The sequence below is a fragment of the Sphingomonas metalli genome (assembly GCF_014641735.1).
GTDB classification, from domain to species: Bacteria; Pseudomonadota; Alphaproteobacteria; order Sphingomonadales; family Sphingomonadaceae; genus Sphingomonas; species Sphingomonas metalli.
Genome location: NZ_BMIH01000004.1, coordinates 1 through 110,989, shown reverse-complemented (window position 1 = coordinate 110,989; position 110,989 = coordinate 1). Strand labels below are relative to the sequence as shown.

The following is a 110,989-nucleotide window of genomic DNA, read 5'->3' as shown; positions in this document are numbered from 1 at the left end:
TCAGCCACATCGTCCTCCACTCGCCCGACCACAAGGCGGCGGTGCAGTTCTTCATCGACGTGCTCGGCTTCCGGCTGAGCGATTGGCTGGGCGACTTCATGGCGTTCCTGCGCTGCAACGAGGCGCATCACCGCGTCGCCTTCCTGCCGGGGCCGCCCTGCCTGAACCATGTCGCCTATGACGTGATGACGGTCGACGACATGATGCGCGGCATCAACCGGCTGCGCAAACAGGGCACCGACATCCTGTGGGGACCGGGCCGGCACACCGCGGGCAACAACACCTTCAGCTATTTCACCACGCCGGCCTGCTTCGCGGTCGAATATACGTCGGAGCTGGAGGACGTCGACTTCCACACCCACGAGGCCAAGGTGCACGTGCCGGGGCCGCAGGTGATGGACCAGTGGGGCGTCGGCGTCGGCGGCCCGCAGACCATGCCGCACCCCAAGCCCGACCCTGCGCTGTTCCAGCCGGCCGCGGTGTAGGATCATGGCGCTATTCGAATATTTCCCGAACTATATCTGGAACCTGTCGGTCGCGATGGCGCTGGAGAGCGGTGCGCAGATCGGCGAGATCGTCGATATGTGCCAGCCGATCCGCGATGCGGCGGCCGAGGGGGCCGATGCCGGCACCCCGCAGTTCATGGCGCAATGGGTGGCGATGGCCGACCGGCTGATCGCGCTGGCCGACGAGGACGAGGCGCGGGGCCGGGGCTTCTCCGCCTCCGACAAGCTCGAACGCGCCGCGCTCTACCTGATCGTCGCCGAGCGGATGCAGGGGCATGGCCATCCCGGGCGGCAGGCGACCTATGCCAAGGCGCTCGACAGCTTCGCGCGCTCGACCCGGCTGGGCGGGCTGCCGCGCGAACGCGTCGAGGTGCCGCTGGCCGGCGGTGCGACCATGCCGGCCCTCTATACCCGCGCGCCGGGCGAGGGACGGCGGCCGGTCGTGGTCTATTGCAACGGCCTCGATAGCTGCAAGGAGCTGCTCTACTGGTCGAAACTGCCCCAGGCGCTGGCCCGGCGCGGCATCTCGACCCTGAGCGTCGACCAGCCCGGATCGGGCGAGGCGCTGCGGCTCCAGAACCTGCCGGTCGACCCGCATAGCGAGCGCTGGGCGTCGAAGGCGGTCGACTGGCTGGAGGCGCGCGAGGATGTCGATCCCGCGCGGATCGGCATGACCGGCATCTCGCTGGGCGGCCATTTCGCGCCGCGCGCCGTCGCCTACGAACCGCGCTTCGCGAGCGGCGCGGTATGGGGCGCGAACCACAATTGGCGCGAGGTGCAGGACCGGCGGCTGAAGCGCGAGGGCGAGAACCCGGTGCCGCATTACTGGGCGCATGTGATGTGGGCGTTCGGCGCGGCGGACATGGACGATTTCCTCGCCCGGTCGACCGACATGAACCTCAACGGCCATATGGACCGGATCCGCGTGCCCTTCCTCGTCACCCACGGCGCGCAGGACCGGCAGATCAGCGTCGACTATGCGCACGACCTCTACGACCAGTTGGTCCATTCGCCGCGGCGCGAGCTGAAGCTGTTCACCGTGCGCGAGGGCGGGGTGGAGCATGTGGGAGCCGACAATATGAGCTTCGGGCGCGACTATATCGCGGACTGGTTCGCCGAGACGCTGGGCGGGCGCACCGCATGAGCCGGCGCTTCCTCGACCTGTCGATCACGCTCGACCCGGAGGTCATCACCGATCCGCCGTTCATGCGCCCGTCGATCACCTACCAGACGCATGAGGAGACGGTGGCCGAGGTGCAGGGCTTCTTCCCCGGGCTGACCGCCGCGCAGATGCCGGGCGGCCAGGGCTTCGCGGCATCGGAGACGCTGACGCTGACGACGCACAACGGCACCCATCTCGACGCGCCCTGGCACTATCACCCGACGATGGACGGCGGCGCGCGCGCGATCACGATCGACGAGGTGCCGCTCGACTGGTGCTTCCGGCCGGGGGTGAAGCTCGATTTCAGGGCACTGCCGGACGGCTATGTCGCGACCGCGGCGGACGTCGAGGCGGAGCTGGCACGGATCGGCTATGCGCTCCAGCCGCTCGACATCGTGCTGGTCAACACCGCGGCGGGCGCGGCGCTGGGCGGGCCCGACTTCCTGAGCAAGGGATGCGGCATGGGCTACGAGGCGACCATGTACCTGACCAGCCGCGGCGTGCGCGTGACCGGCACCGATGCGTGGAGCTGGGACGCCCCCTTCGCCGCGACCGCGCGCAAGGTGGCCGAGACGGGCGACACCTCGCTGATCTGGGAGGGACACAAGGCCGGCCGCGACATCGGCTATTGCCACATGGAGAAGCTGACCAACCTCGACCAGCTGCCCGACCATGGCTTCACCGTCTCGTGCTTTCCCGCCAAGGTGAAGCGCGGATCGGCGGGCTGGACGCGCGCGGTCGCGATCTTCGAGGATTGAGCGGGATGCGGCTGGCGACCTTGCGCGACGGCACGCCCGACGGGCGGCTCGTGATCGTGTCTCCGGACGGCGGCCGCTGGGCGCCCGCGCCGGTGGGGACGCTCCAGCAGTTGCTGGAGCAGTGGGACGAGGCGGTGCCCGCCTGCGCCGCGGTGACCACGTTCGCCGAGCCGCTCGACCCGCAGGCGCTGGCGGCGCCGCTGCCGCGCGCCTGGCAATGGCTCGACGGATCCGCCTTCGACAGCCATGGCGCGCTGATGGACCAGGTGTTCGGGATCTCGCCCGAACGGACCGGCCTGCCGCTGATGTACCAGGGACTGTCCGACCGCTTCTATGGCCCGCACGACGACGTGCCGCTGCCCGACGCGGCGCTGGGCATCGATTTCGAGGGCGAATTCGGCGTCATCGTCGATGCGGTGCCGATGGGGACAAGCGCGGCGGCGGCGCTGGGGCATGTCAGGCTGGTGGTGCAGATCAACGACTGGTCGCTGCGCGCGCTGGCCGGGCCGGAAATGAAGACCGGCTTCGGCTGGGTGCAGGCCAAGCCGGCGTGCAGCATGGCCGGGATCGCGGTGACGCCGGAGGAACTGGGCGGGCAATGGCGCGACGGGCGGGTCTGCCTGGACCTGCTGGTCGACTGGAACGGCGACCGCTTCGGCGCCCCCAATGGCGCGGCGATGGCATTCGGCTTCCACGAGCTGATCGCGCATGCGGCACGGACCCGCGCGCTGCCGGCGGGGACGATCATCGGTTCGGGCACCGTCTCGAACGCGAACTTCCGCGAAGTGGGATCGACCTGCATCGCCGAGCGGCGCGGGATCGAGATCGTCGACGAGGGCGCGGCGCGGACCGGCTTCATGCGCTTCGGCGACACGGTGCGGATGGAGGCGCGGCTGGCCGATGGACGGGCGCCGTTCGGCGCGATCGCCCAGCGGGTGGTGCAGGCGGGCTGACGGGCGATCCCTGCGCTACCGAGGGGGTCGGCGGCAGGGACTCAGCCCGGCGATCCTTCGGCCGCATAGCTTTCGAAGGCGCCGACCAGCCAGGCGATGCCCGGGTCGTTGGCGCGGCCGCTGTGATACTGCACCATCTCGCGCAGCGGCGGCATGGCGAAGGGGAGCGGCTGCATCACCAGGTCGAAGGCCGCGCAGAAGGTGGCGGCGAGCCGCTCCTGCAGCACGGCGATGCGCAGCGTCTGCGGCAGCATCAGCGGCACGCCCGAAAAGGTGGACGTGGTCACCTCCACCCGCCGCCGCTCGCGATAGGGCAGGAGGTGGCGCTCGGCGAAGGACAGCTCGCGCCCGGACCCGATGCTGACCGCGACATGGCCGAGCGCGAGAAAGCCGTCGAGATCGAGCGGCGCGGCCATCGCCGGATTGCCGCGCCAGCCGACCACCACATGCTGCTCCTCGAACAGGGGGCGCGAGGGGTGCGAGAGGGAGACATATTGTTCGGGACTGATGATGCAGTCGATCTCGCCCGCCTCGAACTCGGCGAGGCTCATCGGCCCGGTCGGGCCGACATCCATGCTGATATGCGGCGCGCTGCGCTGCAGGCGGCGCAACACCGGCGAGATCAGGACCGTCTGCGTATAGTCGGACGCATTGACGCGGAAGCGCCGCTGCGAGGTCGCGGGGTCGAAGGTCGCGGAGGTGTCGACCAGCAGATCGGCCTGGGCGAGCAGGGTGCGCGCGATCGGCCACAGGGATTCGGCATAGGCGGTGGGGATCATCGCGCGGCCGATCGAGACGAGCAGGTCGTCGCCGAAATAGTCGCGCAGGCGCGCCAGCGCGGCGCTGACCGCGGGCTGGCTGAGCTTGAGCCGTTCCGCCGCGCGCGAGACGCTGCGTTCCTGGAGGAGGATGTCGAGCGCGACGACGAGGTTGAGATCGAGTCCCTTGAACCGCATCGCCCCGCTCTCCCGCCTGTTCGCGCCAAGCTATCAGACACATGGATCGCACGGTATCCCTTTAATCAATTTCCCGGAGACTTGCGCAGCGCCTAGCGTGGCAGGCGGCGGACAGAGGCGGCGCTGCACGGCCGGCCCTCCGCGATATCGGGGAGAGGCGCATGGTGGCGAGCGACAGGAGCGCGGGACCGCGGCAGGGCGTGGTGCTGATGGCCGCGGCGGTGATGCCGGCGATGGCGATCATCTCGCTGGTGCCGGTGCTGCCGATGCTGCTGCGCGAGTTCGGCGACGTGCCGGGGGCCGCGGTGCTGGTGCCGATGACGCTGACCGTGCCGGCCTTGTGCGTCGCGCTGTTCTCGCCGCTCGCGGGCTGGCTGTCGGACCGGATCGGGCGCAAGCGGGTGCTGGTCGCGGCGCTGCTGCTCTACGGTGCGATCGGGCTGATGCCGCTGGCGCTCCACAGCCTGGTGCTGATCCTCGGCTCGCGCATCCTGCTCGGGCTGAACGAGGCGGCGATCACGACCGTCGCGACGACGATGATCGGCGACTATTACGAGGGCGCCCGGCGCGAGCGCTGGGTGGCGATCCAGACGGCGGTGGTCAGCCTGAGCGCGATCGTGCTGATCGCGCTGGGCGGCGTGCTGGGCGAGGCGTTCGGGTCGCGCGGGCCGTTCCTGCTCTATCTGCTGGCGCTGCCGATCGCGGCGCTGGCGGCGGCGATCCTGTTCGAACCGGCCACGACCGCCCGCGCGGCGCCCCGTCCCGCCTTCCCCCTGCGGCCGGTGGCGGCGATCATCGCCACCACGCTGGCCGCGGCGGTCCTGTTCTACACGCTGCTGCTGCAGATCGGGCCGGTGCTGGGGCTGGCCGGCGTGACGTCGCCGGCGGTGATCGGCGCGGTGGGCGCGGCGGCCAATGTCGGCGTGGTGCTGGGCTCGCTGGCATTCCGCCGCCTGGCGGCGTTGCCGACCCGCGGCCTGCTGGCGGCGGGATTCGGGCTGGCCGCGGCGGGCTATCTGGGGGTCGCCTATCTGGGCGGCGTCTGGGCCGTGACGGGGCTGACGGTGCTGGCCTGTATCGGCGGCGGCATCCTGCTGCCGACGCTGCTGACCGCGGTGCTGCGCGTGCTGCCCGCCTTCGCGCGGGGACGGGGCACGGGCCTGTGGACCGGCACCTTCTTCCTCGGCCAGTTCGTCGCGCCGGTCCTGGCGGCGGGGCTGGCGCAGGCGACGGGCGGGCTGCGCCCCGCGCTGGCCATACTGGGCTGGTGCGCGCTGGCGGGTGCGGCGGTGCTGGCCCTGCGTCGCGAGCGCCGGCCGGCGCTGGCGATGCGCGGGTGACAATAGCGCTGGTGGCGTTACCATATCCCGCAACGACAAGCGGGAGAGCGATGATGGGGCATGGGGTGCAGGCGGCGGCATGGGCCGCGCTGATGGTTGCGGGCAGCGGCGCGGCGGCGCTGGCGCAGGCGCCGTCTCCGGCATCAGGGGCCGCGACCGCCGGGCGGCCGTGGATGCAGGCGGGGCTCGACCCCGACCGACGCGCGGCGCTGGTCATGGCGCAGATGACGCAGGCCGAGAAACTGTCGCTTGTTCAGGGCGCCTTCGCCTCCGACTTCCCGCCGCGCCAGTATCGCGCGCCGGCCGAGGGGCGGGCGGGATCGGCCGGCTATGTCCCCGGCATTGCGCGGCTGGGCATCCCGGCGCAGTGGCAGACCGATGCCGGGATCGGCGTCGCCACCCAGGGCGGCGCCGAGCGCAAGCGCGGGCGTACGGCGCTGCCGTCGAACCTCGCCATCGCGGCGAGCTGGGACACGGCGCTGGCGCAGGCGGGCGGCACGATGATCGGGGCGGAGGCGCGTGCCTCCGGCTTCAACGTGATGCTGGCGGGCGGCGTCAACCTGGCGCGCGAGCCGCGCAACGGCCGCAACTTCGAATATGGCGGCGAGGATCCGCTGCTCGCCGGCACGATGGTGGCGGCGCAGATCGCCGGCATCCAGTCGAACCATATCGTCTCGACGATCAAACATTATGCGATCAACGACCAGGAGACCGACCGCAACGCCGCCAATGCGGTGATCGACCCGGCGGCGGCGCGCATGTCGGACCTGCTCGCCTTCCAGTTCGCGATCGAGCGCGCCGATCCGGGATCGGTGATGTGCGCGTACAACCGCGTCAACGGCCCCTTCGCCTGCGAGAGCCCGTGGCTGCTCGGCGAGGTGCTGCGCCGCGACTGGGCCTGGCCGGGCTATGTCATGTCCGACTGGGGCGCGACCCACTCCACGGCGCCGGCTATCCGCGCCGGGCTGGACCAGCAATCGGGCTATCCCTTCGACGAGCGCTCCTATTACGGCGCGGACCTGAAGGCGGCGCTGGCGGACGGTACGGTCCAGCCGGCCGAGCTCGACCGGATGGTAGCGCGCATCCTGCGCACGATGTTCGCCAAGGGGCTGGTCGACCATCCGGTCACCGACGCGCCGCTCGACCTGCCCGAGGCGATGATGGCGGACCATGCCGCCGTCACCCGCCGCGCCGCCGAGGGATCGATGGTGCTGCTGCGCAACGAGGGCGCGATCCTGCCGCTGTCGCCGCGCACCCGCTCGATCGTGGTGATCGGCGGCCATGCCGACAAGGGCGTGCTGGCGGGCGGCGGATCGTCACTGGTCTATCCGCGCGGCGGCAATGCCGTGCCGGGGCTGGAGCCGACGATCTGGCCGGGGCCGGTGATGTACTATCCCTCCGCGCCGCTGGCGGCGATCCGCGCGCAGGCGCCGCAGGCGCAGGTGACCTTCGTCGACGGACGCGATCGCGCCGCGGCCGCCGCCGCCGCCAAGACGGCCGAGGTGGCGATCGTCTTCGCGACTCAATGGGCGGGCGAGGCGTTCGACGTACCGCTGGCGCTGCCCGACGACCAGGACGCGCTGATCGCCGCGGTGGCGGGCGCCAATCGACGCACGGTGGTGGTGCTGGAGACCGGCGGCGCGGTGCTGACGCCGTGGCGCGACCGGGTGGCGGGGATCGTGGCGAGCTGGTTCCCGGGGACCGAGGGCGGCAGCGCCATCGCCAACGTCCTGTTCGGCCGGGTCAATCCCTCGGGCCGCTTGCCGATCAGCTTCCCCGACACGCTCCAGCAGCTGCCCCATCCCGGCATGCCCCAGCCCAAGGAGGTGCGCTATACCGAGGGCGCGACGGTGGGTTACAAATGGTTCGACCGGCAGCGGCAGACGCCCGCCTATGCCTTCGGCCACGGCCTGTCCTATACCAGCTTCGCCTATGACGGGCTGCGCGCCGCGGCGGAGGGCGACGGCATCCGCGCGACGCTGACCGTGCGCAACACCGGCGGGCGCGCGGGCGCGACGGTGGCGCAGGTCTATGTCGCGGGAGACGGCTGGGAGGGGCCGAAGCGGCTGGGCGGCTTCGCGCGGCTCGACCTCCAGCCGGGCGCGAGCGGGCAGGCGACGGTGCTGATCGACCCGCGGCTGCTCGCGACCTTCGACGAGGCGCGGCGGGTGTGGCGGATCAGCGGCGGCACCTATCGGGTGATGGCGGGCGGCGCATCGGATCGCCTGTCGGCACCGGTCGCGGTGGCGGTGGCCGCCCGCGAGCTGCCGGCGGGGTGGCGACCGGGGCGGTAGGCCCCGGCGGCGCGTCGGGCCGGCATGGGCCCACCGCCCGGCTTTCGCCTCAGCGCTGTCGAAGAGCCGGGGACTCGCCCCTGACAGGTCAGGTGCGGGACGGAGGTCGGGCCGTCCGGCCGCCTCTGGCATGGCGGGGGCATGACGGCTTATTCACGGAACGGCGACGCGGCCTTCGCCATTCTCCTGTCTCTCTATCAAGGAGGATGGGATGATCCGTTCGGTATCGTTGCTCGCGGCGTCGGTGATGCTGGTGGCGGGCGCGCCGGTCCTGGCCAAGGGCTGTCTCCGGGGCGCGGCGGCCGGCGCGGTGGGCGGGCATTTCGTCGGCAAGGGCCATGCGATAATGGGCGCGGCGGCCGGCTGCGCGGTGGCGCACCATCACTATGCCAAGCAGGCGAAGAGGATGCGGGCGCGGTGAGGGGCTGAGTATCGCGAAAGCTGTCATCCCGGCGCAGGCCGGGATCTTTGGCGAGGGTTACGCCAATCGCCAAAGGCCCCAGCCTGCGCTGGGGCGACGGGGATGTCCCGGCTACCGCACCCCGGCCCCGAACACGTCGCCCGGGTTCCAGTGCGGCCGGCGGTCCGCATCGGCGATGCGGCGGAGGATGGCGGCGTTGAGGCGGGCGAAAAGCGGGGCGGCGGTCCATTCGACCGGATGGGCGAGGTCGTCCTCGGGCGTGTGGTAGCGGGTGCGCGCGAAGTCGCGCTGGACCGTGTCCGAGCCGCCGGCGGGCCCCGCCTTGAGCGAGACGGCGGGGATGCCGTGGATCGCGAAGCTATACTGGTCCGATCGGGCGAAGCGGCCCTGTTCGGGTTCCCAGTCCGGCGCGACCGTCAGCCCGACATCGGCCGCCGCGGCGGCAACGATCGGGCCGAGCGACGACCGGTCGCCGCCATGGGCGACGACGTCGCGCAGCGGCGCGAGCAGCACCGGCATGTCGAGGTTGAGGTCGGCGACGATCGCCCCCCGCGGCACCGGCGGGCGGGTGGCGAAATAGTCGCTGCCGAGCAGCCCCTTCTCCTCGCCGGTCAGCGCCACGAACAGGATCGGGCGGCGCGGGCGGATGCGCTCCGCCTGGAAGCGACGGGCGACGTCGAGCATCAGCGCGACGCCGATCGCATTGTCCTGCACGCCATGCGCGACGTGCGTCGCCCCGTCCGCACCGGTGACCATGCCGAGATGGTCGAGATGCGCGCTCATCACGACATATTCGCCCGCCAGCGCGGGGTCGCTGCCCGGCAGCAGGCCGACGACATTGGCGCTGGGCCGCTTCTCGACCCGCGCGGCCGCGGCGAAGCGGAGGGTGCCGGGCAGCGGGCCGCGCGGGATGGCGGTGCCGGCATGCTCGGCCGCGAGGACGGCGGGCAGCGACAGGGCGGAACCGGCGAAGAGCTTCTCCGCCCCGGCATAGCTGAGCGTGCCGAGCGCGGGCGCGCCCTCGTCGCGCGGGGTGCCCCCCGGGGTGAGCCACGTCATGCGCCGCGCCGACGCCTGTTGCGCGGCATAGGCGGCGAAGCCGGCGGGATCGGCGAGCGCGGGGGCGGCGAGAAACAGCACGCCCTTCGCTCCGCGCGCCGCGGCGAGGCGCGCGCGCTGGCGCGGATTGCCGAGATGCGCGGCGACGGCGGGCGGCACGTCGTCGGGGCGGGACTGGAGCAGGACGACGATCGCGCCCTTCACGTCCAGCCCGGCGAAATCGTCGCGGCCGCGGGTCGGATCGACCACGCCGAGGCCCGCGAAGACGATCCGCCCGTCGAGCGCGGTGCGGCGGCGGCCGGGCGGCGGCACCGCGACGACGTCCGTCCCTTGGGCGAGGGCGGTGGAGCTGCCGTTCCGGGTCAGGACGAGCGTGGGCGGGGCGGTGGCGACGGTGAGGGCGAGCGGCACGGGCTGGAGCCATTGGCCGCGGCCTGCGCCGGGCCGGAGCCCCGCCGCGGCCATGCGGGCGACGACATAGCGGGCGGCGGCATCGAAATCGGGGGTGCCCGCTTCCCGCCCGCGCAGATCGTCGGCGGCGAGCCGGGCGACGTCGGCGTGGATCGCCTCCGCCTCGGGCGGTACGGTCTGCGCGGCGAGCGGGGCGGCGAGCAGCAGGGAAAGCCAGAGGAGGCGACGCATGGGTAAAGATAGATCAGCTGCGCCGCCGCCCCGCAAGGTCAAAGCGGAAGGACCGCTCCCGCCGCCGCGCCGGCGGCGAGGACGAGCGGGGTGAGCCACGGCTTCTTCCACCGCCATACGGCAATGAGGGCGGCGGCGAAGAGGAGGATGGCGACCGGCGGCGCGGTGACGCGGACGGCGGCGGCCGCGCCGAGCTGGACGAAGGTGGCGGCGATGATCCCGACCACCGCCGCGGCGACGCCCGAGAGGATCCGGGTGAGCGCGGGGTGCGCGACGATCGCCTCGAGCCGCTCGAAGAAGAGGAGGGAGAAGGCGAAGGCGGGAAGGAACATGCCCGCGGTGATCGCCAGCGCGCCGGGCAGGCCGCCCGCGACATAGCCGGCGAAGGTCGCGAAGATGACCAGCGGCGCGGGCAACACCCCCGCCAGCGCCACCCCGTCGAGGAAGCTGGCGTCGGAGAGCCAGCCGCGCCCCACCGTGTCGGCGCGGACATAGGGAATGGCGGTATAGGCGCCGCCGAAGGTGAGCAGGCCGCCCTTCAGCCCCGCGGCGAACAGCGCCGGCACCGTCGCCGGGCCGGCGAGCGCGGCCGCCGGTGCGGCCGTGGCGAACCGGGTGGCGAGCGCGACGGCGAGTGCGAGCAGGCCGGCGACGAGGAGCAGCAATCCGTTACGCCGCCCGGCGAGCGCGTGGATCGCGCCGCCCGCGGCGAGCGGCAGCCAGAAGGGCAGGTTCACGAGCGTCGCGGCGGCGGCGAGGAGGGCGATCAGCCAGGTCAGCCGGTCTTCGAGGATATGCTCGCCGATCCGCACGACGGCGCGCAGGATCACCGCGAGGACGACGATCTGGATGCCGAGCAGCGGCCCCGCCCAGCCGAGATGGCCGGCGACGAAGGCGGTATAGCCCGCCGCCGCCGCCAGCATCAGGACGAAGCCAGGCAGCATGAAGCCGAGTCCGGCGAGCAGCCCGCCGACCCGCCCGCGCGCGACGATGCCGAGATGGACACACAGTTCGTGCGCCTCCGGCCCCGGCAGGATCTGGAGCATGGCGAGCAGGCGGTTGAAGTGCGGCGGATCGATCCAGCGCTCCTCCTCGACCAGCGCGCGGCGGATCATCGCGATCTGCGCGACGGGGCCGCCAAAGGCCTGGCAGCCGAAGCCGAGGAACTTGAGGAACAGCGCGGGCAGGCTGATGGCGGGGGGACGGATGGCAGGGGGAAGGGCAACCGTCGAAATCATGTCCATATACGCTCCCGGGACCGGGCGGAAGCCGCACGGTCGGCGGAACGGATCTTGGACGGCGACGCGCTCCGTCTGACCGGGCGTCCGTGCAGGCCCGGTGCGCGGGATCTTTCCAAAGCCAGGACGGTGTAGGTTTTCCTGAAATGGTGGACGGCATCTGCCCAGCGGCACGCACCCAAAACAGCGGATTTGTACCTAAATTGGTGGACGTCAGCGTCTTCGCCTTAGGATCGAACTCCCATCTGCCTCAGTCGGCGCTCATGGGATCAGATGTAGTGCCGGAACGGCAGCGGCGGTGCGGTAACGGTATGTGGCGACGCCATCAGGATCTCACCTACCCGATCGGCGAACTTGAGCGTCACGGGCAGGGCGCTCGCGAAATCGCAGGCGTTATAGTTGACCTTGGTGAGCGCAAGGATGTCACCGAGCACCTCTACGATGTCCCCTTCGCCATGCGTCACGTCGACGGTGAGCGGCTTGGGGGTCTCGAACCCTTGATACCCTGCCAGCCGAGGCACGAACCCCCGCGCCCAAAGGTAACCTGACCAGTCACCCACGGTGAGGGCCGTGCCGCGGAGGACGGGTGTCGACGCAGAGGGACGGAACAGCCGAACATCATCGAGCTGCTTGATCCTGACTCCTACCAGCTGTGTTTCGGTGGGCACTGCGCTGCAAAAGCCGTCCCACTCATCGTTGGAAAAGCGGTGACGCCCATGAATGAACAGCTGGTTCGGTGGCTTGCCGTGCTTGAGCTTATAGCCCTCGACCACGGAGGTCATCAAATTCGCCGCCGCGCTCCTCGAGAGGTGATATTCCTTGCGCTCGTCGGAGTACCAGGGGCCGAGGGCGCCGCGAAAGACGAGGCCGTCGCCTGAGTTGAGGAACATCTGCGCGGCGCAACAGGCCTCGCCCGTTGCCGCAGGCGTGTCGTCGTTCTTAAACACCAGTCCGACGTAGCAAACGCCAGGACGGACATGAGCCAACGCCCACGGCTTGGCGTCCATCTTGAAGTAGAGCGTGGTGCAGAAGTTCCAGGCAACCGTGGCCTCGTCCTGGAGGCCGCGCCGGCGGTCGTTGGCAATGTTGAGGTTGCGGTCGACCAACGTGCTCTCGAGAATCAGCTGCAGGACGACGCCGTCCTGCAGCAACTCGGCTTTCAGCTGATGGTGGAAATTGCTTGAGAACAGGTAGGTCTCGGCATCCCGCACCGTGTCGGGGAACAGGTCGCCGCCCATCTGGAAGAAGCGTTTGGCGTCCTTGAAGCTCGTGATGTCGGAGGGGGTGCGCTCGTCCTTGGGCGGTGGTGCGACCTGGGGGCGTCCATAGCGATAGACGACGTCCGGAACGACAACGAGCCAGACGTCGGGACGGCGCTCCTCGGCGCGGATGTGCGCGCGGATCGCGTCGGCGAACAGCAGCACCGTGGAACGAACCGCGTCGGCGCGATTGTTCTTTTTGATGCAATGATCGATGTCGCCGCTCTTGACCGCTAGCTCGACCATGCCGCGGGTCGGCAGCGCGATGCCGAAGCAGGCCTCGAAGCCTGGCCATGCGGGTGCCCATAGGACGGGCTTGCCCTTTGCATCGACCTTACCGGGAATATGCAGGCTGATCCGCTCTAACCAGCGGCGGGATAGGCCGACGCCGCTCTCCGTCCCGATGACGCCCAAGCGGACCTGGGAGCGGCCATCTGGACCTTCGAGCGGCCCGAAGAGGAAGAGCCCATCTTTTGGCGCTTCCATCTGCTGCCCGTGACCGAACTCGAGCAAAGGCTCGGCGATGCGGTGCGTGAGGATGCTCATGCGTCGGCCTCCTCCGGTATCCCATCCCGGTCGAAGGCCGTTTCGAAGTCCTCTGACAGAGTTATCTGGCCTCCCTCGTCTTCCTCGGCTCGGCGGTCTTCTTCCGCGGCGAAGCTGACCGGAAAGTCGAAGCTCATTGGTAGGCTAGCGACCGCGAGGCGCTCACCGGACGCGGCAATATCTAAGGTCGCATCACCTTCGGCAAGCCAGCCCATTGCGGCAAGCAGCATGTCGCGCCATTTGTCGTTGAACCAAGACCGCGTGAGGCGCAACCGGATGCGCTGCAGCTGTTCACCCGGGAGCGGGGTTCGGCCATTGGTCGTCACCGCAACATTGGCATGGACCCGGAAGAGAGCATCCGGCCAGAGCTTGGGTTGAGCGACAAGGCACAGATGCCAGCGCCGGTCCTTGAACTTGCCGCTCAGGACACGGTCGACCCGATGGCCGTCGCTCAGCGTCAGCTTCACCCTTCCGTCGATGAGTCCGTCGGGGAAGAAGCGGCCTCGGGCGCCCGAGGCGAAATCGACAGGAAGTAGCCCGAGACGATGCATGGCCAGGTCCCAATGCTGACGCATCAGGTTGACGGCGATCCGCCGCGCGTTGGAACGCTCACCGAAGTGGCGGCTATATGTACCGTCGATCACGCCGTTGAAGGGCAGGCTAGCGCGTGCCTTCAACGGCGGCGCGCCATTATCGAGACGCTCGATCGCATCGGGTCCGCAGAAGGCGATAGCGCCTCCCTCGTGAAGGACGTGGGGAACCTTGGTGAACTGGCTCCACGCTTCCAGCTGCGCAGTCGTTCCCTTCGCCTCCAGGATCCAGACGTCAGGCCTCGCCCGGAGTTCGAACCAGTTGCTGTAAAGCGTCTCGGAATTTAGCGTGACCAGCTTTCGACCGTCCTCTTGGGCAGCGACGATCATCGCAAGCTGCTCGGCGTCCGGATGCTCGACCTTCGGTACACGTGAGGTGTCGAGCGTCTCGAACAAGGGCTGAAGGCAGGCTGCCCAGTTAGGGAACGCATTGTGTGCGTTCTGGCGGAGGATCTCTGTGGGGAAATCGCCGAAGTCCACGGCGGCGATCCGGATTGGGACCATAAACTCCGGGTCGTTTAGCTTGCGACGCATGACGTCGCCGAGGGCGAGTTCCTTCTTTACGCCTTGCTTGCCGATGTGCTCGGACACGACGACGATCTGCTTGATCGCCTCGTGCCGCAGCACGTGCTCGATCTTGTCCCAGAAATCGTCGCCGCCCCGAAGCGCGCGAACGTCGACCCAGACCTTGTATCCGGCCGTGGTTAGGCGCCCGGCAAGCCACCGGGCGAAGCGATTGTCCTCAGGATTGGCGTGCGTGATCAGAATTGTGTCGCGCACCGGTGTCGGAGCGGTAGTCATGGGAGTCCCCGCCAGCAGAGTGCCGAACCTAAAAGCACGAATGTGCGACTACTCTGCCAAGGGGCGCACGTTGGTGATGGTGATGCCTACATCGGCGCTCGCAAGTGGCTCGTCCGTTGTAATCATCTCAGCTTGCAGGTCGATCGCCAAGGCAAGGCATGCCCGATCGCCGAGGGACAGACCGAGCGCCTTCGTCGCTGGCCGAAGGTCGCCTACTATGAGCGCCTGGGCAGGAGTGAGCGGCCGGACATCGAGATGCAGCCCGCCAAGTGCCTCACGTACCTCGTCGAGCGGCAATCCTCGGTCCCGTAGCTTGGAAACGACCTCCGCGAGGTTGGCTGTTCCGATGATGCTGCGGGTCAGGACGTCGATTATCCGATCCGCCCCGGGTTCATCGTTTAGAAGGCAGAGCAGGGCGGAGGCGTCGAGTACGACTTTGCTACTCACGCTCCGCCTCACGCCGACGCTCCGCGATCAGCTCGTCAGCCAAGCCGACGCCTTCGGGCACATACTTGCGCAGGATCGCGCGAGCACGCTCAAGTGCCTTAGGTACGGAACGTACCCGCAGCTCGCCATCGTCCACATCGACGAGGACGGTGTCACCCGTGGTGATCCCGAGCTCACGGCGCATTGCCGCCGGGATCACGAGCTTACCACCGTCCACGATCTTGACCCTCTGTGCTTCCATCTGCACCAAACCCGCTGATACAACCCGTCCAAGACCTTGTACCGGAGAGCAAAGTCGGACGCCAGCGTGAAGGCAGGGATTAATGCACGGCCGATCACCGAAATAGCGTTCATCGATAATGGGGCAGCTACTTAGACCCGGTCCGCTTAGCTAGGCTACGTAGGACCGGTAGTTGCCGTTCTGAGCCGATTGCTGCATGACTGGCTCACAAGGGTATACCTGAAGGAGCCACGCGGCAATGAACGTCATCAGGGAAGGGCGGGAAGTGACGGTCGCGCGTGTCTACCTGCGCGTCAGCACCGACGAACAGGACCTCGCAAGGCAGGAGGCCATCGTCACAGGCGCACGAGCAACCGGCTACTATGTTGCCTCGGTCTATCTCCCGCTCGCCGAAGCCGAACTGCTCGTGGCGACGATCCGGGCCAAGGGCGCGCGCCTGGCAGTCCCGGGCATCGTCGACCTGTCCGATCTCGTAACCGACAGCGGCGGAGTAGCGCGCATCGTGCTGGAGGCGGTGCAGGACATGCTGCTGCGAGTTGCGCTGCAGACGGCCCGGGACGATTATGAAACCCGGCGCGAGCGTCAACGCGAGGGTATAGAGATCGCCAAGCGGGCCGGGCGATATAACGGCCGCAAGCCGGATCTCGTGTTGCACCGGCGCATCATCGGCCTTCGTGAAACGGGAATGAGCATCGCGCGAACGGCTGAACTCGCCGGATGCAGTATCGCGCAGGTGAAGCGGGTCACGGCGTTTCACAGGGTGCGGGCCCCGTCTCCCGAAAATATAATCGAGTAGCCGGCAATTGGCCGCTTTCGGTCAGCATCTTCGCGACGAAGTTTTGACACTTGAGAACGCGAGGAGCCGCGTCGGGCTGCCGGCGTCCAACCGGCTGGTTGTGACACCGTTTGTAGGCAGCGCGAAGCTGATAATCGGCTTGTCGTGCTACGCTATAAAGCCAGAAAGGCACCTTATCGGAGCTCCTGCCTTATGCCGTGTGCTTCACTGAAAGCCTCGTTGACGTGGCTGGTGTTCGGTTGCCTGGCATCGCTATCGACTCCTGCGCTCGCGGGGCCTGACGATGATTATATCAATCCCGATCGGCCGGGGATCGCGGACGGCAGCACCACGGTCGGACGTGGGCACTTTCAGATCGAAACCGCATTCCAGCGGGAGTTTCGTCAAGGTGGCGACGATCGCACCACCTTAATCCCGACGCTGCTCCGCCATGGCTTTGCGGAAAAATGGGAGGTGCGGGTCGAGGGCAACGGCTATACCTGGGAGAAGCAGGTCGATCCCGTGCTAGGCACGACGCACTCGCATGGGTTGGCGCCCACATCGATCGGCCTGAAATACAACTTTGTCGATGCGGTGGGATCGAAGCAGCCTTCGGTGGGCGCGATCGTGCGTGTGTTCCCGCCCTCGGGTTCTGGCGACTTCCGAAACACGCGCGCCACCGGCGACTTCCGGATGGCGGCGGACTGGAACTTCGCGGACAAATGGTCGCTCAATCCAAACGTCGGCGTCGGTGTATATCAGGATGAGTTGCGACGCACTTACACAGCGGGGCTGTTCGCCGCGACGCTCAATTTCAATCCCAGCAAGGTCGTTAACTTTCTCGTCGATACGGGTGTCCAAACGCCCGAGGAAAAGAACGGCAAGACGTCGATGATCGTCGATACCGGGGGCGCCTTCATCATCGGGCACGATATTCAGCTCGATCTCAGCGTCGGAACGGGCGTGGCAGGATCGACACCGCCTCATCCCTTCGTTGCCGCCGGATTCTCAAAACGCTTCTGACGGTTTCATGTAGAGGGCTGCGAAGCCCTTGATCCTCTAGTGGCTAGAGCATGTATCGGATTCTCGCTCGCTAAGGCGAGAGGTGGGAGACGGCTCGTTGGCGACGGCTCGTGTTGAAGCGATCGATATTTCCCGGCGGTCCTTGTGTGGGCAGGTTCTGGCCGGCGGGGCAGGGCTCTTGATCGGCCCGCCTGCCTTCGCGGGTTCGGCTTCCGAGCGCTCGTGGAATTTCGGTTCGTCTCCGCTCGCATGGGAGCCGCTGGAGATCGGAACGGGCGGTATGCTCCTGGTCGCCGCGGACGTGGGCGGGGTGCCGGTGCGAGCGGTGCTCGACAGCGGCAGCGGGGCGTCGATCATGAGTCCGGCACTGGCGGCGAGGCTCGGCCTGACTGGCGAGCGCCGCATGATCAGCGGGCTGAGCGCTAAGGCTCCTGTGATGCTGGTGCGCGATATCAACGTGCTTCTCGCCCGTGAAACACGACGGTTGCCTTTCGCCGTCGTGGCTGACCTCGGCGCGATTTCAGCGGCCTTCGGTAGGCCGCTCGACATCCTGCTCGGCGCCGATGTGTTCAAGGGGAGCTGCATCGCGCTTGATTTCGGAGATAGGCGGTTGGCGGTCGCCAAGTCGGGGACATTTCTGGCCGGTTCCGACTGGAAGCGGGTCATGCTTGGGCGGGGAACGAAGCAGGAGCTATTCATTCGAGCCTCCGTTGCGGGCTTGGCTCCTGTTCCACTCATGATCGATCTGGGCAGTTCCGCGGCGCTGATGCTCTCGTCCGCCTACGTCCGCGATCAAGGTCTGCTGAAAGGCAAGGCCGTTTCGACTGCGGCGCTTGGCGGCGTCGATGGCGTCACGATTAACGACATCTTCACGGTCCCCGACATCAAGATCGAAGGATTGGGCGCTGCGAGCATCCCCACGCTGGGAATGAGGAACTGGCTCGGAACAAGCACGGTCGGCAACATCGGGTTGCCGCTCATCGCGCAATTCGACGTCGTGTTCGATGTGACGGCGGGATTCGTGTGGCTACGTCCGCTCGATCCTCGTCATCGTCTGCCCATGCTGAAGGATCGCAGCGGCCTCGGGGTCGCCACTTCCTCAACCGCGCTCACTGTGGTCCATGTCGCGGCGAACAGCCCCGCGGAGAAGAACGGCTGGGCGGTCGGGGAACGGATCGTCACAGTCAACGGTCATCCCATCGATGCGGATTATACCCATGGCACGCTGTGGCGATGGCGGTACGGCCTTCCGGGCACCCGCGTAGAGCTTGGGACCGATACGGGGTCCAAGCGCGACCTCACACTCGCCAACTATTTCTAGTTTGCCTGGGCGCGCATGCCACCGATGCCCTGAATGATCTTGCACTCGGCGGCGGTTGATCGGTTGCAGCTATGCGCGAATACCTTCAACTCGTCCCGGAGCGCCGCGAGCTGAGACAGTTTCTCTTCCACTTCCGCCAAATGCCGCGCAGCGATCACGGATGCTGCGGCGCAATCTCGAACCGGATTCTCCTGCAAGTCGATCAGGGAGCGGAGTTCGTCGATCGAGAAGCCTAGCCGTCTGCCATTGCGGATGAAATGAAGTCGCTCAACGTCGCTCCTATCGTACGTTCGCCTGCCTGAGTCCGTGCGAGGCGGCGCAGGCAGCAACCCGATCGACTCATAGAAGCGGATGGTCGTCACCTTTGTCGCAGTCGCGCGCGCAAGTTGGCCGATCATCACGGGCGCGGTCATCATTTTTGATCCTGCTAATGCGAACGAGTCGTAGATTTTGCTTGCTCCTACAGCAGCTAGAGGTTTTAGGGAAGTAGCCATGACGTCCAACGAAGCAAGCTGCGCCTGCACCGGCTCGCCGGCCCGCGCTCAACATGACCCCGCCTACCGCCATGCCCTGCTCATGGTCGTGGTGCTGAACCTCGGCTTTGGCGTCGCCGAGCTGATCGGCGGGTTCCTCGCCGATAGTCAGGCGTTGAAAGCCGACTCGCTCGATTTCCTCGGGGATGGGTCGATCAGCCTACTCGGCCTGCTCGCGCTCGCTTGGTCGGCGCGGGCGCGCGCGCGCGTGGCCCTGTCCCAAGGGCTGTTCCTTGGCGCACTCGGGGTCGGCGTGATCGGCTTCGCGATCTGGCGCGCGCTCAACGCGACCGCGCCCGATGCCGAGCTGATGGGCGCGATCGGCGTCGTCGCGCTCGCGATCAATGTCGGCTCGGCGCTGCTGCTCGCCCGCTTCCGGGAAGGCGACGCCAATGTCCGCGCGATCTGGCTGTTCAGCCGCAACGACGCGCTCGCCAACGTAGCCGTGATCGCCGCGGCCGGGCTGGTGGCGTGGACGGGAAAAGCTTGGCCGGACCTCGCCGTCGCCGGCGTGATCGCGCTGCTGTTCCTCCACTCCGCCTATGAAATCGTCACCGGCGCGCGGCGCGAGCTGGGGGAGCTGTGATGCGTGTGCTTCTGATCCGGCTCGCGGCCGTCCTCCTGGCGCTGTTCCCCGCCGCGGCGTTGGCCCAACCCGCCGACGTGCAAACGGCTTGGCGACTGCTCGACTACATGGCGGTGGATTACGGCGGCGCGGTCGAGGGTGGCCGGGTCAAGAGCGCGTCGGAATATGCCGAGATGAACGAGTTCGCCGCGTCCGTCGCGGCGCGGCTCCAGGCGCTGCCGCCAAAGCCGGAACGGCAAGCGCTCGTCCAGGGGGTCGCCAATCTCCAGGCGGTGATCGCCCGAAAGGGCTCGGCCGAACAGGTCGCGACGATCGCGCACGGGCTCGCGGTCGATCTGCTACGCGCCTTCCCGGTGCCGCTCGCGCCGGACAAGGCCCCGGACCTCGCTTCGGGCCAAGCCCTGTTCCGGCAAACCTGCTCGGCCTGCCACGGCATGACGGGCGACGGGCATGGCTCCGATGCCGCCAAACTCTCGACTCCGCCGATCGCGTTCACGGATCTAGGGCGCGCGCGTCAGCGCAGCGTGTTCGCGCTCTATCAGGTGGTGACGCAAGGACTCGACGGGACGGCGATGCAAAGCTTCGCCGATCTGCCGAACGATCAACGCTGGGCGGTCGCGTTCCGCGCCGGGGAGTTCGCGTTCACCGACGAACAGGCGCGCGATGGCGAGCGGCTGTGGAAGTCGGACCCCTCGCTGCGCCAGCGTATTCCGGATCTGAAAACCCTTGTCGGGCTCACCCCGGCCGCGCTCGCCGGCTCGATCGGCGACGCCAAGGCGAACGCAGTCATGGCCTATTTGCGCCGTCACCCGAAAGCGGTCGTGCAACAAGCGCCGGCCTCGCTCGCGGTCGCGCGCGCCAAGCTCGCCGCCAGCCTGGACGCGGCCCGGCGCGGCGACGCGCACGGCGCAAGGGAGCTGGCGCTGGCGGCCTATCTCGACGGGTTCGAGCCGGTCGAGCCGACGCTTACCGCGCGCGACGCGACGCTGATGAACCGGATCGAAGGTGCGATGGGCGAATATCGCGCCGCCGTCGATCGCGGCGCGTCGACCGACGATCTCGCCGAACGGGTGTCTGTGCTGGGCGGCCTGTTCGATGACGCGGAAGCCGCGCTCGCGCCCGATAGCGCCACGCAAGCCTCCACCTTCCTGGGCGCGTTCACGATCCTGCTGCGCGAAGGGCTCGAAGCCCTGCTCATCGTCGTCGCCATGATCGCGTTCCTCCGCAAAGCCGAGCGCGGCGAGGCGCTGCCCTATGTGCATGGCGGCTGGATCGGCGCGCTCGTCGCCGGCGCGCTCACCTGGGCGGTCGCCACCTATGCGATCGGGATCAGCGGTGCGAGCCGCGAACTAACGGAAGGGTTCGGGTCGCTGTTCGCCGCGATCGTGCTGCTCTCGGTCGGAATTTGGATGCACGGCAAGGCGCAGGCCGATCAGTGGCAACGCTACATCCGCGAGAAGATGGCGCGGGCTCTAGGCGGCGGGTCGGGCTGGTTCCTGTTCGGGCTCGCTTTCGTGGTGGTCTATCGGGAGGTTTTCGAGACGATCCTGTTCTACGCCGCCCTTTCGGCGCAAGGCGACAATGCGATGTTGCTCGCAGGGGCCGGGTCGGCGGTCGCGTTGCTCAGCGTGATCGCCTGGGCCATGCTCCGCTACAGCCGCAAGCTGCCGATCGCGCGGTTCTTCCGCTACAGCTCATGGCTGATGGCGGTGCTGACAGTGGTGCTCGCGGGCAAGGGCGTCGCCGCCCTCCAGGAAGCCGGCATCATCGACATCGCGCCGCTGGCGGACGTGCCGCGCCTGTCCATGTTGGGGCTGTTCCCCACTTGGCAATCGTTTTTGGCGCAGCTCCTCGTGGCTGTCGCCATCGCGATTGGGTTCGCTTGGAACCGGCGGAAGCAGAAGGCCGGTCTCCGGCGTGTTGCGTAAGGTCGCGTTACGATGCGTCGAACGCGGTTAGGATGGGGCAGGGGCCTTCTGAGCCCCATCCGCATTCGCGCGCGAGGCGACGCAGCGACGCGCGCACCCGCTCCAGCTCCTTAATCTTGACCTCCAGCGCAGCGACGCGCTCTTTGGCGAGCTGGCGTGCGCGGGCTCGATCGTCGGTCGCGTTCAGCGCTAGCAGTTCCCTAATCTGCTCCAGCGTGAACCCGGCCGCCTGCGCCGATCGGATGAAGCGCAGCCGTCGCACGTCTTCGGCGCCGTAGCGGCGAAAACCGCCGCTCGATCCCGATCCGCCCGGCCGCTCGGGTGTGGCGAGCAGCCTGCAACGCTGGTAGAACCGCACCGTCTCGACGCCCACGCCGCCTTCGCGCGCAAGCCCCGCGATCGTCATGCCCGCCATGCCTTGACTCCGGACTATGGTACAGACTCTATATAGGGTGGGTAAGCAGTTGGAGAAGCCACATGGCGACCACCGCGCCCAAGAAGGCGGTGCTTTACCGCATGGTGATGCCCGAGCACACCTGCCCCTACGGCCTGAAATCGAAATGGCAGCTCGAGCGACACGGCTATGAGGTCGAGGACCACTGGCTGCGCACGAAGGAGCAGACGGAAGCGTTCAAGACGAAGCATGACGTAAAGACCACGCCGCAGACCTTTATCGTCGGTGAGCGAGTCGGCGGTAACGACGACCTGACCCGCTTCTTCGGCGGCCATGTGCCCGCCAAGGACGAGACCAGCTACAAGCCGGTGATCGCGGTGTTCTCGATGACCGCGCTGATGGCGCTCGCCGTCAGCTACGCCGTGCTCGGGACACCCTTCACGATCCGAGCGGGCGAATGGTTCATCGCCTTCTCGATGTGCGTGCTCGCGCTGCTGAAGCTGCAGGATGTCGAGAAGTTCTCGACCATGTTCCTCAACTACGACCTCCTCGCCAAGCGCTGGGTGCCCTACGGCTATATATACCCCTTCGCGGAAGGGGGCGCGGGCGTGCTGATGATCGCGAGCGCGATGACCTGGCTGTCGGTCCCCGTGGCACTCGTCATCGGCACGATCGGAGCGGTGTCGGTGTTCAAGGCGGTTTACCTCGACAAGCGCGAGCTGAAGTGCGCGTGCGTCGGAGGCAGCAGCAACGTGCCCTTGGGCTTCATCTCGCTGACCGAGAACCTGATGATGGTGGCGATGGCGCTGTGGATGCTGTTCGCCCCGGCCGCGCTGTCGATGGCGCATTGAGAGCCTGTGTGAAAAGCCGGCGCCGGAATGATCGGTTGCAATATGAATTTCATTGCAGCGGTGTCGCGCGTTGTTTGCGAAACGTGGGCACCTGATTGGTGATCCTTTCTGAGGTGACGATTGCGGTCCCCCCAGGCGAAGGTCTTTCGTCTTAGTCCAGGTCAGGCCCGTGATGCGGAACGTGCGGTCGCGACGTTTCACGATGACGAGCCACCAGCCCGCGCGTGATGCCGGACTTGAAGCACCGATCGGGGACGGGGCGGGCAACCGCCGCCGTTTTCCTCGTCCCAGCTATGCCTTGCGAGCCGAGTAGAGCGAGATCGACCCGGCCGGCGTAGAAATCACCTCGTGCTCGACGACTTTCCGAAAGCCCGCCTCGGCGAACAGGCGGGGCAGCAAGCCATCGGCATTCGGTTGCGTGTTCGCGTAGCCGTCGAGCCGCTGCACCTGCCGGAACAGAAGGCGCATCATGCGGCTGCGCTGCTCGCCGTAATCGGCGACGAACAGCGCGCCGCTTGCGCGTAGCGTCCTGTGCATGGCGACGACGGTCGCGCGTTTCATCGGCATCGGGCATTGATGGAAAACGAGGCTCGACGTCGCCTTGTCGACCGGGCCGGTGCCGATCGCGGCCAGCTCGTCCCCCATCGCTTGCCGCGCTTCGATCGCGACGCCGGCTCGCTCGGCCTTGCCGCTCGCGATGGTCAGCACTGCCGGGTCTGGGTCGACGCCGATCACCCGCGCGTCCGCGCATCTTTGCTTCATCAGGATAGCGAAACTGCCGGTGCCGCACCCGACGTCCAGGATCGTCTCGCCGGCCGCGGGCGCGACAAGGTGCAAGAGCGCCGCTCGCCAGCGTCGCTCGCGGGTCAGTAGCGCAATCGCGCGGTCGTAAAGGCCGGTCAGCTCCGGGCGGCCGAGCGCCGGCACGAAGTCGCGCTCAAGGGCTGGCGACTGCCGCTCGCCCACGGCTCTCGCGCTCGCCTCACGCCCCGTGGTGGGCGTAGCGGCGTTGCCCGGCTGGACCGAACGCGATCACGTCGTAGGACTGAGATCGCGCGCCCGGAACTTCCATGCCCGGCGAGCCAAGCGGCATCCCGGCGACCGCCAGCCCGCGCATTCCGCGGGGGCGCTCTACCAAAGCGCGCTTCATGTCAGCGATCGGTACATGGCCCTCGAACGCCATGCCGTCGATAATGGCGGTGTGGCACGACGCGAGCGCGGCCGGTACGCCCACGCGGCGCTGGAGCGTCATTCGGTTCGCATCGTCGACGATGCGCACCTTGCGGCCGAACTGCTGGCGCACCTGCGCAGCCCATTTCTCGCAACAGCCGCAACCGGGGTCGCGGTGCATGGCGATGTCGGCCGCAGCCGACGCGATGCCTGGGAGGGCGATCAGGAGAACAGCAGCGAGTGCGCGGGCGCTGAGTGTCATGGGCGAAGCTCCGAAGGAGGAAGGCCCCGCCCTGCCGCGGGGAATGGGGGGGATCGGCAGGGCGGGGGCAGCGCGCCTTACTGCGCGCGCTTGCCGTGCTTGCGAAGCCACGCCTGAAGCTCCGCAATGTCTTTCTCCTGCTTCGAGATCGTCATCGCGGCCATGCGGCGCGTCTCGGCATCCTTCGCGTCGCGCTGCGCGATCCGGGCCATCGCAATCGCGCCGCGGTGGTGCTCGATCATCTTGCGGGTCCACATCTCGGCGGCGTCGCCCTGCTTCGCGGCCATCATCTTCTGATGCATGTCCATCTCGGCCTGACCGTAGGGATTGCCGGCCATCATGCCGGCCATGTCGCCGTGGTTCATGCCCTGCATCTTGCTGTGGTCCATGCCTTGCATCTGTCCCTGCGCCACAGCCGGCGCGGCAATGAGGGCGGTTCCAAAGAAAGCGGTCAACAGCTTGGTCACGTTTGTCTCCTTGCTTATGGATACGTGCGGGAGCGTAGGAACCCTCGAGTAATTTCCCGGCCGACACGCTCCGTGTCTGTTGGCAGAACTGGAGGTCACTCCAGCGCTCTGAATGCGGTTGCAACCTGAGTGTTCCGCTTCAGGCTTCGAAGCTATTGAGCTTTCGTACATCCGAGAGATGCGAATCATTCTGAAATCGGACTCTCAATGCTCCCGAAAGGACGACCAGAAGCTGCCCACCAGTGGCTCCAGCGCATAGTCGAGCGCTGTACGCCGGCGAAGCGGGATGAGGATCTGGGCGGGCATGCCAGCGCGAAGCGAGAAGCCTCGACCCCGCACCGCTTGCACGAGCCGCAGTTGATCGCGACCAACAGTCACCTCGCCGGTAAAGAAACTTTGGCCGCTCTTCTCATCGGTAAAGCTGTCCGCTGACAGCCTAGTCAGTGCCCCATGCAGGTTCGGCATAGTCCGGTCGTGAAGCCCGGAAAACTTCACGAGGGCTTCCTGCCCGACCGACAGGTCGTCGGCATCGTCGGGAGCAATCCGCACCTGAATAACGAGCGCAGCTCGCTCCGGAACGATGTCCATCAGCTTCTGCCCCGCAGCAACAACCCCGCCGGGGGTAAAAACCGACAATCCTATCACCGAGCCTGTCGCGGGAGCCCGGATCTCCGTCCTTGCTAACTGGTCGCGTGCGGCTGTCAGCTTGGGAAGAGTCTCGCCCAGTGCTGTTTCCACTTCTCGCAGCTCCGATGCCGTCCGCTCCCGAAAGCTGCGCTCCGCCTCCAGCACCTGGATCTCGTTCTCCCGTGCTGCGCCGCGTGTTTGCGCAACGCTGGCCACGTATTGACCGCGCTGCCCTCGAAGCTCAGCGCGAGTACGCTCGAGCTCGCGCATGCGCGTCTGCGACACGAAACCGCGTTCCGCGACCGGCTTCAATGCCGCGATCTGCGCATCAATCAGCCGAAGCTGCTCGCGCGCAGCAACTGCCTGCTCGCCATAGCCTCGCCCCTGTTCGCCCGATTGAACGACGCGCTGCCGCAAAGCACCACGTTGCGCGGCTAACACCGCCAGACGGGCATCGAGCTCCGTTTGCTGAAGACTCAAAGCTAGTGCGGCATTCGGCCGATCCTCGGCGGGAAGCGTCCCAAATTCAGCTGGCGGGGTAATGCGTGACCGACCGAACTGCTCGGCTTCCAGACGTGCTCGTTGCGCCAGAAGTCGGATCGCTTGGGACGCGAGAGCGCGCTCCTGCGCCTGGACGTCAGCGGCGGCGAGACGGAGCAGCAGCTGGCCGCGCCGTACCCGCCCACCTTCCCGCACGAATATGCCGCCGACCACGCCGCCGTCTCGGTGCTGGACGGCCTGACGCTGGCCGGATACCACCACCGTGCCGGGAGCATAGGCGGCTGCATCGAGCCGGGCGACGGCAGCCCAGCCCACAAAGATCCCAAAGAAACCAGCCGCAATCAGGGCGCCCGTTCGAATGTCCCGTGACGGATCCGCAACCTGTCGGAACGGCGGATCAGGAGCGTGCGGATGCGGCAGGATGCCTGTTGTCATCAGCTGTTCGCCGTGGCCGGCACTCGGCGCAGTCGCGCTGGTGCTATCTTGGGGAGCACGGCATCTCTCGGACCGAAGAGCTCGATGGCTCCTTCGCGCATGACCAGCATGCGGTCGACGACCGGCAGGATACCCCGTTTATGAGAGACGACCAGGATCGTGCGGCCCTCCGCCTTAAGCTGCGTCAAGGCCGTAAGCAGAGCTGCATCGCCCTCTGCATCGAGGTGGGCATTGGGTTCGTCCAGGATCAGGATGGAAGGATTGTCATAAACAGCCCGCGCCAGTGCGATGCGCTGCGTTTGACCGGCCGACAGGCCGCGGCCCCCCGGGGCGATACGGTGATCATAGCCGCCGGGTAGACGGCGGATGAGGTCATCGGCCCCGACCTTCTTGGCGGCGGCGATCACCGCAGAGTCGATCAGGGCGCGATCCTCTCCACGATCTGCGGCGAACCGAGCGATATTTTCAGAGATCGAGCCCGCGAGGAGCAGCGAATCCTGCGGCAAATAGCCTAGGTGTCGGGCGATCTGCTCTGGATCCCAGTCGCGGGCATCAGCGCCGTCGAAGCGAACCGTACCCCGGTCGGGCGTCAACGCTCCAGCAATAACACGAGCCAGCGTGGACTTGCCGGCGCCACTCGGACCCACGATGGCGACGACTTCACCCGGTGCGACGCGCAAAGAAACCGATCTCAGGGCCACGCTGTCCCGAGCCTCGTTGATTACGGTAATGCCTTCGAGGTCCAGTGCGCCAGTAGGGGCGGGGAGGCGCGTCGCATCAACGCCGACCGGCTCGTCGGCTAACAGAGCTTCGAGCTTGCGGAAACTTTGACGAGCCTGGGCGATCGGTCGCCAGGAGCCGACAAGTTGCTCGATCGGCGCCAGCGCGCGCGCGATCAGGAAGGAGGAGGCGAAGATGGCGCCGCCTGAAATCTGGTTGTCGACCGCGAGGAGCGCGCCCAAGCCCAAGGCCAGCGACTGAAGCGCGAGCCGGGCGAACCTGGTGACGGAGAGGTAAGTGCCGCCCTGGAAGCTGGCTCCCGTCTGCGCGACGAGCATGGCCTCCCGATGTCTCAGTTGGCGAGAGACCATCGCGCGACGCATGCCGAGCGCGCGCACGCTCTCGGCGGCAGCAAGAAGCGCCTCCTGGTTCAGATAGCTCGCATTGGCGATCGCCTGCGCCCTATCGAGACGCGTGCGAGTGGCACGCTCATTCGCCCAAGCGATAGCCGGCAGCACCAACCCACCCGCGAGAGCCAACAGTCCGATCAAAGGGTGCACGAGGAAGCAAACCAGAATGTAGATCGGTACCCAGGGCGCGTCGAAGACCGCAAGAACGCCCGGCCCGCTCAGCGTACCCTTAAGAGCGTCGAACTCCCGGATCGCCTGCCGGGCAAATGGTGCGTCAGGCCGGCCCAGCGTCGCGTCGAGGACGAGGGGAGCGAGTACGGCGTCGAGTTGGGCGCCGGCCCTCACCAGGAGCCGGATGCGGATTCGATCGAGCAGGGCTAACGTCGCGAGCGCCAAGAGGAGGGCAAGAGTGACGAATGCGAGCGTCTGCAATCCTTGCGTCGGGACCACCCTGTCGTAGACCTGCAACATGTACAGCGTCGGCGCGATGTAAAGCAGGTTGACCAAGGCGCTGAAGACGGCCGCCGCCACGAAATGGCGGCGACACAGCGCGAATGCCGCGACCGGGCCGCTGCGAAAAGGCTGATCGATCATTGCCGTTCGACAGGGCTCCGGGCGCGGCGGGTACACATCAGGCGAACAACAGCTCGGTGCCGGCGTAGGTGATCGCCGGATTGTTGACGAAGCCACCGCCCTCGACGCTGCTGAACATGAAATCGTCCTGCGACATGTCGGCGACGTGAATCCCTTCGATCAGGATCGAACCTCTGCCCGCATCGGTGGCCCAGGAGACCAGCACGCCGTTGCTTTGATCCTGCACCTTCACTTGATTCGGCAGGATGTCCTCGAAGGCGATATGGTCGAAGGCACCGGGTCCTGCGTCAAAGCCACTGAAGATCACGTCATTGCCGCTGTCGGGCCGAACAACGAACGCGTCGGCACCGTCGCCACCGTTGAGGCGATCGTTGCCTGTCCCCCCATCGATCATGTCGTGTCCAGCGCCACCGTAGATGATGTCGTCACCGGCTTCGCCCATCAGCCCGTCAGCCATCGCGCCGCCATAGAGCTGATCGGCGCCATCGCCACCCTTGAGCATGTCGCTGCCGTCGCCGCCATCCAGCACGTCGGCACCTGCTCCGCCTTCGAGATGATCGTCGCCGGCGCCGCCGTATAGTTTGTCGTTACCGCCGAGTCCGAAGAACACATCGCGATCATCGGTGGCCTGGAAGACGTCGCCCCGCGCCGATCCGTACCTTACGTCGAAATCGTCGAAGCTGTACGCGACGCTCGGATTGGTCTCGCCGGACACAGCCGGCGCCGAAACATCTCCGCCCTCGCTTTTCGCGTAGCTAATCGCTTGCAGCCGATCTGCACTGGGGCTTGCCGGCTGCAGCACATAGCGGTCGTCAGTGAACATGAAATCGTTTTGAGCGAGTTCGCTCTTCTCAACGCCGACGAGCAGGACGGAACTCTTGCCGTCGTTCCAGCTCACCCGCGTACCGAGCGCCGTCTCCTCAAACCGAAGCTCCTCGGGCGCGATGTCGCGCAAAGCCAGGTGATCGAACATACCCGGGCCAGGGGTAAAATCGTAGATGATGTCGTTGCCACTGTCGCGATCGACGACAAACGCATCAGCGCCTCGACCGCCGAATAGAATATCGTCGCCCTTACCCCCTTCGACGTCGCCATGCCCGTCACCTTCGTTCAGAATGTCGCGATCGTCGCCGCCCCGCAAGGTGTCGTCCATGGCGCCGCCGAGCAGCACATCCATCCCGGCACCACCGTCGAGATGATTCATGCCGTTGCCGCCGAGCAGCACGTCGTTGCCTCTGCCGCCCCACAATGCATCGTCCATTGCGCCGCCGGTCAGGACATCGGAGCCACCGCGACCGAAGGCGATGTTCATCTTCGACCCTTGGCCGAATTGGACGTCGGAGCCGTTATCTCCGATCGACAGCTTGTAATCATCGATCACGCGATCGACCCGCAGTGAGTCTCGATCCTGTTTCCGCGCCATGACCTGACCTCCTGATGTAATCCCCGTCGGTAAGGCGACGGATTGCGTCAGAATACTGCGGGAAAGACAAGGTTCCCACTCGGCGTGGAATAAGTAAATTGCGAGATCCAGAAGGTGTGGGCGGAAGCCAGATTACAACATCGATTAGAACTACTATAGATGCGCACAGAAAATCACCGCTTAGCGACCCGCTTACTTGCCTGGTCTTTAAACGGTGTGCTTTTGAACAGGCGGACGACCATCAAGGTCGATCGATGACCGTTCTTCACCTCCTATAAGCGTATACGCGCACAGCCAGCTGAGCCCTCACTCCCGGCAAAACTTTTTTCTGCGCTACGATCGCACCCGCGGCGACGAGAAGGGGCCGGACCACTACTGGCTGGTGCCGCGATTGGAGTTCGGCTCCGCACGCAACCTTCAGCTCACCGTCGAGGCCTCTATCGGATCAGCAACGCCACGCAGACGAAAGAAGGCGAGGCGACCGGCCAAGTGCTCTACAACTTCAACAATGAGGGCGAGTTCGCGCCGGCCTTGGAGGTATAGGCGGGTGTCAGCAAACACTTAGGACAGGACGGCCGCGACGGCTCGGAAACGAGCTTGGCGCTGCTCGCCATCAAGTCGATCGGATCGTTCGGCCGAAGCTACGTTCCGCGCTGGGTCAGCATCGCCTATGCGCAGCCGATCGCCAACGACTTCGTGCTGGTCGCCAACGTGTATCGCGAAACCCAAGATTTCGCCTGATAATCGGGTTCCAGCGGTCGCTAAGCTTCCCTTAGTCACGACCCCGCTGACGAGTAAGCCGGGACGCGCACTCGCGTTCCGGCCTGCTCTTATCGGATCGGCTGAAGCGTGTTGATGCCGGTGCTCTCGTCGGTTTCGGGCACGGGCGGGGGAACCTGCTTGTCGCGGTAGGAGGGCAGGTCGGGCGCGTTGTCTGGCGTCGGGTTGGCCTCGAGCCGCGCGATGTAGCGCTTCATTTGCGCGATCTCGCGGACCTGCGCGTCGATGATGCCGTCGGCGAGTCTGCGAACCTCCGGGTCCTTGATGTGGGCCCGCTCGCTGGTCATGATCGCAATCGAGTGGTGCGGGATCATCGCCCGCATGTAGCTTACATCGCTGACCGTCTCCTGGCTGCGCACCAGCCAGAGCGTGAGCGCGAACACGATGATGCTGCCGACGACGATGCCGATGTTGGCGCGCATGTTCTTGTACATGCCCCACATCAAGCCGATCATGATCAGCGCCATCGTCGCGCCCATCACGAACGCCATCCACATGCGAGTCTGACTGTATTCGACATGACTCAGCGCATAGGTGTTCAGATACATCAGGCCATACATCACGATCGTCGACGTCGCGATCATCGCCGCGAAGCGGCCGTAGCCCATGCCCATCATCATCTTGTCTTGCTTGTCATCCATCATGCGTTTTCCTGCTGGAGTGTTGATCGCCCCCCGGCAGATCGTCGCAGTCGCATGGGCCAACGCATGTAGAGGAGGACGGCTCCCCCCAGCCTAAGCGCCAGCCCGCCAATCGCGAACACAAATAACGACGGCGTGTTGGGATTCTCGTGATTCTTCCAGTCCATGATGTGCAGACCTTAGAAGAAATCATAGAGCCGCCAGGTTTTGGTGCGGACCGCCGCGATGCGACCGGTCGAAACCGGGATGAAAACACGCGTCGCGTCGGGGTCCGCAAAGGCGACCCGCCACGCTGGGAGCGCACCTCTGTACTCGGCGCTTGCGTTGGCCACCAGCGTCGCGCGCGTCGCAGGCCGGGCCGTCCCACGCCAGGCGTCGCGCGCGATCTCCTCGGCACCGCCCGCGTCGAGCGGCGGAAGCGGCGAGGCGGTGATCGCATCGACGAGCGTGACGCCCTTTGCCGTCAGCACTTCGGCAACTGGTTTGCTTCCAAGCATCCGGATGGTGATGCTCTGGACCGGCTCTCCGACGGACCGCAAATATTCCGATGGTACGGCGAGCCCGACCCCCGGGTTCAGCGGCATGACCGTGGTGCGGTCGACGAGGTGGTCGCCGTGGACGCGGTCGATAGGCAAAAAGCTCATCAGCGCGCCGCTCGCGAACCAGAGCAGAAGCTGCGCGCCGACGACGATGGCCAACCATTTGTGCGCGCGGCTGGCAAGCAGATGCAGCCTCGCGCGCGGGCTCCTCATAGAGTTGTGCCCGAGCGTGTCGCGCGGATCTCAGTCATGTCCATGCGGCGCTGCGGGCATTGCCATCCCCTTCATGCCGCCCATGTCCTTCATCATTTCATCGTGCTCAGCCGGCGCACCGGCGATCAGGGTCTTGTATTCCTCGCCGGTCATGCCTGGAAGCTTGCGAACGAACGCAACCATGTCCCAGATCAGCGGGTCGGGATGGGTCTTGCCCCATGCCGGCATCGCGCTCAGCTTCACGCCATGCTTGATGATCCAAAATTGCTGCGCGGGCGAAAGATCGGCGGTTTCGGCGAGCTCGGGTGCTCGCGGATAGAGGCCCTGGCTCATCTCGCTGCGCTCCACGCCCGGTCCCAGATGGCAGCCTGAGCACATTTCTTTGTAAAGCGCAGCGCCCGACGATATGCGTTTGGCATCGGCGAGATTGCCCGGCACCGCGATGTTTCGCGAGCGGACGGCAATCGAACGCTCGCGCAGACCGTCGAGCATGGCATAGACTGGGCGGGTGTGCGGAGCGTCGGCGGCGATATTATAGGCGCCGAAATAGATGAAACCCGCCGCAGCGATGACCAGCACAACCGTGGCGATCGCGACGAAGGTCAAGCTGGGAAAATGGTGCCTTATTCTTGCGCGGTCCATCATTCCCTCCCTTTATCGAACGTCAGAACCAGAGCCGAACGCCGGCAACGAAGCTCGTGACCGTCGGATCCTCACCGTCCGCACGTGCATAGCGGGCGGTTTGCCCGGTTTTCGCTGAGTAGGAGACACCGATATATGGGGCGAACTGCCGCGTGATCTCGTAGCGAAGCCTAAGGCCAAGCTCGGCGCTCGACAGACCCGCGCCCGTGCGCGTCTCGCGTACATCCTGCGCGGCCAGATTGAACTCGACCCGCGGCTGCAAAACCACCCGCTGTGTGATGCGCTGGTCGTAATAGCCTTCCAGTCGGCCGAGTAGGTCGCCCTTGTCCGACAGGAACAGCGCGCCCTCGACCTCGAACCAATAGGGCGCTAGACCCTCGAAGCCGACGGTCGCGTAGGTGGTCGGCCGGCCCGGCTTGAAGTCGTGGCGGACACCGCCCTGCAGGTTGAAATAGGGGCCGATCGCACGGCTGTAGAGCGCCTGGATCTCCGCTGCTTCGACGCCTTGACGGAACGCGCCTTCGCCTTCCGACTTCAGCCACAGTCGGTTGATGTCGCCGCCGATCCAGGCCTCGCCGTCCCAACGATATCCATCGCGCCCTTTGCGCGCCTGAAATTCGGCGAGATTGAACATGACCTGATAGTTGGTCTGGCCGCCCTGCTCCCGCATCATGTCGCGCCGCGCCGCCGCCATGTCGTGAGCGGGAAAGAGCTTCTCCGCATAATGGTCTATTGGCGGCTGCGGCGCGGGGGCGGTGCCGGCGGGCAGGTTCGTTCCCGTTTGTGCCATGCCGGACATCGCCGACATGTCGTGACCTGCTTGGCCGGCAGGCATGTCCATTCCGGGCATCGACGACGCCCCCGTTTGAGACTGCATGCCGGGCATGGAACCATGGTCCATCCCTTCCATCGTGCCCGACTGCGCCGGCGCGGCGGGCATCGTCATCGCGCCATGATCCATCCCGGTCATGGCGGGTTGCGCCGGAGTGGCCGACATTCCGGGCATGTCGCTCATGGATTGATCGCCGGGTTTCGTGGCCGACGTACGGGTAGACGACCTTTTCGCCGGAGCCGCCTTTTTCGCTGGGAACTTCTTCGTTGCCGTCGGTTTTTTGGGCGCCGGTTTCTTCGCAGGCATCGGCATCGACATGCCGGGCATGCCCTGCATCGACTGTCCCTGCGCGGGTGCGGCAACTAGAGCAGCGAGGGCGGTGGTGGCCGCGAGCGCGGCGGCGAGCCGGATCATGCCGCCTCTCCCTTCGGCCGGACGCTGACGACGCGCATCATCCCGGCGTGCATGTGGTAGAGGAGGTGGCAGTGGAACGCCCAGTCGCCCACCGCGTCGGCGGTGAAATCCCACGTGACCTTGCCGCCCGGCTGCACGATGACGGTGTGCTTGCGCGGTGCGCGGTCGCCATGCCCCGTGACCAATTCGAAAAAGTGCCCGTGAATGTGGATCGGATGCCCCATCATGCTGTCGTTGATGAGGTTCACGCGGACGCGCTCGCCCTCGATAAACGGGATCGGCTCGTGAACGTCCGACATTTTCTCGCCGTCGAACGACCACATGAACCGCTCCATGTTGCCGGTCAGGTGGATGTCGATGCTGCGCGAGGGCGCGCGCACGTCCGGGTTACGCTCGAGCGCCATGAGGTCGCGGTAGGTCAGCACTTTGTGGCCGACATCCTCCAGACCCTGGCCGGGCTCGCCGGTGCGGTCCATCGGCATCGGCGAGATGGTCTGAACGCCGGGTCCCTTCTTGACCTGCGGCGCCTTGGAGAAGTCGCGCATCTTCATCGAGCCCATATCCATGGAGCCCATGTCCATCGAGCCATGGTCCATCCCGGGCATGCTGCCCGACTGCGCCGGCATCGTGCCGTGATCCACGCCAGCCATGGCGCCTCCGTCAGCAGTCATGCCCGAATGGTCCATCGGCATTGCGCCATGATCCATCCCGGGCATGGCGGCGGCGCCCGCGGCCATCGCGGTGCTCGCGAGCTTCGCCGACGGGTTCTTCTCGGCAGTCAGATCGACCCCGCGCATCGCACCACCGGACATATCCATGCCCTGCATGCCGCCCATCGACATGTCGCCCATGCCCATGTCCTTCATGGTCGCAATAGGCCGCTTCCTGAGCGGCGGAACCTCTGCAGCCATGCCCGCCCGCGGCGCGAGCGTCGCCCGCGCCATGCCCGAGCGGTCGACGGCCTCCCCGACAAGGGTGAACGCCTTGTCCTCCATCGGGGTGACGATCGCGTCGTAGGTTTCGGCGACGCCGATCTGAAATTCCTCGACCTCGACCGGCATGACGTTCTGGCCATCGGCCTGGACGATCGTCAACCTGAGTCCAGGAATGCGGACGTTGAAGGTTGTCATCGCCGAAGCGTTGATAACGCGTAGCCGCACTCGCTGGCCGGGTGTAAACAGCGCCGTCCAGTTGTCGAACGGGCCATGGCCGTTTACCAGATACGTGTACGCGGGCCCGGTTGCGTCCGACACGTCAGTCGGGTCCATGCGCATCTTGCCCCAGTCGAAGCGTTCCTTCTGCGTCTGGTCGCGCCCGGCGAGCAGACCGGCCAATGTCTGCCGCTGAAAATTGAAATGGCCGGGATCGACCTTCATTCGCCTGAAGATGCCCTCGGGCGAAATCTGGCTGTGGTCGGAAAGTACAATCACATGCTCACGGTCATATTTGACCGGATCCTCGCCGGCCGGATCGATAACGATCGGACCGTAATGGCCGAGCTGCTCCTGCAGCCCGGAATGGCTATGATACCAATAGGTGCCGTTCTGCCGCACCGGGAATTCGTAAAGATAACTCGAACGACCCTTGATCCCGGGAAATGAGACGCCGGGGACGCCATCGAACTGAGGGGGCACGAGCAGCCCGTGCCAATGAATCGAGCTGTCTTCCGCAAGGTCATTGACGACATTTAGCCTAACGTTTTGGCCCTCACGCAGCCGGATGAGCGGCGCCGGCACCGTGCCGTTGATGCCGATCGCTGGCGACGACCGCCCGTCGATCATCATTGTCTGCCGGGCGATGCGCAACGTGATATCATTGCCCGATACGGTCGGGAGCGGCGTGGTGATGCCCGCCGACACCGGCTGCGCCCAAGCCGGAAAATAACTGGACAGCGCTAGGCTGCCTCCGACAACGGCGCTGCCGCGTATGAACTGACGTCGACTATATGGATGCTGCATGGTCTCTCTGGCCTGACGAGCGTTCTGTATTCTCCTAGGGATACGCGGCCCGCGCGCGCGTCCCTCATAAAAGTTCCCGACCGAGCAATTCGTTGCCGAACTTGTCGAGCAGCGGTAGCTCATTCGCTCCCGCGGAGCACCGGGGCGGTGTCTCTGCGTGTCCATCGTTCCATCGGCCAGGCCGCGGGTGTCCGCATGCGGGAATGCGCACAGTCTGAAAAGGATTAGCGCAATGCGGGTCCCGGGCGCGGCGACAACCCGGTCAGACCGGCTGATGACAAATTTTGGTGGTATGCGGGCTCGAACACGCCGATTAGGGTCATCGGCCGCAACGTAGTTTTAACCTCATTTCTTCACCACGACCTCGAAGAGACTCTTTTGGGGGATGTGATGACGCTGAGCGCCTGGGACACCGTTGCGAAAACCGACAGTCTGGCACTGATCTGCGGTGCCATTGCTCTGGTTTGCGTCATGTCGTGGCCCTATGCGGCAAGTTACCGCAAGACGGTGGCAGTGCAAAGTCTAGGCGCGGCAGCATTTTCGGTGCAATTCGCGTGCTTGGGCGCTTGGACAGCTTCGGCAACCTCGATCCTGTCCCTCACGCAACTGGTTTGCGTGGCTATGATTGGCGGCCGCAGGTGCGTGCGCGCGGTTTGCGGTTTCAGCATTGTCGCGCTTATCGCCATCACCATTTTAACGTGGCATGGGACGCCATCGCTGCTTGCGGTATGCGGAAGCCTCGCGGGATCGCTCGCGCGGGTGCAAAAGTCTACCACCCGCATGAAGATCATCTTCGTGCTCGGGGCGCCGTTCTGGATCCTTCACAACATTGCGGTGGGCGCGATCTTCGCGCTCTGCGTCGATGCGGTGTCGGTTGCCGGCAACGTCTCCAGTTTGAAGCGAACTGCTCGCCGCAACGCGCGACCGCTCCTTGATCCGCTCCGGCTTGCACAGCGCATGTTCGAGGTGCCCCCGGCTGCCACCGTCTCCTCGACTTGGGCTAAGACCCTACGTTTTGGCTACGCTTAAGTAGACAAATAAACGGCATCGGAGCTCAAAACCCTGGATCGACGATCAATTATTGGGCAATATCTGGAAACCGACGTCTCGTGCCGGTCGCATCTACCGGGCTAGTCGGTTCAAACCTTCCAGCAGTCGCGCGCGCGACAGATGCGCCTATCGACGGCCTTTGAGGTGATGGCGAAGACCTCGGTTTTAGCCTGGCTTCAGCCTTTGATCGTTCACAGCACGGAGGGTTTTTCCAGCGTCGATGACTTGGTCGCGAACATCGGCGGATGTGGCACGCGGCATCCGCCGGGGACGCGGACTGCGATCGAGAAGGCCGGCTCGGCCCTCGGCCCGGTAGCGTGCCAGCCACTTGGCCACCGTTCGGCACGATGACGCGCCGCTCAATCTCGGCTCGACAAAAGGGCGCGTTTCGGGCATCCCTATGAATGGAACTCAGTCAATTGTCGAAGCTGATTTGTCGCAACATCAGGCTTGTCCGGCCACCCCGGATGAACAATCTCTGGAAAGCTCACACCTAAAGCTTTCTACGTCGGATTTGCCACCGGCATTATCCCGAGCCGCCATGCGACGGCAATGCGGGTCGCGCGAGAGCTTTTCCCTTTTGCAGCCGATCCTGCAGTGCTCGATCCGTTCGCTCCAGATAGCGCATCACTCGCCGCCGGATCATCAGCTGCGCAGAGTGCGCTAGCCATCCGCTGAGACGCACCTCGTGCAGAACCTGCGCGCCATCTACCAAAGCGATAATCTGGTAGGTTTCGTCGATCCATAAGAAACGGCGAATGCCAAGACGCCAACCGATCAGTTGGGCAGGTAGATACCAGATGACCCGGGCGGGAAGCATCGGTTGGTCGGGGCCCGGCCTCAGCGCAGTTGGCTCGATCGCCAGGGTAGCGTTAAACTCGGCGTCGCCGTGCATCGCAACCAAGGGATGCCATTCGCGATACACCGCAAAATTACTGAGAAGCATCCAGACGTCGCCCACCGACGCCTTGGTGTCGATCGTCGTAATCATCTGACGCATAATTCTGTCTTTCCGCCAATTACGCCGTTGCAATACCGCCTTTGCTGTTTCCGCCGATCATAAGCCGGCAGGCACAGAGCGTCTGACGTGATCCCAGTCTTCCATCCGGCGGCAACCGGATACTTGACGGGTCCTGAGGGTCCCCGGTTCTTCATCGGGGTAGAATGCGAGTTTTCGGCCTGGATGGCGGGGCAGCAGAACGCGCCCTGCTTTAGGCACTTCGCCATCAGTCAAAGCCGAGTACCGTCCACCACACCAGTTTGTCTCTAGCCGCGCGCGTCGCCTGCAGCACGTAGACTACGCCTGACAACGGTCCGCGTCGCTCGCGGCCTTTATCAAAGCGACAAGCGCATCCGCTCCCTTGCGGGATTCCACGGGCCTGTTCGCCATTCTAGCTTTGGAAACCTTGTTTCATTTACCACTCGTGGCCGACCCCATTTGCTTCATCATGGCGTCGTGATCCGCTGGCGCCCCGGCTACCAGCTCCCGATACTCCCCAGGTGAAAGGCTCGGTAGTTTGCGGACAAACGCGACCATGTCCCAGATCAGCGGATCGGAATGCGTCTTTCCCCATGCCGGCATCGCGCTGAGCTTTACGCCATGCTTGATGATCCAGAACTGTTCGGCTGGCGACATCGGGTGGGCCTTCGCAAGCTCCGGCGCCTGCGGATAAAGACCGTGACTCAGCTCCGACCGCTCGACCCCCGGTCCAAGATGGCAACCTGAACACATCTCACCGTAAAGCCCAGCACCCGTCGCTATGCGCTGGGGAGATGCCAGATCCGCGGGCGCAGAGATCCCGCTGGCGCGCACCGATATCGAACGCTCTCGCAGGCTGTCGATCAGCGCATAAACGGGTCGGATGTGAGGCGCGTCAGCTCCGATATTGTAGAGGCCGAAATAGACAAATGAGGTGCCGAGCAAGACAATCATCACCCCAAGCAGCGCTAAAAATGTCCAACTTGGAAGATGACGTTTCCACGTATATTCGCGTTCTCTGGTCATCAGACGCTCCACGACCGCATTATGTCTTAGTCACGATTTCGGTTCGAGCAGCCCTACGAGGTTCAGAACCAAGTCCGCACGCCTGCGACGAAGCTAAACCCTCCTGTTTCTTGATTGCGCAAGCGGGAGAAGCGGCGCGTATCGCCGAACTGACGCTCCCACGAGATGCCGATATATGGCGCGAACTCACGCCTAACTTCGTAGCGAAGCCGCAGACCCAACTCTGCGTCGACCAGCCCCGAGCCGTACCCTTCGGCACGTACGTCTTGAGCCGACAAGTTGAACTCGGCGCGCGGCTGCAGGATCAGCCGCTGCGTGACACGCTGGTCGTAGTAACCCTCGATGCGCCCGAGGACGTCGCCCCTGTCCGAAAGGAACAGCGCACCTTCCACATCGAAATTGTTCGGAGCCAACCCCTCGATGCCGATGGTCGCGTAAGTACGAGACGGGTTGGGTTTGATGTCGTACCGTAGACCTCCCTGGACGAACCAATACGGCCCAATCGATCGCGAATAGACTGCTTGGATTTCGGCGCTCTCGAGGCCTTCACGGAAGGCACCTTCGCCCTCAGTCTTGAGTGTCAGACGATTGATGTCGCCGCCATACCAAGCCTCACCGTCCCAGCGGTAACCGTCACGGCCTTTTTTCGCCTGATATTCAGCGAGATTGAACAGCACCATGTAGAAGGACTGCCCACCTGTCTCGGTCCGGAGGTCCGCGCGCGCGCCCCTCATCGCCTCCGGATCCCAAATCAGGTCGGCCGCGTGATCGCTGGGCGGTGGCGGTGCCGTCGTGCTGCCGGTCACGGGCTTCACGGTCCCGCTCGGCCCCATTTTCATGCCTGCCATGCCGCCGTGGTCCATGCCGGGCATTTGGCTATGGTCCATGCCCTGCATCTGCCCGTTTTCCATGCCCTGCATGGCGGACATGTCATGGCCCGGCATCGGCTGAGCAGCCTGTCCGCCGCTCGGGCTCATCCCCGGCATCGCTGACATGTCGTGGCCGGCGTGGGGGTCAGCCGCTGGCTGCTGGCCCATTTCCATGCCGGGCATCGCCGACATGTCATGTCCTTGCGCCGGCTGATCAGGCGCGGCCTGAGTGCTGCTCGATTCCATGTTCATGCCCGGCATGTCGGCCATGTTGTGCCCCGCATGGGGATCGGCTGCCGGGCTCGCCCCAGCCACGGGCTTGCTCGCTTGGGGCGAGCGCGGCGGAGCGGCGCGTGCGCGCCTCGGGGCGGACCGCTTGCGTGACGCCGAGCTGACGGAAGTTTTGGGCTTCGCCTTCGGCTTGGCCGCGGGCTTCGATCCCATCTTCATGCCGGGCATCTGCATACCCGGCATGTTGCTGTGGTCCATCGATTGCGCGGTGGCGGGTACGCCGAGGCCAAGCAGCGGCAGCGCCAGGAACACGGCACGCATCAACCTGCTCCTCCTGGCCCAGGAAGAGTTCTCGGCGCGTCCAGCGGGCGCACGGTCACGACCTGCATCATGCCGGCGTGCATGTGGTAGAGAAGGTGGCAGTGAAACGCCCAATCGCCTGGCGCGTCCGCCGTCAGGTCGAACATCGCGATGCCGCCCGGCTGCACCATGACCGTGTGCTTGCGGGGCGCGAAGTCCCCATGGCCCGTCACCAGTTCGAAGAAGTGGCCGTGAAGGTGGATCGGGTGTGACATCATCGTGTCGTTCACCAGCTTGATCCGGACGCGCTCGCCTTTGGTGAACGGGATCGGGTCCTTGATCTCCGACAGCTTCTCGCCGTCGAAGCCCCACATGTAGCGCTCCATGTTGCCGGTGAGATGTATTTCCATCTCGCGGTCGGGCGGGCGCGTGTCGGGGTTGCGCTCGGTCGCGACAAGGTCGGTATAGACCAGCACCTTGTGGCCGACCCGCTCCATCCCCTGGCCGGGTTCGTCCATACGATACTCGGGCATGGGCGAGATGGTCTGGACGCCGGGGCCGCGTTTCACCTGCGGTGCCTTCGAAAAATCGCGCATGTTCATGGCGCCCATGTCCATGCCCGCCATGTCGCCATGGTCCATTCCAGCCATGGCGGAACCAGGGTCAACGCTCTGCATGCCAGCCATACCGGCCATGCCCGTCATCCCGGACGCCGTCGATGCGCTCGAATGGCCCATCGCCGCATGGTTCATGCCTGCCATCCCGCTCATAGGTTGCTGCGAAGCAGCGGAAGACGCGGACGCCGCAGAACCGCTCCAGCCCGTCAGCTTCGCCAGCTTGGCCGATCGATTCTTTTCGACAGTCGGATCCACCGGTCGCCCGGAGGAACCCTCCATACCATCCATGCTGCCCGTGGTCTGGTCGCCCATGTTGCCCATGCCCATGTCGCGCATCGTCGCGAGTGGGCGGGCGCGCAGAGGCGGAACGGGCGCGCTCATGCCCGCGCGCGGCGCTAGCGTCGCGCGGGCCATGCCGGAGCGGTCGACCGACTCCGCAACGAGCGTGAATGCCTCGGGCTGGGCCGGCTCGACGATGACGTCGTAGGTTTCGGCGACACCGATCTGGAACTCGTCCACCGGAACCGGCCGGACATTCTGCCCGTCGGCCTGCACCACCGTCATTCTCAGGCCGGGAATTCGAACGTCGAAGTGCGTCATCGCCGAGGCGTTGACGAAGCGCAGCCGCACCCGCTCGCCAGGCGTGAATAGCGCGGTCCAATTGTCGAACGGGCCGTAGCCGTTGACGAGATAGGTGTAGGTCGAGCCGGTCACGTCGGAGGAGTCCGCGGGGTCCATGCGCATTTTGCCCCAGTCCCAGCGCTCCTTGAACGGCTGATCGGCACCGGCAAGGAGACCAGCGAGCGTTTGGCGCTGATAGTTGAAGTAGCCCGACTGCTGCTTCAGCTTCCGCATGATGGCGTGTGGATGCATTGGGCTATGATCGCTAAGCACGATTACGTGCTCGCGATCGGATTGGATCGGGTCCGGGCCTTCTGGGTCGACGACGATTGGGCCGTAATGACCAAGCTGCTCCTGCAGACCAGAATGGCTGTGATACCAGTAAGTGCCCGACTGGATCACCGGAAACTCGTAGACAAAGGTCTTGCCGGCACCGATGCCCGGGAAGCTGACACCGGGCACGCCGTCATACTGGAAGGGGACCAGAAGCCCGTGCCAGTGGATTGAGGTATCCTCGTCTTTCAAACCGTTCGTGACGGAAAGACGTACGTTTTGGCCCTGACGCAAGCGAACGAGGGGACCCGGTACGGTGCCGTTCAAGCCGATCGCATGCTGCTCGCGTCCATCGATGGTCATCATCATGTGCGCGATGGTAAGGTTGATGTCCGGTCCGACCACCGTAGGCAGCGGCTTGAGAATGCCGCCGGACACCGGTTGCGCCCAGGCGGGCATATACCCCGCCATGGCCAAGCTACCGCCTGTGACGGCGGCACCACGAAGCAGCTCGCGACGATTCAAGGCGTGTGTCATTCGTTCCATGCCATGACTGAGGAATGGGCTACTAACTTGTTTACGCATCCAAGAGGTCTACCCCTCGCGCGATCCCAATTTTTCTAACAGTCGCAAGCGCGCCCTGTAGACGCGGGTTTCGACCGCTTTTTCGCTGATTCCGAGCAGACAGGCCGTTTCGGCCTGGCTGAGCCCCTCCACCGTTCGGAGCACAAGCGGCTCCTTCAAGTTCATCGGCAATCGGGATATGGCCCGCCGAACGTGATCGAGCTCCTCGCGACTGGATGCCGCCTCCTCGATTCCCACCTGGTCGTCCGGAACAGCCTCGGCCTCCTCCGCGATCGGTGTCGCAAAGGACAGAAAGCGGCGCACCTTCTGCTTGCGCGCCCAGTCGCGGCACTTATTGAGCGCGATGGCCGAGAGCCATACACGCATGGACCGCGCTCCGTCATAGCGGCTGAGCGCCTGATGCGCCGAGATGAAGGTCTCCTGAGTCAGATCCAGCGCCTCGTCGGTGTTGCCGAGGCAACCACGAGCGAGCCGGAACACTGGCTCCTCGTACCGCCGGACGATCTCGGCAAATGCCGCCTGGCGGCCGACCTGACTGAGTGCAGCAAGCTCACCGTCAGACAGACTCCTCCAATCAAGGCTCACTGCGAGTCTTCGGTCAGCGCCTTCACCACGGCACGGTCGAACTGTGCAGTCTGGTTCGGTCGGAGAAGCTGGCGCATGCCGAAGATGTGAGCCAAAGTCGCTTTCTGCAATTCGCCCATCGCGGCGTGATTTTGATCCACCGCAGCCGTGACGCGCGGGCCGTTGCCGTGCTCGGCCTCGATCGCCGCGGCCAGCCTTGCGTTGCTCGCCCGCAACTCGAACTCTAATGCGCGGCGCTGAACGGCATAGAGGCGCTCGAGACTGTCGAGCTTCGCCGACTGCCGTTCGTCAAGTGCTAGCCGATGATGCAGCACCTCATGGAGCTCAGCGCCTGCCCTAGGACGTGCCGGCAGGAGTTCCCGCCCGAGGAAAACACCGGCCAAAGCTGCCAGGAAAGCCGTCACGCCGATCAGGGCTGCTTGGCGACGCATGGTCACGGTGTGCCGAACAGCAGAGAAGAAGGTGCGAGCGGTTGCTGAGGCCCGAGGGGAGCCAAGGAAGAGGCTCCGGTTGCTGCCGCCGGTACGCCACCGGCCATGCCCATGATGAGCGCCGCGATGGCCGTTACCAACCCAAGCCCGGCACCCGATCGGGCCATGGGGGCGGATTTCAGGCGCGCAAGGACGCGTTCTTCCATATGCTCCAGCGCTGGAGGAGCGGGCGCGCGCGCCAGCCTCCCAAGTAGCTCATCGAGGTCGTTCATGTTCATCTCTCCTCTTGCTAACATGAATTACGCGCGATCCGCACCTGTCCCTCACCGCCGTCGCGACGGTTCGTTGACCTTTCAGTTTCGATGCATGACGGGCCGAGAGACCAGCCGCTGAATGTCGAGCCTGTTGTTTCTCAGGCCAAAAGTATTCGGCTGACGCTTCTGGAGGTGACCGACCGCCCGACTCAAGCCGGAGGTAAGGGCTAAGCCAACGGCAACACAAGACTTTTGCGTCAACCGGTATACATAGACAAAGCGGCCTGTCGCAGCGACGCGTTCTTCGTCGACCCTCACTCCTGCTCGCGAGGGCGGACTGTCGCGAGAGCGCCATGCCGAAAGTCAGGACACACGCTTCCACATCTGGCCTTCTCGCCGATCCGAGATCGCATCCCAGCCTTCATCCGACACGCTTCGACCGGCCCACAGCTGGGTGCATTGGTGCCGGTTCGAACGGTCGACTAACCAAGTCCTGATCTCGCAGTTGATTATGGACCGCTGTGGCGGCAGTCGCTGCCTGGCCCAGGGCTACGCTGATTTGATCCAAACCTTCGACAACGTCACCAACCGCGTATACTCCCGCGACCGTCGTTCGTTGGTGCTGATCGGTGACGATGCAGCCCGAGGCGCTTGTTTTCGCCCCCAAGGATATGCCGAGCTGCGAACGCGGCGAGGAACCAAGCGCGGGGTATAGCGTGTCGAAGGTGAGCCGCTGATCGTCGGTCAATACGGCTTCGATCCGCTCTTGTTGGACGAAGAGTCTCGCGACCGGCGTTTGGACGACCGATACTCCGTCCCGCTGCAACGCCGCAATTTCGTCCGCCTCGAGCTCGAGAGCTCGATAGGCCAGCAGCGTGACGTCCGCTCCGAAACCGCTCAAGAACCGCGCCTCTTCGGCACCGTGCCGGTCAGCACCCAACACTGCCACTACGCTGTGCCGTGCTTCGTAACCATCGCAAATTGGGCAGTAGCGGATGAGGCCACGGGCAACGCCGGCATCATGCATCGCGGCGGGAATCGCCGGCCGATGATTGACAACGCCAGTCGCGAGTATGACGGAGCGGGCTTTTATGACATCTAGCCCTTGAGAGATCAGGAAAGCGTCGCCCGACGACGCGATGGCATCCACTTCGCCCCGCCGGATAAGTCCGCCGTAGCGTTCAAGCTGCGCTTCAAGACGCACGAGGAAGTCGACGCCTGCTATCCCGTCAGGAAAACCGGGCAAGTTTTGGGACCGCGGAATAGATGCAGCGCGTCCGAAACCAGCATCGATCACAGCGCAACGCCGCATGAAGCGCGCAAGGTAGACGGCGGCGGTTAACCCGCCGGGGCCACCTCCGATAATGGCGCAATCGACGATCTGGTCCGGTTCACCATTCCATTCCCTGTCGCGCAGCCACACGCCCATGCCTTGCTCCCTTCGCCAACATTGTCGTCAGTCTGCAGCCGTCTCATGGCCGTTCGATCGTGTGACGTCGTACCGTCGTTAAGGAATACGCGGCGGAGACCATGACCCCTCGCGACGAGCGCCAACCGCCCGCGGCCGTGCAGAAAAAACATTGTGAGGGGTGGTCGCCGCGCCCGCGTAACATAGTTGAGCCCACAACACGGAGACTCGCTCAATGCGTCGCTTGATTGTTCCCGCCGCCGCTGCCGCCCTTGCTCTTCTGAGCGGTGCGGCGCAGGCACATCCGAAACTGGTCGCTTCGAACCCCGCCGCCAATGCCGCGGTCGCAGCCCCGGCGAAGATCACTCTTCAGTTCAGCGAGAAGCTGATGCCCGCTTTTTCGAAAGCGGAGTTGATCATGGCGGCGATGCCGGGGATGCCTGCCATGAAGATGGCGAGCTCGGTCGCCGTGGCGCCGGACGGGCGCACGCTCGTCATCACGCCAAGCGCTCGACTCTCGCGTGGCCGGTACACGATCGACTGGAACGTCGTTTCTGCCGACACGCACAAGATCGCCGGCCATCTCGCGTTTGCGGTGAAGTAAGGCATGACCGATGGGCCGACCATTTTGGTCCGTTTCGCGCTATATCTGGTGCTGGCGGCGATGTTCGGCCTGTCGGCATTCAGCCTGTACGGTCTGCGAGCTGGAGAGAGGGATGATGCGATCGCGCTACGGCCCTGGCTCGTGGGCAGTTCGGTTCTCGGCCTGCTTTTGTCCGCCATCGCTTTAGTAATGATGGTCTCGAACATGGCGGGCACGCCGCTTTGGCCGGTCGATCGCGCGGCGGTCGCCATGCTGCTCGAGGGCTCGCCGACTGGTACGGCCTGGCTGGTTCGAATTGCTGCGTTGTTTGTTGCAGGTGCTGCCGCGCTGCCAGCCAGAAAAAGTGACCGGGCTTTGGTCCTCATCATGGCGGCGTCCGGCGTGGCAATGGCATCGCTTGCGTGGACGGGCCATGGCGCAATGGACGAAGGCGGGGCGGGGTGGATCCACCTGATTTCAGATATCCTGCACCTGGTCGCAGCTGCCGCATGGGTGGGCGCGCTTCTGGGCCTCATTCTCCTTCTGGCTCAACCCGCCGAGCGCGTGGATGGTGATCACCTTCGCCTGACCCATCGCGCCCTCCACGGGTTCGGCGCGGTGGGTACGGTAGTGGTGGCAACCATCGTTCTTACGGGCCTGATCAACAGCTGGCTGTTGATCGGGCCGGCCAACGTCGCTGCCCTCGGCATGACCACTTATGGCCGATTGCTGCTTGCTAAGCTCGCGTTGTTCGTCGCCATGCTCGGCCTGGCTTCGCTCAACCGCTTTCGGCTGACACCCGCATTCGAAGAATCGATCGCTGGGGAAGACCACCGCGGCGCTTTGAGGTCGCTTCGCGTCAGCCTCGGGGTGGAGACGGCCAGTGTTGTCGCCATTCTTGCGCTGGTCGCGTGGCTTGGCACGCTTGCGCCTCCGACATCGGGCATGTGACGCCGATGGATCAGTCTCTTCTACTGGACGAGGCTGGTCGAATGCTCGTGGTGATTTGGCTTATCATGATCGTGCTACTGATGCCCATGATGATTATCAGTCTCATCATCGGCATTGTTCAGGCGGCGACGTCGATAAACGAGCAGACCTTGAGCTTTGTGCCGAAGCTGGTGGCGCTGTTCGTCTGCCTCCTCGTTTTCGCGAGCGCGGTGACGGAACTGCTCACCGGGTTCACGAAGGAAATATTCGGGGTGATCGCAACGATAAATCGCTGATTCTGCGTAGAGGAAGCGATCAATTCTTCCCCAGATACCGCACGCGCCCCGGGGAGGTTGTCGGCCCAGGTTGGGCGATAATTCCTCGGCAGAAGCTCGGCGGCGCGGCGGGCTGGGTGGTCGGCGCTATGGTGATGGTGCAACTGCGCCAGGCGCTCCGTTCGACGCCCTTCAGCTTGGCCGTCTCGAGTAGGCTGTAAATGCTGGCGGCAAGAAGACCACCCTGGTCGGACCCGGCGAACAGCGAGTTCTCGAGACCGATGGTCATGCCCCTCCGCAAACGCCCGGCGGAGTTGTTGTCGAGCTCCCGCCGGCCGTCGTCGCCGTATCGGGTGGGCCCATCGGGCGCGAAGGCGCGGGCGATCGATCATCGCCCGCGCGCGCGTTCTTAGGCGGCCATTGTCTCGCATGCCTCGGCACAACGAAGGCAGGCTTGGACGCAATCCTCCATCCCGTCGAGCTGGCGGCAGGTCTCGGCGCACGCCCGGCAGATCTCCGCGCATTCGCGGCAGATATGCTGATGGTGGGCGGATTTCCGCGCCATGAAGTCGATCGCGACCGCACACATCTGGGCGCAATCGGCCATGATTTTCATGTGTTCGGGGGCGGCGTGCTGGCCGCCCATCTCCAGGCAATGGTTCATCGCCATGTGGAGGCAGGTGACATGGCATTCGTGGCAGGCGTCCATGCACGCCTTCATGTCGGGGTCGATCTGGTGCATCGTAGGTCCTTTCGCTGATTGCCCGCTCATTAGAAAGTACGCGTCCGAGCGCCCGATCCCTTGGGATTACTCCCGAACCGAAAGTTGGTGCTGTGCCCTACATCGTCCAGCGACCGCCGATCGTCGCCACGAGGATCCCCGCGCCCAGCGCGAGCACGGTCAGCCCCGTCATCGCGACGATCTGCGCCAGCGTCGCGGTCGGGGTCATTGCCATTCCCTCCATCGCCGCTGCGCGATCGTGGCCATAGGGATGGGCCGTTGCATTTCGTTTCTCGGCCGCAACGGCATGGCCGCCATGCTCAAGCGCACGCTCGATGACCATTCCATGCTTCAATCACCGCCACTAGCCATAGATTGAAAGGGTAGGCGACGACGAAGCCGATGAGGGTCGCGAGCGACATGACACCCCAGAAACGAAGCGAGTTGGCGTGCATCGCGGTCATGTCGCGGCTCATCAATATGACCATCGTCGGGATCATCCCGGCCATGACGGCAATCATCGACAGCCACTCCGGGATGAACGACGCACGAAGCGCACGCCCGTAGGAGCCACCGAGCATGTCGCGCATGAACAGCGCCGGGAAGATAAGGAGACCGAATCCAAAGCTGAACAGGTATTCAGCCGTCACGTCCAGCCACATCGGCAGACCGAGCGCCGGAGTCATTGCGGCGGCGACAAATACGCCGGTCGCATCGCCGGCCAGGGAAAGGATGGCGGACCCGAATCCTTGCTTCCAGAGCGGGCGGATGAAATCCTCGTGTCGCTCGTGGGCGGGCTTCTGACAGGACAGCACATAGGCCGCCGCCATGATCGGACCGCCATAGAGCGTCACCAGGATCCAGCCCCACCTCATCACCTTGAGTTCAGGATTTCGAGCAAAGGCGTCCCAAGCTACGTAGGCGACGGACAGTGCAGTCAGCACGAACCAGCCTACCAGTATTGAATCGAGCCAAGCGTAAGGGGAAGTGATCATCATAGAGGCCGGGCCCGCCGCTTACCATGATGGCTATAGCCGTAGTCCCCCACATCGAGCTGCAAGAGGCAATTTGAATAAGCCTCGCTGCCCGGAGTGAAGCCGTAGCGCTCACACGCGGAACGATGTCGGAGCGCCATTTCTTGGGCGCTGATACAGCCGCTCAAGAGCAAGCCGGCAGCAGTGACGCCGAGAAGCGCAACGTATCGAGGCATGTCCGGTCCTCCTACTGCGGAGCAGGTCCATACCCCTGATACGCGCGCGGCGCGCCGATCCCTCGCCGGGTAGGCTCAAGCGAGCTTGCTAGCGACCGCCTTGATCGCCTTCAACCCCGACCCGAACCGACCGATCGCCTCGCGGTTCTTCTCCAGCTCACCATAGGGCAGGTAAGAGATATCGAGGTCGGCGACGCGACTGAACGCGGGGCGTTGGAGCTGGGCGCGAACATCGGCCTCGCGCGCGTCTGGTGCGACGAGAAACAGGCCCGCGGTCGCGTGAAGCTCGCTGCCGCTGAGCGCCAGGTCGAGCATCCTGACGATACCCGAATAGATCGAGGTCGAGTGCTCCACCTCGAATGCCGCGGCAACGTGATCGCTTCCCTTCTCAAGCCACAGCACGTCGATCAGCCGGATCGAGTCAGCGCCCTTTGACGTGGCGATCGTGTCGGGCAGGCGCTCAAGGCACCCTGCGCCCAAGGGTGATCCGTCGAAGACGCGGCTGCGGTCGTTCGCAGCGATCCAAACGTCATAACCGAGCGCCAAACCTAGATCGCGAAGCCATGCCTGGATTTCGGTATGGGTGCGCTCGTTCTCGCCCTCGCGCAGCGCGGCCTTACTAAGCGTGCGCGCCTCCTGGCGCGCCGCCTCGAGCCGCTGCCCCCAGCTCGCCAGCGCCCCGCCGCTCACGTCGAGGGGAGGGGCAGGATAGCGATCGGACCCGATGTCGAACAGCAAGCCGCCGATCGCGCCCAGGTCGTTCGACAGAAGGTCGCGGAAGCGATCGTTGAGGTCGAGAATGCCGGCCCGCATCGCCAGGAAGTGCTCCCAGCTTCCAAGCTTCACGTTCGCCCCCGTCAGCGCGTTGTAGCCCTTAACGATCGCGGTATTGAAGGGCGGCACCAGCGTCGGGTGAAGGAAGTAGAGGAGGTTGGCGACGGCCGGCCCCAGCCCTTTGATCTTCAGGCGGTCGATCGCGTGGATGTGGCCGATGATCTCCTCGGCCGTGTCGCAGCACGAACAGGCGTCGAGCAGCCGGCCGAACGCGCGCTGGTTACCGGGGCTCTCGTAAATGTCGGGGATGCGGAGCTTGGGCTTCCACAGAAACGCGTGATCCGCGCCTTTAAAAATCTGACGCTGCTCGGCGACGGAATGGACGACGGTCTCGAGCGACGATCCTCGATAGGCGACGCCGAAGGTGCCGCGTTCGATCTCACCAACGACCTGGATGATACCGCGCCGGATTGAGCGGAAGTTCTTCAGCCGCTCATCCCAAAGAAACCAGCTATTGTAGGTCGCGCTAGGGTCTTCACGCCAGCGGGCGATCAGCCGACGGACTAGGCCGGCGTGCGTCTCGCTTTGGACGTGCTGGTCGCTGATGATCGTCATCGGTACGCAATGTCCTTTGGAGGCGCGAAGGTTATATCGGCCTCTCGACCAATCCTTATAACCGCTAGTCGCTATTCAGTGCCGCAGCATGATCTTCTGTCGCCGCTCCGCAAGGCGAGCGGTTTCCAGTGTGTCGGGGGGTGAGAGAACGGTTGTTCGTCGGCTACTTGCCGGCCGGCGGCTTTCGGCTCGACGTATGGAGAATCACGATCCGCCAATTCCCTGCGATCTTCTTGAGCACACTGGTAGCAACGCCGCGTCGTTGCACCGTTTCGCCAGCCTTGGTCGTGATCGTGTAATCGTAAGCCTCATCCGCCAGCGCCAGACCGTTTTCGAGCTTCACGGAAGCGCGGTAGTTACTGAAGCGAAAGGCGGAGAACTCCTTGAGCTCGGGACCGAGGTGGTGCGCGAGATACTGCGCATAGGTTCCCTCGCTGCCCCCGCTTTCGAAAACCTTTGAATCGGACGAGAAGAGCCGCTCAGTGCCGGTGGCATCGAGGCGCTCGATCGCCTGCTTATACTGTTCGAGAACCGTCTGAACCGCCGCCGTTTCCGACGGAGGCGATTGGGCGAAAGCAGGTGGGCTCAACATTGCTGCGAGCACGAGCAGCCGGGGTAGGCCGCGTCGCAGGGCACGCCGACACCATGCCGGCGCATTTGGGGGTGCCGCGGTACGATAAAGCGTTGCGCGCATGATCCTCGCTTCAGAACAAGCAGTTTCAATAATCGGCGCAGATTGGCGGAGTTTATTCGCCTGCGTCAAGTCGCCGCTCGTACGGCGCTTTCAGCCGACGATCCCGCCGCTCGCGAAAGCTGATCCGCCTGAGCGACATGTGTCGAGGGATCGCCCGCGCCAGCACGTAGAAGGGGTATGGGGGAAAGAACAAACTGGACAACGCCATTCGGCAAAGCGTCGGTTCACGCACGACTGCTGTCCGGCGTCATGACGACCTCGGGCGCGTCGCGGAACGACGTTAGATGGCCTGAGCCACCCACGGCCAGGTCGGCGCCGAGCGGCGGATCCGTCAATCCGGCCTATTCGATTGTAGACGCACTACGTGCAATCTTGGCCGGCATCGTCACGTTCTCGCACGCATGGTATCTCCTTATCCGAGACTACCGACCCGGAGACGGTATCCTAGCGGGGTTGGGCTATTTTGCGGCAGGTTTTGCGCACGCGTGCGTCGTGCTGTTTTTCGTGCTGAGCGGCTACTGGATCACGCGGTCGGTTGTTAAGCGGTTGGACACGGGCTGGTCGTGGCCGCACTACCTCGCTGACCGGCTTGTCCGGCTATACCTCGTCCTGATTCCGGCCTTGGTTCTTGGCGGGTTGCTCGACGCGGTCGGTTACCATGTCTTGGGCACCGCGACCCATCGCGCGATGACCGACACCTTTGTCCTGAAAACGGATCTGGGCGACACGCTATCAGCGACAACATTTCTCGCGAATGCGTCGTTTTTGCAAAGCATTCTTGCGAGACCGTTCGGTTCAAATGGTCCGCTTTGGAGCGTCGCCTACGAGTTCTGGTATTATCTCTGGTTCCCGGCGCTCGCGTTGACGGTGCGGACCCGGCGGATGTCAGCATTCCTGCCGACCCTGCTGCTCGGCGCAATCGCTTCGCCTCTGGCTATCGGCTTTCTCTGTTGGCTCGCTGGAAGCGCGGTGTACTTCGCGGAGAAACGCGACGCGTTGACGAAGAAACCAGCCACGCGAACATCCGCGACCACGCTTTCGTTGGCGGCCGCGGCCGCGGCAGCGTTGCTCATTCTGGTAAGGCTTGTTGATTTCGCATTCGAGGATGTCGTGCTCGCGGCGGCTTTCGCAGTCGTGCTTCGACTTGTCCTCTCCGCGCGGCTGAGACTGCCCCGCTGCATGAATGCCCTGGCCAGATTTGGGGCACAGGCGAGCTTCACGCTTTATGCGATTCATTTCCCGCTGATAGCGTTCGCGGCCGGTTTGATGATTAGTAGTGAGCGAATGGAACCGGGCACTACCAGCCTAATATGGGTTGTAGTCGTCGTGACGACTGTGGCCTGGCTGGCCTACGGGCTGTCAAGAGTGACTGAAGCAAGAACCGATATCGTCCGTCGGTGGGTCTCGCGCTATCTGCCGAGCGCATAGTGATGATGTCTGAACGCAAAAGCATCGCACTTGCGAGCGCCGCGTTCTCATGAACTCCGCCAATTGAGCTCGCACGGGCGCAACCGGTGCTCGCCGGCATCAGCCCGCCTACCTCGCTGCGCGTCACGCGCGCGGTCCTCGACAGCGTGGGCGCCCGGACCAGCCTTGGCGGATCACCGGAGCGAGAAACGCGCACCCGCGCGCCAGGCTGGTCGAGGCGGGCTGACCGCACCGGCTGCCGGCGCGGGAGGAGCGGCGGTACCGCGAGCGGATGGCGAACCTGCCCGAGAAGATCCGGGCCATCGGCTGGAAAGCGCAGGTGCGCCTATGCCAGCTCTTCCGGCGGCTATCGGCAACCGACAAGCCGCAGCACAAGGTGAACACCGCGATCGCGCGCGAGCTGGTCGGCTACGCTTGGGACATCGCCCGGCGCTTGGGGGCCGCAGCTAGGGCGTGAGCGCGTCCATGCGAACGAGAGGAGGCGCCCGCCGCCCAACAGCGTAGACCTGGCCTGTGTGTAGCGGGCATCCAACTGTGATGGGCAACCCTCGGTGTAGGGTGGGGCAGGCATGTCCGTCGCCCGAGCTAGAGAGAGGAAGGCCCAGCGACGGACACGGGTAGTGCGATGACCAATCCGCGGACTAGAGCTTGATTAATCGTCGTCGATCAGGAACCTGCGGCACTCCTGCCAAGTCAACGCACCCGCCGGTTGGAAGGCCGGTGACGGGGTAAACACGCCCAGCGCTCCATATGGCAGTCATGACATGAGAGCGTACGTTTCCGGGCCTTCTCTCACCGCCCCCACTTCGGGCTTCGTCGCAAGGCGCGCCCGCTCGACATCCTTCTCGGCCCTTAGCTGGAAATAGTCCGTGTCGCTCTCGGACACGCCTTCGTCTCGCCGCTGAATACTTCTATCAAACTATACGCGCCGACGCCGGGCAGACAATCTTCCGATTTACTGCGACAGGGCATCAATGACCCTGCAGTCGGCAACGGTGCTGGCGGTGCAAGTTCCACCCCAGCGGGCAATTTCCCCTCGTAGCGCCGAGAGGTCGGCCAGTTTGCGATCGATCTCCGCGATGTGGACCGCGGCGATCTGATCGGCCTCGGCGCAGGATCCCCGCGGATCATCTGCAAGACGCAGAAGCGCGCGGACCTGATTCAGCGTGAAACCCAGATCACGCGAGCGTTTGATGAAGGACAGGCGATCAAGGTGCGAGCGATCGTAGAGCCGATAGTTGCCGCCGCTGCGGATGGGAGCGGGAACCAGCCCTTCGGCTTCGTAGAAACGAACCGTTTCGATCTTCAACCCGGTGCGCCTTGCGATCTCACCGATTTTCATATTCGATCCTTGACCCTATAGTGGGGTGAGGGTTCATATAGGGCGTCTGATCCACGAATCGAGCTTCGATAATGGCAGACGCTTGTTGCTCAGGGAAACGCGACACGATCGCGGAACTTGGTCGCAAGGCCGAGCAGCGCCGCGTGCTCATCATCGTGATGGTCATCAATCTTGCGATGTTCGTGGTCGAGTTTGGCGGCGGCGTCGTCGCGCGTTCCTCCGCCTTGATGGCGGATTCGGTCGACATGTTCGGCGACTCGGTGGTCTATGCGCTCAGTCTCTATGCACTGCATCGGGGCGAGCGCTGGGAAGCGGGCGCGGCGCTGGCGAAGGGCGGCATCATCCTGGCTTTCGGCGTCGCGGTCATTTTCGAGATCGCTGACAAGATTGCGAACGGCGTTCCTCCGGCATCGGGCCTGATGCTTGGAGTTGGCAGCGCCGCGCTGGTTGCGAACTTGATCTGCCTCGTGCTGCTCTGGCGCTTTCGCCGCGAGAATGTGAACATGTCGAGCACGTTCGAGTGCTCGCGCAATGATGTCGCATCGAACGTCGGGGTTCTCGCGGCTGCCGGATTGGTCGGCCTGACCGGCTCGGCTTGGCCGGACATCATCGTCGGCGGACTGATCGCCGTGATGTTCCTGCATTCGGCATGGCGCGTGCTGCGGGAAGCCTGGCCGGCATGGCGTGCCGCGAAGACATCGGGGCGCGAGTTATTGCGATGACATGGAAACCTATCTGTGGTACAGTCGGTTTCGTGCGAGCCTTTTTGCCTCTCCTGACATGCCTGATGCTGGTCCTCACCAATTTCTCCGGCATGGCCCATGCCGCCGATCTGGCGGGGGGAAGCATCGCGGGCGTTGAGTTCACGGTCCATACCGCCGGTGACATCGATCAGGTGCCATCGGACTCGGACAAGAATGTCCCGCATCATCACAATTATTGTCACGGACACGACGTCGGCGCGCCTGCGCGCACGACGATGGAATATACCCCCGTCCTCACAGTGCCCAAGCCGACAATCTCCGCCTCTGCATCGCTCGACGGCCGCACCGGCATGGTCCATTTGAGGCCCCCCCAAGCCTGACGTCCGATTTGGGCGTGCGTTGGCGCGCCCCTGTCGATCATCGTCAGGAGTCCTATTTTCATGAATCGTATTCTCGCGGCCATGCTGGCCGCAGCGTCTTGCGCCACGATGGCGCAGGCGCAGGTCGGACCGTCCGCGCCTGTTGCGCAGGATGCGCCGGTCTACACGCTTGACCAAGCGGTCAGTGCAGCGGGCGGTTCGGCCCCTGCTGCGGAAGCGGCGACAGCTGGAATCGACGCGGCCCGTGCAGGTCGCACAGTCGCCGGCTTGCGGCCCAATCCGGTGGTTCAAGGCCAAGTCGAGAATGTCATCGGCTCCGGGCCGTATCGGGGGGTCCGCAGCGCGGAAACCACGGTCGGCTTTGCGATCCCGATCGAGCTAGGCGGCAAGCGCGGCGCCCGCGTCGCGGTCGCCAATGCGCAATTGTCCCGGGCCGAGATCCAGGCCGCGATCATCGCGGCGGATGTCCGGCTTCAGGTAACGCAGCTCTATGTCGAAGCGGTCGCGGCCGATCGCCGGGTAATGACAGCCCGCGATCAGGCCCGGATCGCCAGCGATGCGCTGCGGGCCGCGAGCGTTCGCGTGCAGGCAGGGCGGGCATCGCCACTCGAGCAACAGCGCGCGGATGTCGCGCGTATCAATGCCGACGCCAATGTGGAGCGGCAGCTTCGCTTGGCCGAGGCGGCCCGCGCCAATCTGGCGCGTCGGATCGGACGGCCGATCGACGGCCTGCTCGATGACACGCTGCTCGATCGCCTTCCCGGTGTGAACGTCTATGGGCCGTTGGCACCGGTCAACACGACCGGCACACTCGCGCTGGCGGCAGCCAACGCGGATTTCTCCATTGCCGAAGCCGGCGTGCGGCTCGCGCGCGCCAATCGCGTGCCTGACCTGAACGTCGGGCCGTCGATCCGCCGCCTGGAAGCGACCAACGACATGGCGGCGGTGTTCAGCGTGTCGATCCCGATCCCGGTGTTCAACAATGGTCGCGCCGCGATTGCGCAGGCGACCGCGCAGCGGACCCAGGCGGATGCGCAGCGCCGCGTGACCGCGCTCGACATCGAACAGGCGATCACGGACGCGCAGGCGCAGGCGGCCAATGCCGCAACGACGGCTCGTGCGGCGTCGGGGCCGGCGCTGGCGGCTGCACAGGAGGCCGCCCGCATCGCGCGGATCGGCTATCGCGAGGGCAAGTTCGGCCAGCTCGAATTGCTCGATGCTGAACGCACGCTCGCCGAAACGCGGGTCGCCGCGATCGACGCGCTTGCCAATTACCAGAATGCCCGCGCGCAAGTGGAGCGACTGACCGCTCGTGCGCCCAATGGGGGGAATCAGTGATGAAGAGCTTTTATCTCGCGGGCGCGGCGTCGCTCGCCCTGCTCTTGGCTGCCTGCGGCGGCAAGGATGGCGGAAACGAGGCAACTGCCGAAGGCGCAGCTGCCAATGAGACGGCAGCGGGCACGGAAAAGGGCGGTGCTGAAGGCGGTCATGCCGGTGAAGGCGTCGTCACATTGGGTGCCGACCAGATCGCCACAGCGGGCGTCCAGGTCGGACGGCCGATCATCGGCGGGGCCGGGACGATCGAGCTGCCCGCGATCATCGAGGGCGACCCACAGGGAACGCAGGTCGTCTCGGCCGCAATTGCGGGACGCGTGGTCGCGCTCACCCGTAACCTCGGCCAATCGGTCGGACGCGGCCAGACCATTGCGGTCATCGAAAGCCGCGAGGCGGCGCAGATCAAGGGCGAGGTCGAGGCGGCGCGGGCGCGGCTTCAGCTCGCTAATTCGAACCTCGCGCGCGAACAGCGGCTGTTCGCGCAGAGAGTCTCCCCTGAACAGGATCTGATCGCCGCCCGCACAGCGGCGACGGAGGCGCGGATCGCCCTGACGCAGGCGCAGAGCATGGTTTCGGCGGCGGGTGTCGGCGGCGGCGGGCTCAACCGGCTCGGCATTGCCGCGCCGATCTCGGGCCAGATCATTGCGCGCCCCGTGACGCTGGGACAAACGGTCGCGGCGGATGCCGAACTCTATCGCATCGCCAACCTGAGCCAGGTGTCGATCGCGCTTAATCTCAAGCCCGAGGATGCGGGCCGGGTGCGTCCCGGCAATACGGTGCTGGTGAAGGCGGCAGGCCGTCAGGCGACCGCCCGCGTGACCTTCGTGTCGCCGGCGCTTGATCCGCAGACGCGGCTCGTGCCTGCGCTCGCCACCCTCGACAATCGCGGTGGCGAATGGCGGGTCGGCGAGCCTGTGACGGCAGCCGTGCAGCTCACGGGCAGCGGCGGGAGCGGGGCGGTCCGCGTGCCGACGACGGCGGTCCAGAGTTTCGAGGGCAAGTCGGTCGTGTTCGTGCGCACGCCCACCGGCTTCAAGGCGACCCCGGTCCAGCTCGGCGATGCGTCGGGCGACACGGTGATCGTCCGGTCGGGCCTGACCGGCAACGAACAGATCGCCACCACCGGAAGTTTCACGCTCAAGGCCGAGATCGGCAAGGGCGAAGCGAGCCACGAGGATTAAGCCATGATCGCCCGTATCGTAACCTGGGCGGTCGAGAAGCGCTGGCTAGTCCTGCTCCTCACCGTCATCGTCGCCGCCATCGGCGCCTTTTCCCTCTACCGGCTACCGATCGACGCGGTGCCGGACATCACCAACAATCAGGTCCAGATCAACGTCCGCGCGCCTGCCCTCTCGCCCGAGCTGGTCGAGAAGCAGGTGTCGTTTCCAATCGAAACCGCGCTCGCCGGCACCCCCGGCCTGGAATATACGCGCTCGTTGAGCCGCAACGGCTTCGCGCAGATCACGGCGGTCTTTTCGGACGCGACGGACATCTATTTCGCCCGCCAGCAGGTGGGCGAGCGTCTGCGGGGCGTGCAAGAGAATCTGCCCGACGGCGTGAACCCTGAAATGGGTCCGATCGCGACAGGCCTGGGCGAGGTGTACATGTACACCGTTCGTCTCGATCATCGCGAGGACGACAAGCACAAGCCCGGTGAACCGGGCCAACAGCCCGATGGCAGCTACATCACGCCAGAGGGCGAGCGACTGACGACCGAAGAGGACAAGGCGACCTACCTGCGCACCGCGCAGGACTGGATCGTGACGCCGCTTCTGAAGACCACACCGGGCCTCGCCGGTGTCGACTCGATTGGCGGTTACGCCAAGCAGTTCCTCGTCGTGCCCGACGTGCAGAAGCTGGCCTCGCTCGGCATCACGCTGACGGACCTGGGAAATGCGCTGGAGCGCAATAACACCAGCGTCGGCGGTGGCTTCGTCAATCGCAATGGCGAAGGTCTGGCTGTTCGCTCGGATGCGCTCGTTCGCAATGCCAGCGAGTTGGCCAGGACCGTGATCGCGACACGTAACGGCGTGCCGATCACGGTCGAACAAGTTGCGACTGTGAAGACGGGTCAGGCGATCCGCATGGGTTCGGCATCGGAGAACGGTACCGAAGTCGTCGTCGGCACGGCGATCATGCGGATCGGCGAGAACAGCCGCATCGTGTCGACCGCGGTCGCTGAGAAACTGAAGACGATCAACGCTTCGCTGCCTCCTGACGTCGTAATTCAGCCGGTGCTGAACCGCACCGAGCTGGTCAATTCGACGATCAAGACGGTCGCGAAAAACCTGTCCGAAGGCGCGGTGCTGGTCATCGTCGTGCTCTTCCTGCTGCTCGGCAACTTCCGTGCGGCCCTGATCGCGGCGTTGGTCATCCCGATCACCATGATGCTGACAGGCTTTGGTATGCTGCGCGCTGGGGTCTCGGCCAATCTGATGAGCCTTGGGGCTTTGGACTTCGGTCTGATCGTCGACGGCGCCGTCATCATCGTTGAAAACGCGCTGAGGCGGCTTGCCGAACAACAGCATCATGAAGGTCGCTTGCTGACCGTCAAGGAACGGCTTGCGACCGTGGCAGCCGCCGCTCGCGAGATGATCCGCCCCTCGGTTTACGGGCAGGCAATCATCATCCTCGTCTACGTACCGCTGCTCACGCTGACCGGCGTGGAGGGTAAAACGTTCGGACCGATGGCGCTGACCGTCATCATCGCGCTCGCCTTCGCCTTCATCCTCTCTCTCACCTTCGTGCCGGCGATGATTGCGATCTGGCTGTCGAAGAAGGTCGAGGAGAAGGACGGCCGCATCATCACGTGGCTGAAGAAGCGCTACGAACCCGGTCTCGACCGGGCCATGAAGCGCCCGACGCTGACGATCGGTGCGGGTGTGGGAAGCCTTGTGGTGGCGGCGCTTGCTTTCACTACGCTCGGCTCGGTGTTCCTGCCGCAGCTCGACGAAGGCGATTTGCTGATCCAGTCGCTCCGCATTCCGGCAACGTCGGTCCAGCAGAGCCAGGCGATGCAGGTGCCGATCGAGCGGATGATGTCGAAGCAGCCGGAGGTGCAATTCGTCTATTCCAAGACGGGCACCGCCGAGCTGGCGGCCGACCCGATGCCGCCGAACGCGACCGACATGTTCGTCATCCTGAAGCCGCGCAAGGATTGGCCGGATCCTGAGCTTCCCAAGGAGGAGCTGGTCAGCCGGATCGAGGGTAATCTCGCGAAGATTCCGGGAAATGCCTACGAGATCACCCAGCCCATCCAGATGCGCTTCAACGAGCTGATCGCCGGCGTGCGCGGCGACATCGCGGTGAAGGTGTTCGGGGACGACTTCAACCAGATGAACCGGACGGCCGAGCAAATCGCGGCGGTGCTGCGCAGAACGCAAGGCGCAGCGGACGTGAAGGTGGAGCAGACGACCGGTCTTCCCATGCTCGACATTCGCGTCAACCGCGACGCGATGGCGCGGTTGGGCGTTACGGCTCAGGATGTGCAGGACACCGTGACTGCGACGATCGGCGGGCGAACATCGGGCCAGATCTTCGAGGGCGACCGTCGCTTCCCGGTGGTGATCCGCCTGTCGGAGGCGCAGCGCGCCGACATCGGCCTGCTCCAGCAGGTGCAGGTGCCGGTGGCAGGCGGCGGCTATGTGCCGCTGTCCAGTGTCGCTGACATCAAGGTCGTCGACGGTCCCAATCAGATCAGCCGCGAAAACGGGAAGCGGCGCGTGGTGGTGCAAGCCAACGTGCGTGGTCGCGATGTCGGTAGCGTCGTTGCAGACGCGCAGGCGGCGATCGGCAGCCAGGTCCGGCTGCCTGCCGGTGCCTATCTCGAATGGGGCGGTCAGTTCGAGAACCTGCAATCGGCGAGCGAGCGGCTGAAGCTGGTCATTCCGGCCTGCTTCATCCTGATCCTGTTGCTGCTTTATGGCGCATTGGGATCGGTCCGCGATGCCGCGATCGTCTTCACCGGCGTGCCATTCGCGCTGGTGGGCGGCGTTCTGCTGCTCTTCCTGCGCGGCATGGACTTTTCGATCTCGGCGGCGGTGGGCTTCATCGCCCTGTCGGGCATCGCGGTCCTCAACGGCCTCGTCATGGTCAGCTCAATCCAGGATCTGATCCGGTCGGGGCTATCGCGCGAGGAGGCGGCCCATGTCGGCGCAATGCAGCGTCTGCGGCCAGTCGTCATGACCGCGCTCGTCGCAAGCCTCGGCTTCGTGCCGATGGCGCTTGGCGAGGGGGCGGGCGCGGAGGTGCAGAAGCCATTGGCGACCGTCGTCATCGGCGGCCTGATCTCGGCGACGCTGCTGACGCTGTTCGTGCTGCCGACGCTCTACGCCCGGTTCGGGCAGAAAGTGATCGAGAAGCCCGAGCACTACAATGAGGAGCATGAAGGGGACGACCACGGTCAGACCTTCGTGAACAACTTGGCCTGATGGGTGCGCGGGGCGATCCGCGATCGCCCCGCTCATCTCTGGGAGATGGGGATATGCCTCGCACCATAACCAGCTCAATGCTTCACGGCGGGCCACTGCGGATCTGGTCGGCGATCACCGATCCGGATCATCGTCGGGCTTGGAGTCCGCTCGTATTCCTCGACAACCCGTGCCAGCTTGGCGAAACGGAATGTACCTTCGCGATCCAGGGCATCACCCGGCCAATTCGGACGCCGGCCCGGGTCGATCAATTCGATAAGCCGCGCGCCTTCGCTTGGTCCTGCGGCATCCCTTATCTGTTCACGCTCGAAGAACGGTACGAGCTGGCAGGGGACGATGGTGGCACTAGGCTAACACATAGCTGCACGCTGGGCGGGGCGCTGTCTCTGCCGTTCGCGGCGATGATGTTGCGTCGTCTGCGGTCCCTGATGATCGAGGCTGATGATCGCCTCGCAACCTATCTGCGCTGGCGGGTGGGTCAGCCTGCCCGTGGGATCAATCGTCAGCGCGTCCCCTCCCGCTACAGGAGGAAGGCGCGATGATGCCGTTGAAGCGGGTACTGCCCGCCCTCATCCTCGTTGTCGGCCTGGCGGCTTGCACGGAAAGCAAGCCGCCAGCCCCGCCAACGGAGCAGCAAATCCATTCGTCCGACAGCGCCGTGGCGACCGGGGAAATGGGGCGCCATCCCTATCGCTGTTCCGACGGGGAACCGCTGTTCGTCGACTACAAGGACAACGGCCTGCAGATCGATTTGCGGCGCTCCAGCAGCGCCGTGCCCATGACGCTGACCGCGCCAGCGCAGGGCCTCCAATATGTCGGCGAGACAGCCACCGCGACCTTCAAGGGGTCGCAGCTCACCGTCGTGGATGGCGAGGGCCGCACCCGAATCTGCGAACGGGAGGGCACCCGATGAACCGTCCTGTCTTCCGACACGTCGCACTGGAACGGGAGAGAAACGATGTCTGACACGTCGATCTCGAATGTGATGGCCATTCGGGCCGAAGTGATCGCGCGAAGCCGCGCTTTGCGTGCGGCGCAGCCGACGGCACCGCCCGGCGTGACGCCGACCGCTCCGGCGTCGAACTTTGCCGACACCCTCAATGCCGTGGTCGCGAAGGTCAACGAGACCCAGGAGCAGGAGGATGTCGTCACCGAAGCATATGAGCGTGGCGAAACCACCGACATTGCAACCGTCGCGCTCATCCAGAGCCGCGCATCCATTACTTTCGAGGCGACCCTGCAAGTCCGGAACAAGCTGCTGTCCGCTTATCGGGACATCATGAACATGCCGATCGGATGACGATTGCTAAGAGATTTAGGGCGTAATTGATATGATAGTCGGCGCGAGGCCACGTTTTAGGCAGATCATTATCGAGGTTTGGAAGCCTCTCACGATCCTGTTCGTGTGGGACGTGGCGGTGACGGCATTCCACATGATGACCCCGATCAAGGAACCGCCTTTGCCGACGGCGCTGTTCGGCACTGCCATCGCGCTCTTCATGGGGTTTCGGACCAACGCAGCTTATGCGCGCTGGTGGGAAGCGCGAACCCTTTGGGGCGCGCTCATCAATGCGTCGCGCAGCCTGGCCAGGATCACACGCAGCCTGACCAAGGGGGAACCCGAGGGCAGTGAGACGCGGCACAACATCATCCTGCGGCAGATCGCCTTCGCGCACTCGATGCGCTGCCAGCTTCGCCGACAGTCGCCCTATGAAGACATTGCCCGGATCGCCGGAACGGACGTCGCCGATATGGCGGTCGCTCGCCTGAACCCTGCCAACGCGCTCTTGGAGGACATATCGGGCAATTACGCCGACGCGCTCGCGGAAGGTCGGATCACCGAGATCCAGCAGGCAACTGTAGAGCGCGTCCTGATCGACATCGCCAATGCGCAGGGTGGCATGGAGCGGATCAAGAACACGCCGCTGCCCAATGGCTTTCGGTTTTTCCCGAACCTCTTCACGCGCGTGTTCTGCGTGCTGCTTCCGATCGCGCTGGTCGAATCCCTGGGCCTTGCCACGCCGATCGGATCGACGCTGATCGGACTCGTCTTCCTCGCGGTGCTGAGCATCGGCGAGGATCTGACCGATCCGTTCGCCAATAGCGTCCACGATGTCCCGCTCACGGCCATGTGCCGCACGATCGAGATCGACCTTCTTCAGACGGCGGGACTACCGGCCCCTGAGCCGCTGACGCCCGATCACGGCGTGCTGTGGTGAGGGCGGTGCGCGCCTTGCGGCACCTGCCTGGCCTGACAGCCGCGCGCATCGGCGCCGTTCTGTTCGCGGGTATGGTCGTAGGGGCGTGCAACCCCGCTCCAAGCCAACCGGCCGAGCCGGCGCATGAAAAGCATCTGACGCCTCGATTGATCGCGCAGCGCATCATGTATTGCGACGATGGATCGCGCGCCGATGTCGACTTCATCGACGACGGCCTGAAGATGGGTGTCACCTGGCTGCCCAAGGGCAGAACCGAGATCCTGCACGCGCAACGGACCGGCGAAGAATTTCGCGGCGACCAGTCGCGGGCAGTCGTGGCGGGCGGGTCGATCGCCTTCACGCAGCGCGGGAAGATCCGCGTCTGTCATCGAACACCGGAGGAATCATAGGATATGCAGGCATTGCTCTACACGCTTGCGCCTGTGTTGGCGGTCGTGCTCGGCGCGATCATCGCGAGCCGCACAAAGTTAAATCCTGGCCTCGTGGCGGGGCTACAGCATCTTGCTGCCGGCGTCGTGTTCGCGGCGGCAGCGACTGAAATCCTGCCGCAGGTCAAGCATGAGGCTTCGCCCAGCGCGACGTTGATCGGCGGGGCGGCGGGCGTCGTAACGATGCTGGGTCTCAAGGCTTTCGAGGCCCGCTTCAAGGGGCCGATGGCGCTGCTCGCCGCGATCGGCATCGACATCCTGGTCGATGGCCTGGTGCTCGGCCTTGCGTTCGTCGCGGGCGAGAAGGCGGGATTTCTGCTGACGATCGCGCTGACACTCGAAGTGCTCTTCCTGGGTCTGACACTGACCAACGAGCTGGCGGAAACCTATCGCTCGCGCCTGCGCATCATCGTGATCGTCTCGGCCTTGGCGCTGCTGCTGCCGATCGGCGCGCTCGCTGCCGTTCCTGTCGCCACGCTCTCGCCGGTAATGGTCGCTGGCTTCCTGAGCTTTGGGCTGATGGCGCTGCTCTACCTCGTCACGGAAGAGCTGCTGGTTGAGGCGCACGAGAAGCCTGACACCCCGCTCATCAGCTCGATGTTCTTCGTAGGGTTCCTCGCCCTCCTGACGCTCGAGGAGATCATGGGATGAATGCGAGCAACGACAACGCGGGCACGCAGGAGCGTCGCACGCTCTGGATCGTGCTGCTGCTGAACGCAGCAATCGCAGCGGGCTTTTTCGTATCCGGCGCGTTCGCCGATTCAAGTGCGCTCATCGCCAACGGCGTCGACAATCTGTCCGACACCGCCGTTTACGCTCTCAGCCTCGTCGCGCTGACCCACGGTAAGACGTGGAAGACGCGCGCCGCGATCGCATCGGGGGTAATGCTGCTGATCTTTGCGGGCGGCATCCTGATCGATGTCGGGCGACGCTATGTGCAGGGGAGCGAGCCGATCGGACCGACCATGATGGTCATGTCGGCGATCGCCGGCGTCGTAAACTACCTCTGCCTGCGGCTGCTCCAGCGGCTCAAGGATCCGGACGTTAACCTACGGGCCGCCACCACCTTCAGCTTCAATGACTTCATTTCCAATGGCGGCATCCTGATCGCGGGCGTGCTGGTGCTGTGGCTGGGCACCAACTGGCCGGACCTTCTGGTCGGCTTCGCTACCGCCATCATCGCCATCAAGGGCGGTGTCGAAATCCTGCGCGACGCGCGCGCCGAAACCAAGAAAAGCGAAAGGAGGTCGTCATGAACGACAAGCTCGAACTCGATATTCCAGTATTGTTGCCGGACCTTCCTGACGCGGCCGACGCTTGCCTGGACCGTCTCGTATCAACCCTGTCAAAGCGCGAAGGCGTCGAGCGGGCGCATGTGATCTGCCTCGACGGCGACACGCCGGCGGCCCTGTGCATCCATTTCGACGCTGCCAAGCTGCCGCTGCCGCGCTTGCGCGAGATGGTGCGCGCCGCGGGCGCCGAAATCACCGAACGCTACGGCCATGCGATCTGGCAGGTGACGGGGATCAGCCACGAGCGTCGGGCGCGCACCGTCAGTGACGCGCTATGCGCGCTGCCGGGCGTGGTGCAGGCGAGTGCCAGTACCAGTGGGTCTGTCCGGGTTGAATATGACCGCCGCGAGACCACCGAAGAGGAGGTGCGTTCGGCGCTTCGCAAGTTGAAGGTCCGGGTGGGCAAGCGGGTCGCCGCCGACGACCATGCCGGCCATGACCATGGTCCCGGTGGGCACGGGGCGGGCGAGGAGAAACACGGTCCTGGCGACGGTCACGACCATAGCCATGCCGATTTTCTTGGTCCCAACACCGAGTTGATCTTTGCGCTCGCTTGCGGCGCGCTGCTGGGAATTGGCTACGCGATCGAGAAGCTGGCCACCGGTGCACCGGACTGGCTGCCGACCGCCTGCTACATCGCAGCCTATTTCTTCGGCGGGTTCTTCACGCTGCGCGAGGCAATCGACAATCTTCGGCTGAAGAAGTTCGAGATCGACACGCTGATGTTGGTTGCTGCCGCCGGCGCCGCTGCGCTGGGCGCATGGGCCGAAGGCGCGCTGCTGCTGTTCCTGTTCAGCCTTGGCCATGCGCTTGAGCATTACGCGATGGGACGCGCCAAGAAGGCGATCGAGGCGCTGGCGAAGCTCGCGCCCGAAACCGCGACCGTGCGACGTGACGGGCAGACCAGCGAAATCCCGGTCGAGGAGATGGTTGTCGGGGATATTGCTATCGTCCGACCAAACGAACGCCTTCCCGCCGATGGTTTCGTCATCACGGGCACGAGCGCGATCAACCAAGCCCCGGTGACCGGCGAGAGCATCCCGGTCGACAAGGTGCCGGTCGCGGACGCGGCAGCCGCCCGCGCCAAGCCCGATGCGGTCGAGGCGGAGAGCCGCGTCTTTGCCGGCACGATCAATGGCGGCGGCGCGATCGAGATCGAGGTGACGCGCCGATCCAACGAGTCCGCGCTCGCCAAGGTGGTGAAGATGGTGAGCGAGGCGGAGACGCAGAAGTCGCCGACGCAGCGCTTCACCGATCGGTTCGAGCGCATCTTCGTGCCCGCCGTCCTGATCCTGTCGGTGCTGCTGCTGTTCGCCTGGGTGGTCATCGACGAGCCGTTCCGCGACAGCTTCTATCGCGCGATGGCGGTACTGGTCGCAGCGAGCCCTTGCGCGCTCGCGATCGCGACGCCGAGCGCGGTCCTGTCCGGCGTCGCGCGCGCGGCACGTGGCGGTGTGCTGGTGAAGGGCGGTGCGCCGCTCGAAAACCTCGGATCGCTCAAGGCGATCGCCTTCGACAAGACCGGCACGCTGACCGAAGGGCGCCCGCGCATCACCGATGTCGTGCCCGTCGACGGCACCGACGAAGGCGAGCTGCTGTCGCTGGCCGTCGCTGTCGAGGCGCTGAGCGATCACCCGCTGGCCCAAGCGATCGTCAACGACGGCCGCGAACGCCTGAATGGGCGCCCGTTGCCCACCGCTGGCGACCTCAAGAGCCTGACCGGTCGTGGCGTCACCGCGAGCGTGGATGGCGAGACGGTGTGGATCGGCAAGGCCGAGATGTTTGGGGGCGAGGGCATACCGGCGCTGGGGCAGGGGGCGCAGGACGCGATCGCGAAGCTGCGCGAGAACGGCCGCACGACGATGGTCGTCCGCAAGGGAGACCGCGACCTAGGCGCGATCGGCCTGATGGACACGCCCCGCGAAGCGGCCAAGACCGCGCTGCGCCGGCTGCACGAGATGGGTGTGTCGCGGATGATAATGATCTCCGGCGATCACCAGAAGGTCGCCGAAGCGATCGCCAACGATGTCGGAATCGATGAGGCGTGGGGCGACCTCATGCCCGAAGACAAGGTGGCCGCAATCAAGAAGCTTGCCGGCGAGGACAAGGTCGCGATGGTCGGCGACGGCGTGAACGACGCGCCCGCGATGGCGAGCGCCACGGTCGGCATCGCAATGGGCGCGGCGGGGTCGGACGTAGCGCTCGAGACGGCCGACGTAGCGCTGATGGCCGACGACCTGGCGCACTTGCCGTTCGCGGTCGGCCTGAGCCGTCATACGCGCGGCATCATCCGTCAGAACGTGTTCGTCAGCCTGGGCGTCGTCGCCTTCCTCGTGCCTGCCACCATCCTCGGCCTCGGCATCGGGCCAGCGGTGGCGGTCCATGAGGGATCGACACTGCTCGTCGTCATCAACGCGCTCCGGCTGCTCGCCTACCGCGACCCGGCGGGGAACGCGGCATGAAGTGGCTGGTCGCTTTCGACCTCGACGGCACGCTCGCGGAGAGCAAACGCCCGTTATCGGAGGATATGGCCGCGATCATCGCCCGGTTGCTCGCCGTTACCGATGTGGCGGTGATCTCGGGCGGGGACTGGCCACAATTCGAAAAGCAGGTCGCGTCGCGCTTGCCTGCGGACGCAGCGCTCGACCGCCTCTGGTTGATGCCGACCACCGGCACCAAGCTCTATCGCTTCATCGATGGGGCTTGGTGCGTGGTCTATGCCGAGCTGTTCGACGATGCGGAGAAGGCGAAGATCCGCGCGGCCTTCGACCGGGCGCTGGCCGATGCCGGCCTCGCCGATGAACGCATATGGGGCGAGCGGATCGAGGATCGCGGCAGCCAGATTACCTTTTCGGGGCTGGGGCAGGCGGCGCCGCTGAAGGAAAAGGAGGGATGGGACCGGGATCGGAAAAAACGCACTGCATTGCAGGCGACCTTGCGCGCAGTGCTGCCGGGCCTCTCGATCAATCTTGGCGGTACGACATCGATCGACGTGACGAGGGCAGGGGTCGACAAAGGCTACGGCCTGAAGCGCCTGAGCGCCGAAAGCGGCGTGCCGCTCGACGGCATGTTGTTCATCGGCGATGCGATCTTCCCCGGTGGAAATGACTATCCCGCCGTCGAGATCGGCCTCGACACGGTCAGGGTGCGCGACGTTGCGGAAACCGCCGCCGTCGTGGCCGCCATCATCGCATGTCTGCACCGGTAGGTTCGCAGATGTTCACGATCCTCGCCTTAATCACGAGCGCCTTCAAGGCGCTCGGCCCAACATTCGTTTTTAACCTCCGATTTGGAGCGATCGCGTAGAACAGGCAGGCCGGCATGTTTCAAAGCTCATGGTGGGAGATAACCACCCATATCATCAGTCTCGCCGTCGCCTACGCGCTTGCCCTTCCGGTTGGCTGGGATCGCGAGAAGGACGCCCGTAGCGCAGGCATCCGCACATTCCCGTTGGTTGCCATCGCCAGTTGCGGCTTCGTGCTGGTAGGCATCGCGATCCTCGGCCGCACGTCCCCGGCGCAGGCCAGGTTGCTCGAAGGTCTGATTACAGGCGTCGGTTTCATTGGGGGCGGCGCGATCCTGAAGAAGGGTAGCAAAGCCTCGGGTACGGCAACAGCGGCCAGCCTGTGGGCGACTGGCGCGCTCGGGGCGGCCGTCGGCTACGGCCTATACGATATCGCCTTCATCCTGAGCTGCACCACCTTCCTGACCCTGCGCTGTTCTCGTCCGCTCAAGCGCGCTACCAATGGCGACGCCTGTACTCCGGCAAGTCCATGACGACCTCTCAGGCGAGCCGATGGACACATCCAGTGCAAGCCCTCACCCGACGTTGGGCGCCGGCGCGGACTATCCCGGCGCGGGACCGCCAACACCGCTTGCTGCGCTGGGCGACGCTGTTGGAGCGCAATCCTCACCAGATCATCGGCCTGCTGCCTCCCTCTTGGGCAGGCGGTGACGCGCGCGGCCCGATGATCGATCGGCCGAGCGCGATCGATGTCGCATGGGACGATGTGGTGCTGCGTGTGATGGGGCTGGCGGGTCGATCGCGCCGTGAAGCCAAAGCATTCTTCGGGCTGTCGGACGCGGAATTGGATCGAATTGTCGCTGGGTCGTGGCGGTGTCCGATCCGCCCCGCTTGGCAGGTCGCCGCGCGGATCAGGAACGTCGAGTGCCCGCGACTGGAAAACGCGATCGTAGGATCGGTCCTCGCCCTCATCCTCGTGTTCTGCGCCATCTTCTATTGGATCATCTGACGAGGCTGTCTTGTGTTCGACATCATAACATCGATCCTATCGGCACTCGGCGGCTTTGGCGTCTTCCTGCTGATGCTGGCCGAGAACGTCTTTCCGCCGATTCCATCGGAAGTGATCCTGCCCCTTGCGGGCTACACGGCCGCGCAGGGGCGCGGCTCGCTGTGGGTGGTCGTTATCGCTGGCACCCTCGGATCGGCCGCAGGAGCGATCCTATGGTACTATGTCGGGCGCTGGATCGGCATCGATCGGTTGAAGCGCTTTGCTTCTCGCCACGGTCGATGGCTGACGTTGACGGCGGACGAGATCGATCATGTCGATCGCTGGTTCGACCGCTATGGCCGTTGGGCGGTTCTGTTCGGACGAATGGTCCCGGGAGTCCGGACGTTGATTTCGGTGCCAGCAGGGGTCAGCGGAATGCCCCTCGGTCCGTTCCTGCTTTCCACGCTTGCCGGCTCGGCAATATGGACCGTGATCCTCGTGCTAGCCGGCTACGAGCTGGGCGAACGCTATAATCAGGTGGCGAGCGTCATCGAACCGGTCAGCAACGCCGTGCTCTTGCTGGCCGTCATTTGGTATCTCTGGCGGGTCGCGACCTTCGGGCGATCCGGGGATCGCCATTGATGAATGTCAATGGCTCGTCTCCCGTTTTTCCCGCCGGACTTTGGCTTACGGCAGCTTCGATGCTGGTCTTCGTCACGCGCTACGCCAGTGCCCTTGGCCTGGTCCCGCGAGGAACCACGTTCATTCTCATCAAGTGGATCGGGAGGCTTTACCGCATCGGGTTTCGCGCATGGCGTCGCAACGGGGGGAAGTGGCGCTGGGCCGCATCATCAAGATCCACCGCCACAAGGTAAGCGAAGCATCCTATGTACTATCTTGCAGTCAAGGCCATCGTCTCGGGCATACTAATCGCGGCAGCGTCGGAAGTGGCGAAGCGCTATCCCGGGTTCGGAGCGCTGATTGCGTCGCTACCGGTCGTCTCGGTCCTTGGCATGATATGGCTGTGGCACGACCGGCCTGATGCGATGAACATGGCGGCCCATGCGCAGGCGACCTTCTGGTTCGTACTCCCCTCGCTGCCGCTATTCCTACTGATACCAGTCCTTTTGCGTCACGGAATTGGCTTTTGGCCAGCCTTGGCCGCCGGATGCTGCCTGACCGTCCTGCTCTATATCGCGATGGTTCTCGCACTCCGGCGCTTTGGCATCGCTTTGTGATTTCCATGAACAACGAGCGGGTGAACAGAATGACAAACCTCAAGGAACGCGCGCTCATTGCCGCTGTCGCGACCATCGCTCTGACTGGATGCGGACTGATTAAACCACGGGATGCTGGCTATTTCCGTTTCCACGCGGAAGAGGCGAGGCTGGTTGTCACCCGCTGCGAGCGGGGCCAGGAAACCGGCAGCGACTGCGAGGCCGCGGCCCAGGCCGTGGCCGAGCTCGATGCGGCTGCGCGCCGGCAACCTCCGGCCAGAGCCGGACGCCAGCGCGGACATGATGCTACACTGGAGAAGGAACGTGATGATCGGAATTAACGGCACGCTCGCGCTGATGGTCGCAACGGCCGCTGGACTGACGCCACCTGCTGCGAGCGCACAGCACGCTCAACACGGTACGAGCGTGACCCGGGGAGCTGATGCGGGAAAGCGGGCCGACACGCCCGCAACCAGAGCCTACCGGGCCGCGAACGCCAAGATGCATGGCGCTATGGACGTGGCCTTCACTGGTGATGCCGACGCCGACTTCATGCGCGCGATGATCCCCCATCATGAAGGCGCGATCGCGATGGCCGAGATAGAATTGAGGTACGGGCGCGATCCCGCTGTTCGCCGGCTTGCAGCCGAAGTAGTGGCGACGCAGCGGCGCGAGATCGCCGAGATGCGGGCGTGGCTTGCCCGGCGCGAAACCCGCAAGTAGCGGCCCGAAGCCTTACCGCCGTCAATGATGGCGGCGGTAATGCCTCGGACGGGAATGACGATCATAGTGCCGATCGCGCACGTAGTGGCGAGACTGGTATCGCGGAGAGTCGGCATAATAGCCGCCACCATAATAGGGCTGCGCATAGCCATAGCCGTGATTTGACACGACCACACGTCCATGTCCGCCGTAGCTACCATGACCTGTGGAATGACGGCCACCATGATGCTGCGCCATCGCAGTACCAGGGACCAACGAAGCCAGCAGCCCCGCTGCAATCCAAAATGTCTTACGCATGTCTACTCTCCTACCATCGGACGATAGGATCGAACGACGGCGTATTTGATATTAGGGCTTCTACTTGAACCGACACTGAACTTGATGCCGGTCAACGATACCAGAACGTGCGCATGTAGACTCAAATCTGGGCCTTTGTGGTGCCGACAGTCGAACCTTGTGCCTTTGAGCCTCTCAATCGCATGGACAACGCTGTGATGGCTGGCAGGACAAGAAGGGTCAGGATTGTCGATGTTATAAGCCCCCCGATGACGACCGTTGCGAGTGGGCGTTGCACTTCTGCTCCTGTGCCGGTCGCAAGCGCCATCGGCACGAAGCCAAGAGACGCGACCAGCGCGGTCATCAGCACCGGACGGACGCGCTCCATTGCGCCGCCCACGATCGCATCGTCGTCGGCCGCACCGTCTTCGCGATACTTTCCGATCGCACTCATCATCACGAGGCCGTTGAGGACGGCAACGCCCGATAGGGCTATGAACCCGACCGCTGCGGTGATCGAGAAGGGGATACCGCGCAGCAGCAGCGCAAACACGCCCCCTGCGAGCGCCATCGGCACCGCCGAGAACACGATCGCCGCCGACACGAAGCTGCCGAGCGCCATGTAGAGCAGGGCATAGATCGCGATAAAGCAGATCGGCACGACGATCAGCAGGCGCAACCGAGCCGATTGCAGGCTCTCGAAGGTGCCGCCCCACTCAGTATACATGCCGGCGGGAAGCTGCATCTGGCCGATCCTCGCCTGTGCTTCGTCGACGAACCCGCCAAGATCGCGCCCGCGGACGTTGATCTGCACGACCACCATCCGCTTGCCATTCTCGCGACTAACCTGGTTCAACCCCTGCGTGTAGTTGAACCGGGCGACCTGGCTGAGCGGGATCGAGCGCGCCACCTGACCCTCGGCAGTGGGCAGCATCACCGGGATCGACCCCAGTGTCTCAAGGTCATCCCGTTGCGCATCGGGGAGGCGGACCACGACGTCGAACCGCCGGTCTCCCTCGAACAACAACCCGGCCTCGCGCCCGCCAAGCGCAGCCGAGACCGTGTTCGCCACCTCCTCAACCGACAGGCCATAACGGCCCGCCGCTTGCCGATCGATCTGCACGTCGAAGGTCGGCGCGCCGGACGTCTGTTCGGCACTCACGTCACCAGCGCCCGGGATGGTGCGCATGACGGAAGCGATGCGCCGCGCCTGTTCGCTCATCGCGTCGAGGTCATCGCCGTAGAGTTTGATCGCGACGTCGGCGCGAACGCCGGCGATCAGCTCGTTGAAGCGCATCTGGATCGGTTGCTGAATCTCTGTTCGGTTGCCGATCAGCGGTTTCATCCGCTCCTCGATGCGGCGAAGGATGTCCTCCTTGCTCTTAACCTCCGCCGGCCACTCGTCCTCTGGCTTTGGAATCACATAGGTATCCGACGCATTGGGCGGCATCGGATCGGTGCCGAGATCGGCGTTGCCGTTCTTAGAGAAGACCAGCGCCACCTCCGGCAGCGTCTTCAATGCATTCTCGATCTGAAGCTGCATCTGTGTCGACTGATCGATCGACGCCGATGGCACGCGGAAGTTGGTGACGGTTATGTCCTTCTCGTCGAGCTGCGGCATGAACTCCTCGCCGAGCAAGCCAAAGCTCAGCACTGCCGCGACGAACACGCCGACACCGCCCAGAATGAAGGGCATCGGCCGAGCTACGGCCCTGCCCAGCACGGGGGCGTAGCGTTCCTTGAACCAGCGGATCGGCTTCACTTCCGTCTCGCTGACCCGGCCCTTGACGACGATCGCGATCATCGCGGGAACGAAGGTCAGCGACAGGACGAAAGCGGAGGCGAGCGCCACCATCAACGTGATCGCCATCGGCGCGAACGTCTTGCCCTCAACGCCCTGGAAGGTGAGCAGCGGCACGAAGACGAGGAAGATGATGAGCTGACCATAAACGGTCGGCCGCACCATCTCCTTGGCCGCGAGTGTCGTTTCCTCCATCCGCTCGTCGCGGGTGAGAAGCCGGCCTTCATGCTCCTGGCGCTCGGCGAGGCGGCGAAGCGCATTCTCGACGATGATGACGGCGCCGTCGACGATCAGCCCGAAGTCGAGCGCTCCAAGGCTCATCAGGTTGCCCGATACGCCCAGCCCGTTCATGCCGGCGGCCGTCATCAGCATAGTGATCGGGATGACCGCAGCGGTGATGAGCGCGGCGCGGATGTTGCCGAGCAGCAGGAACAGCACGACGATGACGAGCAGCGCGCCTTCTGTGAGGTTCTTTTCGACCGTCGCGATCGTCGCGTTGACCAGCTTGGACCGGTTGTAGACCGGCTCGGCGAACACGTCGGGCGGCAGCGCCTTGTTGATCTGCGTCAGCTTCTCGGCGGCATCGGTCGCGACGATGCGGCTGTTGTCGCCCACCAGCATCAGCACGGTCGAGATGACCGCTTCCGATCCCATGCGACTGCCGGATCCGGTGCGGACCGCACCGCCGATCACGACCTGGCCCACGTCCTTGACGCGGATGGGAACGCCGTTCCGGGTTGCCACGACGGCTTCCTGAATGTCATCGATCGATTTGAGGCGAGCATCGGCGCGGACAAGGAAGCTCTCGCCGGCACGGCGGACGTAATTGGAGCCGGCAGAGAGATTGGCCCGCTCCATCGCGTCCGCCAACTCCGTCACCGACAGCCCATAGCTAACGAGCGCGTTCAGGTTTGGCTCGATCAGATATTGCTTCACATAGCCGCCGTTGGAATCAACCCCGGCGACGCCGCGCACGGCGCGCATCTGTGGGCGGATGATCCAATCCTGCACCGTGCGGAGATATGCCGCCTTCGCCAGCTCGGTGGTCAGGCGTTCGCCCTCGGGCGTGAGATAGCTGCCGTCCGACTGCCAGCCCGGCTTCCCATCGACCGTCTTCAAGCCCTTGCCGTCGGGGTGACGGAAGGCGACCGAATAGAAGAAAATCTCGCCGAGCCCGGTGCTGAGCGGTGCTAGGATCGGCTGCGCGTTGGAAGGCAGGCTGTCGCGCGATTGTGCGAGCCGTTCCGTCACCTGCTGGCGCGCGAAGTAAATGTCGGTGCGGTCGGTGAAGACCGCCGTTACCTGGCTGAAGCCGTTGCGCGAGATGGAGCGGGTCATCTCAAGCCCTGGGATTCCGGCCAGCGCCGTTTCCACCGGGAACGTCACCTGCTTTTCGATGTCGACCGGCCCAAGCGTCGGGGCGAATGTGCTGATCTGGACCTGTCGGTTGGTGACGTCGGGCACAGCGTCAATCGGCAGCTTGGTGATCTGCCATAAACCAAAGCCAATGACGACGAGGGTCAGGACGGCGACAAGCCATCGCATCCGGACCGAAAGGGAGAGGATGCGGCCGATCATTCCGCCGACTCCTTCTCGATCTCCGCTTTGAGGAGAAAAGCGTTGGTGGTGGCGATCTGCGTGCCGGCGGCGAGGCCGCCGGTGATCGCCACCATCCCGCCTGATCGGCTGCCGACCTGAACCGGCTGTGCGCGGAAGCCTTGGCCGGTGCGGACGAACACTACGGTATCGCTGCCAAGCGTCTGCACCGCGTCTTGCGGCACCATCACGCCACTCTTGGCGGCCCCGCCGCTGGCGAGGATACGAGCCTGCACAAGCTGGCCCGGGGCGAGTGTGCTGCCGCCAGAGGTCGGCGTGATGACGACGGTCGCGGTCCGCGATTGCGGATCGACGACGCCGGTCGACGAACGTACGCGGCCGTCGATCTTGCGGCCATCGGTGGTGGTCAACTCCACCCTGTCACCTTCTCGGACCCGGCCTGCATCGGCGGGGGGAACGCTAGCCGTGATCTGAAGCCGGCGCGGGTCGGCGACGCGGAACAGCTCGGTTTCAGCCGCGACGAACTGGCCGAGATTGGCACCAGCATTGGTGACGCGCCCCGAGACGGGGCTGACGACCGCAACCGATCGGCCGTCACCTGATACGCGGGCAGCGCCTGCGGCGGCGCTAGCGCGCCGGGCATCGGCCTGGGCGACCGCCAGATTGGCTTGTGCGGCTTCATAGTCAGCGCGGGGGGTGACGCCCTGGGCAAGCAAACCGCGTTCGCGTTCGAGCTGGCGAGCGGCGAGAGTGACGCGCGCGGACGCGGCCGAGCGATCGGCTGCGATCTGCGAAGCATCGCGGCTCTCGACCAGAGCGAGCGTCTGGCCGGCTCGCACGGGATCGCCGATGCGGACCATGATACGGCTGACCGTGCCCGGTGCGCGCGCGGTCAGCACCGCCTCGGCGTCGGGCGTCGCCTCGACCGTAGCGGAGGCAAGGATCGCGGCGTCCAGCTCGCCGGAGGCCGCCGGGGCTACAGTGATCTGCGATGCCGAAAGTGCCTGCTGCGTCATCGCGACCGTGTTCGACGGCTTGGCTGGCGCTGCGGCCTCCGTAGGAGCAGGGGCAGGGGCGGGCGATTGGGTGAGGCGCGCAGCGCCGAATCCAAGCGCGGCGGCAGCGACCAGGCCAATGGCGGCGCCGGTGTAGAGGCGAGTTTTATCGGTCATTGCACCGCTTCTCCGGTGATGGTGAGGCCCTGCAGACGGGCGAGATTGGCGCGGGCGTCGAGGCGCGCTGCGGCGGCATCGAGGATGAGGCCGCGGGCGACTCCGAGATTTTGACGTGCGGCGAGCAGTTCGATCAGCGGGCTTTTACCTGCCTCGTAAGCGATGCGGGCGAGGCGGTAGCCTTCTTCGGCGGTTGTCAAAGTCCGCTGCGCGGCAGCGGCACGAGCGTCGGCTGCCTCGACCAGCGCTAGACCGGCGCGTGTCCCGGCCTCGGCTTCGAGCCGGGCCGCGGCGGCGCGCGCTTCTGCTCCTTGCAGCTCAGCGCGTGCCGCCGCGATGTTGCCCTGGTTGCGATCGAAGAAGGGGAGCGGGACCGATATGCCGGCGACTAGGGCAGGGCCGCTCGCGACGCGGAGTTGACGCACTCCAAGCTGCGCAGTGACGTTCGGAATGGCGAGGCGCTGTTGCACCGTCACCGCCCGCGCAGCGGCGTCTTGTTCGGCTTCCGCGACCCGCACCGTCGTCGCCTGCATCGCGTCAATGGGACCGAAAGCCGGCTTGGCATCGAGCCGATCGAGGAGTGACTCCGAAAGACCGGTGAAGGGGGTGGTCATACCGGCGAGCGCCGAAAGACGTGCCAGCGCGACCGTCTTGAAAGCGCGCGCGTTTTCGAGGTCGGCCTGAAGCGTGTTCAGTTCGGTTTCGGCCTGCACTTGCCGGAGACGGGCTTCCTTGCCGGCGCCGACCAAAGCGCGGGCAACCCTCAAGACATCGGTCGCCTGTTTAACCTCTTCTTCGGCGATGGTGATGCGACGATCGGCGATTTCGGCACCAGCATAAGCGCGCGCCAGCTCAGTCGCAAAGACGAGACGGCCGTCACGATCGCGCGCCTTTGCCGCAACGATCCCGGCTTCACCGGCGGCGATCCGAGCGGATCGCTTGCCGCCCAGTTCGACAGGCTGATCGACCTGGAAAGTCGTCTGTTGTTGATTGCGCGCATTGCGATCGTGGTCGCCCACGAAATTCTCTGCATAGACATTGATCGAGGGGTTCGGTCGGGCGCGCGCTTGTAATGCCAAGCCGCGTGCTCGGGCGACGTCTGCTTCTAGCGCCAGGACGCGCGGCACATCACGCGTCTGATTTAGAAGCTGTGCAAAGGGGGGTGCGGTCTGCGACCACGCCGCACCTACGGGCGATAGCGCCGCAAAGGCGCCGGTCAGCGCAACGGTGCGCGACCGGCGAAAACTGCCGTTCATAGTGCATGATCCTCTAGGGTAGTCAGTCGACGCGCGCGGCGTCGGCGAAACTCAACCGCGAGGCGGACGCAGAAGCTTAGATGGGTCGATCCCGCTGGGGAGCGATGGAGTTAATATCGACCACACGCGAGCGGCGACGATGGCCGCAACCGGCGCAGCCCTCGCGCCATCGAAAGCAACCCAGTGGCCTGCGGCGTGGGCAAGAAGGTGAGCTGGCCCGTCGCCGTCGGCCTGCTTTGCCGGAGCCTGATCGTCATGATCGATCATAACCGCATGGTCGTGATCGTCATCAGAATGGGTATCGACCATGGCGACTTGAACCGGGCCGTGATCGTGAACCATGGCGCTATGCCATCCCGATACTGCGACAAGCCCGAGGACAGCGGCCAGCGCCAACACGACTCCTAGGATCGCAACAGAGGAACGCTGCACCGCCATCATTTGCAGCGTAAGCCGACGCAAAAAACGGGGCAAGGAAATCACTTGCCGGTCAATTCGAGCGTTCACGCTATTTCAGCCTGCTCGACATTATACCAGCGCCTTGGCGGCGAGACACGACATCAGGACGTGCCCCCCTTTGCGGAACGGTCGGTCAGCTTTGCCAAGCGGTGTGGCAGGTCGCTCATGACGCGGCGTGCATCACCAGGTCGCAGGTTACGCCAACGCCGGACCTCGTCGCGCGTGCGGCCACACCCCCGGCACCATCCGGTGCGGGCATCGAAACCACATAGATCGACGCAAGGCGATCGCATCAGATCGCGCCGATCCGACTGAGGCCTTGCAAGCCGGAATAGGCCATGTAGCCCGCGATCACGAGCATCAGGCCCGCCGACGCATAAGGCGCCTTGCGCGCGAAGTCGCCGAACCCTGACCAGCGCTTGCGGATGTGCGTGACGCTGAGCGATGCGATGACGCCGGCGCTGACCATCGTCACGGCAAGGCCGACGCTGAACGCGCTCACCAGCACGACACCGAGCGCGAGACGCTTGAGCTGGAGGCAGAGCAGGAGGACGGTGACGGCTGCGGGGCAGGGGATCAGCCCGCCCGTCAGGCCGAACAGCGCGATCTGGCCGGTCGTTACCTGACGATCGGCGAACCGGCGGCTGATATCGGCGGCGTGGGCGCGCTCATGCGCGTTCATGTAGGCATCGTCGCCCGTGACCTTCAGTCCATCATGCCCGTGGCCGTGATCGTGCCCGTGTTCGGCGAATGTGAGGTCGTAGTCATGGCTGTGGCCGCCGTGGCCCAGCGAGACGCGCGCGTTGAAGGCGTGCGGTTCCGGGATCTCCTCGACGCTTTCGATGTAATCGCCCCGATCGACGAAGCGGAATGTCTGCGAACGGCCTTCGCCGCGATCCGTTGTGAGGATAACATCCGCCGCTTTCCAGCCACCCTTGGCAAAGCTCGCCCGCCAGCGCGGCGGCACGCCATCCTCGAAAATCTCCAGACGCATCATGCCGTGGCCGGTGTCGATCGTGCGGATCTCGTCCTCGCCGTGATGGTGGTGGTGATCGTGCGCGGCTTCGGCCTTCTGATCGGCACGCGTGCGCCAAATCATCCATAGACCGATGCCAAGAACGATGACGGCCGAGCCGAGCAGGAGGTAAGGCTCGGTCGTTTCGGTGTTGATGCCGCGCCCGAGATATTGCCCGCCAAGCGCGATGCCCCACACGATCGCGGTGTGCGAAAGCGCCGCGCACAGGCCGAGCAGGACGGCTTGGCCAACAGTGCCACGCACTGCGATAATAAACGCAGCCATCATGGTCTTGGAATGGCCGGGCTCCAGCCCGTGCAGCGCACCGAGCAGCAGCGCGGTCGGGATGAACAGCCAGAGATTGGAGCTGCCCTGTTGAACGAGTTCGGCGAAAGAGGTCATGGTGCGTCCCGGCAAGCCCGGCGGTCGCGACCGATCGGACGTGAAGTTCGGGCAGGTCCATATCCCCCCATGGGGATAGAGTCTATCCCCCCGGGGGGTTGCTCGACAAAGTTCGTCCGTTTGTCTTATAGGGTGACATGGCCCATTACGATCATTCCAATCATCCCGCGATCATCAAGCGGCTCAACCGTGCGACCGGGCACCTGAAAAGCATCGTCGGGATGATCGAAGAGCAACGGCCGTGCGTCGATATCGCGCAGCAGCTTCAGGCGGTGGAGAACGCGATCGCCAGCGCCAAGCGCGCGCTCATCAACGATCATATCGATCACTGCTTGGTTCACGCCGAAGAGGGCGAGGGGACAAAGGTGGCGGTGGAGCAGTTCCGGGCGATATCCAAATACTGGTGATCGCCTAATCGGACAGGGTTGATCGGATTCGGCTTGTACATATGCCCCCCAGGGGATACGGGCGTCTCACTCTTGGGGAGTAGCTACCCGCTGTTGCGGGGCCATCGTCAACATCCTTGAACCTTCCGGTTCGTGGCGATGGCAGCAGATTTTGATCTGCCCGGCGAGACCAACGATGCGCTACCTCTCTCGTGGCCGGAGGTGGATTGCGTCGTTCGGTTGACGGCCCTTGGACGTATATCAATGACGGGTTTGCTAACGCTCGGCGCTCTTGGCGCCAGCTTGTCGGTCGACGCCTTCGCTGCGGCGGTGGGGAAGGGTGCGACCAATCAGCGCAATCGTTGGCGCGATGCCTTACGTGTCGGCGCCGTGTTCGGCTTCTTCGAGGCGATCACGCCGGCGATTGGCTGGGCGATCGGCCTGGCGCTGAGCACTTGGATCGCGGCAGTCGATCATTGGATAGCCTTCTTCCTGCTTTTCGGCGTCGGCGGGCATATGATCCATGCAGCGACGAAAAGCGACGTGGACGCGGGTCAGCGCGCTCAGACCGGCGTGTGGCGACTGGTCGTTACCGCGCTCGCCACCAGCATCGATGCAACGGCGGTGGGTGTCAGTCTCGCGGTCATGCAGGTCAATATCCTGACCGCGTGCCTCATCATTGGCGGGATCACCACGGTCGTCGCCACGATCGGCGTCATGCTCGGCAAGCACGCGGGACGGTATATCGGCCGCTATGCAGAGATGCTGGGCGGGCTGACGCTCATCCTCATCGGCGGCACGATCCTCTACCAGCACCTCACCGCCTGACCTCAAACCAGCGCGCCGCTTGCTCGCTTGGCGGGGAAGCGGCGCGCGATTTCGCAGCTAGTCCGCGATAAAGCTGCCGCGTCCTCCCCGGAACGCGCCGACGACATTGCCACGATCCCAATGGCCGGACAGGATGCCGCGCCGGGGGATGCTTCCGACCGGCTTGCGGCGCGCGGCGAGTAGCCGCGCGCGGCGTGTATCGCGATCGATGGGCAAGCCCGTCATGATGTCGATGGCGGTGCGCAGCGGGGTCATGCGGGCCGCCACTGCTCGACCAGCGCCGCCATCGCGTCGCGGTAGCCCCAGGCATCGGGATAGACGGACGGCTCGGCCGCCAGATGCGCCATGACGATGAGCATGTCTTCCGAGATGCCGGGATCGCAATTGCAGAGGTGAAGGACCGGAAAATGGCCCCATGCACTGCCGTCCCACCATGCCAACAGGAAGTCGGCCGCACGCGAGGCTTGGCCGGTATCGGACCCGGCGACGACGATCAGGCGGGCAATGGCCTCGCCAACGTCCTCGAAGCTGACAGCCCGGATTGCGGGGCGGCGTTGGGGTGGGCTCATGACTATTCGCTTCTGCTCCTTCAAGCGTGGAAGGGGACGGGGACCAACAGCGCATCATCGATCGGCTCGACGTCGCGCAGCTCCACCATCACGATCTTCTCTACCCGCTCGGCGCCGGTCGGATCGAGATAAACATAGGTGTGGCCTGCAAACACCGGGCTGCACAAGCGCCAGATCACGCCTTTCCGACCGATGCGGCGTTCCGCGCGCCCGTCATAGGATGCGAAAGCGCCCGCAATCCGGACCCGCTGCGCGATCCGCAGCCAATTGGCTGCGCCGTCGATGACGACGGCCAGTTCCTCCGGCGAAAGAGCCGGTCGGCCGATGCCGAACGTCGCTTGGGGATCGCGCGCGATCCGGGACAGCTTCTCCTCGACCGGTTCCGGTTTCCAGTCGCTGACTGGCCCGGGGGCGGCCTTGTACATATGCGTTACCGGCTTCCCGCCGAACAGGTCGGGTTGTACGCCGACAAGGCGGCGGTGGAACATCGCCTTGTGATAGTCGCGCCGCCATTGCGCTTCGGGGGTCAGCGGCTTCGCATTTGGGCCATCGCGCATGATCGCGACCAGCTCGTTAAACTCCTCCTCGCTCACCGTGGCGACGCTCGGGTCAAAGACCATGCGCGCCGCCACGCCCCGGCCCCCGTCGGGGCCGGGATCGTCGGCGGCGGTCACGCCGCCGCCTCCAGTTCGGGCGCTGTCTCGACCGCCATGCGGCTCAACAGCCAGTCGGACGCGTCCTGCGCGAGCCGTGCGGCGGTGAAGATGCACTTCTTGTCGTTGCGGAGCGCTTGAAGCCAGTTCGCCAGATAGGCGGCGTGGTCCTCGCGATCGTGGAGCTTGATGCCGATGGTGGCGCTGACGAACGCGGCCCCAAGCTCGGCGACCAGTTCCTCGCGAGCATAGTCCTCGCGCTTCGTGGAAATGAGGGAGGGGCGGGCAAGGCGGTCAACGTGCCCCGTCGCATGGCAAAGCTCGTGCGCTAGGGTCGAATAATAGTCGTCGCTGGTGTGGAAGTCGGCAAACTGCGGCATGACGACATGATCGCCGCTCGGCTGATAATAGGGCTGGGAACCGAAGTGCTTGAGGGTGACGGGCACGCGGGCAAAGAGCGTGTCCAGTTCGGCGTCGCGCTGGTCGGGATTGGTCGCGGTGATGACGGGCAAGGGGGCAGGATATTTCGCCTCGATGCCGTCGATCTGCTCGGCATTGAAGACGGTGTAGCGCTTGAGGAACGCCACCTGACGCTTGCCATCCTCGCCTCGCTCTGCGCCCTCCTGTGCCTTGCTGTCGGCGTTCACCTCGATCTTGTTGGCATAGACGACGGTTGAGCCCTTCTCGCCCTTGCGGACGCAGCCGCCGAGCGCGAGCGCCTGCTTGAAGGTCAGCCAATGCGGGGAAGCATAGCCCTTCGTCATGGCGGCAACCCAAAGGGTCAGGACGTTGATGCCGCGATAGGGAACCCCCGTCGAGCGCAGCGGGATGGTGGGTGCGGTGCTGCCGTTCCACGATTTCGACCAAGGCCGGGTGCCCGCCTCGATCATGGCGATCATCTGATCGGTGATTTCCTGATAGATGTCGGCCCGGTTGTCGGTGATCCGTCCCATGATTGTCTTCCTTTCCTCTGAGGCTGAAAGCCGGTCGCAACAGCAACCGGCTCTGCCTTTCCGGCGAGGAACGGGATGGGGAGGGAGGGCGAGAATCTACCGCTGGCGCGGGCGAGCCGCCCTAGCGTGGCCGACGCCCTGCAGGGCGTCGAGTGCCACGCTTGGCGGATTACACGGGCGGTCGATTGTCGTTCGGGAACGAAAGGGCAGCCGCCCTTGGTGTTCCCCGGCGCTGGATGGCCTCCGGGGGAGGGCAGCGGCGCGAACGGGCTTACGCCGCGCCCTAGGCGCTTCGATCAGGTGTGCCACGTGGCACACCTTTCACGCGAGGATCGTCACCCAATAGGGCCGAGACGGCGGTACGGCGGCTTGGTCGGCGCAGAGAGCGAAAGGAGCGGTGCTTGCAGGGTCGCACCCGGCTTCACGCTGATCCTAGACGTTAGCGTTCTGTAGCAACCCTGTTGAATAGAGCGCCATCTATAAGCTGGATCTCTGCCGTTTTGAGGGGCCGCACACCCTCTTTGGTGAGAACCCATGTCATGTCGTTGGATTGCCCCAGCGTGATACCTGACACCTGCTTTCCTTCGAGATGGTAAATCCACACCTCCCCTCGGGTGATGTTACCTATGCGGTCTTTCGCTCGGATCGTACCTGCAACATGGCCAGCGGCGACCAGAATGAGGATGACAATGGTCCCGCACCCCACCCGAGCCATAAACAATGTCAGAGGATCAAAAAACGGCGGCCTATGCGATGCAGCCCTGGCGCGGTCGAAGAGCTTGCCGGCAATCAAAGTAAGCGCCGTCACGATCAGCAGCGGCAGGATCGCTGTAAGCCACGCGCCGGTTGTGGTGATAATGGCACCGAGGCCCTCCACCGCAACTGCAATGTTCGAACCGCCAAGATTGGTCGGATCGATGGCAAAACGGCCGAAATAGGCCTGTCTGTAGGTCCACCCGGCAAAATAGATGGCCGCTAATATGGTGGCGATCACGAAGGCGGAGTCAAACGCCTTGGTGACGAGTTCACGCGCTGAGGAAGATGTTCCAGGGCCTGCGGGCATTTGTCCTCCTTACGGGAATGGCTTTGCGAAGCGGCGTATAGATCCCACGTACACGGGTGGCTGGATCGTCGAGCTGACGAACGCGGCCCCAGCTCGGGAACCAGTTCCTTGCTGGCGTAGCTGTGCCACGTGGCACACCCCTCTTCATCGCTGGAACGATGCGTCCGACCCGGCCGAGTGATATGCCGGCGGATTGACCCGCCGGAGTCAGGCCGGCGTGTCGTCGTTGCCCGGTGCAGGCTGTGCGAGACCTGTATCGACGACGGCGGGTAGGGCTTCCACCGTTTCGACCTCGGTAGCGGCCGTTTGCAGGCGGATCGAGCTTCGCACCGATGCCGCGTCGAGCCGGTCCTGAAAGTAGGTCTGCGACCAAGCCATGTCAGCCCATTCGTCGGGGCGCGCCTGATAGGCGCCGACGCGGCCGACCAGACCACATAGCCAGTCGGCGCACTGGCATGTCTGGTAGCGTTCGCTCTCGACTTGGAAGGGCGGCTCGATGATGCGACGCCGGGGGGAGGGGCCACCATACATGGCTTGGCTCGCGCGAGTCAGGATGGCGTCGCGATCCTGATGCTCGTCCATGACGATGACCATATCGGCGTCGTTCTGATCGGCATATTGGTTGAGGCGCTTCATCGCCTCGCCCAGGACCGTGAGGTAAAGCGCCTGCGCCTTAAACTCCGCGACGGGGCGGTTCTTCTCGAGGCCAACGTAGAAGACATGCCCTTGCGGAGAGCAAGCGGCCGTTGTCGGAGGATATGGCGGCGATCCTCGCCCGCTTGCTCGCTGTCACGGACGGGGCGGTGATCTCGGGCGGGGACTGGCCGCAATTCGAAAAGCAGGTCGCCTCGCGTCTTCCTGTCGGCGCCGCGCTTGACCGTCTCTGGTTGATGCCGACCACAGGCACGAAACTCTATCGGTTCATCAATGGCGCTTGGCGCGCGGTCTATGCCGAGCTGTTCGACGACGCGGAGAAGGCGACGATCCGCGCGGCCTTCGATCAGGCCCTGGCCGATGCCGGCCTGGCCGACGAAGGTATCTGGGGCGAACGGATCGAGGACCGGGGCAGCCAGATCACGTTTTCGGGGCTGGGGCAGGCAGCGCCGCTAAAGGAAAAGGAAGCGTGGGATCCTGACCGAAAGAAGAGGACCGCGTTGCAGGCCATGTTGCGCGCGACGCTGCCGGACCTCTCGATCAATCTCGGGGGCACGACCTCGATCGACGTGACCAGGGCGGGGGTGGACAAAGGCTATGGCCTGAAGCGCCTCAGTGCAGAGAGCGGTATCCCGTTCGACGGGATGCTGTTCATTGGCGATGCGATCTTCCCCGGTGGGAATGACTATCCCGCCGCTGAAATCGGCCTTGATACGGTGAGGGTGCGCGACGTTGCGGAGACCACCGCCGTCGTGACCGCCATCATCGCATGTCTGCATCGGTAGGATCGTCGGAGATCCATGCGACGTTAAACCTGGCTGTGTATGGTCTTCGATCCTTCCTCCAGGTCCAACTCCTCTTCGCCTGACGACGGGCGGCTGGCTACGGCTTCCGCACCGCGAGCCGGCGCGGAGGCGCCATTCACTCGTTGAAGGTACAGCTCGGAAAGCGCGTAATGTGCCGCCACAACCTCAGGGACTGTCGCGTCCATAGCTCGCTCGACTTCCTCCTCGGCTCGACGCTGAAAATACTCGCTATCTGTATCGTTCACCTCCGCCTCCATGCGCAGTTGCTCAAACTGGATACGCGCGGCCCGTAGCGAGCCCGCATCCCGCGGCATAAGCCGATAGTCCTCGCCTCAAACGATATACCGGTTCCAGCTGGCGTACTGATCGCTGCTGCGCTTGCCGCGTCTCAGGTTCAACGCAATCAGTGCGGCACCTACGGCGATGCCGTTCAGCGTCGCGGCGTGGCTGGGAGCGGTCAGGACAATCGGGGCGGCGGCAATCCAAAGGCCCGCCACGATGTTGAGGACCCGAAGTCCGCGCGCAACCTCGGCCGTTGCGATGATCGATATCGTGATGACCAGCGCGCCGGCAACGTGATCGCTGTTGGCCAGCGCTCCGCTCGTCTGGAAGGTGAGGCGGGTCAGCATCAACGACGCGCCCAGAGCCATGCTCGCCGCCAATTGCCACGGCAGCGTGATGCCGCGCGTGGTATCTTTCCAGAAAGCGGCAGGGCTGGCGAGGGCGTCGGAATCGTCAACTCCACCCTTCTCGACGGCATCGCCGTGTAGAAACGTCGCGAGGAGTGGCTTGCCCTGGCAGCGCGCCCAGACCAGGAACTGTCCCATTGCGATGACTTCATCGAGCGCAAAGGGGATCATCACCAGCATGGCAAGGCCGGCGATCAGTGCCGGCGTGCTCCACGTGCCGATGACGATCGGCTGGATGATAATGAAATAGATGGATACGACCCCAAGGGGAATGACCAGAATGCCGAAGAACGCGACCATCCAGGGCATTGTCCGCCAGCGATCGCGTGTGCCCATCACCGCCATCAGGATCTCCAACGTATAGCTGACCGCTCCTAGACCGGCGTCTGGGATCGGCCATGCCTTCGAGACGCTCGAGGTGATGATCTCTTCGGTGCCGTTGCGAGGGTCGGTGAGCGAACCTTGGAAGAAGGGTTCCCAAACGCTGTCGATATGGCCGAGCTGGTACGCGGTCAGCATACGCGAGATTAACAATCCGATAAGGCCGAGGATCGCGATCGGAAGCCGTTGCGCATCGGTTGAGGGGCCATAGGTCCATCCCGGCGGGACCGACTTGGGGTCCATCATACCGGCCATGCTCATCCCCGGCATCATCGGCACGAGGACGGAGAAAGCGATGGCGAGGGTGCCGACAAGCAGGTCGTTCTGGTACTGCGCCGCGCTCGGGCTCCAGAAAAGTAGCGGTGCGAACAGCAGCCAGATGCCGACAAGGCACGCCGCCCACTGCCCGAACCATGCAGTTCGCTTCGAGAGCGACAGCGCACCGAACAGCGCCAACAGCGTACCGCTTACGATGTCGCTCGCCGTGAGCACACCAACCCTCCAATCGATCGGCGCCAGGCCGCGGTCGACCGTCACCGCTCGTACCGAGGCTGCCACCGCCTCGCTCGTTACGGCGTCGTAAATGAGCGGGCTCGCCGCAAGCCAAGCGCCCAGCCCGATGTTCGCGTAGTGAGCCCATCGCGTCTTGCGGCGATCCGCTTCCATTGAAGCCATATGACCGTCGCCCATCGAGCCCGTGTCGCGCATCGCCGGCATGTCGTGATTGTGACGATCATGGCTGTCTGCCTCGCTCCGAGGCCGGTTCTCGCCATCGGCGTCGTGCCCGCCGCGTTCTTGTGCATCGCTTCGAGCCTCAGGTTCCGGCCGCTGGCCATACCAAGCCACCAGCGAAGGGTTGAGCTTGTTCGCCGCATACCAGGCTTCAGGGTCTCGTTTGAGCGCCGCCACCATCTTCGGAAGTGCCGTGCGGAGCCGGTGCGCGGGCGCCCAGTCGAGAAGCTGTTGCGCGCGGCTGATGTTCAAAACGTAGTGATCGTTGCTCGCTTCGACCATCCACGGCTTAATGCCGCCGTCGTCGCCAAGGAGCTTGTCCTGCATCCAAGCGCCTGCCCTGGCGATCGGCTGCGGGATGCGGAGCGTCTCCCAGCGCTCTCCGTGCAGCGCACGACCGATGATGTTCTGCACCTCGGCGTAACCCAGAGCTTCCGGCTCGCCGATCAGGAGCGGCAGCTCCGGCGGCAGCGCCCTTCTGCGGTCAACCAGCCGTTCGACGGCATCCGTCAAATCGTCGATATGGACGAAAGACTGCCCTGCGCACAACATGCCGGGGTAAAGGTGGGCGGTAAGCCGGTGCTCATAGATTCTGGCGATCTGCTGGGCGAGGAAGGGTTGGTGCCCTTCGTCCTCATAAACACCGGCGATCCTCAGGAAGACGACCGGTATGTCTCCGTGCCGCTCGCGCAGCATTCCTTCGGTTCGCACCTTGGACGCGGGATAGGGCCAGCTTGGCTCGATCGGCGAGTTTTCATCGATGCGTTCGTCAGGTCTGTCGGTCGCCCGGTGGACGAGCATCGTGCTCGCGAAGATGAATTGCCCGACCTCGAAACTCTGCAACCCATCGATCAGCCGGCGTGTGCCCTCGACGGTGACCTTATCGTAGAGGGGATTGGGTTCGCCTGTCACATCGTAATAGGCCGCGAGGTGAACGACCGAGGCGATCCGGTTGCCGAACTGCTCGCGGACCGCCGCGAGTGCTGCGTCCACACCGTCGTCGGAGGCAAGATCGATATCGACGGCGGTCGCCGACGGAGGTGGTTCCGGCGGGCCCGCACGATCCAAGCCCACCACCTGGAAGCGTTCGCTCAACCGCTCGACCACCGCGGCGCCGATAAAGCCGCTCGCGCCCGTTACAAGGATCACCCCGATCTCATCGGCGTCATCGAAATTATGCATGGCCGTCCCCGATGCCGTTGGCTGGCTCTATTTGTATACGCGCCGGAGAGATCGATCCCTCGCCAACATCGCTCCTTTGCACGTCGAACACACGCTTTCTCCGGCGCAGCAGCAGGTATGAAGCGGGCAGGACGAACATCGACAACAGGGGCGCGGAGATCATGCCGCCCACCATCGGTGCCGCGATCCGGCTCATCACCTCCGAGCCTGCGCCATGACCGATCAGGATCGGCACGAGCCCGACGATGATCACGGCCACCGTCATGGCCTTGGGCCGCACCCTCAACAGTGCGCCTTCGCGAATGGCGGCCAAAACCTGCTCGCCGGTTGGCGCCTCATGTTCAGCGAGCGCGCCGCGGAGATATATCAGCATCACCACGCCGAACTCAGCCGACACGCCGGCGAGCGCGATGAACCCGACCGCCGTCGCGATCGACTGATTGAATCCGAGCAGGTAGAGCAGCCAGACGCCGCCTGTCAGCGCGAAGGGCAGCGTTCCCATGATCAGCGTCGCTTCGTCAAGACGCCGGAAAATCGCGTAGAGCAGCGCGAAAATGATGATGAGCGTTGCCGGAACGACGATCTTCAGCCGCTCAGCTGCACGCTGCATATACTCGAACTGCCCGGCATAGGCGATCGACACGCCGGGTGGCGCCTTCACCTGGGCGGCGACCGCCTTGCGGAGATCGTCGACGACCGAACCGACCGCGCGCCCGCGCACGTCGATATAGACCCAGGTTGAAAGCCGGCCATTCTCGGATTTCAGCATTGGCGGGCCGTCGGCGATCGCCAGCCTGGCCACCGAGCCGAGCGTGATCTGCTGGCCCGACGGCGTGAGGACCGGCAGCGCTTGCAGGTCCTCGACGCTGCTTCTGATACCGCGTGGGTAGCGGACGTTGATCGGATAGCGCGCCAGTCCCTCGACGGTGGTTCCGATCGTCTCGCCGCCGATCGCGCCCGAAACCATCGACTGCACATCGGCGATGTTGAGCCCGTAGCGGGCCGCGGCGGCCCGATCGATCTCGACATTGATGTAGCGACCGCCGGTGAGCCTCTCCGCGAAGGAGGAAGAGACGCCAGTTACGGACTTTGCCACCGTCTCGATCTGCCGAGCAACCTGGTCGAGCGCCTTCAGGTCCGAGCCCGAGACTTTCACGCCGATCGGGCTCTTGATCCCGGTCGCCAACATGTCGAGCCGGTTGCGGATGGGCGGCACCCAGACGTTGGTCAGCCCCGGCACGCGAACAATGCGGTCGAGTTCCGCGGTTAGTTTATTCGGCGTCATGCCCTTGCGCCACTGATCGCGAGGCTTGAACTGGATCGTGGTCTCGAACATCTCGATCGGGGCGGGGTCCGTCGCGGACTCGGCGCGACCGGCTTTGCCGAACACGGTCGCGACCTCCGGCACGGTCTTGATTAGCCGGTCGGTGCGTTGCAGCAGCTTCGATGCTTCGTCGACCGAGAGCCCGGGCAGGGCCGACGGCATGTACAGGAGGTCGCCCTCGTCCATCGCCGGGATGAACTCGCTGCCCAACTGGCTTATCGGCCATGCGGCGCTCAGCAACACCAGCAGCGCGATCCCCAATGTGGCCTTGGGCCGCGATAGCACCCAATCGAGCGCCGGCCGGTAGGCTCGGGTCAGCGCACGGTTGATGAAGTTGTCCTGCTCGGCGGGGATGCGGCCCCGAATGAGCCAACCCATCAGCACCGGCACCAAGGTGATCGAGAGAATTGCCGCCGCCGCCATCGCATAGGTCTTGGTGAACGCAAGCGGCGCGAACAGCCGTCCCTCCTGCGCCTCGAGCGTGAAGACAGGCATGAACGACAGCGCGATGATGAGGAGGCTCAGGAACAGCGAAGGCCCGACCTCCACCGCGGCTTGGGTGATGACGTTCCACCGCTCGCGGCCAGTCAGGCGCTCGCCTTCATGGCCATGCTCCCACTGCTCGATGCGCTTGTGCGCGTTCTCGATCATCACGATCGCGGCGTCGACCATCGCGCCGATCGCGATCGCGATTCCGCCGAGCGACATGATGTTGGCGTTCAGCCCCTGCGCGCGCATCACGATGAGCGCGGCGAACACGCCCAGCGGCAATGTGAGGATCGCCACCAGCGCTGAGCGCACGTGCCAGAGGAAGAGGCCGCACACGAGCGCCACGACGATGAACTCCTCGACCAGCTTGCCGCTGACATTCTCGACGGCACGATCGATCAATTGCGACCGATCGTAGGTCGGCACGATCTCGACGCCCGGCGGCAGGCTTGCCCTCAAGTTGCGCAATTTCGCCTTGACCGCCTCGATTGTCGCTTGCGCGTTCTTGCCGGAGCGCAGGACGATGACGCCGCCCGCGACCTCTCCCTGGCCGTTGAGTTCGGCAACGCCGCGCCGGATCTCCGGCCCGAGCTGGATGGTGGCGACGTCGCCCAATGTCACCGGCACGCCGCCGGCGGCCGTTCTGAGCGGGATGGCGCGGAAATCGTCGAGCGAGCCGAGGTAGCCGCTCGCGCGAACCATGTATTCCGCGCCCGCCATTTCGACGACCGATCCACCCGCCTCCTGGTTGGCGCGCCGGATCGCCTCGACCGCCTGCTGGTAGGTTATGCCGAAGCCCGCAAGCCTGACGGGGTCGAGCTGGACCTGATACTGCTTGACCATGCCGCCGATGCTGGCGACCTCGGCGACGCCGGGAACGGTCTTCAGCTCGAAGCGGAGGAACCAGTCCTGGAGCGAGCGCAGTTCGGCAAGATCGTGCCGCCCCGTTCGATCGACGAGCGCATATTCGTAGATCCAGCCGACGCCGGTCGCGTCGGGTCCTAGGGCGCTCTTCGCACCGTCGGGCAAGCTCGCCTGCGCCTGGTTGAGATATTCGAGCACGCGCGAGCGCGCCCAGTAGAGATCGGTGCCGTCCTCGAACAGGATGTAGACATAGCTGTCGCCGAAGAAGGAATAGCCGCGCACGGTGCGTGCGCCCGGCACGGACAACATGGTCGTCGCGATCGGATAGGTGACCTGGTCCTCGACGATCTGCGGTGCCTGGCCCGGATAGGTGGTGCGGACGATCACCTGCACGTCGGATAAGTCAGGCAGCGCATCGACCGGGGTGGCCCGCATCGCGAACACCCCGGCGATGACGAGCAGCGCGGCCCCGATCAGTACGAGGAAGCGGTTGGCGACTGACCAGCGAATGATCCGCGCGATCATCGTTCGGAACTCCGCGTAATCGTGCGCAGCACCGGACCTTGCGCCTCCTGATCGAAGGAGAAGGTGACTTCGTCGCCTTTCTTGAACCCCCGCAGCATGGCGGGATAGGAGACGCGGAAGGTCATGGTCATCGCCGGCCATTTCAGCGCCGGCACCGCCTGGTGCTGAAGCGTTACGCTTCCGGCCGTGATCGTTTGGATCGTTCCGGTGGTCCGGTATCTGCCTTGCCGCCCGTCCGATTTGTCCGGGGTCATCGCGCTGGCTTGATCGATCGGTCTCGCTTCGACGCCGGCGAGGTTGGCCTCGGAGTCGATCAGGAACTGGCCCGATTCAACGACCTTCTCGCCGTCGGCGAGGCCGGCGAGAATCTCGGTCTGACCGCCGGCGCTGCGGCCGGCGCGCACTTCGGCGGGACGGTAACGACCGTTCGGAAGCGCCAGCATGACAAGCGTCCGGGTGCCGGTGCGGATGACCGCTTCGCTCGGCACGAGCAGCGCGGATTGCTGCTGTGCGTTGAAGGAGACGTTGGCGAACATGCCGGGCCGCAGCCTGCCGCCCCGGTTCGGGATTTCGATACGGGCCGTCAGCGTGCGGCTCGCGACGTCCGCCTGCGGCAGGATCGCGGTGACCTTGCCGGTCAGCGTTTCTCCCGGAAAGGCGGTCAGGGTCACCTCGGCCGCTGTGCCGAGCTTTATTTGACCGGCCATCGTCTCAGGAACGGCGGCGTTCACCCAGACGGTGCCGAGCCCGTTGACTTCGGCGAGCGTCTGTCCCGCCGCCAACGTCATGCCCTGTCGCACGTTCAACGTCTTCACCGCACCCCCGACGGGGGTCCGGATGGTCGTGACGTTGCGCACCCGTCCGCTCCGGCTTACCGCCGCGACCGCGCCCGGGTCCATGCCGAGAAGGACGAGCCGCTCGCGTGCGGCCCGCGCCAGTTCGGGGTTGCCGCTGCGCTGGAGCGCCAGCAGTTCCTGCTGGGCGCCGCCCCATTCGGGAACGAGCACGTCAGCGATCGGCGCGCCGGCGCGCACGATGTCATTGGGGGCCAGACCGTAGACGCGTTGGACGAAGCCGCCGGCGCGCGCCTGCACGATGGCGATGTTCCGTTCGTTGTAGTCGACGGTGCCGGTGGCGACGAGGCCACCCGGCAGGCTGCCGAGTTTCGCCTCGACGATCCGGGCGCCGAGATTCTGAACGGCGCCGGGGTCGATCGACACGCCGGGCGCAACAGCGCCGCCCTCGTCGGCATATTTGGGGATGAGCTTCATCCCCATCGACGACAGACCGGGGCCGTCGTGGTGCTCGGCCGGGACCATCGGATCATACCAGTAGAGGATCTTGCGCTCGCCCGTCGCCGAGGCGGACGCTTCGTCAGCGGGACGTGTCGCGAGATACCCGCCAGCGCCCGCGGCGAGCACGGCGGCGGCGATGCCGGCGCCGATGACGGCGCGGCGCTTCTTGTTCGGGGTCATTGCGGTGTGTTCCCGTAGGTCAGGTTGATCCGGATGCCGTCGCGCACGACCATGGCTTCGCGGTCGAGCTCGTCGATCTCGGCGTCGGCGACCGCGACGGTCATCCCCAGTGCGGTGCCGAGATCGACCCGGCCGGCGGCGTAGCTTGCCTGGTCTAGCTTGGCGCGTTCCACTGCGAGCGGCACGAGCACGTCCTTGGCGCGCTTGTATCGTTCATGGTGGGCACGATGCTCCGCGAGATCGCCCAGCAGCTTGGCGCGCAGCTCCCGCTCGGCGCCAGCTCGCGCGAGCCGCGCAGCGTTGGCCTGCTCGGCGCGCGCAGCAATGATGGGGTCTTGTCGGTGCTTGGCGAAGAGCGGCAGCCCGATCGACACCCCGACCGACACCATATCGGAGAAGCTCGGCTCGCGATTGCCGTAGCTCAAGCTCACCGAAAAGTCGGGCCGCTTTTCGGCGCGTGCGAGGCGGACGTCGGCGTCGGCCTGGGCCGTCGCGGCGTCCAGCGCTTGCAGCTCGGGCAGGCCGTCGATCTGCGCCACAAGACGATCGGGATCGATGGTCCACTCGGGCGGGGCGCCGGTCGCACTTGGATCCGGGTCCCCGGTCCACCGGCCAAGCTCGGCTTTCGCCCTTGCGATCTCGACGGCGAGCTCGTCGCGGCGATCGGCCACATTGGCTTTGAGCTGCTTGGGTTCGAGACCCTGCGAGGGCCTGGCGCTGCCGGAGGTCACCCGCGCCGCGACCGTTCCCGCTATGTCGTCGATGCTCCGGTCAAGCAGGTCCAGGATGGCAAGGCGTCGCTCCGCGAAATAGAGATCGACCCAGGCCAGCGCCGTCATCGTCCGGACGTCCTTGGCCGTCACCGCCGCGGCCGTCTGTGCGGCGGCGATGTCCGCCTGGGCTCTGCCAAGCCGCGCATGGCGCTTAGCGAGATTGGGGATATCCTGGGTGACCCCGACCGAGCGCATCGTCATGAAGTCGCGCGTGAGCGAGAAGGCCTCGTCGCGCGTGACCGGCACGTTCTGCAGCGCGAGATCGAGCTTGGGATCGGGCAGAGCATCGGCCGCGTCCGCGGCAGATCGCGCAGCGCGAAGCTGCGCATTGCGACCCGCCAGCCCGGGTTCGCTCGCCCTTGCCTTTTCAAGAGCTTGCTGGAGCGTCAAAGGCTGTGCCGTCGCCGGTTGTGCAACGAGGACTAACATGGCGCCTGTGGCGGCGTGGAGTCTCCCGATTCTCATGACGCGTAGTCGCATTCAGGTATTCCTGTTCTTGAGCCGCTGGCGCGCCCCGCGCTCGCTGTAGATGCGGCGATGCAACGACGTGAGGTCGTGCGGACGTGCGATCGGCTTGACCGGTTCGCGGAAGCAGGAGCCTTGATACCGGCGGGACAAGTCCCGCCGGTACGGTGCTACAATCCGCGCGCGCTCACGACCTGGGTGGGGGAGGGCACGGGCTAGCCGAATCGAGCGGTCTCGCTCCCGGCTGGCTGACGGTCGAGGGAGCGTTCGCCGATTCAACCCAAACGCGCCGGGGTGCCGTCAGCGGCGCACGGGGTCCAGGCTGTAGGGTCGAACGCCATTCGAAATGCCCGGGGGCAGCCTGCGCATTTGCGGCGGTCGAGGTAACGCTAGCGGCGACAATGGCGACAAGCGCGCCAACTACGTGACGAGAAAACATGATTCGTATCCTTGATCTGAGCGAGGCGTCTTCGGGCCTCGGACCGGGCACGAAAGACGGATTTCGGGCGTCAGATCAGGATGCTGGGTGGTTCCGGCAACGGCCCATAGGAGCGACCGTAAAGCCGGGCAGCCGAAGTCGGCGCATGAAGCGGTCGATACAGGCGGGGTTTGCCCGTAGTAATCAAATCGGGCTCGAGCGCCGCAGGAGGCATGCAGCCCATCTGTGCGATGCACTGAGGCGTCATGCCCTTGCAAGGCGCTTTTTCATGCGATCCCGCCTCAGGCATTTCCGAACAGTTCATCTCCGTCACGGCGGCCATGGGCGGAGCTGTAATGCTCAATGGCGCCATGGCCATCGCCGTCGATTGGCCCGAAAGGCCCAACGCCGCTAAAGCGATCAGGAAAAGGCTGAACAGTCGCACCACAAGGTGTAGTTTGCGGCCAACAATCCGAAAAGTCAAGTCGCGCCTTGCCCGATGCCTTTCGTTACCGCTGGGTTGACAAGCTCCACGGCGATCAAACCCAGACCCAACGAATGTAGGTCGTCAGGGCTGTACAAAGCAGCGGCAAGACAGCCATCGGGCGGCTCGTCAGTAGCCGTTTGGATGCTTTTTTGAACATCGCCCCTCGCGACCGCAAACCCGAACAGCGTCAGGGGAAAATGCCCTATATCGTGGCAATCACTGGGCCAAGCACCTCGGCCGCTGCGGAGGCGGACCCCGAACTGGTTCGGAGCAATAGGAGACGGACGAGTGTGATAGGATGCTATCAGGAGCGTGCGAGGATTGGTGGCGGCATGCATTCGAGGCTTTTGTTTGAGTGCATCTGTCAGCTTGTTCGCCGGCTCGCGGCGGATGCTGCGTATAAATAGGCAAATGAATCGCTCTTATCCGGGTGCACCATCCCGAACACCACTTTCTTAATGATATCGGTATGTTCAAGAGCGTACAGCTGCCACGTGTCCATGATATTCAGCGGTGGGCCTCATTCTATGGATTCGAATATTTATTAGCGCCCGGCTATTGCCGACCTCGCCGTCATTGGCGACTGACCTGATCCCGGGGATCGCGCCATTGCCGCTTAGCATGTCGTGCATGAACAGTGCCTGGACTTTGGGAAGGAAGAAACCGAAACCGTCGCGGCCGCGTAGTAGTAGGGACTGGCTCGCGCGATTGGGCCTTGACCCGGACACGGTGTCAGACCCCACATGCCTTCGGGGCGAAGGAGACATTGCGATGAATGACCCGCGCGCTCGCTCCCAAAGCACCGGTTGCGGCTGCTCCGGCAAGCGCACGCCCGATCCAGTCGCCGCCGATCGCGCCAGCTCGTTAGCGTCCTCATGCTGCTCGGGAAGGGCCAAGGCCGAACCGGTTCCGGTCGAGGATCACGCCGCGGCGCATGGCTGCTGCTCGGGAGGCAAGGCCGGGGACGCTGCGGTGACGGTCAAAGACCCGGTATGTGGGATGACGGTCGATCCGGCGAAAACGACGCACCACGCCGAGCATGACGGACACGCCTACCATTTTTGCAGCGCTGGATGCCGGACCAAGTTCACCGTCGATCCCGACGCCTATTTAGGCGGGCACGTCGGGCATCATCACGGCGACGCTGCGGCGCCGGTGACAGACCCGGTGTGCGGCATAACGGTCGACCCCGCGACGACGCCGCACCATGCCGAGTACGCGGGTAATTCCTATCATTTCTGTAGCGCGGGGTGCCGATCGAAGTTCATCGGCAATCCGGACGCCTATCTGAGCGATAAGCCGCGTCCCGAGCCGATGGCGACGCCAGGGGCGATGTGGACGTGCCCCATGCACCCGCAAATCCGCCAGGAAGGGCCGGGAACCTGCCCGATCTGCGGCATGGCGCTCGAACCGGAAGAACCGTCGCTCGATGATGCGCCCAACCCTGAGATGATCGATTTCACGCGCCGCCTGTGGGTGGCCGGCGTGCTCACGATCCCGCTGCTCGTCGTCTCGATGTTCGCTGAAATGCTGGGGCTCCACGTCGTCAGCCCCGCGGCTTCGCCCTGGGTCCAGCTCGCGCTCACCGCGCCGATCGTACTGTGGGCGGGATGGCCGTTCTTCGTCAGGGGGTGGAACTCGATCCGCACGCGCCACCTCAATATGTTCACGCTGATCGCGATCGGGGTGGGGGCGGCGTTCCTATACAGCCTGGTCGCGACGGTCGCGCCGGGGATCTTCCCCGCCACCTTCCGCGCGCATGGCGGAATGGTGCCGGTCTATTATGAGGCGGCCGGCGTCGTGGTGACGCTGGTGCTGCTCGGGCAAGTGCTGGAGCTGCGCGCGCGAGCCGCGACGGGGCGTGCAATCCGCGCGCTCATGGACCTCGCGCCGAAAACCGCGCGCCGGCTGAGGGCTGACGGCTCAGAGGAAGAGGTTTCGCTGGCCGATGTGGCCTTGGGCGATCGGCTGCGCGTCCGCCCTGGCGAAGCGCTGCCGGTCGACGGCGTGGTGGTCGAGGGCCGCTCCTCGGTCGATGAATCCATGCTCACCGGGGAGCCCGCGCCGGTCCTTAAGGAAGATGGCGCGTCGGTCACGGGGGGCACGGTGAACGGCACGGGAAGCTTGGTCATGGAAGCCCGCGCGGTCGGTTCCGACACGATGCTCGCGCGCATCGTCCGCATGGTCGCGGAAGCGCAGCGCAGCCGCGCGCCTATTCAAGCGGTCGCCGATCGCGTCTCGGGCTGGTTCGTGCCGCTGGTGGTGGTGATCTCGGCCGTCACCTTCGTTGTGTGGATGCTGGTCGGGCCGGAACCTCGCTTGGGCCATGCCCTCCTCAATGCAATCGCGGTGCTCGTGATCGCCTGCCCCTGCGCGCTCGGGCTCGCCACGCCCATGTCGATCATGGTGGGGACGGGCCGCGGCGCGCATGCCGGCGTGCTGGTCAAGAATGCGGAAGCTTTACAGGCTTTCGAGAAGGTCGATACGCTGGTCATCGACAAGACGGGCACGCTCACCGAAGGCAAGCCCAAGCTGGTCGCGGTCGAGGCGGTCAACGGCACCGATGAAAGCGAGCTGCTGGCCCTCGCAGCCGCGGTCGAGGCACAATCGGAACACCCGCTCGCGCACGCGATCGTCACCGGCGCGAGCGATAGGGGGGTGCAGCTCGGCCGGGTCGAGGACTTCGCCTCGCAAACCGGTCTGGGTGTCAGCGCCAGCGTGAACGGCCGCCAGATCGTGATCGGCAACGCCGCGCAGATGCGACGGGTCGGGGTCGATCCCGCGCCGATCGAAGCCTCGGCCGATCGTCGCCGGCGCGAAGGGGCCGGCGTCATGCTGGTGGCGGTCGACGGCACGCTCGCCGGTCTGCTCGCGGTAGCCGATCCGGTGCGGTCCACCGCGCGCGACGCCATTGCGACGCTCCGGCGCGAAAAGCTGCGCGTCGTCATGCTCACCGGCGACAACGCGACGACGGCTGATGCGGTCGCGCGCGCCGTGGGGGGCTTGGACGATGTTCGCGCCGATCTGCGGCCAGAGGACAAGGCCCGGATCGTGGCGGAGCTGAAAGCGAAGGGCGTCGGGGTCGCTATGGCCGGCGACGGGATCAACGATGCCCCGGCGCTCGCCGCTGCCGACGTGGGCCTGGCGATGGGCACGGGAACGGACGTGGCGATCGAAAGCGCTGGCATGACGCTCACCCGCGGCGACCTGTCGGCGATCGTTCGCGCTCGGAAGCTGACGCACGCGACCATGCGGAACATCCGTCAAAATCTGTTCTTCTCATTCCTGTTCAACGGCATCGGCGTCCCGGTCGCGGCCGGGGTGCTCTACCCGGTTGCGGGTATCCTGCTCTCACCGATGCTGGCGGGCGCGGCGATGGCGCTTTCGTCGTTCACCGTGGTCCTCAACGCGCTTCGGCTAAATGCGGTGAAGCTATGAACATCGGGGCGGTCTCGAACGCGAGCGGCGTATCGCAACGCATGATCCGACATTACGAGAAGATCGGGCTCGTGCCGCCGCCGGCCCGGCGCGGGAACTACCGCGATTATAGCGACACCGATGTTCACGGGCTGCATTTCATCGCCAACGCGCGCGACCTTGGGCTCCCGATCGAATGTACTCGCGCGTTGCTCGGTCTTTGATCGGATCGCGAGCGGTCGAGCGCCGAAGTGAAGGCGCTTGCGGAAACGCGGGCCGTCGAACTGGGCCGTAAGGTTCGCGCGCTCGATGCGGTGCGCCGCTCGCTGCTCGAGTTGGCGAGGGCCTGCCACGGCGACGATCGGCCCAATCGCTTGATTATCGAACGCTTGGAAGCCGATGGTGGCCGTCCGTATAATCATCTTCATAGTCGGTTCGACACCGCAAGCGACGAGAGCTGGCGCGAAAACGTTACGCTAAGCCCGGCGATCGGTCGATATGGTGCAAAGCGGCCTAAAACGTCCGAGCGGCTTCTCGCTCTTCCTCCAGAGAGAATCGCCGATCAGTTCAGCATGGTTCCAACGAAGAAGGGCCACGCGGGCAAGCAGCTCGTCGGGTAAAGCGACGTCCAGAGGCCGCAGGTGCCGGACGGCCCGGTGGAGATCAACGGTGTTACATAGCGCGACCGCTGCCGTGACCAGATCATCCCGGAGGTACCGCGCCTCAACGCGTGCAGCAGCTCGCGTCCGAACCGGCTTCTCGGGCGTCTTGTATCGGCGGGCAAGGAACGTCGGCGTAGGAACAAAATACGCAGCAGTCGCCAGTCAGCGGCCGCAGCACCGCCGCACAATGCCGGCAGTCATAGAAGAACTGGCAGGCGTTGGTGGGCATCGTCTCGGTCGCGACCCCGCCGCACTTGGGGCAGGTCAGAGTGGAGATGAGCAGCATTAGGAAAGCGCCTTTATCAGGGGCGCTTCGAGGCGGTCCCATACCAACGCGATCAGGGCTAGAGCCGTGCCGATCGAGAGCACGATCGCTGTTGTACTGGAGGGTAGCGGCAACGTGCAGGACCGGTCCGCAGCACAAGCCCTTCGGCGCCGTGCATAGGCCCACCATCCGGCACCCAGGCCGAGGAGCGAGAGCACCGTTAGCGGCCAGCGCAGCGGCATCAGCGCGGTGAAGCTGCTGGACAGGCCCGCTCCTACACCGAGCGCCGCGAGAGCGAGCGGCAGGATGCAGCAGGATGCGGCGGCTAGGACCGCGCCGAAACCTGCCAGCGCGCCGAAGGTAGACAACCCTGCATCGGCGCGACGTGGCGGCGGCGGTGCGTTCGAGGTCCCGTGCAGAATAATTCGTTCGTTCATCATTCGTCTCCGGCCGAATACCCGCTATGCCACCTGTAGCGGCTACAGGAGCAAGCGGAATATGGGCATTGCGATCGGCGAGCTATCGCGCCGGACCGGCGTGAACATCGAGACGATCCGCTACTTCGAGCGCGTCGGCGTTCTCGAAAAACCGCCCCGCACGAGCGGCGGGCGGCGGATTTACGGAGCCGACCACGTTCGCGCCCTTCAGTTTATCCGTCGCGCGCGCGAGCTTGGTTTCAACCCGGCCGAGGTGCGCGCGATCCTGTCACTTGGCGGGCCGGCGCAGGCGTCATGCAGTGATGTTCGCCAGATTGCGGCTTTCCACTTGGAGCGGGTTCGCGGCAAGATGGCGGACCTGGCGCAGCTCGAAAGCCTGCTTGCCATTACCATCGATCGTTGCGAGGGTGACGGAACGGTGAGTTGCGCCGTGATCGACTTGCTTGACCAACACGCGACTGCATAGGTTTCGAAATCGGCCGGGACTGTTGAAAAGCAGCCGACACGTCGGCCTCACCCCTGTGTCCCACTCCCGGACGTGAAGGAGCGGCGCCATGACGGGCACGGCCTGCGGGAGCGGCCGTACTGACCCTCCTGCTTTGGCGCCACCGGATCACGCTGCCTCGCGTTCGCTCCCGACAAATGCCGGTAGAAGGTAGAGCGCCTGACCTGCAGCAGATTCGCGACCTTGGCCGGACTGACTACGGCGACGAGCAGCTTGCGTGCGGTTTCGAGGATGTCTGGCGTCATTGCGATTTGACGGTCGCCACCGGGCCGCCCTTGGCGCAAGCCGCCTCGAGGCCGGTGCTGATCCGCTTATTGAACTTGCCCGCTGGACAGATCGGCGATGGCTTCGTCAGGAACGCGGTGTTGGAAGACCTTCACGGCCGGGGTGGGTGAAAACATGGCCTCATTTGCGGAGAGGGGCAAATTAGTCATCCTGACACGCTTGCGCCGCTCTCATCCGGCGATCCCACTTCCCGATCTAACGCGGCACGGGATTAGCGCCGACCGCCTTTTTCAACAGCCCCGATCCGTTTTGACCCTCTTGCAGGATAGCATCCCCTTCTCAATCTCGCCGTTTCTGGTATCGTGGAAACGAGGAAGCGAGTCGCGTTCTGCGCTCGTAGGTCAGGGGATACCGCAATGAAAAGCTGGATTGCCGCTGCGACGATCGTGCTGACTGCTGTGCCCGCGCTGGCGCAATGGACACCGACCGACGATGTGATGATCGTGGAAGCGAAGGGCGATGGTGCTTGGGCTGTCACCTGCCAACTCCAGGACCGCAAGGGCGCAACCGTCTCCAGGGAGGTGAGGGGCGGCAAGAAGGGATGGCAGCGCCTCACGCAACTCGACGCACGCGGCGGTCAATGTTCCTATCAGGCTGCGCCCGATCGTCCCCTGACGATCAGGATGCGCGGCGGGCTCTACGCTTGCCCTCTGCCGACCGTGAGCAAGGGCTGGTGCGAACAAGCCGTCGCGGCAGGCGGGTCGGGGCAGTTCGATATAAAGCGCCGCGATCTCTGATGCCCGCGATGTTCCTGCCGTTGGTCGGCTGCGACGTTTCCGCTACAGGCGAATGATGGAAATGAAGCAAGCCGTCACCGCCCTGTCCGCGCTCGCCCATGAGGGGCGGCTGTCGGTGTTTCGCATGCTGGTTCAGGCCGGCCGCGAGGGCATCGCAGCCGGGGAGATTGCGCGCCGCCTCGACACGCCGCCCAACACCCTGTCGGCCAACCTCACGATCCTTTCGCACGCCGGTCTGATCGAGAACCGGCGGGAAGGCCGCTCGGTGATCTACTCGGCCCGCTACGGACATATGACCGAGCTGCTCGAATATCTGATGAAGGACTGCTGCGGCGGCCATCCCGAGGTCTGCGCGGCGCTCGCCGACGTCGTGCTGCGGAGCCGCTGCGATCTGGAAGGCACCGCATGACTGGCCCGATCAACGTGCTGGTGCTCTGCACCGGCAACTCCGCCCGCTCGATCCTGGGCGAAGTGATCGTGAACCGATTGGGAGAGGGGCGCTTTCGCGGCTTCTCGGCCGGCTCGTTCCCCAAGGGCGAGGTCCATCCGGGCGCGCTGCGGCTGCTCGCGCGCTACCGCTATCCGACCGAGGGCTTGCGTTCCAAAAGCTGGGACGAGTTCGCCGGGCCGGACGCGCCGCAACTCGATGTGACGATCACCGTTTGCGACAATGCGGCTGGCGAGGTCTGCCCGGTGTGGCCCGGCCGTCCGGCGACGGCGCATTGGGGCTTGCCCGATCCGGCCGCTGTCACTGGCGACGACGCGGCCGTGGATCGCGCCTTCGAGGCGACCCACGACGCGCTTGAACGTCGGATCGCGCGCCTGGTCGAGCTGCCCGTGCGCGAGCTGGACGCGCCGGAGCTGCGCCGTCGCCTGCAAGCCATTCACGAAGAAGCGGACGCGCCGGCCTGATCCGTCGCGCGCAAAGAAAGGCTGGAACCGTGGACGCCGAAGTCGTCATCTACCACAACCCGGACTGCGGCACGTCGCGCAACACGCTGGGCCTGATCCGCAACGCCGGTATCGAGCCGGTCGTGATCGAGTATCTGAAAACGCCGCCCGCGCGAGAAAAGCTCGCGTCGCTGATCGCATCGGCGGGCCTCGCCCCGCGCGACGCGCTGCGCCGGAAAGGCACGATCTACGAGGGTCTGGCGGACGAAGACCCCGTGTTCGGCGACGACGCGCTTCTCGACGCGATGATGAAGCATTTGATCCTCATCAACTGGCCGTTCGTCGAAACCCCGCTGGGCGTGCGCCTCTGCCGCCCCTCGGAAGTCGTCCTAGACATTCTGCCGCGCCCCCAGCTCGGGGCGTTCGCCAAGGAAGATGGCGAGCGGGTCGTGGATGAACACGGCGCGCGCGTCGCCGACCGCGAAAGATAAGCCCATGTCCACCGTCGCCCCCGTCGCCGGCCCCGCGCCGGCGCGCCCCGGCATCGGCACGTTCGAGCGGTATCTGTCCGTTTGGGTGGCGCTCTGCATCGTCGCCGGCATCGGGCTGGGGTCGCTGATGCCCGGCGTGTTCGCCACGATCGCCGCGGCCGAGGTCGCGCGGGTCAACCTGGTCGTCGCCGTGCTGATCTGGCTGATGATTATCCCGATGCTGCTCAAGATCGACTTCGGCTCGCTCGGTAGCGTGCGCCAGCATTGGAAAGGGGTGGGCGTCACGCTGTTCATCAACTGGGCGGTCAAGCCGTTCTCGATGGCGGCGCTCGGCACCTTTTTCATCGGCTGGCTGTTCGCGCCGTTGCTGCCGGCCGGGCAAGGCCCGTCCTACATTGCCGGGCTGATCCTGCTCGCCGCCGCGCCCTGCACGGCGATGGTGTTCGTGTGGTCGAACCTTTGCGACGGCGAGCCTACCTATACTCTGTCGCAAGTCGCGCTGAACGACGTGCTGATGGTGTTCCTGTTCACGCCGCTCGTCGCGCTGCTGCTCGGCGTCGCGGCGATCACGGTGCCGTGGGACACGCTGCTGATCTCGGTCGCCCTCTACATCGTCGTGCCGGTGATCGTCGCGCAGGTGATCCGGCGCGGGCTGCTGGCGAGCGGGGGGCAACCCGCGCTCGACCGGCTGCTCGCACGCCTTGGGCCGGTGTCGTTGGTGGCGCTCTTGGCGACGCTGGTGCTGCTGTTCGGATTCCAGGGCGAACAGATACTGGCCCGCCCGCTGGTGATCGCGCTGCTCGCCGTGCCCATCCTCATCCAAGTCTATTTCAACGCCGGCCTCGCCTATTGGCTGTCGCGCCGGTTCGGGGTCGCATGGTGCGTCGCCGCCCCAGCCGCGCTGATCGGCGCGTCCAACTTCTTCGAGCTGGCGGTCGCCGCCGCGATCTCGCTGTTCGGCCTCAACTCGGGCGCGGCGCTGGCGACGGTGGTGGGCGTGCTGGTCGAGGTGCCGGTGATGCTCTCGGTCGTCTCGATCGTGAAGCGGTCGCGGGGGTGGTACGAGCGGGGTGCTGCCGCCTGATGCTGACGGCGCTGGTCTATGTGGGGGCCGCGCTCGCCGAGATAGCGGGCTGCTTCGCCTTCTGGGCGTGGCTGCGGCTCGGCAAGTCGCCAGTATGGCTGGGGCCGGGCATCGCGTCGCTGATCCTGTTCGCTTGGCTGCTCACGCGGGTCGATGCCGCTGCGGCCGGTCGCGCCTATGCCGCTTATGGCGGCATCTACATCTGCGCTTCGCTGCTGTGGCTGTGGGCGGTCGAGGGGGTACGGCCTGATCGTTGGGATTTGGGCGGTGCCGCACTCTGCCTTGTCGGCACCTGCGTCATTCTGCTCGGGCCGCGCGCCGCATGACGGGATTGCGCGTCCACCGGCTCGATGCAAACGACATGGGCGAGCTGCGCAACGCGCTCGCCGCCTCGGACCTGCCCGTCGCCGATCTGGCCGAACCCGGCCGCGCCTTCTTCCGGTTTGATGACGGCGCGGGCCTGGTCGGCTATGGCGGACTCGAAGGCGAAGGAGCCGATCGCCTGCTCCGCTCGGTCGTGGTCGTCGCCGATCGGCGCGGCGACGGGCTCGGCCGCGCCATGCTGACCGCGCTCGAAGCCCGCGCGCGGGAGCTGGGCGTTGCCCGCCTTAACCTCCTCACCAACACGGCCGCGCCGTTCTTCGCCGCCAATGGCTACGCCGCGGCCGACCGCGCCGCGGCTCCTGCGTCGGTCGCCAGCTCGCGCGAGTTCACCGCGCTCTGTCCCGCCTCGGCCGCCTATCTCGTGAAAGCCCTCTGATGCCGCTGCGCCAGCTTCCCGATCCCGACAGCCTGCCCGCGCTCGATCGGCGCTATGCGATCGACCGCCCCGCCCTCGGCCTGGGCGCGGGTGATCCCCCGCCTCGTATCCTGCTGCTCTACGGGAGCCTGCGCGAGCGGTCGTTCTCGCGGCTGTGTGTCGAGGAAGCGGCGCGGCTGTTGCAATTCTTCGGGTGCGAGACGCGCATCTATGATCCCTCGGCGCTGCCGCTGCCCGATCAGGTCGCCGGCGACGATCATCCCGCCGTCCACGAACTGCGTGAGCTGTCGATGTGGTCGGAAGGGCATGTGTGGTGTTCGCCGGAACGCCACGGGCAAGTCACCGGCATCATGAAAACGCAAATCGACCATCTGCCGCTCTCGATGGGCGGGATGTGCCCGACGCAAGGCCGCACGCTCGCCGTCATGCAGGTGTCGGCCGGGTCGCAGTCGTTCAACAGCGTCAACACGTTGCGCGTCCTCGGCCGCTGGATGCGAATGTTCACGATCCCGAACCAGTCGAGCGTCGCCAAGGCGTTCAACGAGTTCGATGAAGCCGGGCGCATGAAGCCGTCCAGCTATTACGATCGGATCGTGGACGTGATGGAGGAGCTGGTGCGGTTCACGGTGCTGCTGCGCCCCCATGCCGGCCAGCTCGTGGATCGCTATTCGGAGCGGAAGGAAGCGAACCGGCCTGTCGATCCCGCCGTTGATCTATCGGCCATTGCGCTGGGCCAAGGCTGCGCTCGCCAATAGGGCAGGCCGGTCATTGCCCCGCTCCCGGCTCTGCCGACATCGAGCCAGATCGAGCAAAACAGGCTCGTATTTTACATAATCTATGTTATCGGACCGGGAGCGCGTAAGCGCTAAGTACAAATGGCACCAGCCCGCTAGATAGAAATGGCACTCTGCGGTGCTCTCAGCGGGTCGCCGGTGTCATAGCCGTTCTCGGCAACGAGGACGCGCATTGTATGACGGTGCTGGCGATGAGTTCTGCTGAGATCACCCGGTTCGACACGCTGATGCGGCTCGACCGTGGCGAGATCCGGGTCGCGGACGCGATGGAGCTGCTCGGCCTTGCGAGGCGGCAGGTGTACCGGTTGCTGGGCCGCCTGCGACAGGACGGCGCTAGCGGCCTGGTGTCGCGCAAGCGAGGACGCCCGAGCAACCGACGCTACAGCGACGCCTTCCGCGCCGAGGTGGTCACGCTGGTGCGCGAGCACTACGCCGACTTCGGACCGACGCTGGCGCGCGAGTACCTCGCCGAGCGCCACGGCATCGGCCTGTCGTGCGAGACCCTGCGGCGCATCATGCTGGAGGCCGGGCTGTGGCAGGACCGTGCAGCAAAGCGCCCTCGCCCGTACCAGCCGCGCTACCGGCGCGACTGCCGCGGCGAGCTCGTCCAGGTTGACGGCTCCAAGCACTGGTGGTTCGAGGGCCGCGGTCCACAATGCACGCTGCTGGTGTTCATCGACGACGCTACGAGCGAATTGATGCACCTCGAGATGGTCGAGAGCGAGAGCACCTTCTCGTACATGCGCGCGACGAGGACCTATCTCGAGCGGCACGGCAAGCCGGTGGCCTTCTACACCGACAAGCACAGCGCCTTTCGCAACAACACGGCCTCGGCGAAGGGTGACGGCATGACCCACCTCGGGCGTGCGCTGGACCGGCTCAACATCGAGCTGATCTGCGCAAACTCGCCGCAGGCGAAGGGACGCGTCGAGCGGGTCAATGCGACGCTGCAGGACCGTCTGGTCAAGGCGATGCGGCTACAGCGCATCTCCACCATCGACCAAGCCAACGCCTTCCTCCCCTCCTACATGGCGCAGCACAATCGACGGTTCGCCAAGGCGCCGTTCGACCCGCGCGACCTTCACCGGCCGCTTGCCATCCATGAAGACCTGGAAGCGGAGCTGGTCTGGCGCGAGCAGCGCACCGTCACCGGTGCCCTCACCTTGCACTACAACAAGGCCATGTTCATCCTCGAGCCCTCCCCTGCGTCGCAGGCGCTCGCGCGGAAGAAGGTCGACGTGTGCGAGTACCCGGATGGCCGGCTCGAGATCCAGCACGAGGGCACGGTCCTGCCCTATCGCATGTTCGACAAGATGCGCCGGGTGAACCAGGCCGCCGTGGTCGACAACAAGCATCTCGACGCGGCGCTGGCGCTCGCCCGCGTGATACAGCAAGCTCAGCCACACCATGCCAAGCGCAACAACAACGAGCCGGCGCGCACCGCGCAGCCCGTCGGACCGTTCAAGGCGCCCTCCCCGGCTTCATCCGCCCAGAAGCTCGACCGTCGTACGCTCGGCAACGGCAGGCTCAAGCGTGGGCCGCGTCTCTCCAACGAGGACCTGGTTGCGCGGGGCCTTAGTGAGTACGCTCGCTAGCGTCCGGAACCGCCCAAATTTAGACGCTCAGGCAGGCAACCTGTTTTCCCGAAATCCGCCATTGGTTCAGCCCGACCATTCCCGTTTCCCCATCCTCGAATGCCAATTTCGGGAAAGAGCAATTGGGAACATATTTCGGGAAAGCCGATGCCTCTGACGCCTCTCGGCATGGTGAGAAAGGCTACTTTCCCGCTACGGGTTCGTTTTTGGGAAGCCATCTGGCTGGAGTTTCGCCATCTACGCAATGACGTTATGTCTCCTTGAGCCGACCCGTTTGATGAGGTCTTCGCCGAGCTCAGACGAAGATCAGTGCATCAGAAAGACACCATCACCGTGGCATATCCATAGTTCACGTCACGAGGGTCCGGTGCGTTCGGCGCATTGCGTAGGAAGCGCCCTTTGAACAGGCGAGCATAGCCGAGATCGACTACGACCACGTCTGGTACCAGATCGTATTCGAACTGTATTTGCATTTGTTGCCCGGCGTCGCGCCCGGCGCGTCCGGTCGCGTCTCGAACATCGCTGTTACTGAAGCGGTCAACCGCGCTGGCGAGGCGGAGCAAGCGGTAGTCGCTCATTATCGACAGGCCGCCCGCCGGTGATGCATTCAGGCGGACGCCAGGAGAAAGCATGTTCGATCGATCAGCCGCGCCAAACAATTCGGTCGGGCCGAACTCGAACCGACGGGCGCCGTACAGCGTATCGAACCGACCGATCCGTCCTTCCCGCCGATTGCCCGTATAAAAATCGAAGAAGGCGGTCAGTTCGGGTTTCCACCCGCCCGCGAAGCGATAGCCGAGATCGCCGTGGAAGCCATAGGCTTCGACTGGAACAACCAGCTTGCCGCTGTCCGGACTGCCGTCGCGCCCGCGTCCGTACTGCGCCATTGCCTCGACCTCGAACGTCATGCCGTTATCGGGTCGGGCAAGCAACCGCACCCCTGGCGTGAACAGTCGTCGGTCGCTGCGATCCGCCTGACTCTCACCGCGTTCGATCAGGCCATAGGCATAGGTTTCGAGCCGCGTCGTGTCACCGATCGGCACGCGATTGAACACGCCGAACAGCTGAAGGTCGGTATTCTCGCGATCCCATTGCGGTCGGTTGCGCCGGATGGCGGTGGTCCCGGTCGGCAGCCGAACTGTCGGCATGGTCCAGAAGGCGACGAATTCGCGACCATCCTCACCTTCTCGCGTCAGCCGCACGCCGGTGAACGATGTTACCGAGGTACGGAATCCCTGTCGTGCGACGAGCCGTTCTGATCCCAGCTGCATCGTCATCCGACCGGCCTTCAGATAGCTGGTAGTGCCAGCTCCGAATGTCTCGCCAAGGTCGCCCTGCGCATAATATTGCGAAAACTCGAGAGCGTTGACCACGTCGGTGCCGACCGACGATCCACACCGTTGAAAATAAGCGCGCGCGTCGTGAAACTCGGCTCCGACGCGAACCGGACCACTGTCATATTCCGCGAACAAGGTTGTCCGTAGCGCCAGCACTTGGTCACGGTTCACGGCGTCTTCGCGAAACTGACCGTCGATCGCCTCGAAGCGGGCGCGGATACTGCCGGACAAATGCCAGTCGTCTGGCGCGCCCATCGCTTCGTGCAGCAGGCCGTCACTCGTGATCTGTGCAACGGCTATCGACGGCGTGAGCGCGGCTAGTCCAGCCAGTACCTGAAAAATAGTGTTGCCTGATACGGGCACGACTGCTCCCTTTGATCGTCAATGTGGAACCCGCGTTCGTGCAAAATCCCAACCTGCCGCTCTAGCTGAATTGTCGTATGCCTTGATCGATCCCGTCCACGGCCGACCAATGTCAGGGGCGACGTTGCTCCTCGTGATATTCCTGCAAGACCTCCTTCACGTCGCGGCGATCCTCGGGCGACACGGTTTCGGGACGCTTGCTGTCCGCTGGTCGTCCGGTGAGGCACAGACGGGCGTGGACCGGCAGGTGGTCGGAGCCGACATCCTCCAGCACCGCAAGGTCGCGGACGAGATAGACGAGAATGCGCATGGCAGGATTTTAGGGTGGCGCGGTCGATCGACGATCGGGCCGCAGCATCGTTCAGAACGGAAAGAAGACCGGGATTGCCATGATCGCAACGGCGAACGTGATGAGGTTCAGGGGCAAGCCGACCTTCACGAAATCCATGTATCGATACCCGCCCATCTGGTAGACGATGACGTTGGTCTGATAGCCGAACGGCGTCGCGAATGCGGCGCTGCCCGCCATCATCACCGCGACCAGGAACGGCCGCGGACTGACGCCGAGACTCTCCGCCAGCGCGACCGCGATCGGGGTGACCAGCACTGCGACCGTCGCGTTCGACAACAACTCGGTCAGCACCATCGTCACGCCGTACAGGACGATCAGCGCCGTCAGCGGTCCGAACTCCTGCATCGACCCCACCAGCGCCCCGGTAGCTGTCGCAGCCAGACCGCTTTGCTCCATCGCCAGCCCAATGACGACCATGCCTGCGATCAGGATCAGGATCTGCGGCCGCAACCCGCCATAAGCCTCGTCAGCGGTGATGACGCGCAGCAGGATCAGCAGCACGGCGCCGGCAAAGGCCGATGCGGCAATTGGCGCGATGCCGGCCGCAGCCACCGCGACAGTGCCGACGAACACAGCAAACGCGATTGCCGCCTTGGCCGGTTGGAAGACGCGCTGTTCGGCGAACAGCGTTGGATCGCCGACCTGCGCGTTCGGCACGTCGACGTCGCGGCGGTCCGGAACCGGACTGTCATCAGCGATGCTGCCGCGCATCAGCTTGCCGCTGAACAGGAACAGGTAGATTGCCCCCGCCAACGCGATCGGCAGACCTACGGGAGTGATCTCGAAAATGCCGAAGCGCGGTTGCCCGGCGTTGCGGGCCATGTCGTCGACCAGCAGGTTGGTCGAAGTTCCGATCAGGGTGCAGCAGCCGGTCAGCACCGTGATGTACGACAACGGCATCAGATAGCGTTTGGGTGGCAGTTTCAGAGCGGTCGCGACATCGCGGACGACCGGCGCGCCCAGCACGACGATCGGTGTGCTGTTCAGGAAACAGGAAGCGACCCCGATCGCGCCGAGCATCAGCCAGATGCCCGCGGATCCCAGTCGCTTGCACATCTTGACCGCGGCTTCGATTGCCCGGTCGAGCAGCCCTGATAGTTCGAGCGCGTAGGCGATCACGAACAGCGAGGCGAGCGCGATGATCGCCGGGCTGGCGAAAGCGCTCTGGACATCGATCGGCCGCACGACCCCGGCAATTAACAGGACGGCCGCACCGCTCAGCGCAACAACATCCGAGCGCATCTTATCCCAGATCAGTGCCGCAACCACTGCCACCAATACGAACAGGGTCAGGACCTGATCGAAGGTCACGCCGGTATTGTCCAAGAGGAAGGAACGCCGGGATCAACCGGCACTTCCAGGATTATGTCGGCGGAAGTCATGGCCTTGGGTAGGCGAATTTGGCTGTCTTTGCTATCGATGCCGTATGAACGAGCCAACCTTGCGGAAAAGTCGGCTCGCCCTGGCGGGCGGTTTGGTGATTGCCTTGGCAGTCGGCGGGACCGGGTTCCTGATTGGACGTGGCACATCACCACGGGAGGTCGAACCCTCCGCTGCTCCGGTCACAACCGCACCTGTCGCTGCTCAACCAACGCCATCGCTGCCCGACCCTCGCGATCTCGTCAAAACGCGCGCTGACCTGATCGCGCTGGCATCGCAGGCATCGGATGCGCTTGCATCGGGCCAGCCCCTGCCAGAGGGGGTCGCCGATCTGGCGGGACAACGGTTTGAATTGCGGCTCCCCTTCGGCTGTCGCGGACCGTCCGAGGCGGGCAGCGATAGCCCGATGCGCTGGCGATACGATGCAGACGCAAAGGCGCTGCGAGTGCATGTCTCTCCCGTCGTCTGGAGCAGCGACGGACTGCGTGCGTCGGAGGACGGATCGGCCAGCGATGTGGTAGCGGAGGGTTTCTGGATCCCCCGTCCGTGGACAGCCAGCGAAGCCTGTCCGCCTTCGCAGGACAGTGTCGCGCCTACGGGAGCCGATGCAGTTACCCCGCCCGGACAGGCCTTGGCGGTCGCCCAGTTTTCCGGTGGCGCAGGACAACGGCTGCGGGACGGAAAGCCATATGAAACTGTGGTACGCGCTGCCGCGGACGAGGTGCCTGACGGTCAGGGATTACGGCTTCGCTTGCGCGGGCGGATCGGCGAAACAGCGGACGGAACGCCCGTTTCGTGCCGACAGCCCGCCGGTCCCGAACAGCGCCCGATCTGCATTATCGCAGTTACGCTGAACGATGTGGCGATCGACAACCCGCGAACCGGCAAGTCGCTGGCGACTTGGACTGCCGATCGCGCGGGCCTGGCTGATCGATAGGCCGGCCTACACAGCGTAAAGGATTAGCGGCTAGTCGAGGCAATCACGGCCCGCGTCACGTTGCCCATAAGGCGCATCCGCACGGGGATAGGTTGGCGTGTACTCGCGATCATCACGGCGAGCGCATAACGGTGCCCGTCCGGCGCAACGAGCAGTCCGACGTCATTATAGCCGGTCGAGAGATTGCCGAGGTCCTGCCCGGTGCCGGTTTTATGGGCGAGCGTCCAACCGGGGCGAAGGCCGGACTTCAGGCGTAGCGGACCGGTCTTGCTGGATCGCATCAGCGTCAGCAGCGACGCGGTGGATTGCGGGCTCAACAGTTTGCCCTGTGCCAGCAACGATAGCCCGAGCGTCACGCCGTTTGCCGAAGCGCCGTCCAGCGGTGCCGCGAGGTATCGGCGCAGCGCCTTGTTGCGCGCTTCGGATGTCATCGCGGCTCGTGCTTGCAGGAAGCCCCATCCCCCGGCCCATTCGGGTCGCCACTCCAGTCCAGCGGTACGGGCCTGCAATTGCCGCTCGCCGGGACCGAAGCGGACACCGCCAATCCCCTTGTCGCCAAGCAGTCGATTGATGATGGCGGGACCGCCGATGCGCCACAAGAGTACGTCGCTGGCGGTGTTGTCGCTGCGCGCCATGGCACCATGGAGCAAGTCGGCGATGGTGGTCTTGTAGCCGGTCTTGCCGACCAGCGTCCGGATCGGTTGGTGGAAGACGGTCAGATCGGCGCGGGTGACTGTCACCGGATCGGTCAGCGACAATCGCTGTCGATCAACTGCATCCATGACCCCGATCGCGACCCATAATTTGCTGACGCTCTGTTGGGGGCGCGGGATGTCGCCTTCCCATGCGGCAACCCAACCTTCGTCGATGTCGCGGACGCTGATGCCCACTTGGCCGTTGAAGCCTGCTCCCAGCGCCTGGATGGTATTGAGCTGTCAACGGCGGAGCAAAATCCGGCCACGGTGGCGGTGTAAAAGTAGGCCAGCGGTCGAGGCGTGATGACGACATGGAAAGGGCCCCGATCGGGGCC

General features: G+C 64.9%; 114 protein-coding genes, 2 pseudogenes and 1 riboswitch (1 of these 117 cut by a window edge). Of the genes and pseudogenes, 57 read left to right on the top strand and 59 right to left on the bottom strand.

Features of this window, described 5'->3' with window-relative positions; translation table 11 throughout:
* The 4 genes in view from IEX18_RS14840 to IEX18_RS14825 are tightly spaced (at most 5 nt apart) and all read left to right on the top strand, a layout consistent with a single transcriptional unit that may run on beyond the window.
* Positions 1 to 485: the 3' portion of a VOC family protein gene (locus IEX18_RS14840; protein WP_188659539.1), read on the top strand. 418 nt of this gene lie to the left of the window's left edge; only the last 485 of its 903 coding nucleotides appear in the window; the start codon falls outside the window, past its left edge; its stop codon occupies positions 483 to 485.
* A gap of 4 nt (positions 486 to 489) precedes the next feature.
* A complete protein-coding gene (locus tag IEX18_RS14835) occupies positions 490 to 1,650 on the top strand; it encodes an alpha/beta hydrolase family protein (protein ID WP_188659538.1) in 1,161 nt (386 codons plus the stop codon).
* Positions 1,647 to 2,426 (top strand): cyclase family protein, encoded by a 780-nt coding sequence (locus IEX18_RS14830; RefSeq protein WP_188659537.1) that lies wholly within the window; start codon positions 1,647 to 1,649, stop codon positions 2,424 to 2,426. Before IEX18_RS14835 ends, IEX18_RS14830 begins: the two co-directional genes overlap by 4 nt.
* A gap of 5 nt (positions 2,427 to 2,431) precedes the next feature.
* Positions 2,432 to 3,379 carry a fumarylacetoacetate hydrolase family protein gene (locus IEX18_RS14825; RefSeq protein ID WP_188659536.1) on the top strand — a complete coding sequence of 316 codons (948 nt, stop codon included), beginning with the start codon at positions 2,432 to 2,434 and terminating at the stop codon, positions 3,377 to 3,379.
* Between the two features lie 41 nt (positions 3,380 to 3,420).
* On the opposite strand, the gene IEX18_RS14820 is transcribed toward IEX18_RS14825, so the two are convergent.
* Positions 3,421 to 4,335 carry a LysR family transcriptional regulator gene (locus IEX18_RS14820; RefSeq protein ID WP_188659535.1) on the bottom strand — a complete coding sequence of 305 codons (915 nt, stop codon included), beginning with the start codon at positions 4,333 to 4,335 and terminating at the stop codon, positions 3,421 to 3,423.
* Positions 4,336 to 4,496: 161 nt separating this feature from the next.
* On the opposite strand from IEX18_RS14820, the gene IEX18_RS14815 reads away from it, so the two are divergent.
* The 3 genes from IEX18_RS14815 (at position 4,497) to IEX18_RS14805 (ending at position 8,390) form a co-directional block, all read left to right on the top strand.
* Positions 4,497 to 5,675 carry an MFS transporter gene (locus IEX18_RS14815; protein WP_188659534.1) on the top strand — a complete coding sequence of 393 codons (1,179 nt, stop codon included), beginning with the start codon at positions 4,497 to 4,499 and terminating at the stop codon, positions 5,673 to 5,675.
* Between the two features lie 53 nt (positions 5,676 to 5,728).
* Complete coding sequence (locus IEX18_RS14810) at positions 5,729 to 7,969, top strand: beta-glucosidase (protein WP_444544614.1); 2,241 nt, start codon at positions 5,729 to 5,731, stop codon at positions 7,967 to 7,969.
* Between the two features lie 211 nt (positions 7,970 to 8,180).
* Positions 8,181 to 8,390: a hypothetical protein gene (locus tag IEX18_RS14805; RefSeq protein WP_188659532.1), complete on the top strand. Its 210-nt coding sequence runs from the start codon at positions 8,181 to 8,183 to the stop codon at positions 8,388 to 8,390.
* Between the two features lie 111 nt (positions 8,391 to 8,501).
* On the opposite strand, the gene IEX18_RS14800 is transcribed toward IEX18_RS14805, so the two are convergent.
* The 6 genes from IEX18_RS14800 to IEX18_RS14775 form a co-directional block, all read right to left on the bottom strand.
* On the bottom strand, positions 8,502 to 10,091 hold the full coding sequence (locus IEX18_RS14800; protein ID WP_188659531.1) for a M28 family peptidase: 1,590 nt from the start codon (positions 10,089 to 10,091) through the stop codon (positions 8,502 to 8,504).
* A gap of 38 nt (positions 10,092 to 10,129) precedes the next feature.
* Positions 10,130 to 11,329: a chromate efflux transporter gene (gene chrA / locus IEX18_RS14795; RefSeq protein ID WP_188659530.1), complete on the bottom strand. Its 1,200-nt coding sequence runs from the start codon at positions 11,327 to 11,329 to the stop codon at positions 10,130 to 10,132.
* Between the two features lie 269 nt (positions 11,330 to 11,598).
* Positions 11,599 to 13,134, bottom strand: coding sequence for an argonaute/piwi family protein (locus IEX18_RS14790; protein WP_125945980.1), 1,536 nt, complete (start codon positions 13,132 to 13,134; stop codon positions 11,599 to 11,601).
* Positions 13,131 to 14,525 carry a toll/interleukin-1 receptor domain-containing protein gene (locus tag IEX18_RS14785; protein WP_093068110.1) on the bottom strand — a complete coding sequence of 465 codons (1,395 nt, stop codon included), beginning with the start codon at positions 14,523 to 14,525 and terminating at the stop codon, positions 13,131 to 13,133. Before IEX18_RS14785 ends, IEX18_RS14790 begins: the two co-directional genes overlap by 4 nt.
* Positions 14,526 to 14,573: 48 nt before the next feature.
* Positions 14,574 to 14,972: a type II toxin-antitoxin system VapC family toxin gene (locus IEX18_RS14780; RefSeq protein WP_188659529.1), complete on the bottom strand. Its 399-nt coding sequence runs from the start codon at positions 14,970 to 14,972 to the stop codon at positions 14,574 to 14,576.
* A complete protein-coding gene (locus IEX18_RS14775) occupies positions 14,965 to 15,213 on the bottom strand; it encodes an AbrB/MazE/SpoVT family DNA-binding domain-containing protein (protein WP_018251286.1) in 249 nt (82 codons plus the stop codon). Before IEX18_RS14775 ends, IEX18_RS14780 begins: the two co-directional genes overlap by 8 nt.
* Before the next feature lie 238 nt (positions 15,214 to 15,451).
* Between IEX18_RS14775 and IEX18_RS14770 the strand changes: the two genes are divergently transcribed.
* The 3 genes from IEX18_RS14770 (at position 15,452) to IEX18_RS14760 (ending at position 18,332) form a co-directional block, all read left to right on the top strand.
* Positions 15,452 to 16,009 (top strand): helix-turn-helix domain-containing protein, encoded by a 558-nt coding sequence (locus tag IEX18_RS14770; RefSeq protein ID WP_188659528.1) that lies wholly within the window; start codon positions 15,452 to 15,454, stop codon positions 16,007 to 16,009.
* 219 nt (positions 16,010 to 16,228) lie between these two features.
* Positions 16,229 to 17,011: a transporter gene (locus tag IEX18_RS14765; protein ID WP_188659527.1), complete on the top strand. Its 783-nt coding sequence runs from the start codon at positions 16,229 to 16,231 to the stop codon at positions 17,009 to 17,011.
* Positions 17,012 to 17,291: 280 nt separating this feature from the next.
* The gene (locus IEX18_RS14760) at positions 17,292 to 18,332 is read left to right on the top strand and encodes a retropepsin-like aspartic protease (protein ID WP_444544613.1); all 1,041 of its coding nucleotides are present in this window, start codon (positions 17,292 to 17,294) and stop codon (positions 18,330 to 18,332) included.
* Here the strand turns inward: IEX18_RS14760 and IEX18_RS14755 are convergent.
* A complete protein-coding gene (locus IEX18_RS14755; RefSeq protein WP_505988941.1) occupies positions 18,329 to 18,748 on the bottom strand; it encodes a MerR family transcriptional regulator in 420 nt (139 codons plus the stop codon). The two genes, IEX18_RS14760 and IEX18_RS14755, sit on opposite strands and share 4 nt — an antisense overlap.
* Before the next feature lie 76 nt (positions 18,749 to 18,824).
* On the opposite strand from IEX18_RS14755, the gene IEX18_RS14750 reads away from it, so the two are divergent.
* Together IEX18_RS14750 and IEX18_RS14745 are read left to right on the top strand one after the other, a co-directional pair.
* Positions 18,825 to 19,451, top strand: a complete 627-nt coding sequence (locus IEX18_RS14750; protein WP_188659526.1) for a cation efflux transmembrane domain-containing protein — start codon at positions 18,825 to 18,827, stop codon at positions 19,449 to 19,451.
* Positions 19,451 to 21,379, top strand: coding sequence for an FTR1 family protein (locus IEX18_RS14745; RefSeq protein ID WP_188659525.1), 1,929 nt, complete (start codon positions 19,451 to 19,453; stop codon positions 21,377 to 21,379). Before IEX18_RS14750 ends, IEX18_RS14745 begins: the two co-directional genes overlap by 1 nt.
* A gap of 7 nt (positions 21,380 to 21,386) precedes the next feature.
* Here IEX18_RS14745 and IEX18_RS14740 read toward each other — a convergent pair whose 3' ends face one another.
* Positions 21,387 to 21,794, bottom strand: coding sequence for a MerR family DNA-binding protein (locus IEX18_RS14740; RefSeq protein ID WP_188659524.1), 408 nt, complete (start codon positions 21,792 to 21,794; stop codon positions 21,387 to 21,389).
* Between the two features lie 62 nt (positions 21,795 to 21,856).
* Here IEX18_RS14740 and IEX18_RS14735 point away from each other — a divergent pair, with 62 nt between their 5' ends.
* Entirely contained in the window at positions 21,857 to 22,624 is a 768-nt protein-coding gene (locus IEX18_RS14735; protein ID WP_188659523.1) for a MauE/DoxX family redox-associated membrane protein, read from the top strand.
* Positions 22,625 to 22,915: 291 nt separating this feature from the next.
* On the opposite strand, the gene IEX18_RS14730 is transcribed toward IEX18_RS14735, so the two are convergent.
* The 6 genes from IEX18_RS14730 to IEX18_RS14705 all read right to left on the bottom strand — a co-directional run bounded on the left by IEX18_RS14730 (position 22,916) and on the right by IEX18_RS14705 (position 29,233).
* Entirely contained in the window at positions 22,916 to 23,590 is a 675-nt protein-coding gene (locus tag IEX18_RS14730) for a class I SAM-dependent methyltransferase (RefSeq protein WP_188659522.1), read from the bottom strand.
* A gap of 16 nt (positions 23,591 to 23,606) precedes the next feature.
* Positions 23,607 to 24,056, bottom strand: a complete 450-nt coding sequence (locus tag IEX18_RS14725; protein WP_229664614.1) for a DUF411 domain-containing protein — start codon at positions 24,054 to 24,056, stop codon at positions 23,607 to 23,609.
* A 77-nt stretch (positions 24,057 to 24,133) separates the two neighbouring features.
* Entirely contained in the window at positions 24,134 to 24,454 is a 321-nt protein-coding gene (locus IEX18_RS14720) for a DUF305 domain-containing protein (protein WP_188660044.1), read from the bottom strand.
* Positions 24,455 to 24,727: 273 nt separating this feature from the next.
* Positions 24,728 to 26,086, bottom strand: coding sequence for an HlyD family type I secretion periplasmic adaptor subunit (locus tag IEX18_RS14715; protein ID WP_188659521.1), 1,359 nt, complete (start codon positions 26,084 to 26,086; stop codon positions 24,728 to 24,730).
* Positions 26,086 to 27,810, bottom strand: coding sequence for a type I secretion system permease/ATPase (locus tag IEX18_RS14710; protein WP_188659520.1), 1,725 nt, complete (start codon positions 27,808 to 27,810; stop codon positions 26,086 to 26,088). Before IEX18_RS14710 ends, IEX18_RS14715 begins: the two co-directional genes overlap by 1 nt.
* Positions 27,811 to 27,847: 37 nt before the next feature.
* Entirely contained in the window at positions 27,848 to 29,233 is a 1,386-nt protein-coding gene (locus IEX18_RS14705) for a calcium-binding protein (protein ID WP_188659519.1), read from the bottom strand.
* Positions 29,234 to 29,830: 597 nt separating this feature from the next.
* Between IEX18_RS14705 and IEX18_RS14700 the strand changes: the two genes are divergently transcribed.
* Positions 29,831 to 29,974 carry a hypothetical protein gene (locus tag IEX18_RS14700; protein WP_188659518.1) on the top strand — a complete coding sequence of 48 codons (144 nt, stop codon included), beginning with the start codon at positions 29,831 to 29,833 and terminating at the stop codon, positions 29,972 to 29,974.
* An 89-nt stretch (positions 29,975 to 30,063) separates the two neighbouring features.
* Here IEX18_RS14700 and IEX18_RS14695 read toward each other — a convergent pair whose 3' ends face one another.
* The 5 genes from IEX18_RS14695 to IEX18_RS14675 all read right to left on the bottom strand — a co-directional run bounded on the left by IEX18_RS14695 (position 30,064) and on the right by IEX18_RS14675 (position 35,252).
* On the bottom strand, positions 30,064 to 30,654 hold the full coding sequence (locus IEX18_RS14695) for a DUF305 domain-containing protein (RefSeq protein WP_229664640.1): 591 nt from the start codon (positions 30,652 to 30,654) through the stop codon (positions 30,064 to 30,066).
* A 179-nt stretch (positions 30,655 to 30,833) separates the two neighbouring features.
* Entirely contained in the window at positions 30,834 to 31,352 is a 519-nt protein-coding gene (locus IEX18_RS14690) for a hypothetical protein (RefSeq protein ID WP_229664613.1), read from the bottom strand.
* An 84-nt stretch (positions 31,353 to 31,436) separates the two neighbouring features.
* A complete protein-coding gene (locus tag IEX18_RS14685) occupies positions 31,437 to 32,012 on the bottom strand; it encodes a c-type cytochrome (protein ID WP_308419352.1) in 576 nt (191 codons plus the stop codon).
* Positions 32,013 to 32,070: 58 nt separating this feature from the next.
* The gene (locus IEX18_RS14680; RefSeq protein WP_188659517.1) at positions 32,071 to 33,294 is read right to left on the bottom strand and encodes a copper resistance protein B; all 1,224 of its coding nucleotides are present in this window, start codon (positions 33,292 to 33,294) and stop codon (positions 32,071 to 32,073) included.
* On the bottom strand, positions 33,291 to 35,252 hold the full coding sequence (locus IEX18_RS14675) for a copper resistance system multicopper oxidase (protein ID WP_188659516.1): 1,962 nt from the start codon (positions 35,250 to 35,252) through the stop codon (positions 33,291 to 33,293). Before IEX18_RS14675 ends, IEX18_RS14680 begins: the two co-directional genes overlap by 4 nt.
* Positions 35,253 to 35,642: 390 nt before the next feature.
* Here IEX18_RS14675 and IEX18_RS14670 point away from each other — a divergent pair, with 390 nt between their 5' ends.
* On the top strand, positions 35,643 to 36,281 hold the full coding sequence (locus IEX18_RS14670) for a YgjV family protein (protein ID WP_188659515.1): 639 nt from the start codon (positions 35,643 to 35,645) through the stop codon (positions 36,279 to 36,281).
* Between the two features lie 186 nt (positions 36,282 to 36,467).
* Here the strand turns inward: IEX18_RS14670 and IEX18_RS18875 are convergent, their stop codons facing one another.
* The 9 genes from IEX18_RS18875 to IEX18_RS14625 form a co-directional block, all read right to left on the bottom strand.
* Positions 36,468 to 36,698: a leucine zipper domain-containing protein gene (locus tag IEX18_RS18875; RefSeq protein ID WP_373284580.1), complete on the bottom strand. Its 231-nt coding sequence runs from the start codon at positions 36,696 to 36,698 to the stop codon at positions 36,468 to 36,470.
* 130 nt (positions 36,699 to 36,828) lie between these two features.
* Entirely contained in the window at positions 36,829 to 37,302 is a 474-nt protein-coding gene (locus IEX18_RS14660) for an SRPBCC family protein (RefSeq protein WP_188659514.1), read from the bottom strand.
* A gap of 411 nt (positions 37,303 to 37,713) precedes the next feature.
* Complete coding sequence (locus tag IEX18_RS14655; protein ID WP_188659513.1) at positions 37,714 to 38,307, bottom strand: c-type cytochrome; 594 nt, start codon at positions 38,305 to 38,307, stop codon at positions 37,714 to 37,716.
* A 62-nt stretch (positions 38,308 to 38,369) separates the two neighbouring features.
* Positions 38,370 to 39,728 carry a copper resistance protein B gene (locus IEX18_RS14650; protein ID WP_188659512.1) on the bottom strand — a complete coding sequence of 453 codons (1,359 nt, stop codon included), beginning with the start codon at positions 39,726 to 39,728 and terminating at the stop codon, positions 38,370 to 38,372.
* Positions 39,728 to 41,755, bottom strand: coding sequence for a copper resistance system multicopper oxidase (locus IEX18_RS14645; protein ID WP_188659511.1), 2,028 nt, complete (start codon positions 41,753 to 41,755; stop codon positions 39,728 to 39,730). The genes IEX18_RS14650 and IEX18_RS14645 overlap by 1 nt, the downstream gene beginning before the upstream one ends.
* Positions 41,756 to 41,812: 57 nt before the next feature.
* Positions 41,813 to 42,388: an RNA polymerase sigma factor gene (locus IEX18_RS14640; RefSeq protein WP_188659510.1), complete on the bottom strand. Its 576-nt coding sequence runs from the start codon at positions 42,386 to 42,388 to the stop codon at positions 41,813 to 41,815.
* Positions 42,385 to 42,819, bottom strand: a complete 435-nt coding sequence (locus IEX18_RS14635) for a periplasmic heavy metal sensor (RefSeq protein ID WP_188659509.1) — start codon at positions 42,817 to 42,819, stop codon at positions 42,385 to 42,387. The genes IEX18_RS14640 and IEX18_RS14635 overlap by 4 nt, the downstream gene beginning before the upstream one ends.
* A gap of 2 nt (positions 42,820 to 42,821) precedes the next feature.
* Positions 42,822 to 43,091, bottom strand: coding sequence for a hypothetical protein (locus IEX18_RS14630; RefSeq protein WP_188659508.1), 270 nt, complete (start codon positions 43,089 to 43,091; stop codon positions 42,822 to 42,824).
* A 403-nt stretch (positions 43,092 to 43,494) separates the two neighbouring features.
* Positions 43,495 to 44,502, bottom strand: a complete 1,008-nt coding sequence (locus IEX18_RS14625; protein ID WP_188659507.1) for an NAD(P)/FAD-dependent oxidoreductase — start codon at positions 44,500 to 44,502, stop codon at positions 43,495 to 43,497.
* A 214-nt stretch (positions 44,503 to 44,716) separates the two neighbouring features.
* Here IEX18_RS14625 and copC point away from each other — a divergent pair, with 214 nt between their 5' ends.
* From copC to IEX18_RS14610, 3 genes are read left to right on the top strand one after another with little or no spacing between them, the layout of a single operon-like run.
* On the top strand, positions 44,717 to 45,085 hold the full coding sequence (gene copC / locus IEX18_RS14620) for a copper homeostasis periplasmic binding protein CopC (protein ID WP_188659506.1): 369 nt from the start codon (positions 44,717 to 44,719) through the stop codon (positions 45,083 to 45,085).
* A gap of 3 nt (positions 45,086 to 45,088) precedes the next feature.
* On the top strand, positions 45,089 to 46,015 hold the full coding sequence (copD, locus tag IEX18_RS14615) for a copper homeostasis membrane protein CopD (protein WP_188659505.1): 927 nt from the start codon (positions 45,089 to 45,091) through the stop codon (positions 46,013 to 46,015).
* A gap of 5 nt (positions 46,016 to 46,020) precedes the next feature.
* Positions 46,021 to 46,290: a flagellar biosynthetic protein FliQ gene (locus IEX18_RS14610; protein ID WP_188660036.1), complete on the top strand. Its 270-nt coding sequence runs from the start codon at positions 46,021 to 46,023 to the stop codon at positions 46,288 to 46,290.
* Between the two features lie 19 nt (positions 46,291 to 46,309).
* Here IEX18_RS14610 and IEX18_RS14605 read toward each other — a convergent pair whose 3' ends face one another.
* From IEX18_RS14605 to IEX18_RS14585, 5 genes are all read right to left on the bottom strand, one after another.
* On the bottom strand, positions 46,310 to 46,558 hold the full coding sequence (locus IEX18_RS14605) for a hypothetical protein (RefSeq protein WP_229664647.1): 249 nt from the start codon (positions 46,556 to 46,558) through the stop codon (positions 46,310 to 46,312).
* 120 nt (positions 46,559 to 46,678) lie between these two features.
* Complete coding sequence (locus IEX18_RS14600) at positions 46,679 to 47,011, bottom strand: four-helix bundle copper-binding protein (RefSeq protein WP_188659504.1); 333 nt, start codon at positions 47,009 to 47,011, stop codon at positions 46,679 to 46,681.
* A gap of 299 nt (positions 47,012 to 47,310) precedes the next feature.
* Positions 47,311 to 47,988: a DUF4396 domain-containing protein gene (locus tag IEX18_RS14595; protein WP_229664612.1), complete on the bottom strand. Its 678-nt coding sequence runs from the start codon at positions 47,986 to 47,988 to the stop codon at positions 47,311 to 47,313.
* A 287-nt stretch (positions 47,989 to 48,275) separates the two neighbouring features.
* Positions 48,276 to 49,589, bottom strand: a complete 1,314-nt coding sequence (locus IEX18_RS14590; protein WP_188659503.1) for a type II restriction enzyme NmeDI-related protein — start codon at positions 49,587 to 49,589, stop codon at positions 48,276 to 48,278.
* 163 nt (positions 49,590 to 49,752) lie between these two features.
* A complete protein-coding gene (locus tag IEX18_RS14585; RefSeq protein WP_229664611.1) occupies positions 49,753 to 50,283 on the bottom strand; it encodes a YybH family protein in 531 nt (176 codons plus the stop codon).
* 177 nt (positions 50,284 to 50,460) lie between these two features.
* Between IEX18_RS14585 and IEX18_RS14580 the strand changes: the two genes are divergently transcribed.
* Positions 50,461 to 51,711: an acyltransferase family protein gene (locus IEX18_RS14580; RefSeq protein WP_308419351.1), complete on the top strand. Its 1,251-nt coding sequence runs from the start codon at positions 50,461 to 50,463 to the stop codon at positions 51,709 to 51,711.
* 271 nt (positions 51,712 to 51,982) lie between these two features.
* Positions 51,983 to 52,168 carry a hypothetical protein gene (locus IEX18_RS18650; RefSeq protein WP_229664609.1) on the top strand — a complete coding sequence of 62 codons (186 nt, stop codon included), beginning with the start codon at positions 51,983 to 51,985 and terminating at the stop codon, positions 52,166 to 52,168.
* A 498-nt stretch (positions 52,169 to 52,666) separates the two neighbouring features.
* On the opposite strand, the gene IEX18_RS14570 is transcribed toward IEX18_RS18650, so the two are convergent.
* Positions 52,667 to 53,053, bottom strand: coding sequence for a MerR family transcriptional regulator (locus IEX18_RS14570; RefSeq protein WP_188659501.1), 387 nt, complete (start codon positions 53,051 to 53,053; stop codon positions 52,667 to 52,669).
* 71 nt (positions 53,054 to 53,124) lie between these two features.
* Here IEX18_RS14570 and IEX18_RS14565 point away from each other — a divergent pair, with 71 nt between their 5' ends.
* From IEX18_RS14565 to copM, 20 genes are all read left to right on the top strand, one after another.
* Positions 53,125 to 53,775 carry a cation diffusion facilitator family transporter gene (locus tag IEX18_RS14565; protein WP_188659500.1) on the top strand — a complete coding sequence of 217 codons (651 nt, stop codon included), beginning with the start codon at positions 53,125 to 53,127 and terminating at the stop codon, positions 53,773 to 53,775.
* Between the two features lie 65 nt (positions 53,776 to 53,840).
* Positions 53,841 to 54,137, top strand: a complete 297-nt coding sequence (locus tag IEX18_RS14560; protein WP_188659499.1) for a hypothetical protein — start codon at positions 53,841 to 53,843, stop codon at positions 54,135 to 54,137.
* 60 nt (positions 54,138 to 54,197) lie between these two features.
* Positions 54,198 to 55,475: a TolC family protein gene (locus tag IEX18_RS14555; RefSeq protein WP_004212875.1), complete on the top strand. Its 1,278-nt coding sequence runs from the start codon at positions 54,198 to 54,200 to the stop codon at positions 55,473 to 55,475.
* Entirely contained in the window at positions 55,475 to 56,653 is a 1,179-nt protein-coding gene (locus IEX18_RS14550; RefSeq protein ID WP_004212877.1) for an efflux RND transporter periplasmic adaptor subunit, read from the top strand. The genes IEX18_RS14555 and IEX18_RS14550 overlap by 1 nt, the downstream gene beginning before the upstream one ends.
* 3 nt (positions 56,654 to 56,656) lie before the next feature.
* The gene (locus tag IEX18_RS14545) at positions 56,657 to 59,902 is read left to right on the top strand and encodes an efflux RND transporter permease subunit (RefSeq protein WP_018251219.1); all 3,246 of its coding nucleotides are present in this window, start codon (positions 56,657 to 56,659) and stop codon (positions 59,900 to 59,902) included.
* A 53-nt stretch (positions 59,903 to 59,955) separates the two neighbouring features.
* Positions 59,956 to 60,444 (top strand): SRPBCC family protein, encoded by a 489-nt coding sequence (locus IEX18_RS14540; RefSeq protein WP_026189137.1) that lies wholly within the window; start codon positions 59,956 to 59,958, stop codon positions 60,442 to 60,444.
* Entirely contained in the window at positions 60,441 to 60,815 is a 375-nt protein-coding gene (locus IEX18_RS14535; RefSeq protein ID WP_026189138.1) for a hypothetical protein, read from the top strand. Before IEX18_RS14540 ends, IEX18_RS14535 begins: the two co-directional genes overlap by 4 nt.
* 45 nt (positions 60,816 to 60,860) lie before the next feature.
* A complete protein-coding gene (gene fliE / locus IEX18_RS14530) occupies positions 60,861 to 61,202 on the top strand; it encodes a flagellar hook-basal body complex protein FliE (protein WP_026189139.1) in 342 nt (113 codons plus the stop codon).
* A gap of 31 nt (positions 61,203 to 61,233) precedes the next feature.
* Positions 61,234 to 62,121 (top strand): bestrophin family protein, encoded by an 888-nt coding sequence (locus IEX18_RS14525; RefSeq protein WP_019368194.1) that lies wholly within the window; start codon positions 61,234 to 61,236, stop codon positions 62,119 to 62,121.
* Complete coding sequence (locus IEX18_RS18645; protein ID WP_037477072.1) at positions 62,118 to 62,510, top strand: hypothetical protein; 393 nt, start codon at positions 62,118 to 62,120, stop codon at positions 62,508 to 62,510. Before IEX18_RS14525 ends, IEX18_RS18645 begins: the two co-directional genes overlap by 4 nt.
* 3 nt (positions 62,511 to 62,513) lie before the next feature.
* Positions 62,514 to 63,200, top strand: a complete 687-nt coding sequence (locus IEX18_RS14515; protein ID WP_018251225.1) for a ZIP family metal transporter — start codon at positions 62,514 to 62,516, stop codon at positions 63,198 to 63,200.
* Complete coding sequence (locus IEX18_RS14510; protein ID WP_007406859.1) at positions 63,197 to 63,805, top strand: cation efflux transmembrane domain-containing protein; 609 nt, start codon at positions 63,197 to 63,199, stop codon at positions 63,803 to 63,805. The genes IEX18_RS14515 and IEX18_RS14510 overlap by 4 nt, the downstream gene beginning before the upstream one ends.
* A complete protein-coding gene (locus tag IEX18_RS14505) occupies positions 63,802 to 66,303 on the top strand; it encodes a heavy metal translocating P-type ATPase (protein WP_007406838.1) in 2,502 nt (833 codons plus the stop codon). Before IEX18_RS14510 ends, IEX18_RS14505 begins: the two co-directional genes overlap by 4 nt.
* A complete protein-coding gene (locus IEX18_RS14500) occupies positions 66,300 to 67,049 on the top strand; it encodes an HAD-IIB family hydrolase (RefSeq protein ID WP_007406852.1) in 750 nt (249 codons plus the stop codon). The genes IEX18_RS14505 and IEX18_RS14500 overlap by 4 nt, the downstream gene beginning before the upstream one ends.
* A gap of 113 nt (positions 67,050 to 67,162) precedes the next feature.
* Positions 67,163 to 67,618, top strand: a complete 456-nt coding sequence (locus tag IEX18_RS14495) for an MgtC/SapB family protein (protein ID WP_018251228.1) — start codon at positions 67,163 to 67,165, stop codon at positions 67,616 to 67,618.
* A 98-nt stretch (positions 67,619 to 67,716) separates the two neighbouring features.
* Positions 67,717 to 68,094: a hypothetical protein gene (locus IEX18_RS14490; RefSeq protein WP_007406863.1), complete on the top strand. Its 378-nt coding sequence runs from the start codon at positions 67,717 to 67,719 to the stop codon at positions 68,092 to 68,094.
* 12 nt (positions 68,095 to 68,106) lie between these two features.
* Complete coding sequence (locus tag IEX18_RS14485) at positions 68,107 to 68,715, top strand: DedA family protein (RefSeq protein ID WP_007406854.1); 609 nt, start codon at positions 68,107 to 68,109, stop codon at positions 68,713 to 68,715.
* Between the two features lie 245 nt (positions 68,716 to 68,960).
* Positions 68,961 to 69,311 (top strand): DUF3147 family protein, encoded by a 351-nt coding sequence (locus tag IEX18_RS14480; RefSeq protein WP_018251229.1) that lies wholly within the window; start codon positions 68,961 to 68,963, stop codon positions 69,309 to 69,311.
* A 5-nt stretch (positions 69,312 to 69,316) separates the two neighbouring features.
* Positions 69,317 to 69,631, top strand: a complete 315-nt coding sequence (locus IEX18_RS14475) for a hypothetical protein (RefSeq protein ID WP_206379108.1) — start codon at positions 69,317 to 69,319, stop codon at positions 69,629 to 69,631.
* A complete protein-coding gene (gene copM / locus IEX18_RS14470; RefSeq protein WP_050794225.1) occupies positions 69,618 to 70,013 on the top strand; it encodes a CopM family metallochaperone in 396 nt (131 codons plus the stop codon). Before IEX18_RS14475 ends, copM begins: the two co-directional genes overlap by 14 nt.
* 21 nt (positions 70,014 to 70,034) lie before the next feature.
* Here the strand turns inward: copM and IEX18_RS14465 are convergent, their stop codons facing one another.
* The 4 genes from IEX18_RS14465 to IEX18_RS14450 all read right to left on the bottom strand — a co-directional run bounded on the left by IEX18_RS14465 (position 70,035) and on the right by IEX18_RS14450 (position 76,075).
* Positions 70,035 to 70,310: a hypothetical protein gene (locus IEX18_RS14465; RefSeq protein WP_143058621.1), complete on the bottom strand. Its 276-nt coding sequence runs from the start codon at positions 70,308 to 70,310 to the stop codon at positions 70,035 to 70,037.
* A 121-nt stretch (positions 70,311 to 70,431) separates the two neighbouring features.
* Positions 70,432 to 73,668, bottom strand: coding sequence for an efflux RND transporter permease subunit (locus IEX18_RS14460; RefSeq protein ID WP_170172255.1), 3,237 nt, complete (start codon positions 73,666 to 73,668; stop codon positions 70,432 to 70,434).
* A complete protein-coding gene (locus IEX18_RS14455; protein ID WP_188659498.1) occupies positions 73,665 to 74,819 on the bottom strand; it encodes an efflux RND transporter periplasmic adaptor subunit in 1,155 nt (384 codons plus the stop codon). The genes IEX18_RS14460 and IEX18_RS14455 overlap by 4 nt, the downstream gene beginning before the upstream one ends.
* A complete protein-coding gene (locus IEX18_RS14450; RefSeq protein ID WP_007406848.1) occupies positions 74,816 to 76,075 on the bottom strand; it encodes a TolC family protein in 1,260 nt (419 codons plus the stop codon). Before IEX18_RS14450 ends, IEX18_RS14455 begins: the two co-directional genes overlap by 4 nt.
* A gap of 183 nt (positions 76,076 to 76,258) precedes the next feature.
* On the opposite strand from IEX18_RS14450, the gene IEX18_RS14445 reads away from it, so the two are divergent.
* Complete coding sequence (locus tag IEX18_RS14445; protein ID WP_018251235.1) at positions 76,259 to 76,483, top strand: hypothetical protein; 225 nt, start codon at positions 76,259 to 76,261, stop codon at positions 76,481 to 76,483.
* Between the two features lie 152 nt (positions 76,484 to 76,635).
* Here the strand turns inward: IEX18_RS14445 and IEX18_RS14440 are convergent, their stop codons facing one another.
* Complete coding sequence (locus IEX18_RS14440) at positions 76,636 to 76,827, bottom strand: DUF1289 domain-containing protein (RefSeq protein ID WP_037569978.1); 192 nt, start codon at positions 76,825 to 76,827, stop codon at positions 76,636 to 76,638.
* Entirely contained in the window at positions 76,827 to 77,951 is a 1,125-nt protein-coding gene (locus IEX18_RS14435; RefSeq protein ID WP_007406849.1) for a nickel/cobalt efflux transporter, read from the bottom strand. The genes IEX18_RS14440 and IEX18_RS14435 overlap by 1 nt, the downstream gene beginning before the upstream one ends.
* Before the next feature lie 137 nt (positions 77,952 to 78,088).
* Between IEX18_RS14435 and IEX18_RS14430 the strand changes: the two genes are divergently transcribed.
* Both IEX18_RS14430 and IEX18_RS14425 read left to right on the top strand, forming a co-directional pair.
* Positions 78,089 to 78,358 (top strand): metal-sensing transcriptional repressor, encoded by a 270-nt coding sequence (locus tag IEX18_RS14430; protein ID WP_007406864.1) that lies wholly within the window; start codon positions 78,089 to 78,091, stop codon positions 78,356 to 78,358.
* A gap of 68 nt (positions 78,359 to 78,426) precedes the next feature.
* Positions 78,427 to 78,597, top strand: a riboswitch (yybP-ykoY riboswitch).
* A complete protein-coding gene (locus IEX18_RS14425) occupies positions 78,578 to 79,165 on the top strand; it encodes a manganese efflux pump MntP (protein ID WP_268234951.1) in 588 nt (195 codons plus the stop codon). Its footprint overlaps the riboswitch before it by 20 nt.
* A gap of 57 nt (positions 79,166 to 79,222) precedes the next feature.
* Here IEX18_RS14425 and IEX18_RS14420 read toward each other — a convergent pair whose 3' ends face one another.
* The 6 genes from IEX18_RS14420 to IEX18_RS14395 all read right to left on the bottom strand — a co-directional run bounded on the left by IEX18_RS14420 (position 79,223) and on the right by IEX18_RS14395 (position 83,039).
* Complete coding sequence (locus IEX18_RS14420; protein WP_018251238.1) at positions 79,223 to 79,420, bottom strand: hypothetical protein; 198 nt, start codon at positions 79,418 to 79,420, stop codon at positions 79,223 to 79,225.
* A complete protein-coding gene (locus IEX18_RS14415; protein ID WP_018251239.1) occupies positions 79,417 to 79,734 on the bottom strand; it encodes a DUF7673 family protein in 318 nt (105 codons plus the stop codon). The genes IEX18_RS14420 and IEX18_RS14415 overlap by 4 nt, the downstream gene beginning before the upstream one ends.
* A gap of 20 nt (positions 79,735 to 79,754) precedes the next feature.
* The gene (locus IEX18_RS14410) at positions 79,755 to 80,408 is read right to left on the bottom strand and encodes a hypothetical protein (protein ID WP_188659497.1); all 654 of its coding nucleotides are present in this window, start codon (positions 80,406 to 80,408) and stop codon (positions 79,755 to 79,757) included.
* Positions 80,405 to 81,340: an ArdC family protein gene (locus IEX18_RS14405; RefSeq protein WP_042469543.1), complete on the bottom strand. Its 936-nt coding sequence runs from the start codon at positions 81,338 to 81,340 to the stop codon at positions 80,405 to 80,407. The genes IEX18_RS14410 and IEX18_RS14405 overlap by 4 nt, the downstream gene beginning before the upstream one ends.
* Positions 81,341 to 81,779: 439 nt before the next feature.
* Complete coding sequence (locus IEX18_RS14400) at positions 81,780 to 82,403, bottom strand: hypothetical protein (RefSeq protein WP_188659496.1); 624 nt, start codon at positions 82,401 to 82,403, stop codon at positions 81,780 to 81,782.
* 207 nt (positions 82,404 to 82,610) lie between these two features.
* Complete coding sequence (locus IEX18_RS14395; RefSeq protein ID WP_229664608.1) at positions 82,611 to 83,039, bottom strand: DUF3800 domain-containing protein; 429 nt, start codon at positions 83,037 to 83,039, stop codon at positions 82,611 to 82,613.
* Between the two features lie 89 nt (positions 83,040 to 83,128).
* Between IEX18_RS14395 and IEX18_RS14390 the strand changes: the two are divergent.
* Positions 83,129 to 83,842, top strand: a pseudogene (locus IEX18_RS14390) (HAD-IIB family hydrolase); the annotation flags it as partial.
* Between the two features lie 353 nt (positions 83,843 to 84,195).
* Here IEX18_RS14390 and IEX18_RS14385 read toward each other — a convergent pair.
* From IEX18_RS14385 to IEX18_RS14365, 5 genes are all read right to left on the bottom strand, one after another.
* Positions 84,196 to 86,847, bottom strand: coding sequence for an NAD-dependent epimerase/dehydratase family protein (locus IEX18_RS14385; RefSeq protein WP_188659494.1), 2,652 nt, complete (start codon positions 86,845 to 86,847; stop codon positions 84,196 to 84,198).
* Complete coding sequence (locus tag IEX18_RS14380) at positions 86,840 to 90,049, bottom strand: efflux RND transporter permease subunit (RefSeq protein ID WP_188660025.1); 3,210 nt, start codon at positions 90,047 to 90,049, stop codon at positions 86,840 to 86,842. Before IEX18_RS14380 ends, IEX18_RS14385 begins: the two co-directional genes overlap by 8 nt.
* On the bottom strand, positions 90,046 to 91,524 hold the full coding sequence (locus IEX18_RS14375) for an efflux RND transporter periplasmic adaptor subunit (protein WP_188659493.1): 1,479 nt from the start codon (positions 91,522 to 91,524) through the stop codon (positions 90,046 to 90,048). The genes IEX18_RS14380 and IEX18_RS14375 overlap by 4 nt, the downstream gene beginning before the upstream one ends.
* Positions 91,521 to 92,777 carry a TolC family protein gene (locus tag IEX18_RS14370; protein ID WP_188659492.1) on the bottom strand — a complete coding sequence of 419 codons (1,257 nt, stop codon included), beginning with the start codon at positions 92,775 to 92,777 and terminating at the stop codon, positions 91,521 to 91,523. Before IEX18_RS14370 ends, IEX18_RS14375 begins: the two co-directional genes overlap by 4 nt.
* A gap of 494 nt (positions 92,778 to 93,271) precedes the next feature.
* On the bottom strand, positions 93,272 to 93,664 hold the full coding sequence (locus tag IEX18_RS14365; RefSeq protein WP_188659491.1) for a hypothetical protein: 393 nt from the start codon (positions 93,662 to 93,664) through the stop codon (positions 93,272 to 93,274).
* A gap of 975 nt (positions 93,665 to 94,639) precedes the next feature.
* Here IEX18_RS14365 and IEX18_RS14360 point away from each other — a divergent pair.
* Together IEX18_RS14360 and IEX18_RS18640 are read left to right on the top strand one after the other, a co-directional pair.
* Entirely contained in the window at positions 94,640 to 97,105 is a 2,466-nt protein-coding gene (locus tag IEX18_RS14360) for a heavy metal translocating P-type ATPase (protein ID WP_380941558.1), read from the top strand.
* A pseudogene (locus IEX18_RS18640) lies at positions 97,102 to 97,476 on the top strand (MerR family transcriptional regulator); the annotation flags it as partial. The gene IEX18_RS14360 and the pseudogene IEX18_RS18640, both read left to right, overlap by 4 nt.
* Positions 97,477 to 97,560: 84 nt before the next feature.
* On the opposite strand, the gene IEX18_RS18635 reads toward IEX18_RS18640, so the two are convergent.
* From IEX18_RS18635 to IEX18_RS14350, 3 genes are read right to left on the bottom strand one after another with little or no spacing between them, the layout of a single operon-like run.
* A complete protein-coding gene (locus IEX18_RS18635) occupies positions 97,561 to 97,785 on the bottom strand; it encodes a Tn3 family transposase (RefSeq protein WP_229664639.1) in 225 nt (74 codons plus the stop codon).
* Between the two features lie 22 nt (positions 97,786 to 97,807).
* Complete coding sequence (locus tag IEX18_RS18815) at positions 97,808 to 98,032, bottom strand: GDCCVxC domain-containing (seleno)protein (RefSeq protein WP_308419350.1); 225 nt, start codon at positions 98,030 to 98,032, stop codon at positions 97,808 to 97,810.
* On the bottom strand, positions 98,032 to 98,451 hold the full coding sequence (locus IEX18_RS14350; RefSeq protein ID WP_229664607.1) for a mercuric transporter MerT family protein: 420 nt from the start codon (positions 98,449 to 98,451) through the stop codon (positions 98,032 to 98,034). Before IEX18_RS14350 ends, IEX18_RS18815 begins: the two co-directional genes overlap by 1 nt.
* A gap of 58 nt (positions 98,452 to 98,509) precedes the next feature.
* Here IEX18_RS14350 and IEX18_RS14345 point away from each other — a divergent pair, with 58 nt between their 5' ends.
* The 10 genes from IEX18_RS14345 (at position 98,510) to IEX18_RS14300 (ending at position 105,590) form a co-directional block, all read left to right on the top strand.
* On the top strand, positions 98,510 to 98,914 hold the full coding sequence (locus IEX18_RS14345; RefSeq protein WP_188659489.1) for a MerR family transcriptional regulator: 405 nt from the start codon (positions 98,510 to 98,512) through the stop codon (positions 98,912 to 98,914).
* Between the two features lie 680 nt (positions 98,915 to 99,594).
* Positions 99,595 to 99,975, top strand: a complete 381-nt coding sequence (locus IEX18_RS14340; RefSeq protein ID WP_188659488.1) for a hypothetical protein — start codon at positions 99,595 to 99,597, stop codon at positions 99,973 to 99,975.
* Between the two features lie 61 nt (positions 99,976 to 100,036).
* Positions 100,037 to 100,384 (top strand): ArsR/SmtB family transcription factor, encoded by a 348-nt coding sequence (locus IEX18_RS14335; protein ID WP_373284575.1) that lies wholly within the window; start codon positions 100,037 to 100,039, stop codon positions 100,382 to 100,384.
* Positions 100,381 to 100,887 (top strand): arsenate reductase ArsC, encoded by a 507-nt coding sequence (locus IEX18_RS14330; RefSeq protein WP_188659486.1) that lies wholly within the window; start codon positions 100,381 to 100,383, stop codon positions 100,885 to 100,887. The genes IEX18_RS14335 and IEX18_RS14330 overlap by 4 nt, the downstream gene beginning before the upstream one ends.
* 29 nt (positions 100,888 to 100,916) lie before the next feature.
* Positions 100,917 to 101,357 carry an arsenate reductase (glutaredoxin) gene (gene arsC / locus IEX18_RS14325; RefSeq protein ID WP_188659485.1) on the top strand — a complete coding sequence of 147 codons (441 nt, stop codon included), beginning with the start codon at positions 100,917 to 100,919 and terminating at the stop codon, positions 101,355 to 101,357.
* 4 nt (positions 101,358 to 101,361) lie between these two features.
* Positions 101,362 to 102,441 carry an ACR3 family arsenite efflux transporter gene (gene arsB / locus IEX18_RS14320; protein ID WP_188659484.1) on the top strand — a complete coding sequence of 360 codons (1,080 nt, stop codon included), beginning with the start codon at positions 101,362 to 101,364 and terminating at the stop codon, positions 102,439 to 102,441.
* Complete coding sequence (locus tag IEX18_RS14315) at positions 102,441 to 102,767, top strand: YnfA family protein (RefSeq protein WP_188659483.1); 327 nt, start codon at positions 102,441 to 102,443, stop codon at positions 102,765 to 102,767. The genes arsB and IEX18_RS14315 overlap by 1 nt, the downstream gene beginning before the upstream one ends.
* Positions 102,764 to 103,201, top strand: coding sequence for an arsenic resistance N-acetyltransferase ArsN2 (gene arsN2 / locus IEX18_RS14310; RefSeq protein WP_188659482.1), 438 nt, complete (start codon positions 102,764 to 102,766; stop codon positions 103,199 to 103,201). Before IEX18_RS14315 ends, arsN2 begins: the two co-directional genes overlap by 4 nt.
* A complete protein-coding gene (gene arsH, locus IEX18_RS14305) occupies positions 103,201 to 103,956 on the top strand; it encodes an arsenical resistance protein ArsH (protein ID WP_188659481.1) in 756 nt (251 codons plus the stop codon). The genes arsN2 and arsH overlap by 1 nt, the downstream gene beginning before the upstream one ends.
* A gap of 215 nt (positions 103,957 to 104,171) precedes the next feature.
* Positions 104,172 to 105,590, top strand: a complete 1,419-nt coding sequence (locus IEX18_RS14300; protein ID WP_188659480.1) for an ISNCY family transposase — start codon at positions 104,172 to 104,174, stop codon at positions 105,588 to 105,590.
* 314 nt (positions 105,591 to 105,904) lie between these two features.
* Here the strand turns inward: IEX18_RS14300 and IEX18_RS14295 are convergent, their stop codons facing one another.
* From IEX18_RS14295 to IEX18_RS14285, 3 genes are all read right to left on the bottom strand, one after another.
* Positions 105,905 to 107,290, bottom strand: coding sequence for an alginate export family protein (locus tag IEX18_RS14295; RefSeq protein WP_188659479.1), 1,386 nt, complete (start codon positions 107,288 to 107,290; stop codon positions 105,905 to 105,907).
* A gap of 112 nt (positions 107,291 to 107,402) precedes the next feature.
* Positions 107,403 to 107,600 (bottom strand): hypothetical protein, encoded by a 198-nt coding sequence (locus tag IEX18_RS14290; protein WP_150426772.1) that lies wholly within the window; start codon positions 107,598 to 107,600, stop codon positions 107,403 to 107,405.
* Between the two features lie 51 nt (positions 107,601 to 107,651).
* Positions 107,652 to 108,953 (bottom strand): SLC13 family permease, encoded by a 1,302-nt coding sequence (locus IEX18_RS14285; protein WP_150426773.1) that lies wholly within the window; start codon positions 108,951 to 108,953, stop codon positions 107,652 to 107,654.
* A gap of 115 nt (positions 108,954 to 109,068) precedes the next feature.
* Here IEX18_RS14285 and IEX18_RS14280 point away from each other — a divergent pair, with 115 nt between their 5' ends.
* Complete coding sequence (locus IEX18_RS14280) at positions 109,069 to 109,959, top strand: hypothetical protein (RefSeq protein ID WP_188659478.1); 891 nt, start codon at positions 109,069 to 109,071, stop codon at positions 109,957 to 109,959.
* A gap of 23 nt (positions 109,960 to 109,982) precedes the next feature.
* Here IEX18_RS14280 and IEX18_RS14275 read toward each other — a convergent pair whose 3' ends face one another.
* On the bottom strand, positions 109,983 to 110,873 hold the full coding sequence (locus IEX18_RS14275; RefSeq protein ID WP_505988942.1) for a serine hydrolase: 891 nt from the start codon (positions 110,871 to 110,873) through the stop codon (positions 109,983 to 109,985).
* Positions 110,874 to 110,989: the final 116 nt, after the last annotated feature.

Bases quoted from the DNA above. Each gene is read 5' to 3' on its own strand.
- IEX18_RS14835 (WP_188659538.1), top strand. From the start codon at position 490: ATGGCGCTATTCGAATATTTCCCGAACTATATCTGGAACCTGTCGGTC.
- IEX18_RS14830 (WP_188659537.1), top strand. From the start codon at position 1,647: ATGAGCCGGCGCTTCCTCGACCTGTCGATCACGCTCGACCCGGAGGTC.
- IEX18_RS14825 (WP_188659536.1), top strand. From the start codon at position 2,432: ATGCGGCTGGCGACCTTGCGCGACGGCACGCCCGACGGGCGGCTCGTG.
- IEX18_RS14820 (WP_188659535.1), bottom strand. From the start codon at position 4,335: ATGCGGTTCAAGGGACTCGATCTCAACCTCGTCGTCGCGCTCGACATC.
- IEX18_RS14815 (WP_188659534.1), top strand. From the start codon at position 4,497: ATGGTGGCGAGCGACAGGAGCGCGGGACCGCGGCAGGGCGTGGTGCTG.
- IEX18_RS14810 (WP_444544614.1), top strand. From the start codon at position 5,729: ATGGGGCATGGGGTGCAGGCGGCGGCATGGGCCGCGCTGATGGTTGCG.
- IEX18_RS14805 (WP_188659532.1), top strand. From the start codon at position 8,181: ATGATCCGTTCGGTATCGTTGCTCGCGGCGTCGGTGATGCTGGTGGCG.
- IEX18_RS14800 (WP_188659531.1), bottom strand. From the start codon at position 10,091: ATGCGTCGCCTCCTCTGGCTTTCCCTGCTGCTCGCCGCCCCGCTCGCC.
- chrA (WP_188659530.1), bottom strand. From the start codon at position 11,329: ATGATTTCGACGGTTGCCCTTCCCCCTGCCATCCGTCCCCCCGCCATC.
- IEX18_RS14790 (WP_125945980.1), bottom strand. From the start codon at position 13,134: ATGAGCATCCTCACGCACCGCATCGCCGAGCCTTTGCTCGAGTTCGGT.
- IEX18_RS14785 (WP_093068110.1), bottom strand. From the start codon at position 14,525: ATGACTACCGCTCCGACACCGGTGCGCGACACAATTCTGATCACGCAC.
- IEX18_RS14775 (WP_018251286.1), bottom strand. From the start codon at position 15,213: ATGGAAGCACAGAGGGTCAAGATCGTGGACGGTGGTAAGCTCGTGATC.
- IEX18_RS14770 (WP_188659528.1), top strand. From the start codon at position 15,452: ATGAACGTCATCAGGGAAGGGCGGGAAGTGACGGTCGCGCGTGTCTAC.
- IEX18_RS14760 (WP_444544613.1), top strand. From the start codon at position 17,292: ATGCTCCTGGTCGCCGCGGACGTGGGCGGGGTGCCGGTGCGAGCGGTG.
- IEX18_RS14755 (WP_505988941.1), bottom strand. From the start codon at position 18,748: ATGATGACCGCGCCCGTGATGATCGGCCAACTTGCGCGCGCGACTGCG.
- IEX18_RS14750 (WP_188659526.1), top strand. From the start codon at position 18,825: ATGACGTCCAACGAAGCAAGCTGCGCCTGCACCGGCTCGCCGGCCCGC.
- IEX18_RS14745 (WP_188659525.1), top strand. From the start codon at position 19,451: ATGCGTGTGCTTCTGATCCGGCTCGCGGCCGTCCTCCTGGCGCTGTTC.
- IEX18_RS14740 (WP_188659524.1), bottom strand. From the start codon at position 21,794: ATGGCGGGCATGACGATCGCGGGGCTTGCGCGCGAAGGCGGCGTGGGC.
- IEX18_RS14735 (WP_188659523.1), top strand. From the start codon at position 21,857: ATGGCGACCACCGCGCCCAAGAAGGCGGTGCTTTACCGCATGGTGATG.
- IEX18_RS14725 (WP_229664614.1), bottom strand. From the start codon at position 24,056: ATGACACTCAGCGCCCGCGCACTCGCTGCTGTTCTCCTGATCGCCCTC.
- IEX18_RS14720 (WP_188660044.1), bottom strand. From the start codon at position 24,454: ATGCAAGGCATGGACCACAGCAAGATGCAGGGCATGAACCACGGCGAC.
- IEX18_RS14715 (WP_188659521.1), bottom strand. From the start codon at position 26,086: ATGACAACAGGCATCCTGCCGCATCCGCACGCTCCTGATCCGCCGTTC.
- IEX18_RS14710 (WP_188659520.1), bottom strand. From the start codon at position 27,810: ATGATCGATCAGCCTTTTCGCAGCGGCCCGGTCGCGGCATTCGCGCTG.
- IEX18_RS14705 (WP_188659519.1), bottom strand. From the start codon at position 29,233: ATGGCGCGGAAACAGGATCGAGACTCACTGCGGGTCGATCGCGTGATC.
- IEX18_RS14695 (WP_229664640.1), bottom strand. From the start codon at position 30,654: ATGGATGACAAGCAAGACAAGATGATGATGGGCATGGGCTACGGCCGC.
- IEX18_RS14680 (WP_188659517.1), bottom strand. From the start codon at position 33,294: ATGATCCGGCTCGCCGCCGCGCTCGCGGCCACCACCGCCCTCGCTGCT.
- IEX18_RS14675 (WP_188659516.1), bottom strand. From the start codon at position 35,252: ATGCAGCATCCATATAGTCGACGTCAGTTCATACGCGGCAGCGCCGTT.
- IEX18_RS14670 (WP_188659515.1), top strand. From the start codon at position 35,643: ATGACGCTGAGCGCCTGGGACACCGTTGCGAAAACCGACAGTCTGGCA.
- IEX18_RS18875 (WP_373284580.1), bottom strand. From the start codon at position 36,698: ATGCCCGAAACGCGCCCTTTTGTCGAGCCGAGATTGAGCGGCGCGTCA.
- IEX18_RS14660 (WP_188659514.1), bottom strand. From the start codon at position 37,302: ATGCGTCAGATGATTACGACGATCGACACCAAGGCGTCGGTGGGCGAC.
- IEX18_RS14655 (WP_188659513.1), bottom strand. From the start codon at position 38,307: ATGACCAGAGAACGCGAATATACGTGGAAACGTCATCTTCCAAGTTGG.
- IEX18_RS14650 (WP_188659512.1), bottom strand. From the start codon at position 39,728: ATGCGTGCCGTGTTCCTGGCGCTGCCGCTGCTTGGCCTCGGCGTACCC.
- IEX18_RS14645 (WP_188659511.1), bottom strand. From the start codon at position 41,755: ATGACACACGCCTTGAATCGTCGCGAGCTGCTTCGTGGTGCCGCCGTC.
- IEX18_RS14635 (WP_188659509.1), bottom strand. From the start codon at position 42,819: ATGCGTCGCCAAGCAGCCCTGATCGGCGTGACGGCTTTCCTGGCAGCT.
- IEX18_RS14630 (WP_188659508.1), bottom strand. From the start codon at position 43,091: ATGAACGACCTCGATGAGCTACTTGGGAGGCTGGCGCGCGCGCCCGCT.
- IEX18_RS14625 (WP_188659507.1), bottom strand. From the start codon at position 44,502: ATGGGCGTGTGGCTGCGCGACAGGGAATGGAATGGTGAACCGGACCAG.
- copC (WP_188659506.1), top strand. From the start codon at position 44,717: ATGCGTCGCTTGATTGTTCCCGCCGCCGCTGCCGCCCTTGCTCTTCTG.
- copD (WP_188659505.1), top strand. From the start codon at position 45,089: ATGACCGATGGGCCGACCATTTTGGTCCGTTTCGCGCTATATCTGGTG.
- IEX18_RS14610 (WP_188660036.1), top strand. From the start codon at position 46,021: ATGGATCAGTCTCTTCTACTGGACGAGGCTGGTCGAATGCTCGTGGTG.
- IEX18_RS14605 (WP_229664647.1), bottom strand. From the start codon at position 46,558: ATGACCATCGGTCTCGAGAACTCGCTGTTCGCCGGGTCCGACCAGGGT.
- IEX18_RS14600 (WP_188659504.1), bottom strand. From the start codon at position 47,011: ATGCACCAGATCGACCCCGACATGAAGGCGTGCATGGACGCCTGCCAC.
- IEX18_RS14595 (WP_229664612.1), bottom strand. From the start codon at position 47,988: ATGATGATCACTTCCCCTTACGCTTGGCTCGATTCAATACTGGTAGGC.
- IEX18_RS14590 (WP_188659503.1), bottom strand. From the start codon at position 49,589: ATGACGATCATCAGCGACCAGCACGTCCAAAGCGAGACGCACGCCGGC.
- IEX18_RS14585 (WP_229664611.1), bottom strand. From the start codon at position 50,283: ATGCGCGCAACGCTTTATCGTACCGCGGCACCCCCAAATGCGCCGGCA.
- IEX18_RS14580 (WP_308419351.1), top strand. From the start codon at position 50,461: ATGGGGGAAAGAACAAACTGGACAACGCCATTCGGCAAAGCGTCGGTT.
- IEX18_RS18650 (WP_229664609.1), top strand. From the start codon at position 51,983: ATGGCGAACCTGCCCGAGAAGATCCGGGCCATCGGCTGGAAAGCGCAG.
- IEX18_RS14570 (WP_188659501.1), bottom strand. From the start codon at position 53,053: ATGAAAATCGGTGAGATCGCAAGGCGCACCGGGTTGAAGATCGAAACG.
- IEX18_RS14565 (WP_188659500.1), top strand. From the start codon at position 53,125: ATGGCAGACGCTTGTTGCTCAGGGAAACGCGACACGATCGCGGAACTT.
- IEX18_RS14560 (WP_188659499.1), top strand. From the start codon at position 53,841: ATGCTGGTCCTCACCAATTTCTCCGGCATGGCCCATGCCGCCGATCTG.
- IEX18_RS14555 (WP_004212875.1), top strand. From the start codon at position 54,198: ATGAATCGTATTCTCGCGGCCATGCTGGCCGCAGCGTCTTGCGCCACG.
- IEX18_RS14550 (WP_004212877.1), top strand. From the start codon at position 55,475: ATGAAGAGCTTTTATCTCGCGGGCGCGGCGTCGCTCGCCCTGCTCTTG.
- IEX18_RS14545 (WP_018251219.1), top strand. From the start codon at position 56,657: ATGATCGCCCGTATCGTAACCTGGGCGGTCGAGAAGCGCTGGCTAGTC.
- IEX18_RS14540 (WP_026189137.1), top strand. From the start codon at position 59,956: ATGCCTCGCACCATAACCAGCTCAATGCTTCACGGCGGGCCACTGCGG.
- IEX18_RS14535 (WP_026189138.1), top strand. From the start codon at position 60,441: ATGATGCCGTTGAAGCGGGTACTGCCCGCCCTCATCCTCGTTGTCGGC.
- fliE (WP_026189139.1), top strand. From the start codon at position 60,861: ATGTCTGACACGTCGATCTCGAATGTGATGGCCATTCGGGCCGAAGTG.
- IEX18_RS14525 (WP_019368194.1), top strand. From the start codon at position 61,234: ATGATAGTCGGCGCGAGGCCACGTTTTAGGCAGATCATTATCGAGGTT.
- IEX18_RS14515 (WP_018251225.1), top strand. From the start codon at position 62,514: ATGCAGGCATTGCTCTACACGCTTGCGCCTGTGTTGGCGGTCGTGCTC.
- IEX18_RS14510 (WP_007406859.1), top strand. From the start codon at position 63,197: ATGAATGCGAGCAACGACAACGCGGGCACGCAGGAGCGTCGCACGCTC.
- IEX18_RS14505 (WP_007406838.1), top strand. From the start codon at position 63,802: ATGAACGACAAGCTCGAACTCGATATTCCAGTATTGTTGCCGGACCTT.
- IEX18_RS14500 (WP_007406852.1), top strand. From the start codon at position 66,300: ATGAAGTGGCTGGTCGCTTTCGACCTCGACGGCACGCTCGCGGAGAGC.
- IEX18_RS14495 (WP_018251228.1), top strand. From the start codon at position 67,163: ATGTTTCAAAGCTCATGGTGGGAGATAACCACCCATATCATCAGTCTC.
- IEX18_RS14480 (WP_018251229.1), top strand. From the start codon at position 68,961: ATGTACTATCTTGCAGTCAAGGCCATCGTCTCGGGCATACTAATCGCG.
- IEX18_RS14475 (WP_206379108.1), top strand. From the start codon at position 69,317: ATGAACAACGAGCGGGTGAACAGAATGACAAACCTCAAGGAACGCGCG.
- copM (WP_050794225.1), top strand. From the start codon at position 69,618: ATGATCGGAATTAACGGCACGCTCGCGCTGATGGTCGCAACGGCCGCT.
- IEX18_RS14465 (WP_143058621.1), bottom strand. From the start codon at position 70,310: ATGCGTAAGACATTTTGGATTGCAGCGGGGCTGCTGGCTTCGTTGGTC.
- IEX18_RS14460 (WP_170172255.1), bottom strand. From the start codon at position 73,668: ATGATCGGCCGCATCCTCTCCCTTTCGGTCCGGATGCGATGGCTTGTC.
- IEX18_RS14455 (WP_188659498.1), bottom strand. From the start codon at position 74,819: ATGACCGATAAAACTCGCCTCTACACCGGCGCCGCCATTGGCCTGGTC.
- IEX18_RS14450 (WP_007406848.1), bottom strand. From the start codon at position 76,075: ATGAACGGCAGTTTTCGCCGGTCGCGCACCGTTGCGCTGACCGGCGCC.
- IEX18_RS14440 (WP_037569978.1), bottom strand. From the start codon at position 76,827: ATGCGATCGCCTTGCGTCGATCTATGTGGTTTCGATGCCCGCACCGGA.
- IEX18_RS14435 (WP_007406849.1), bottom strand. From the start codon at position 77,951: ATGACCTCTTTCGCCGAACTCGTTCAACAGGGCAGCTCCAATCTCTGG.
- IEX18_RS14430 (WP_007406864.1), top strand. From the start codon at position 78,089: ATGGCCCATTACGATCATTCCAATCATCCCGCGATCATCAAGCGGCTC.
- IEX18_RS14420 (WP_018251238.1), bottom strand. From the start codon at position 79,420: ATGACCCCGCTGCGCACCGCCATCGACATCATGACGGGCTTGCCCATC.
- IEX18_RS14415 (WP_018251239.1), bottom strand. From the start codon at position 79,734: ATGAGCCCACCCCAACGCCGCCCCGCAATCCGGGCTGTCAGCTTCGAG.
- IEX18_RS14405 (WP_042469543.1), bottom strand. From the start codon at position 81,340: ATGGGACGGATCACCGACAACCGGGCCGACATCTATCAGGAAATCACC.
- IEX18_RS14400 (WP_188659496.1), bottom strand. From the start codon at position 82,403: ATGCCCGCAGGCCCTGGAACATCTTCCTCAGCGCGTGAACTCGTCACC.
- IEX18_RS14395 (WP_229664608.1), bottom strand. From the start codon at position 83,039: ATGAAGCGCCTCAACCAATATGCCGATCAGAACGACGCCGATATGGTC.
- IEX18_RS14385 (WP_188659494.1), bottom strand. From the start codon at position 86,847: ATGCATAATTTCGATGACGCCGATGAGATCGGGGTGATCCTTGTAACG.
- IEX18_RS14380 (WP_188660025.1), bottom strand. From the start codon at position 90,049: ATGATCGCGCGGATCATTCGCTGGTCAGTCGCCAACCGCTTCCTCGTA.
- IEX18_RS14375 (WP_188659493.1), bottom strand. From the start codon at position 91,524: ATGACCCCGAACAAGAAGCGCCGCGCCGTCATCGGCGCCGGCATCGCC.
- IEX18_RS14370 (WP_188659492.1), bottom strand. From the start codon at position 92,777: ATGCGACTACGCGTCATGAGAATCGGGAGACTCCACGCCGCCACAGGC.
- IEX18_RS18815 (WP_308419350.1), bottom strand. From the start codon at position 98,032: ATGCTGCTCATCTCCACTCTGACCTGCCCCAAGTGCGGCGGGGTCGCG.
- IEX18_RS14350 (WP_229664607.1), bottom strand. From the start codon at position 98,451: ATGATGAACGAACGAATTATTCTGCACGGGACCTCGAACGCACCGCCG.
- IEX18_RS14345 (WP_188659489.1), top strand. From the start codon at position 98,510: ATGGGCATTGCGATCGGCGAGCTATCGCGCCGGACCGGCGTGAACATC.
- IEX18_RS14340 (WP_188659488.1), top strand. From the start codon at position 99,595: ATGAAAAGCTGGATTGCCGCTGCGACGATCGTGCTGACTGCTGTGCCC.
- IEX18_RS14335 (WP_373284575.1), top strand. From the start codon at position 100,037: ATGAAGCAAGCCGTCACCGCCCTGTCCGCGCTCGCCCATGAGGGGCGG.
- IEX18_RS14330 (WP_188659486.1), top strand. From the start codon at position 100,381: ATGACTGGCCCGATCAACGTGCTGGTGCTCTGCACCGGCAACTCCGCC.
- arsB (WP_188659484.1), top strand. From the start codon at position 101,362: ATGTCCACCGTCGCCCCCGTCGCCGGCCCCGCGCCGGCGCGCCCCGGC.
- IEX18_RS14315 (WP_188659483.1), top strand. From the start codon at position 102,441: ATGCTGACGGCGCTGGTCTATGTGGGGGCCGCGCTCGCCGAGATAGCG.
- arsN2 (WP_188659482.1), top strand. From the start codon at position 102,764: ATGACGGGATTGCGCGTCCACCGGCTCGATGCAAACGACATGGGCGAG.
- arsH (WP_188659481.1), top strand. From the start codon at position 103,201: ATGCCGCTGCGCCAGCTTCCCGATCCCGACAGCCTGCCCGCGCTCGAT.
- IEX18_RS14300 (WP_188659480.1), top strand. From the start codon at position 104,172: ATGACGGTGCTGGCGATGAGTTCTGCTGAGATCACCCGGTTCGACACG.
- IEX18_RS14290 (WP_150426772.1), bottom strand. From the start codon at position 107,600: ATGCGCATTCTCGTCTATCTCGTCCGCGACCTTGCGGTGCTGGAGGAT.
- IEX18_RS14280 (WP_188659478.1), top strand. From the start codon at position 109,069: ATGAACGAGCCAACCTTGCGGAAAAGTCGGCTCGCCCTGGCGGGCGGT.